The sequence below is a fragment of the Pseudomonas sp. TE6283 genome (genome assembly GCF_054060555.1).
The window spans coordinates 223,772-324,071 of sequence record NZ_JBSSDH010000005.1 but is presented as its reverse complement, the minus strand read 5'-3'; the positions used below and the strand labels follow the sequence as shown (position 1 = coordinate 324,071).

Annotated in this window: 95 protein-coding genes and 12 tRNA genes (1 of these 107 only partly in view); 22 read left to right on the top strand and 85 right to left on the bottom strand. The window is 65.0% G+C overall.

What is annotated here, in order from left to right:
- Nucleotides 1-630: 630 nt before the first annotated feature.
- The 4 genes from asd to leuC form a co-directional block, all read right to left on the bottom strand.
- On the bottom strand, nucleotides 631-1,743 hold the full coding sequence (gene asd, locus ACVWZ5_RS10425) for an aspartate-semialdehyde dehydrogenase (protein WP_028690434.1): 1,113 nt from the start codon (nucleotides 1,741-1,743) through the stop codon (nucleotides 631-633).
- Between the two features lie 63 nt (nucleotides 1,744-1,806).
- Nucleotides 1,807-2,889: a 3-isopropylmalate dehydrogenase gene (gene leuB, locus ACVWZ5_RS10420; RefSeq protein WP_028690433.1), complete on the bottom strand. Its 1,083-nt coding sequence runs from the start codon at nucleotides 2,887-2,889 to the stop codon at nucleotides 1,807-1,809.
- Nucleotides 2,890-2,979: 90 nt separating this feature from the next.
- Nucleotides 2,980-3,624, bottom strand: a complete 645-nt coding sequence (leuD, locus tag ACVWZ5_RS10415) for a 3-isopropylmalate dehydratase small subunit (protein WP_028690432.1) — start codon at nucleotides 3,622-3,624, stop codon at nucleotides 2,980-2,982.
- Nucleotides 3,621-5,054: a 3-isopropylmalate dehydratase large subunit gene (gene leuC, locus ACVWZ5_RS10410; RefSeq protein WP_062573326.1), complete on the bottom strand. Its 1,434-nt coding sequence runs from the start codon at nucleotides 5,052-5,054 to the stop codon at nucleotides 3,621-3,623. The genes leuD and leuC overlap by 4 nt, the downstream gene beginning before the upstream one ends.
- Nucleotides 5,055-5,185: 131 nt before the next feature.
- Between leuC and ACVWZ5_RS10405 the strand changes: the two genes are divergently transcribed.
- On the top strand, nucleotides 5,186-6,064 hold the full coding sequence (locus ACVWZ5_RS10405) for a LysR family transcriptional regulator (protein WP_028690430.1): 879 nt from the start codon (nucleotides 5,186-5,188) through the stop codon (nucleotides 6,062-6,064).
- 61 nt (nucleotides 6,065-6,125) lie between these two features.
- A complete protein-coding gene (locus tag ACVWZ5_RS10400; protein ID WP_186600756.1) occupies nucleotides 6,126-9,422 on the top strand; it encodes a PAS domain S-box protein in 3,297 nt (1,098 codons plus the stop codon).
- Between the two features lie 177 nt (nucleotides 9,423-9,599).
- On the opposite strand, the gene ACVWZ5_RS10395 is transcribed toward ACVWZ5_RS10400, so the two are convergent.
- The 12 genes from ACVWZ5_RS10395 to gltX form a co-directional block, all read right to left on the bottom strand.
- Nucleotides 9,600-10,043, bottom strand: coding sequence for an Hsp20 family protein (locus ACVWZ5_RS10395; protein ID WP_028690428.1), 444 nt, complete (start codon nucleotides 10,041-10,043; stop codon nucleotides 9,600-9,602).
- A gap of 167 nt (nucleotides 10,044-10,210) precedes the next feature.
- The gene (locus ACVWZ5_RS10390) at nucleotides 10,211-11,182 is read right to left on the bottom strand and encodes a tRNA dihydrouridine synthase (RefSeq protein WP_084943666.1); all 972 of its coding nucleotides are present in this window, start codon (nucleotides 11,180-11,182) and stop codon (nucleotides 10,211-10,213) included.
- 54 nt (nucleotides 11,183-11,236) lie between these two features.
- The gene (locus ACVWZ5_RS10385) at nucleotides 11,237-11,671 is read right to left on the bottom strand and encodes an acyl-CoA thioesterase (RefSeq protein WP_062573323.1); all 435 of its coding nucleotides are present in this window, start codon (nucleotides 11,669-11,671) and stop codon (nucleotides 11,237-11,239) included.
- Nucleotides 11,672-11,715: 44 nt separating this feature from the next.
- Nucleotides 11,716-12,549, bottom strand: a complete 834-nt coding sequence (locus ACVWZ5_RS10380; protein ID WP_062573322.1) for an alpha/beta fold hydrolase — start codon at nucleotides 12,547-12,549, stop codon at nucleotides 11,716-11,718.
- A 24-nt stretch (nucleotides 12,550-12,573) separates the two neighbouring features.
- Nucleotides 12,574-13,113 carry a TetR/AcrR family transcriptional regulator gene (locus ACVWZ5_RS10375; RefSeq protein ID WP_028690424.1) on the bottom strand — a complete coding sequence of 180 codons (540 nt, stop codon included), beginning with the start codon at nucleotides 13,111-13,113 and terminating at the stop codon, nucleotides 12,574-12,576.
- Between the two features lie 171 nt (nucleotides 13,114-13,284).
- Nucleotides 13,285-13,360, bottom strand: a tRNA-Glu gene (locus tag ACVWZ5_RS10370).
- 42 nt (nucleotides 13,361-13,402) lie between these two features.
- Nucleotides 13,403-13,478 (bottom strand) — tRNA-Ala (locus ACVWZ5_RS10365).
- 66 nt (nucleotides 13,479-13,544) lie between these two features.
- Nucleotides 13,545-13,620, bottom strand: a tRNA-Glu gene (locus ACVWZ5_RS10360).
- Between the two features lie 42 nt (nucleotides 13,621-13,662).
- Nucleotides 13,663-13,738 (bottom strand) — tRNA-Ala (locus tag ACVWZ5_RS10355).
- 53 nt (nucleotides 13,739-13,791) lie between these two features.
- Nucleotides 13,792-13,867 (bottom strand) — tRNA-Glu (locus tag ACVWZ5_RS10350).
- Nucleotides 13,868-13,939: 72 nt separating this feature from the next.
- A tRNA-Ala gene (locus ACVWZ5_RS10345) sits at nucleotides 13,940-14,015 on the bottom strand.
- A gap of 346 nt (nucleotides 14,016-14,361) precedes the next feature.
- Nucleotides 14,362-15,843 carry a glutamate--tRNA ligase gene (gltX, locus tag ACVWZ5_RS10340; RefSeq protein WP_028690423.1) on the bottom strand — a complete coding sequence of 494 codons (1,482 nt, stop codon included), beginning with the start codon at nucleotides 15,841-15,843 and terminating at the stop codon, nucleotides 14,362-14,364.
- A gap of 142 nt (nucleotides 15,844-15,985) precedes the next feature.
- On the opposite strand from gltX, the gene ACVWZ5_RS10335 reads away from it, so the two are divergent.
- Together ACVWZ5_RS10335 and ACVWZ5_RS10330 are read left to right on the top strand one after the other, a co-directional pair.
- A complete protein-coding gene (locus ACVWZ5_RS10335; RefSeq protein ID WP_062573321.1) occupies nucleotides 15,986-17,035 on the top strand; it encodes an HlyD family secretion protein in 1,050 nt (349 codons plus the stop codon).
- 49 nt (nucleotides 17,036-17,084) lie between these two features.
- Entirely contained in the window at nucleotides 17,085-18,575 is a 1,491-nt protein-coding gene (locus tag ACVWZ5_RS10330; RefSeq protein ID WP_172402427.1) for an MDR family MFS transporter, read from the top strand.
- Between the two features lie 136 nt (nucleotides 18,576-18,711).
- Here the strand turns inward: ACVWZ5_RS10330 and uvrB are convergent, their stop codons facing one another.
- Nucleotides 18,712-20,727, bottom strand: a complete 2,016-nt coding sequence (gene uvrB / locus ACVWZ5_RS10325; RefSeq protein ID WP_084942629.1) for an excinuclease ABC subunit UvrB — start codon at nucleotides 20,725-20,727, stop codon at nucleotides 18,712-18,714.
- Between the two features lie 289 nt (nucleotides 20,728-21,016).
- Between uvrB and ACVWZ5_RS10320 the strand changes: the two genes are divergently transcribed.
- A complete protein-coding gene (locus tag ACVWZ5_RS10320) occupies nucleotides 21,017-22,213 on the top strand; it encodes an amino acid aminotransferase (RefSeq protein ID WP_062573318.1) in 1,197 nt (398 codons plus the stop codon).
- Nucleotides 22,214-22,275: 62 nt separating this feature from the next.
- Nucleotides 22,276-22,351, top strand: a tRNA-Asn gene (locus tag ACVWZ5_RS10315).
- 54 nt (nucleotides 22,352-22,405) lie between these two features.
- On the opposite strand, the gene ACVWZ5_RS10310 is transcribed toward ACVWZ5_RS10315, so the two are convergent.
- From ACVWZ5_RS10310 to ccmA, 13 genes are all read right to left on the bottom strand, one after another.
- Nucleotides 22,406-22,822 carry a cupin domain-containing protein gene (locus ACVWZ5_RS10310; protein ID WP_062573317.1) on the bottom strand — a complete coding sequence of 139 codons (417 nt, stop codon included), beginning with the start codon at nucleotides 22,820-22,822 and terminating at the stop codon, nucleotides 22,406-22,408.
- 156 nt (nucleotides 22,823-22,978) lie between these two features.
- The gene (locus tag ACVWZ5_RS10305; RefSeq protein WP_062573316.1) at nucleotides 22,979-23,767 is read right to left on the bottom strand and encodes a PhzF family phenazine biosynthesis protein; all 789 of its coding nucleotides are present in this window, start codon (nucleotides 23,765-23,767) and stop codon (nucleotides 22,979-22,981) included.
- Nucleotides 23,768-23,817: 50 nt separating this feature from the next.
- A complete protein-coding gene (locus ACVWZ5_RS10300; protein WP_084942626.1) occupies nucleotides 23,818-24,756 on the bottom strand; it encodes a 2-hydroxyacid dehydrogenase in 939 nt (312 codons plus the stop codon).
- Nucleotides 24,757-24,824: 68 nt separating this feature from the next.
- Nucleotides 24,825-25,247, bottom strand: a complete 423-nt coding sequence (locus ACVWZ5_RS10295) for a hypothetical protein (protein WP_062573314.1) — start codon at nucleotides 25,245-25,247, stop codon at nucleotides 24,825-24,827.
- Nucleotides 25,248-25,259: 12 nt separating this feature from the next.
- Nucleotides 25,260-26,447 (bottom strand): c-type cytochrome biogenesis protein CcmI, encoded by a 1,188-nt coding sequence (gene ccmI / locus ACVWZ5_RS10290; RefSeq protein ID WP_062573313.1) that lies wholly within the window; start codon nucleotides 26,445-26,447, stop codon nucleotides 25,260-25,262.
- Nucleotides 26,440-26,916, bottom strand: a complete 477-nt coding sequence (locus ACVWZ5_RS10285) for a cytochrome c-type biogenesis protein (RefSeq protein WP_062573312.1) — start codon at nucleotides 26,914-26,916, stop codon at nucleotides 26,440-26,442. Before ACVWZ5_RS10285 ends, ccmI begins: the two co-directional genes overlap by 8 nt.
- Nucleotides 26,913-27,449 (bottom strand): DsbE family thiol:disulfide interchange protein, encoded by a 537-nt coding sequence (locus tag ACVWZ5_RS10280; protein WP_062573311.1) that lies wholly within the window; start codon nucleotides 27,447-27,449, stop codon nucleotides 26,913-26,915. Before ACVWZ5_RS10280 ends, ACVWZ5_RS10285 begins: the two co-directional genes overlap by 4 nt.
- A complete protein-coding gene (locus ACVWZ5_RS10275; protein WP_457340594.1) occupies nucleotides 27,446-29,419 on the bottom strand; it encodes a heme lyase CcmF/NrfE family subunit in 1,974 nt (657 codons plus the stop codon). Before ACVWZ5_RS10275 ends, ACVWZ5_RS10280 begins: the two co-directional genes overlap by 4 nt.
- Nucleotides 29,420-29,430: 11 nt before the next feature.
- Nucleotides 29,431-29,886, bottom strand: a complete 456-nt coding sequence (gene ccmE / locus ACVWZ5_RS10270) for a cytochrome c maturation protein CcmE (protein ID WP_028691020.1) — start codon at nucleotides 29,884-29,886, stop codon at nucleotides 29,431-29,433.
- A complete protein-coding gene (gene ccmD, locus ACVWZ5_RS10265) occupies nucleotides 29,883-30,059 on the bottom strand; it encodes a heme exporter protein CcmD (RefSeq protein WP_011534872.1) in 177 nt (58 codons plus the stop codon). The genes ccmE and ccmD overlap by 4 nt, the downstream gene beginning before the upstream one ends.
- Nucleotides 30,056-30,823, bottom strand: coding sequence for a heme ABC transporter permease (locus ACVWZ5_RS10260; protein ID WP_062361715.1), 768 nt, complete (start codon nucleotides 30,821-30,823; stop codon nucleotides 30,056-30,058). Before ACVWZ5_RS10260 ends, ccmD begins: the two co-directional genes overlap by 4 nt.
- A gap of 46 nt (nucleotides 30,824-30,869) precedes the next feature.
- Complete coding sequence (gene ccmB, locus ACVWZ5_RS10255; protein WP_028691018.1) at nucleotides 30,870-31,538, bottom strand: heme exporter protein CcmB; 669 nt, start codon at nucleotides 31,536-31,538, stop codon at nucleotides 30,870-30,872.
- A complete protein-coding gene (ccmA, locus tag ACVWZ5_RS10250; RefSeq protein WP_062573309.1) occupies nucleotides 31,535-32,167 on the bottom strand; it encodes a cytochrome c biogenesis heme-transporting ATPase CcmA in 633 nt (210 codons plus the stop codon). Before ccmA ends, ccmB begins: the two co-directional genes overlap by 4 nt.
- A gap of 169 nt (nucleotides 32,168-32,336) precedes the next feature.
- Between ccmA and fliK the strand changes: the two genes are divergently transcribed.
- The 4 genes from fliK to ACVWZ5_RS10230 all read left to right on the top strand — a co-directional run bounded on the left by fliK (nucleotide 32,337) and on the right by ACVWZ5_RS10230 (nucleotide 39,884).
- Entirely contained in the window at nucleotides 32,337-33,905 is a 1,569-nt protein-coding gene (gene fliK, locus ACVWZ5_RS10245) for a flagellar hook-length control protein FliK (RefSeq protein ID WP_301143865.1), read from the top strand.
- Nucleotides 33,902-34,234: an EscU/YscU/HrcU family type III secretion system export apparatus switch protein gene (locus ACVWZ5_RS10240; protein ID WP_062573307.1), complete on the top strand. Its 333-nt coding sequence runs from the start codon at nucleotides 33,902-33,904 to the stop codon at nucleotides 34,232-34,234. The genes fliK and ACVWZ5_RS10240 overlap by 4 nt, the downstream gene beginning before the upstream one ends.
- A gap of 65 nt (nucleotides 34,235-34,299) precedes the next feature.
- A complete protein-coding gene (locus ACVWZ5_RS10235; protein ID WP_457340592.1) occupies nucleotides 34,300-37,035 on the top strand; it encodes a dermonecrotic toxin domain-containing protein in 2,736 nt (911 codons plus the stop codon).
- 119 nt (nucleotides 37,036-37,154) lie between these two features.
- Nucleotides 37,155-39,884 (top strand): dermonecrotic toxin domain-containing protein, encoded by a 2,730-nt coding sequence (locus tag ACVWZ5_RS10230; protein ID WP_336196494.1) that lies wholly within the window; start codon nucleotides 37,155-37,157, stop codon nucleotides 39,882-39,884.
- 63 nt (nucleotides 39,885-39,947) lie between these two features.
- On the opposite strand, the gene ACVWZ5_RS10225 is transcribed toward ACVWZ5_RS10230, so the two are convergent.
- The 18 genes from ACVWZ5_RS10225 to ACVWZ5_RS10140 form a co-directional block, all read right to left on the bottom strand.
- Nucleotides 39,948-40,343, bottom strand: a complete 396-nt coding sequence (locus ACVWZ5_RS10225) for a DUF2802 domain-containing protein (RefSeq protein WP_023630608.1) — start codon at nucleotides 40,341-40,343, stop codon at nucleotides 39,948-39,950.
- A 1-nt stretch (nucleotide 40,344) separates the two neighbouring features.
- Entirely contained in the window at nucleotides 40,345-40,824 is a 480-nt protein-coding gene (locus ACVWZ5_RS10220; protein ID WP_003254393.1) for a chemotaxis protein CheW, read from the bottom strand.
- 67 nt (nucleotides 40,825-40,891) lie between these two features.
- Nucleotides 40,892-41,800, bottom strand: coding sequence for a CheW domain-containing protein (locus tag ACVWZ5_RS10215; protein WP_457340591.1), 909 nt, complete (start codon nucleotides 41,798-41,800; stop codon nucleotides 40,892-40,894).
- Nucleotides 41,800-42,588 carry a ParA family protein gene (locus tag ACVWZ5_RS10210; protein WP_457340590.1) on the bottom strand — a complete coding sequence of 263 codons (789 nt, stop codon included), beginning with the start codon at nucleotides 42,586-42,588 and terminating at the stop codon, nucleotides 41,800-41,802. The genes ACVWZ5_RS10215 and ACVWZ5_RS10210 overlap by 1 nt, the downstream gene beginning before the upstream one ends.
- 78 nt (nucleotides 42,589-42,666) lie before the next feature.
- Nucleotides 42,667-43,524: a flagellar motor protein MotD gene (gene motD / locus ACVWZ5_RS10205; protein ID WP_096048355.1), complete on the bottom strand. Its 858-nt coding sequence runs from the start codon at nucleotides 43,522-43,524 to the stop codon at nucleotides 42,667-42,669.
- Between the two features lie 3 nt (nucleotides 43,525-43,527).
- Entirely contained in the window at nucleotides 43,528-44,268 is a 741-nt protein-coding gene (locus ACVWZ5_RS10200) for a flagellar motor protein (protein ID WP_062573302.1), read from the bottom strand.
- Nucleotides 44,268-45,386: a protein-glutamate methylesterase/protein-glutamine glutaminase gene (locus tag ACVWZ5_RS10195; RefSeq protein ID WP_062573301.1), complete on the bottom strand. Its 1,119-nt coding sequence runs from the start codon at nucleotides 45,384-45,386 to the stop codon at nucleotides 44,268-44,270. Before ACVWZ5_RS10195 ends, ACVWZ5_RS10200 begins: the two co-directional genes overlap by 1 nt.
- Nucleotides 45,387-45,431: 45 nt before the next feature.
- A complete protein-coding gene (locus ACVWZ5_RS10190; protein WP_062573300.1) occupies nucleotides 45,432-47,648 on the bottom strand; it encodes a chemotaxis protein CheA in 2,217 nt (738 codons plus the stop codon).
- Nucleotides 47,649-47,660: 12 nt separating this feature from the next.
- Nucleotides 47,661-48,449, bottom strand: coding sequence for a protein phosphatase CheZ (locus ACVWZ5_RS10185; protein WP_028691006.1), 789 nt, complete (start codon nucleotides 48,447-48,449; stop codon nucleotides 47,661-47,663).
- Nucleotides 48,450-48,468: 19 nt separating this feature from the next.
- Nucleotides 48,469-48,843: a chemotaxis response regulator CheY gene (locus ACVWZ5_RS10180; protein ID WP_172402424.1), complete on the bottom strand. Its 375-nt coding sequence runs from the start codon at nucleotides 48,841-48,843 to the stop codon at nucleotides 48,469-48,471.
- A 103-nt stretch (nucleotides 48,844-48,946) separates the two neighbouring features.
- Nucleotides 48,947-49,687 carry an RNA polymerase sigma factor FliA gene (gene fliA / locus ACVWZ5_RS10175; RefSeq protein WP_028691004.1) on the bottom strand — a complete coding sequence of 247 codons (741 nt, stop codon included), beginning with the start codon at nucleotides 49,685-49,687 and terminating at the stop codon, nucleotides 48,947-48,949.
- Entirely contained in the window at nucleotides 49,684-50,517 is an 834-nt protein-coding gene (gene fleN, locus ACVWZ5_RS10170) for a flagellar synthesis regulator FleN (RefSeq protein WP_016393812.1), read from the bottom strand. Before fleN ends, fliA begins: the two co-directional genes overlap by 4 nt.
- A 114-nt stretch (nucleotides 50,518-50,631) precedes the next feature.
- Entirely contained in the window at nucleotides 50,632-51,945 is a 1,314-nt protein-coding gene (gene flhF / locus ACVWZ5_RS10165; RefSeq protein ID WP_062573299.1) for a flagellar biosynthesis protein FlhF, read from the bottom strand.
- Nucleotides 51,946-51,956: 11 nt separating this feature from the next.
- Nucleotides 51,957-54,086, bottom strand: coding sequence for a flagellar biosynthesis protein FlhA (flhA, locus tag ACVWZ5_RS10160; RefSeq protein ID WP_096048357.1), 2,130 nt, complete (start codon nucleotides 54,084-54,086; stop codon nucleotides 51,957-51,959).
- A gap of 347 nt (nucleotides 54,087-54,433) precedes the next feature.
- Nucleotides 54,434-54,994, bottom strand: a complete 561-nt coding sequence (locus ACVWZ5_RS10155) for a DUF1285 domain-containing protein (protein ID WP_062573297.1) — start codon at nucleotides 54,992-54,994, stop codon at nucleotides 54,434-54,436.
- 11 nt (nucleotides 54,995-55,005) lie between these two features.
- Complete coding sequence (locus ACVWZ5_RS10150; RefSeq protein ID WP_028691000.1) at nucleotides 55,006-55,611, bottom strand: DUF4823 domain-containing protein; 606 nt, start codon at nucleotides 55,609-55,611, stop codon at nucleotides 55,006-55,008.
- Nucleotides 55,612-55,677: 66 nt separating this feature from the next.
- On the bottom strand, nucleotides 55,678-56,646 hold the full coding sequence (locus ACVWZ5_RS10145; protein ID WP_301143892.1) for a GTP 3',8-cyclase MoaA: 969 nt from the start codon (nucleotides 56,644-56,646) through the stop codon (nucleotides 55,678-55,680).
- Nucleotides 56,647-56,775: 129 nt separating this feature from the next.
- Complete coding sequence (locus tag ACVWZ5_RS10140; protein WP_028690998.1) at nucleotides 56,776-57,411, bottom strand: TetR/AcrR family transcriptional regulator; 636 nt, start codon at nucleotides 57,409-57,411, stop codon at nucleotides 56,776-56,778.
- Between the two features lie 74 nt (nucleotides 57,412-57,485).
- Between ACVWZ5_RS10140 and ACVWZ5_RS10135 the strand changes: the two genes are divergently transcribed.
- A complete protein-coding gene (locus tag ACVWZ5_RS10135) occupies nucleotides 57,486-58,619 on the top strand; it encodes an aminotransferase class V-fold PLP-dependent enzyme (RefSeq protein WP_343579308.1) in 1,134 nt (377 codons plus the stop codon).
- A 242-nt stretch (nucleotides 58,620-58,861) separates the two neighbouring features.
- Here the strand turns inward: ACVWZ5_RS10135 and ACVWZ5_RS10130 are convergent, their stop codons facing one another.
- From ACVWZ5_RS10130 to ACVWZ5_RS10075, 12 genes are all read right to left on the bottom strand, one after another.
- Nucleotides 58,862-59,644 (bottom strand): TatD family hydrolase, encoded by a 783-nt coding sequence (locus ACVWZ5_RS10130; protein ID WP_028690996.1) that lies wholly within the window; start codon nucleotides 59,642-59,644, stop codon nucleotides 58,862-58,864.
- Nucleotides 59,645-59,677: 33 nt separating this feature from the next.
- Nucleotides 59,678-60,664, bottom strand: coding sequence for a DNA polymerase III subunit delta' (locus tag ACVWZ5_RS10125; protein WP_084942611.1), 987 nt, complete (start codon nucleotides 60,662-60,664; stop codon nucleotides 59,678-59,680).
- Nucleotides 60,657-61,289 (bottom strand): dTMP kinase, encoded by a 633-nt coding sequence (tmk, locus tag ACVWZ5_RS10120; protein WP_062573292.1) that lies wholly within the window; start codon nucleotides 61,287-61,289, stop codon nucleotides 60,657-60,659. The genes ACVWZ5_RS10125 and tmk overlap by 8 nt, the downstream gene beginning before the upstream one ends.
- On the bottom strand, nucleotides 61,286-62,461 hold the full coding sequence (mltG, locus tag ACVWZ5_RS10115; RefSeq protein ID WP_084942609.1) for an endolytic transglycosylase MltG: 1,176 nt from the start codon (nucleotides 62,459-62,461) through the stop codon (nucleotides 61,286-61,288). The genes tmk and mltG overlap by 4 nt, the downstream gene beginning before the upstream one ends.
- 3 nt (nucleotides 62,462-62,464) lie before the next feature.
- Complete coding sequence (gene pabC / locus ACVWZ5_RS10110; RefSeq protein WP_062573290.1) at nucleotides 62,465-63,280, bottom strand: aminodeoxychorismate lyase; 816 nt, start codon at nucleotides 63,278-63,280, stop codon at nucleotides 62,465-62,467.
- Nucleotides 63,280-64,524, bottom strand: coding sequence for a beta-ketoacyl-ACP synthase II (gene fabF / locus ACVWZ5_RS10105; protein ID WP_062573289.1), 1,245 nt, complete (start codon nucleotides 64,522-64,524; stop codon nucleotides 63,280-63,282). Before fabF ends, pabC begins: the two co-directional genes overlap by 1 nt.
- A 162-nt stretch (nucleotides 64,525-64,686) precedes the next feature.
- Nucleotides 64,687-64,923: an acyl carrier protein gene (gene acpP, locus ACVWZ5_RS10100; RefSeq protein WP_062573288.1), complete on the bottom strand. Its 237-nt coding sequence runs from the start codon at nucleotides 64,921-64,923 to the stop codon at nucleotides 64,687-64,689.
- A 204-nt stretch (nucleotides 64,924-65,127) separates the two neighbouring features.
- Nucleotides 65,128-65,868 carry a 3-oxoacyl-ACP reductase FabG gene (gene fabG / locus ACVWZ5_RS10095; RefSeq protein ID WP_457340589.1) on the bottom strand — a complete coding sequence of 247 codons (741 nt, stop codon included), beginning with the start codon at nucleotides 65,866-65,868 and terminating at the stop codon, nucleotides 65,128-65,130.
- Nucleotides 65,869-65,884: 16 nt separating this feature from the next.
- Nucleotides 65,885-66,823, bottom strand: coding sequence for an ACP S-malonyltransferase (fabD, locus tag ACVWZ5_RS10090; RefSeq protein ID WP_028690989.1), 939 nt, complete (start codon nucleotides 66,821-66,823; stop codon nucleotides 65,885-65,887).
- A 148-nt stretch (nucleotides 66,824-66,971) separates the two neighbouring features.
- A complete protein-coding gene (plsX, locus tag ACVWZ5_RS10085; RefSeq protein ID WP_411830253.1) occupies nucleotides 66,972-67,982 on the bottom strand; it encodes a phosphate acyltransferase PlsX in 1,011 nt (336 codons plus the stop codon).
- A 3-nt stretch (nucleotides 67,983-67,985) separates the two neighbouring features.
- Nucleotides 67,986-68,168, bottom strand: coding sequence for a 50S ribosomal protein L32 (gene rpmF, locus ACVWZ5_RS10080; RefSeq protein WP_028690987.1), 183 nt, complete (start codon nucleotides 68,166-68,168; stop codon nucleotides 67,986-67,988).
- A 13-nt stretch (nucleotides 68,169-68,181) separates the two neighbouring features.
- The gene (locus ACVWZ5_RS10075) at nucleotides 68,182-68,709 is read right to left on the bottom strand and encodes a YceD family protein (protein WP_023630499.1); all 528 of its coding nucleotides are present in this window, start codon (nucleotides 68,707-68,709) and stop codon (nucleotides 68,182-68,184) included.
- Between the two features lie 96 nt (nucleotides 68,710-68,805).
- On the opposite strand from ACVWZ5_RS10075, the gene ACVWZ5_RS10070 reads away from it, so the two are divergent.
- Nucleotides 68,806-69,384, top strand: coding sequence for a Maf family protein (locus ACVWZ5_RS10070; RefSeq protein ID WP_062573285.1), 579 nt, complete (start codon nucleotides 68,806-68,808; stop codon nucleotides 69,382-69,384).
- 94 nt (nucleotides 69,385-69,478) lie between these two features.
- Here ACVWZ5_RS10070 and ACVWZ5_RS10065 read toward each other — a convergent pair whose 3' ends face one another.
- The 3 genes from ACVWZ5_RS10065 to rluC are packed head-to-tail and all read right to left on the bottom strand — an operon-like array spanning nucleotide 69,479 to nucleotide 72,105.
- Nucleotides 69,479-70,465, bottom strand: a complete 987-nt coding sequence (locus ACVWZ5_RS10065) for a S49 family peptidase (protein WP_062573284.1) — start codon at nucleotides 70,463-70,465, stop codon at nucleotides 69,479-69,481.
- A gap of 2 nt (nucleotides 70,466-70,467) precedes the next feature.
- Complete coding sequence (locus ACVWZ5_RS10060; RefSeq protein ID WP_457340588.1) at nucleotides 70,468-71,148, bottom strand: HAD family hydrolase; 681 nt, start codon at nucleotides 71,146-71,148, stop codon at nucleotides 70,468-70,470.
- Nucleotides 71,149-71,151: 3 nt separating this feature from the next.
- A complete protein-coding gene (rluC, locus tag ACVWZ5_RS10055; protein ID WP_457340587.1) occupies nucleotides 71,152-72,105 on the bottom strand; it encodes a 23S rRNA pseudouridine(955/2504/2580) synthase RluC in 954 nt (317 codons plus the stop codon).
- Nucleotides 72,106-72,901: 796 nt separating this feature from the next.
- Here rluC and rne point away from each other — a divergent pair.
- On the top strand, nucleotides 72,902-76,138 hold the full coding sequence (gene rne / locus ACVWZ5_RS10050) for a ribonuclease E (protein ID WP_457340586.1): 3,237 nt from the start codon (nucleotides 72,902-72,904) through the stop codon (nucleotides 76,136-76,138).
- A gap of 114 nt (nucleotides 76,139-76,252) precedes the next feature.
- Here rne and murB read toward each other — a convergent pair whose 3' ends face one another.
- From murB to ACVWZ5_RS10010, 8 genes are all read right to left on the bottom strand, one after another.
- A complete protein-coding gene (gene murB, locus ACVWZ5_RS10045; protein ID WP_062573280.1) occupies nucleotides 76,253-77,272 on the bottom strand; it encodes a UDP-N-acetylmuramate dehydrogenase in 1,020 nt (339 codons plus the stop codon).
- On the bottom strand, nucleotides 77,269-77,733 hold the full coding sequence (locus tag ACVWZ5_RS10040; RefSeq protein ID WP_062573279.1) for a low molecular weight protein-tyrosine-phosphatase: 465 nt from the start codon (nucleotides 77,731-77,733) through the stop codon (nucleotides 77,269-77,271). The genes murB and ACVWZ5_RS10040 overlap by 4 nt, the downstream gene beginning before the upstream one ends.
- Entirely contained in the window at nucleotides 77,733-78,497 is a 765-nt protein-coding gene (gene kdsB, locus ACVWZ5_RS10035) for a 3-deoxy-manno-octulosonate cytidylyltransferase (protein WP_096048370.1), read from the bottom strand. The genes ACVWZ5_RS10040 and kdsB overlap by 1 nt, the downstream gene beginning before the upstream one ends.
- Complete coding sequence (locus tag ACVWZ5_RS10030; RefSeq protein WP_011532874.1) at nucleotides 78,494-78,679, bottom strand: Trm112 family protein; 186 nt, start codon at nucleotides 78,677-78,679, stop codon at nucleotides 78,494-78,496. The genes kdsB and ACVWZ5_RS10030 overlap by 4 nt, the downstream gene beginning before the upstream one ends.
- Nucleotides 78,680-78,713: 34 nt before the next feature.
- Nucleotides 78,714-79,718, bottom strand: coding sequence for a tetraacyldisaccharide 4'-kinase (lpxK, locus tag ACVWZ5_RS10025; RefSeq protein ID WP_062573277.1), 1,005 nt, complete (start codon nucleotides 79,716-79,718; stop codon nucleotides 78,714-78,716).
- Nucleotides 79,718-80,152 carry an ExbD/TolR family protein gene (locus ACVWZ5_RS10020; RefSeq protein ID WP_028690977.1) on the bottom strand — a complete coding sequence of 145 codons (435 nt, stop codon included), beginning with the start codon at nucleotides 80,150-80,152 and terminating at the stop codon, nucleotides 79,718-79,720. The genes lpxK and ACVWZ5_RS10020 overlap by 1 nt, the downstream gene beginning before the upstream one ends.
- Nucleotides 80,149-80,784 carry a MotA/TolQ/ExbB proton channel family protein gene (locus ACVWZ5_RS10015; RefSeq protein ID WP_084942595.1) on the bottom strand — a complete coding sequence of 212 codons (636 nt, stop codon included), beginning with the start codon at nucleotides 80,782-80,784 and terminating at the stop codon, nucleotides 80,149-80,151. Before ACVWZ5_RS10015 ends, ACVWZ5_RS10020 begins: the two co-directional genes overlap by 4 nt.
- Nucleotides 80,785-80,935: 151 nt before the next feature.
- The gene (locus ACVWZ5_RS10010) at nucleotides 80,936-83,152 is read right to left on the bottom strand and encodes a DNA internalization-related competence protein ComEC/Rec2 (protein ID WP_457340585.1); all 2,217 of its coding nucleotides are present in this window, start codon (nucleotides 83,150-83,152) and stop codon (nucleotides 80,936-80,938) included.
- A gap of 144 nt (nucleotides 83,153-83,296) precedes the next feature.
- On the opposite strand from ACVWZ5_RS10010, the gene ACVWZ5_RS10005 reads away from it, so the two are divergent.
- Nucleotides 83,297-83,938, top strand: a complete 642-nt coding sequence (locus ACVWZ5_RS10005; RefSeq protein ID WP_143514950.1) for a DUF2062 domain-containing protein — start codon at nucleotides 83,297-83,299, stop codon at nucleotides 83,936-83,938.
- On the opposite strand, the gene ACVWZ5_RS10000 is transcribed toward ACVWZ5_RS10005, so the two are convergent.
- The 3 genes from ACVWZ5_RS10000 to ACVWZ5_RS09990 all read right to left on the bottom strand — a co-directional run bounded on the left by ACVWZ5_RS10000 (nucleotide 83,822) and on the right by ACVWZ5_RS09990 (nucleotide 86,286).
- Complete coding sequence (locus ACVWZ5_RS10000) at nucleotides 83,822-84,601, bottom strand: ABC transporter permease (protein ID WP_062573274.1); 780 nt, start codon at nucleotides 84,599-84,601, stop codon at nucleotides 83,822-83,824. The two genes, ACVWZ5_RS10005 and ACVWZ5_RS10000, sit on opposite strands and share 117 nt — an antisense overlap.
- Nucleotides 84,598-85,530 (bottom strand): ABC transporter ATP-binding protein, encoded by a 933-nt coding sequence (locus tag ACVWZ5_RS09995; RefSeq protein WP_062573273.1) that lies wholly within the window; start codon nucleotides 85,528-85,530, stop codon nucleotides 84,598-84,600. Before ACVWZ5_RS09995 ends, ACVWZ5_RS10000 begins: the two co-directional genes overlap by 4 nt.
- Nucleotides 85,531-85,662: 132 nt before the next feature.
- A complete protein-coding gene (locus ACVWZ5_RS09990; RefSeq protein WP_280071084.1) occupies nucleotides 85,663-86,286 on the bottom strand; it encodes a glutathione S-transferase in 624 nt (207 codons plus the stop codon).
- 531 nt (nucleotides 86,287-86,817) lie between these two features.
- Here ACVWZ5_RS09990 and ACVWZ5_RS09985 point away from each other — a divergent pair.
- The 4 genes from ACVWZ5_RS09985 to ACVWZ5_RS09970 all read left to right on the top strand — a co-directional run bounded on the left by ACVWZ5_RS09985 (nucleotide 86,818) and on the right by ACVWZ5_RS09970 (nucleotide 90,528).
- Complete coding sequence (locus tag ACVWZ5_RS09985; RefSeq protein WP_062573271.1) at nucleotides 86,818-87,057, top strand: hypothetical protein; 240 nt, start codon at nucleotides 86,818-86,820, stop codon at nucleotides 87,055-87,057.
- A complete protein-coding gene (locus tag ACVWZ5_RS09980; protein WP_028690971.1) occupies nucleotides 87,054-87,293 on the top strand; it encodes a DUF3077 domain-containing protein in 240 nt (79 codons plus the stop codon). The genes ACVWZ5_RS09985 and ACVWZ5_RS09980 overlap by 4 nt, the downstream gene beginning before the upstream one ends.
- Nucleotides 87,294-87,500: 207 nt before the next feature.
- Nucleotides 87,501-89,948: an acyl-CoA dehydrogenase gene (locus ACVWZ5_RS09975; RefSeq protein WP_343579322.1), complete on the top strand. Its 2,448-nt coding sequence runs from the start codon at nucleotides 87,501-87,503 to the stop codon at nucleotides 89,946-89,948.
- A gap of 169 nt (nucleotides 89,949-90,117) precedes the next feature.
- The gene (locus tag ACVWZ5_RS09970) at nucleotides 90,118-90,528 is read left to right on the top strand and encodes a PA2817 family protein (RefSeq protein ID WP_050704684.1); all 411 of its coding nucleotides are present in this window, start codon (nucleotides 90,118-90,120) and stop codon (nucleotides 90,526-90,528) included.
- 63 nt (nucleotides 90,529-90,591) lie between these two features.
- Here the strand turns inward: ACVWZ5_RS09970 and ACVWZ5_RS09965 are convergent, their stop codons facing one another.
- The 6 genes from ACVWZ5_RS09965 to ACVWZ5_RS09940 form a co-directional block, all read right to left on the bottom strand.
- Nucleotides 90,592-90,816: a hypothetical protein gene (locus ACVWZ5_RS09965; protein ID WP_028690968.1), complete on the bottom strand. Its 225-nt coding sequence runs from the start codon at nucleotides 90,814-90,816 to the stop codon at nucleotides 90,592-90,594.
- A 248-nt stretch (nucleotides 90,817-91,064) separates the two neighbouring features.
- Nucleotides 91,065-91,140, bottom strand: a tRNA-Gly gene (locus ACVWZ5_RS09960).
- A gap of 81 nt (nucleotides 91,141-91,221) precedes the next feature.
- Nucleotides 91,222-91,297 (bottom strand) — tRNA-Gly (locus ACVWZ5_RS09955).
- A gap of 5 nt (nucleotides 91,298-91,302) precedes the next feature.
- Nucleotides 91,303-91,378, bottom strand: a tRNA-Glu gene (locus tag ACVWZ5_RS09950).
- A gap of 92 nt (nucleotides 91,379-91,470) precedes the next feature.
- Nucleotides 91,471-91,546, bottom strand: a tRNA-Gly gene (locus ACVWZ5_RS09945).
- A 4-nt stretch (nucleotides 91,547-91,550) separates the two neighbouring features.
- Nucleotides 91,551-91,626, bottom strand: a tRNA-Glu gene (locus tag ACVWZ5_RS09940).
- Between the two features lie 442 nt (nucleotides 91,627-92,068).
- Here ACVWZ5_RS09940 and ACVWZ5_RS09935 point away from each other — a divergent pair.
- Nucleotides 92,069-92,836: a hypothetical protein gene (locus ACVWZ5_RS09935; protein WP_028691717.1), complete on the top strand. Its 768-nt coding sequence runs from the start codon at nucleotides 92,069-92,071 to the stop codon at nucleotides 92,834-92,836.
- 77 nt (nucleotides 92,837-92,913) lie between these two features.
- On the opposite strand, the gene ACVWZ5_RS09930 is transcribed toward ACVWZ5_RS09935, so the two are convergent.
- Together ACVWZ5_RS09930 and ACVWZ5_RS09925 are read right to left on the bottom strand one after the other, a co-directional pair.
- Entirely contained in the window at nucleotides 92,914-93,396 is a 483-nt protein-coding gene (locus ACVWZ5_RS09930) for a GAF domain-containing protein (RefSeq protein WP_028691718.1), read from the bottom strand.
- Nucleotides 93,397-94,284 (bottom strand): ATP-binding protein, encoded by an 888-nt coding sequence (locus ACVWZ5_RS09925; protein WP_084941800.1) that lies wholly within the window; start codon nucleotides 94,282-94,284, stop codon nucleotides 93,397-93,399.
- A 103-nt stretch (nucleotides 94,285-94,387) separates the two neighbouring features.
- Here ACVWZ5_RS09925 and ACVWZ5_RS09920 point away from each other — a divergent pair, with 103 nt between their 5' ends.
- Nucleotides 94,388-96,742 carry a response regulator gene (locus tag ACVWZ5_RS09920; protein ID WP_336196502.1) on the top strand — a complete coding sequence of 785 codons (2,355 nt, stop codon included), beginning with the start codon at nucleotides 94,388-94,390 and terminating at the stop codon, nucleotides 96,740-96,742.
- On the opposite strand, the gene ACVWZ5_RS09915 is transcribed toward ACVWZ5_RS09920, so the two are convergent.
- Nucleotides 96,732-97,220, bottom strand: a complete 489-nt coding sequence (locus ACVWZ5_RS09915) for a glutathione peroxidase (protein WP_062573268.1) — start codon at nucleotides 97,218-97,220, stop codon at nucleotides 96,732-96,734. The genes ACVWZ5_RS09920 and ACVWZ5_RS09915 overlap by 11 nt on opposite strands.
- A gap of 12 nt (nucleotides 97,221-97,232) precedes the next feature.
- Nucleotides 97,233-97,628, bottom strand: a complete 396-nt coding sequence (gene msrB / locus ACVWZ5_RS09910) for a peptide-methionine (R)-S-oxide reductase MsrB (protein WP_301140298.1) — start codon at nucleotides 97,626-97,628, stop codon at nucleotides 97,233-97,235.
- A 167-nt stretch (nucleotides 97,629-97,795) separates the two neighbouring features.
- On the opposite strand from msrB, the gene ACVWZ5_RS09905 reads away from it, so the two are divergent.
- Together ACVWZ5_RS09905 and htpX are read left to right on the top strand one after the other, a co-directional pair.
- Entirely contained in the window at nucleotides 97,796-99,007 is a 1,212-nt protein-coding gene (locus ACVWZ5_RS09905; protein ID WP_028691723.1) for a pyridoxal phosphate-dependent aminotransferase, read from the top strand.
- Nucleotides 99,008-99,226: 219 nt separating this feature from the next.
- Nucleotides 99,227-100,114 (top strand): protease HtpX, encoded by an 888-nt coding sequence (htpX, locus tag ACVWZ5_RS09900; protein ID WP_028691724.1) that lies wholly within the window; start codon nucleotides 99,227-99,229, stop codon nucleotides 100,112-100,114.
- A 70-nt stretch (nucleotides 100,115-100,184) separates the two neighbouring features.
- Here htpX and ACVWZ5_RS09895 read toward each other — a convergent pair whose 3' ends face one another.
- Nucleotides 100,185-100,300, bottom strand: partial view of a thiopurine S-methyltransferase gene (locus ACVWZ5_RS09895; RefSeq protein WP_062573266.1) — the 3' end only. It continues 535 nt past the right edge of the window; the window shows 116 of its 651 coding nt (coding positions 536-651); the start codon falls outside the window, past its right edge; it ends in the stop codon at nucleotides 100,185-100,187.

The window sequence follows — 100,300 nt, the reverse complement described above, 5'->3', positions numbered from 1 at the left end:
GGGGCGCAGCGCTTGACGGCCATCCATGGCCGTCACCTCCCTCCGCAAGAACTCCGCTCGGCCTCCTGAAGTCGCAATTGGTGTTGCCTGAACTACCGCGCGCTTAGAATCAAGAGCAAGAGCAAGAGCAAGAGCAAGAGCAAGAGCAAGAGCGAGAAGTTCGAAGTTAGTTGTTTGACTTTTAGATATGTATTGACCACCCCGCGATATAATCGAGAGATTAATTAAAATTTCAACTAGCGACAGCTGCGCCAGCCCAGGCGCCGCCCGTATCTTGCGCGACTTCAGGAGGCCGAGCGCAGGCCTTGCGGAGGGAGGCGACGGCCATGGATGGCCGTCGAGCACTGCGGGCCATGGATGGCCCGTCAGTGCGGTCCTCCCGGGAGCAAGGCCGGAGCGAGGGAACCCCGGAGCGAAGCGCAGGGGCCGGATGAATGAGCGCGCGGTTTTGCTTACTTTTGCCAAGACAAAAGTAAGTCGCCGCAAGGCGAAACAGCGATATCAGCGTCGCCGCTGAAAAAGAATCCGAACAAACCCCTCAAAACAACCAACAACCAATCTCACCAATAAAAAAACCCGCATCACTCTCGCAACACGGGTTCTTCAATATCTCAACTCAAACCACCCAGATCACCGCTCCAGCAGAATCCGCAACATCCGCCGCAGCGGCTCCGCAGCCCCCCACAGCAGCTGGTCGCCAACGGTGAAGGCCCCAAGGTACTGCGACCCCATGTTCAGCTTGCGCAAACGCCCGACCGGCACGTTCAGGGTCCCGGTCACCTGGGTAGGACTCAGCTCCTGCATGCTGATCTCCCGCTGGTTAGGCACCAATTTCACCCAGGGATTGTGCTGGCTGATCATGCCTTCGATGTCCGCCAAAGGCACATCCTTGTTCAGCTTGATGGTCAGCGCCTGGCTGTGGCAACGCATCGCGCCGATCCGCACGCAGATGCCGTCGACCGGAATCGGGCTCTTGAAGCGCCCGAGGATCTTGTTGGTCTCGGCCTGGGCCTTCCACTCTTCACGGCTCTGTCCGTTCGGCAGTTCCTTGTCGATCCACGGGATCAGGCTGCCGGCCAGCGGCACGCCAAAGTTGTCGGTCGGGAAGCCCTCGCCACGCATGGCCTCGGCCACCTTGCGGTCGATGTCGAGGATGGCGCTGGCCGGGTTGGCCAGGTCGTCGGCGACCGCCGCGTGGATACCGCCCATCTGCTTGATCAGCTCACGCATATTCTGCGCACCGGCGCCCGAGGCCGCCTGGTAGGTCATGGCGCTCATCCACTCGACCAGGCCAGCCTCGAACAGGCCGCCCAGGCCCATCAGCATCAGGCTGACAGTGCAGTTGCCGCCGATGTAGTTCTTGGTGCCCGCGTCCAACTGCTGGTCGATGACCTTGCGGTTGACCGGGTCGAGGATGATCACCGCGTCGTCCTGCATGCGCAGGGACGAGGCCGCGTCGATCCAGTAGCCCTGCCAGCCGGCTTCGCGCAGCTTGGGGAAGACTTCGTTGGTGTAGTCGCCGCCCTGGCAGGTCAGGATCACGTCGAGGGTCTTGAGCTCGTCGATGCTGTAGGCGTCCTTGAGCGGGCCGGTGTCCTTGCCCACGTTCGGGCCTTGGCCACCGACGTTGGAGGTGGTGAAGAACACCGGCTCGATCAGGTCGAAGTCCTGCTCTTCGAGCATCCGCTGCATGAGCACGGAACCGACCATTCCACGCCAACCGATCAGACCTACACGTTTCATCGCAACTACACCTTTGCTAAAAGTGGGCCGCCACCGGGAGTTTTTGGTGGCGGGCCAGAGAGATTACAGATTCCGCAGCGCTGCGACTACTGCGTCGCCCATTTCCTGCGTACCCACCTTGCGGCAGCCTTCGGAGAAGATGTCGCCTGTGCGCAGGCCCTGGTCCAGCACCCGGCTCACCGCCTGCTCGATCGCCTCGGCGGCGGCCGTCTGGTTGAAGCTGTAGCGCAGCATCATCGACACCGAGAGAATGGTCGCCAGCGGGTTGGCGATGCCCTGCCCGGCGATGTCCGGCGCCGAACCGTGGCACGGCTCGTACATGCCCTTGTTGTCGGCATCCAGCGACGCCGACGGCAGCATGCCGATGGAACCGGTGAGCATGGAAGCCTCATCCGACAGGATGTCGCCGAACATGTTGTCGGTCACCACCACGTCGAACTGCTTGGGCGCGCGCACCAGCTGCATGGCGGCATTGTCCACGTACATGTGGCTCAGCTCGACGTCCGGGTAGTCCTTGGCCACCTCTTCGACCACTTCGCGCCACAGCTGGCTGGACGCCAGGACGTTGGCCTTGTCCACCGAGCACAGCTTCTTGCCGCGCACGCGGGCCATGTCGAAGCCGACACGGGCAATGCGGCGCACTTCGCTCTCGCTGTAGGGCAGGGTGTCGTAGGCCTGGCGCTCGCCGCCTTCCAGCTCGCGCTGGCCGCGTGGCGCGCCAAAATAGATGCCGCCGGTCAGCTCGCGGACGATGAGGATGTCCAGCCCGGAAACGATCTCGGGCTTGAGCGACGAGGCATCGGCCAACTGCGGATAGAGGATGGCTGGGCGCAGGTTGGCGAACAGGCCCAGTTGCGAACGGATCTTCAGCAGGCCGCGCTCCGGACGGATGTCACGCTCGATCTTGTCCCACTTCGGACCGCCCACGGCACCCAGCAGCACGGCGTCGGCCTGGCGCGCGCGCGCCAGGGTCTCGTCGGCCAGGGGCACGCCGTGCTTGTCGATGGCCGCGCCGCCGATCACGTCGTGGGTGAGGCTCAAGCCGAGCTGGAACTTGTCGTTGGCCAGTTCCAGCACCTTGACCGCCTCGGCCATGATTTCCGGGCCGATGCCGTCACCTGGGAGAATCAGAATCTGCTTGCTCATGCGTTCCTCTATCCAATCAAGCGGCGCGCCTCGCAGGCGCGCCGAAGTACTTCAGTGTCCAATGCCCCTTTGCGCGGGGCAAGCAGTCAATCAAGCGTCGCGGAACAACCACGGCTGGCTGGCGCGGTGCTTGCCCTCGAACGCCTTGATCGCATCGCTGTCCTGCAGGGTCAGGCCGATATCGTCCAGGCCGTTGAGCAGGCAGTGCTTGCGGAACGCATCGATCTCGAACTTCAGTACCTTGCCGTCCGGGCGGGTCACGGCCTGGGCCTCGAGGTCGATGGTCAGCTGGTAACCCGGGTTGGCCTCGACCTGCTGGAACAGCTCGTCGACCTCGGCAGCGTCGAGAATGATCGGCAACAGGCCGTTCTTGAAGCTGTTGTTGAAGAAGATGTCGGCGAAGCTAGGCGCGATCACGCTGCGAAAACCGTACTCGTCGAGCGCCCACGGGGCGTGCTCACGGCTCGAGCCGCAGCCGAAGTTCTCCCGCGCCAGCAACACGCTGGCACCCTGGTAACGCGCATGGTTGAGCACGAAATCCTGGTTCAACGGGCGCTTGCTGTTGTCCTGGTAAGGCTGGCCGACATCCAGGTAGCGCCACTCGTCGAACAGGTTGGGGCCGAAGCCGGTGCGCTTGATCGACTTGAGGAACTGCTTGGGAATGATCTGGTCGGTGTCGACGTTGGCACGATCCAATGGCGCGACAAGACCGGTGTGCTGGGTAAAGGCTTTCATGCTGCGCTCCCTTGGATCAACTCGCGGACATCGATGAAGTGGCCGGTCACCGCGGCGGCGGCGGCCATGGCCGGGCTGACCAGGTGGGTACGCCCACCGGCGCCCTGGCGGCCTTCAAAGTTGCGGTTGGAGGTGGACGCGCAGTGCTCGCCGCTCTCCAGGCGGTCCGGATTCATCGCCAGGCACATCGAGCAGCCCGGTTCACGCCATTCGAAGCCGGCCTCGAGGAAGATCTTGTCCAGCCCTTCGCGCTCGGCCTGGGCCTTGACCAGGCCCGAGCCCGGCACTACCAGCGCCTGCTTGACGTTGGCGGCGACCTTGCGGCCCTTGGCGATCTCGGCGGCGGCACGCAGGTCTTCGATGCGCGAGTTGGTGCACGAGCCGATGAACACGCGGTCGAGCTTGATCTCGGTGATCGCCTGGTTGGCAGCCAGGCCCATGTACTTGAGGGCGCGCTCGATCGAACCGCGCTTGATCAGGTCGGGCTCGGCAGCCGGATCCGGCACGCGCTGGTCGACGGCCAGGACCATCTCCGGCGAAGTACCCCAGCTGACCTGCGGCTTGATCTGCGCGGCGTCGAGCTCGACCACCGTGTCGAACACGGCATCGGCGTCGGACACCAGGCCTTTCCAGGCCTCGACGGCCTGCGTCCACTGCTCGCCCTTCGGCGCGTACGGACGGCCTTCGACATAGGCGATCGTGGTGCCGTCGACAGCCACCAGGCCTACCCGGGCACCGGCTTCGATGGACATGTTGCAGATGGTCATGCGGCCTTCCATCGACAGCTCGCGAATGGCGCTGCCGGCGAATTCCATGGCATGGCCGTTTCCGCCGGCGGTGCCGATCTTGCCGATCACGGCGAGGACGATGTCCTTGGCGGTGACGCCGGCGGGCAATTCACCCTCGACGCGCACCAGCATGTTCTTCATTTTCTTGGCCACCAGGCACTGGGTGGCGAGCACGTGCTCGACCTCGGAGGTGCCGATGCCATGGGCCAGGGCGCCGAACGCGCCGTGGGTGGAGGTGTGCGAGTCGCCGCAGACCACGGTCATGCCCGGCAAGGTCGCGCCCTGCTCCGGGCTGATGACATGGACGATACCCTGACGCTCGTCATTCATCTTGAATTCGACGATGCCATATTCGTCACAGTTCTCATCGAGGGTCTGCACCTGAAGGCGCGACACCTGGTCGACGATGGCCTCGATACCGCCCTTGCGCTCCGGCGTGGTCGGCACGTTGTGGTCGGGGGTGGCGATATTGGCGTCGATGCGCCAGGGTTTGCGGCCGGCCAGGCGCAGGCCTTCGAAAGCCTGGGGCGAAGTCACTTCATGGATGATGTGGCGGTCGATGTAGATCAAGGAAGAGCCGTCATCGCGGCGCTTGACCTCATGAGCTTCCCAGAGTTTGTCGTAGAGCGTTTTGCCAGCCATCAGACTGTTCCTCATCAGCGTCTTTCTATGCCAAAGACCCCTTGGCTTGTACGGACGATGCTATGGCGATAGATTGAATAACTCAAATTCATAATTTTCATACTTTGCATAACCATCAGGAATTCAAATAGATGGACCTGGCCAACCTCAGCGCCTTCATCGCCATCGCCGAAACCGGCAGTTTTTCAGGGGCGGGCGAACGCCTGCACCTGACCCAGCCGGCGATCAGCAAGCGCATCGCCGGCCTCGAGCAGCAACTGGACGTACGCCTGTTCGACCGCCTGGGCCGCGAGGTCACCCTCACCGAGGCCGGTCGCGCCCTGCTGCCCCGCGCCTACCAGATCCTCAACGTACTCGATGATACCCGCCGCGCCCTGACCAACCTCACCGGGGCGGTGAGCGGTCGCCTGACCCTGGCCACCAGCCATCACATCGGCCTGCACCGCCTGCCGCCGCTGCTGCGTGCCTTCACCCGCCAGTACCCGGCGGTGGCCCTGGATATCCAGTTCCTCGACTCGGAGGCGGCCTACGACGAAGTACTGCACGGCCGCGCCGAAATTGCCGTGATCACCCTGGCGCCCGAGCCACACCATTTGGTGCGGGCTGTGCCGGTATGGGACGACGCCCTGGACTTCGTCGCCTCGCCCGAGCACCCGCTGGCCAGCAACGGCGCGGTCAGCCTGGCCGACGTGGCACGCCACCCGGCGGTGTTCCCCGGCGGCAATACCTTCACCCACCATATCGTCCAGCGCCTGTTCGAAAGCCAGGGCCTGGTCCCGAACATCGCCATGAGTACCAACTACCTGGAAACCATCAAGATGATGGTGTCGATCGGCCTGGCGTGGAGCGTGCTGCCACGTACTATGCTCGATGAACAGGTGGCGCCCATCGCCCTGCCCGGCATACAGCTGTCACGCCAGCTAGGCTACATACTGCATACCGAACGCACGCTGTCGAACGCGGCCAGGGCTTTCATGGCCCTGCTCGACAGCCATGCAGGGTCCGCCTGACCGCTCGTCAGTCCGGCATGACATCCACAAGGACGCGTTTTCCGCCAAAGGTCTGGTACCGATGCCCAAATCAGCAAACCGCTTTCCGCGCCTGCCACGCATCCCTGCGGCCGATCCCCAGGAATCGGAGCTGGCCTGGCAGAACGCTCCCCAGCTGCTGGCCGCGCTCAACGGCGCGCGCCTGGGCGCCTGGCTGTGGGACATCGAGAGCGGCCGGGTGAGCTGGTCACGGGGCACCCAGGCACTTTTCGGCTTCGATCCGCAGCGCCCGCTACCCAATGACGTCGACTACCTGGACTTGCTTCCCGAGGAAGACCGCGCCCGCACCCGCCAGGCATTCCAGGCCGTGGTCAACGGCGAGCCAGTGGAACAGGCCATGCGCCACCGCATCCGCTGGCCCGATGGCAGCGTGCACTGGCTGGAGATCAACGGCAGCCTGACCCACGATCCCCACGGCCGGCCACAGATGATCGGGGTCATTCGCGAGATCACCCGCCAGCGCGAGCGGGAATCCGCGCTGTTCAACTCGGAAAAGCGCTTCGCCACCCTGTTCCACCTCAGCCCCAACGCCATCCTCCTGACCCGCCGCCACGACGGCATGATCATCGAGGTCAACCAGCATTTCGAGCACATGTTCGGCTGGCCAGGCGCCCAGGTGGTCGGCAAGACCAGCCTGGAGCTGGGTTTGTGGGTCAATCCCGAGCAGCGCCACCTGGTGATGGACGCCACCCGCGCCGGCAGCGGCCCATTGACCTTGGAGGTGCAGTTCCGCGCCACCAGCGGCAAGATCCACGACGGCATCCTCTGCACCCAGGGCATCGAACTCGAAGGTGTCACCTACCTGATCAGCACCTTCGTCGACACCACCGAGCGCAAACGCGCCGAGCAGGCGCTCAAGGACAGCCAGGAGCGCCTCGACCTGGCCCTGGACTCGGCCCAGCTCGGCACCTGGGATTGGCACATTCCCAGCGGCATGCTCTATGGCTCGGCCCGCGCCGCCCAGCTGCACGGGCTGGACCCGGTACCTTTCCACGAATCGTTCGAGGCTTTCTTCGAAGGCGTGCCCGAGCACGAGCGCAGCGCCATGCGCCAGGCCTATCGCAGCCTGCGTGAGGGGCCGGCAGGCAACTACCAGATCACCTACCGCGTGCAGCTGGACAACGGCGCCTCGCGCTATATCGAAAGCCGCGCCCGGCTGTACCGCGACGACCACGGCAACCCCCTGCGCATGGCCGGCACCCTGCTCGACATCACCGACCAGGTCGAACGCGAACAGCGCCTGAGCGCCTCGGAAGAAAAATTCGCCAGCCTGTTCCAGGTCAGCCCCGACCCGATCTGCGTGACCCGCCAGGACACCGGCCAGTTCATCGAGATCAACCCGGCCTTCAGCCAGACCTTCGGCTGGAACCCGGAGCAGATCCTCGGCCAGACCGCCGAGGAGATCGGCCTGTGGGCCGAATCGGCCGAACGCGCCCAGCGCATCGAGCGGGTGATCCGCGACCAGGCCCTGAGCAATGTGGCGGTGGTGGTCAACCACCGCAACGGCACGCCGCTGACCTGCGTGATCTCCAGCCGCCTGATCAGTGTCGACAGCCAGCCATGCAGCGTCACCACCCTGCGCGACATCACCCAGCAGCAACGCGCCGAGGCGGCGCTAAAGGCCAGCGAAGAAAAATTCGCCAAGGCGTTCCACTCCAGCCCCGACGCCATCACCATCACCGAACGCCAGAGCGGGCGCTACGTGGAGGTCAACGACGGCTTCAGCCGGCTGACCGGCTACAGCCCCGAGGAAGTGTTGGGGCACACGGTCTACGAAATCGGCATCTGGGCCGATGAAAAACAGCGTGCCGCCCTGCTCAACGAGCTGCGCGAGCGCGGCCGGGTGCATCACCGCGAGATGCTCGGGCGCAACAAACGTGGGGACATCCTCACGGTGGAGGTCTCGGTGGAGCCGATCAGCCTCAACGAAACCGACTGCCTGCTGCTCACCGCCCGCGATGTCAGCCTGCTGAAGAATGCCCAGGCGCAAATCCGCCACCTGGCCTACCACGACCCGCTGACCAACCTGCCCAACCGCGCCCTGCTGATGGACCGCCTGAGCCAGCAGATCGCGCTGCTCAAGCGCCACAACCTGCGCGGCGCGCTGCTGTTCCTCGACCTCGATCACTTCAAGCACATCAACGACTCCCTCGGCCATCCGGTAGGCGACACGGTGCTGAAGATCATCACCGCCCGCCTCGAGGCCAGCGTGCGCCTGGAGGACACCGTGGCGCGCCTGGGCGGCGACGAGTTCGTGGTACTGCTCAGCGGCCTGGAGGGCAGCCGCGAGGTGGTGGAAAGCCGGGTTCGCGAACTGGCCGACACCTTGCGTGAGCTGCTGGCCGAGCCAATGTCGCTGGACGGGCAGCGCCTGCAGGTGACACCGAGCATCGGCGTGGCCCTGATCCCCGACCATGGCACCACCCCCGCCGATCTGCTCAAACGCGCCGACATTGCCCTGTATCGGGCCAAGGACTCAGGACGCAATGCCACCCAGCTGTTCCACACCACCATGCAGAAGGCCGCCAGCGAGCGCCTGCGCATGGAAAGCGACCTACGCCTGGCCCTGGCCCGGGGTGAACTGGCCCTGCACTTCCAGCCCCAGGTCGATGCCCGCGACAACCGCATCGTCGGCGCCGAGGTGCTGCTGCGCTGGCACCATCCGCAGTTGGGCCAGCAACCGCCGGCGCAGTTCATCCAGGTGCTGGAGGAAAGCGGCCTGATCCTCGAAGTCGGCAGTTGGATCCTCGACGAGGCCTGCGATGCCTGCGCGCACATGCTCGCGGACGGCCTGATCGACGCCGACGACTTCAGCCTGTGCGTCAACATCAGCCCGCGGCAGTTCCGCCAGAACGACTTCGTCGAGCGGGTCCTGCGCAGCCTCGACGACTACCGCCTGCCGCGGCGCATGCTGACGCTGGAGATCACCGAAGGCATCGTCATCCAGAACCTGGAAGACACCATCAGCAAGATGCGCGAACTCAAGGGGTACGGCGTGAGCTTCGCCATGGACGACTTCGGCACGGGGTATTCCTCGCTCACCTACCTCAAGCGCCTGCCGGTGGACGCGCTGAAAATCGACCAGACCTTCGTGCGCGACGCGCCGGTCGACCCCAACGACGCCGAGATCGTCCGCGCCATCGTCGCCATGGCCCGCAGCCTGGAGCTGGCGGTGATTGCCGAAGGCGTGGAACTGACCGAGCAGCTGGAGTTCCTTGAGCGGCTGGGTTGCCACCTTTACCAGGGCTATCTGCACAGCAGACCGCTGCCGTTGCCGGAGTTCCGTCAGATGCTGCTGGAGGCGCCGGCGGATTACTGAACTGGCCTGGTAACAGTTCACGCATGGCGTGGGAGCGGGCTTGCCCCGCGATTGCGGTATGAGACCCAGCATTGCAATCGCGGGACAAGCCCGCTCCCACGCCAGTCAAAGGGCATTCATCCCCGGCACAAAGCAGAAAGGGCACCCGAAGGTGCCCTTTCTTTCATCCCGCCGAACTCAGTTCAGCGCCGGCTTTTCGCCGTTGATCGGGATGCGCTTGGCCTTGGCTTCTTCCGGCACGATGCGCAGCAGTTCGATGCTGAGCAGGCCGTTGGCCAGGCCCGCGCCCTTGACCTCGATATGGTCGGCCAGGCGGAACGACAGCTTGAAGGCGCGCTGGGCAATGCCCTGGTGCAGGAAGGTGACGCCTTCGCTGGCGTTGTCGCGCTTGCCGCCGGTCACGGTCAGGACGCCTTTTTCGACCTGCAGGTCGAGGTCCTGTTCCTGGAAGCCGGCCGCGGCGACCACGATGCGATAGTGGTCATCGCCATGCTTTTCCACGTTGTAGGGCGGGTAGCTGCTACCGGCCTCGTTACGGGCGGCGGCTTCGAACAGGTCGTTGAAACGGTCGAAACCGACGGAGTTGCGGAAAAGCGGTGCAAGAGAGAAAGCGGTAGTCATGGTCATGAACTCCTGAGATTCAGCAAGTAAAGTCACTACGCGACCCGACTTCGGCATCGCGTACTCAAGAGATAGGTCCTGGCAAAAGGCTTTCAAGGGCTGGCATGAAAAAATTTTCGACTGGGTATGGCTTCGTGGGAGCGGGCTTGCCCCGCGAAAGCGCCGACTCAGGCGACACAAGCCTCGACGGCCCGCATTTCCACGCCCAGCAACCCACTGATCCGCTGGCAGTCATCCTCCCGACGCAACTCGGCGAACAGCGCCACCGCCTCGGGATAGCCACGGGTCAACATCGCCAGCCACTGCTTCATTCGCCCCGGCGCGTAGCGCGGCGACAGCTTGTCCTGGGCCTGGCGCCAGAACTCGCGCAGCAGTGGCAGCAACTCATCCCAGCTCATCGGCTGGTACTCGACGCCATCGCGGGCCGCGGCGATCTGTAGGGCCAGGTCCGGGCGCGACACCAACCCGCGCCCCAGCATGATGTCCTTGGCGCCGCTGACCTCGCGGCAGCGCCGCCAGTCGTCGACCGTCCAGATCTCGCCATTGGCGAACACCGGCACCGCGACCACATCCTGCACTCGCGCCACCCACTCCCAATGAGCCGGCGGCTTGTAGCCCTCGACCTTGGTCCGCGCATGCACCACCAGGTGCGCCGAGCCGCCTTCGGCCAGCGCCCTGGCGCAGTCCAGCGCGCCGTCGGGGCTGTCGTAGCCCAGGCGCATCTTCGAGGTCACCGGGATATGCGCCGGCACCGCGCGCCGCACCTCGCGGACAATGGCATGCAGCAGCTCGGGCTCCTTGAGCAGCACCGCCCCGCCCCGGGACTTGTTGACGGTCTTGGCCGGGCAGCCGAAGTTCAGGTCGATGACCGGCGCGCCCAACTCGCAGGCCAGGGCCGCATTTTCAGCCAGGCACACCGGATCCGAGCCGAGCAATTGCACGCGCATCGGCACGCCGGCGGCGGTGCGCGCGCCCTGGCGCAGCTCCGGCGCCAGCTTGTCGAACGACGACGCCGGCAGCAGGCGGTCGCAGACGCGGATGAACTCGGTGACGCACCAATCGATGCCGCCCACCCGGGTCAGGACGTCGCGCAGGATGTTGTCGACCAGCCCCTCCATCGGGGCCAGGGCAATTTGCATGTCAGGGGGTCTCGCCACGAAAAAGGCGGCAGTCTAGCAAAAAACCGCCCCGCTTCAGCGGCCGGTCAGCGCCGGACCGTAACCATCGAGGAATTCCGCCGGCATGCGCTTGGGCTTGCCGCTGGACAGCTCGATGCAGGCGAAGGTGGTCTGCGCCCGCAGCAGGGTGACGCCGTCACTTGGGCGCTTGAGCTGGAAGCGCCGGGTCATGCGCAGGCGCTGGTCCCAGTCGACGATCCAGGTGCCCAGCTGCAGTTCGTCGTCCTCATAGGCGGCGGCGAGGTAGTCGATTTCATGGCGGAGCACCGCCATCGCCCGGTCCAGCCGGCGATACTCGGCCAGGTCCAGCCCCAGGCGCTGGGAATGGCGCCAGGCGCAGCGCTCCAGCCAGGTGACATAGACGGCGTTGTTGGCGTGGCCGAGGCCGTCTATGTCCTCGCTGCCGACGCGTAGGTCGATGATGAATGGTGCTGCCAGATCCCAGCTCATGCCCGCTCCTGGTGTTCAGTGACCGGGCAGAGTGTAACGGATGCTCAGGCGCTTTGCCGCGCGCGCTGGCTGGAACGCGCCAGCAGCTCCATCACTGCCTCGCCCAGGCGAGGGTCGGCCAGCACCCGCTGATGGCCGCCCTCCTCCAGCAGCAGCAAGCGGCTGTCGAACCAGGCCTGGTGAATCACCGGCGCCTCGCCGGCCGGCACCACCGGGTCGTCCTCGGCATGCACAACCAGGCCCGGTACATCAAGCTGATAACCACTGACATCCAGGCGCGCCACCTGAACGCCGACATCCCGTTCGACCTGGCGGATAAACGCGGCCCTGGCCCGGGCCGGTAGACCAAGACGCCGGGCGAAGCCACGCAGCACGCCAAGCAGGCGTGCCGGAGCGGCGATGCTGACTGCCGCATCGGTGCGCAGCCCCCATTGCAGGGCCAGCAACAGGCTGGCGCCACCCATGGAGTGGCCAATCACCGCCCGTAACGGCGGCAGCTCGGCGGCAGCCTCCAGCAAGGCGCGGGCAAACGCCACCACATGCGCCTGCTCGCCGGGCGAGCGCCCATGGGCCGGCCCTTCCAGCGACACCACGGTGTGGCCGCTGTCGACCAGCCGCTCGATCAACGCCGCGAACTGGGTCGGGCGCCCTTCCCAGCCATGCATCAATAGCACCGTCGGCCCCTGCCCCCAGCGCAGCGCCGACAGCCCGAAGCGCAGGGTGATGCGCTCGGCGCGGGCCAGCAACGGCAGCTCCCAGGGTTTGGGCGGCAAACTGCGCGGCGTCATGAAGGCACGCCGCATCTTGCCGGCGACATGCTCGGGGACCAGGTGGCCGAGGGTGCCATTGACGCCACGAATCCAGCTCAGGGTAGTCATCGCCTTGCTCCAGGGTCAGGTTGCTCAGATCACCGCCGACTTGGCGGCACGCAAGATACGGTCGGACAGTTCGCCATCGCCCAGGGCACGGGCCACGGCCAGGCCACCCACCATCAGGGCGAAATCGGCGAGCGCCTTGTCGATGTCTTCGGGGCGATCGACCATCTGTGCGGTCATCAACTCGATGTGTTCGGCCAACACGTTGCGAAACGCCTCCGGCAGGCGCTGCATCTCGCTCAGTGCATTGGGAATCGGGCACGCCTGCACTTCGGAATCACGGTGCTTGCGCGAAAGGTAGAAGGCCGCCACCAGGGCCCGGCGCTCGGCGCCGTCAAGGGCGGGATCAAGCTGGGCGAGCAAGGCGCGGCGCTCGCCGAGCAACTGGCTGAACGCCTCGAGCATGAGCTCGTCCTTGCTGTCGAAGTGGGCATAGAAGCCGCCGACCGTCAGCCCCGCGGCGCCCATGACCTGGCTGACGCTCGGCTCGGCCGGCCCCTGTTGCACCAACGCGCTGCGGGCGGCATCGAGGATGCGTTCGCGGGTCTTGCTCTTCTTGTCGCTCATGGCACACCTCAAAACATTATGATCATCATATTATGCTCATAATATTTTATGGCAAGCGGAATATGCGGCCATTGATCGGCGCAGCGCCATTTTTCGGGAGGCAGAAAAAACAAAAGGCCCATTCAATAATCGAATGAGCCTTATAAGTCCTGCAAAACGCAGGTAAAAAATTGGCGTCCCCTAGGGGACTCGAACCCCTGTTACCGCCGTGAAAGGGCGGTGTCCTAGGCCACTAGACGAAGGGGACTTTAACCTTCGTGCCGACTCGCTGCTGCGAATCGTGGCGAATTGGTGGAGCTAAGCGGGATCGAACCGCTGACCTCCTGCATGCCATGCAGGCGCTCTCCCAGCTGAGCTATAGCCCCGAGTAAAACAAATGACTCACCGATCTGGATGATAAGCCATTCAATGCCCGCAAATGCGGGTAAAAGTGGCGTCCCCTAGGGGACTCGAACCCCTGTTACCGCCGTGAAAGGGCGGTGTCCTAGGCCACTAGACGAAGGGGACGTAACCTTCGTGCCGACCCGCTTTCGCGAATCGCGGCAAAATTGGTGGAGCTAAGCGGGATCGAACCGCTGACCTCCTGCATGCCATGCAGGCGCTCTCCCAGCTGAGCTATAGCCCCGGATTTCTAGCCTCGCGGCCCAGCGACATGGTGAAACATCGCTTGTGTGAAACTGGCGTCCCCTAGGGGACTCGAACCCCTGTTACCGCCGTGAAAGGGCGGTGTCCTAGGCCACTAGACGAAGGGGACGAACCTTCTTACCTTCAAGACCCGTTTTCTGGAACCGGTCTTGCCTGACGGCCTTGGCCATCAGTCGGAATTTGGTGGAGCTAAGCGGGATCGAACCGCTGACCTCCTGCATGCCATGCAGGCGCTCTCCCAGCTGAGCTATAGCCCCACAATGTCGCTTTGAACCGAAGCGCTGGCTGGGTGCCTGGCGTTTCGTTTTCGTTCATCGCTGTGGACGGGGCGCATATTAAGATCGGATTGCAGGGCTGTCAAACGAATTTTTGAAAATATTCAAAATTTTTTTCACAGATAACAATCACTTACCGCCCTGCCCTGCTGCTACCGGTTACTTGGCCGCGAGGGAAATGCCTGTGGGAGCGGCCTTGCGTCGCGAAAGGGCCGCACAGCGGCCCCGGCGATTATTGCGTGGCAGCTAAATTCGCGGGACCGCGTTGCGGTCCTTTCGCGACGCAAGGCCGTTCCCACAAGGTTCAGCGACCGCCTTCAGTACGCCATCAGGCGATATTCGCCAGCAGCTTCTCCCACTCCTTGTTTTCCTTCTTCGACACGCCACCGAGCAGGTCGATGGCCTGGCGCAGGCGGTAGCGAGTCAGGTCGGGGCCGAGGATTTCCATGGCGTCGAGCACCGACACCGAGCTGGCCTGGCCGGTGATGGCGGCGAACATCAGCGGCATGGCATCGCGCAATTTGAACTCCAGCGACTCGACCACGGCCTGGATGCAGCCGGTGATGCGGTCCTTTTCCCACTGGCGCAGGCTTTCCAGCTTCCACAGGATCAGCTGCATCACCTGGCGTACCTGGTCGGCCGACAGTTTCTTGCTCTCGAACAACTTGGCGTCGAGCTTGAGCGCGCCTTCGAAGAAGAAGCCACCCAACGGGGCAACCTGGCTGAAGGTCTCGACCCGGCCTTGCACGTGCGGGGCGATCTTCATCATGTAGTCGCTGTTGAACGCCCACTTCTGCACGCGCGCGGCGAACTCTTCCACCGGCAGCTCACGCAGCCACTGGCCGTTCAGCCACGACAGCTTCTCGATGTCGAAGATCGGACCGCCCAGGGAGATGCGCGACAGGTCGAAGTGCTCGACCATCTCGGCCAGCGAGAACTTCTCGCGCTCGTCCGGCATCGACCAGCCCATGCGGCCCAGGTAGTTGAGCATGGCTTCAGGCATGAAGCCCATGCGCTCGTAGAAGGTCACCGAGGTCGGGTTCTTGCGCTTGGACAGCTTGCTCTTGTCGGGGTTGCGCAAAAGCGGCATGTAGCACAGCTTGGGCTGTTCCCAGCCGAAGTACTCGTACAGCTTGATCAGCTTGGGCGCCGACGGCAGCCACTCTTCGCCGCGCAGCACGTGGGTGATGCCCATCAGGTGGTCGTCGACCACGTTGGCCAGGAAGTACGTCGGCAGGCCGTCGTTCTTCATCAGCACCTGCATGTCCATGCGGTCCCACGGAATTTCGACATCGCCACGGAGCATGTCCGGCACCACGCAGACGCCTTCGCTCGGCACCTTCATGCGGATCACATGCGGCTCGCCAGCGGCCAGGCGGCGCTGCACTTCCTCGTCGCTCAGCAGCAGGGCGCGGCCATCGTAGCGCGGGGTTTCGCCGCGGGCCATCTGCTCGGCACGCATCTGCTCCAGCTCTTCGGCGGTGCAGAAGCAGTAGAAGGCGTGGCCGGCGTCGACCAACTGCTTGGCGTACTTGGCATAGATCTCGCCACGCTCGCTCTGCCGGTACGGACCGTGCGGGCCGCCGACGTCCGGGCCTTCGTTCCACTCGATGCCGAGCCAGCGCAGGGCGTCGAAGATCTGCTGCTCGGACTCGCGGGTGGAGCGCAACTGGTCGGTGTCTTCGATCCGCAGGATGAACTCACCGCCGTGCTGCTTGGCGAAGCAGTAGTTGAACAGGGCGATGTAGGCGGTGCCGACATGGGGGTCGCCGGTGGGCGATGGCGCGATACGCGTGCGAACGGTGGTCATGGAGAGTCTCGAACAAAGAGAAACAAAGGCGGGATGTTAGCAGGGAGCAGGTACAAGGCTCCAGCAATGGCGCGATCGTCACTTGTGAGGGGACTGCCGAGCGCTGTTAAATTTGCTTACATTCTCGCAACGACAGCCTCCCATGCCCCCTCCACTCAAACGCCGCCTGCTGGTCTTCATCTCCCTGGTGCTGCTGGTCGGCCTCGCCTTCCTGGCCCACTGGTACTTCAAGGGGCGCTTCTTCGAGAGCACCGACAACGCCTATGTGCAAGGCGAGATCACCCGCATCTCCAGCCAGCTGGGCGCGCGCATCGAAGAGGTGCGGGTCGAGGACAACCAGCACGTGCGCAAGGGCGACCTTTTGGTGCGCCTGGAAGCCGCCGACTTCGAACTGGCCGTCGAGCGCGCCCGCGCAGCCCTGGCCACCCGCGAGGCGGAATTGGCCCAGGCGCGTAGCCGCCTGACCCAGCAAGGCAGCCTGATCGCGGCCGGTCAGGCCCAGGTGGCCGCCAGCCAGGCCACCCTCGACCGCTCGCAACTGGACCTCAACCGTGCCCAGGCCCTGCGCAAGCCCGGCTTCGTCTCCGAAGAGCGGGTCACCACCCTGTCGGCGCAAAGCCATGTCGCTCGCTCTCAAGTAGACAAGGCCCAGGCTGACCTCAAGGGCCAGCGCCAGCAGGTCGATGCCTTGAACGCCGAACTCAAGCGCCTTGACGCGCAAATCGCCAATGCCCGCGCCGACCTGGCCCAGGCCGAGCTGAACCTGACCCGCTGCGCGATCCATGCGCCGATCAGCGGCACCATCGGCCAGCGCAGCGCCCGCAACGGCCAGGTGGTCCAGGCCGGCGCCTACCTGCTGTCAATCGTCCCCGACGAGGACATCTGGGTACAGGCCAATTTCAAGGAAACCCAGATCGGAAGGATGCACCCCGGGCAGCGCGCCGAACTGCGGTTCGACAGCTACCCCGATACCCCGATCGAAGGCCGCGTGAACAGCCTGTTCGCCGCTTCCGGCGCGCAGTTCAGCCTGTTGCCGCCGGACAACGCCACCGGCAACTTCACCAAGGTGGTGCAGCGCATTCCGGTCAAGCTGACCTTCGCCGCCGACAACCCGCTGCATGGGCGCATCCGCCCGGGCATGTCGGTCACCGCCACGGTCGACCTGCGCGACGGGGATGCGGATGGCCGGTGACCCGCTGCTGCGCCCCACCGCGGAGCCGACCCGGCGCGACTGGATCGCGGTGATGAGCGTGATGCTCGGTGCCTTCATGGCGGTGCTGGACATCCAGATCACCAACTCTTCGCTCAAGGACATCCAGGGCGCGCTGTCGGCGACCCTGGAAGAAGGCTCGTGGATCTCCACCTCCTACCTGGTGGCCGAGATCATCATGATCCCGCTGACCGCCTGGCTGGTGCAGCTGCTCTCGGCCCGGCGCCTGGCGGTGTGGGTGTCGCTGGGCTTTTTGGTGTCGTCGCTGCTGTGCTCGATGGCCTGGAACCTTGAGAGCATGATCGTGTTCCGCGCCCTGCAGGGTTTCACCGGTGGCGCGCTGATCCCGCTGGCATTCACCCTGACCCTGATCAAGCTGCCCGAACACCACCGCGCCAAGGGCATGGCCATGTTCGCCATGACCGCCACCTTCGCCCCCTCCATCGGCCCGACCCTCGGCGGCTGGCTGACCGAGAACTGGGGCTGGGAGTACATCTTCTACATCAACATCCCACCGGGGCTGGTGATGATTGCCGGCCTGCTCTACGGGCTGGAGAAAAAGGAGGCGCACTGGGAGCTGCTCAAGAGCACCGACTACGCCGGCATCGTCACCCTCGGCCTGGGCCTGGGCTGCCTGCAGGTGTTTCTCGAGGAGGGGCACCGCAAGGACTGGCTGGAGTCGAACCTGATTGTCAGCCTGGGCAGCGTCGCCCTGCTCAGCTTGATCCTGTTCGTGATCCTGCAGTTCTCCCGCCCGCACCCGCTGATCAACCTGCGTATCCTCGGCAACCGCAACTTCGGCCTGTCGAGCATCGCCAGCCTGGGCATGGGCGTCGGCCTGTACGGGTCGATCTACCTGCTGCCGCTGTACCTGGCGCAGATCCAGGGCTACAACGCCTTGCAGATCGGCGAGGTGATCATGTGGATGGGCGTGCCGCAGCTGTTCCTGATCCCGCTGGTGCCGCAGCTGATGAAGGTGATCCCGCCCAAGGTGCTGTGCGCCCTGGGTTTTTGCCTGTTCGGCGCGGCCAGCTTTGGCTCCGGGGTGCTCAACCCGGACTTCGCCGGGCCGCAGTTCAACCAGATCCAGGTGATTCGCGCCCTTGGCCAACCGATGATCATGGTGACCATCTCGCTGATTGCCACGGCCTATATCCAGCCCCAGGACGCGGGCTCGGCGTCGAGCCTGTTCAACATCCTGCGCAACCTGGGCGGCGCCATCGGCATCGCCTTGCTGGCGACGCTGCTGGATGCGCGGACCAAGGAATACTTCGACTACCTGCGCGAGGCGGTGGTGCCGAACAATCCGCAGGTGGCGGAGCGTCTGGCGCAGTTGGCGGAGCGACTGGGCAGCGAAAACGCGGCGCTGGGCAAGCTGTCGGAGATTACCCACCAGCAGGCCTTGATCATGGCCTACAACGATGCCTTCCATTTTGTCGGGATCGGGCTGGCGGTGAGCATGTTGGCGGTGCTGCTGACGCGCACATTGCCTCAGGGGTTGAAGGCGGGCGAGGCGCATTGATCGAGTCACGCCTTCACCTGTAGGAGCAACTGTCTTGCTCAACTGCTAAAGCTAGCGCGATCCCTGTGGGACAGTTCCCCACGCGACAGCGTAGCCCGAAGGGCGGGGCAACCTCCTACAGTGATTGTGTAGGGCTTTAGCTGGCCAACAGGCGCTCGCGCAGCTTGCCGATCTCGTCGCGCAACTGCGCGGCGGCCTCGAACTCCAGGTCGCGGGCGAACTGGAACATCTTTTCTTCCAGCTGCTTGATGCGCTTGGTGATCTGCGCCGGGGTCTGCAGCTCGGCCTCGTAGCGCTCGGCCTCCTCCGCCGCCTTGGCCATGCCCTTGCGCTTCTTGCTCCGCGCTCCCGGCACCGTGGCGCCTTCCATGATGTCGGTGATGTCCTTGACCACGCCCTTGGGCACGATGCCATTGGCTTCGTTGAACGCAACCTGCTTGGCCCGGCGCCGCTCGGTCTCGTCGATGGCCCGCTGCATGGAGCCGGTGATGTTGTCGGCGTACAGGATCGCCTTGCCGTTGAGGTTGCGCGCGGCACGGCCGATGGTCTGGATCAGCGAGCGCTCGGAACGCAGGAAGCCCTCCTTGTCGGCGTCGAGGATCGCCACCAGCGACACCTCGGGCATGTCCAGGCCCTCGCGCAGCAGGTTGATCCCCACCAGCACGTCGAAGGTGCCCAGGCGCAGGTCGCGGATGATCTCGACCCGCTCGACGGTGTCGATATCCGAGTGCAGGTAGCGCACCCGCACATCGTGGTCGGCCAGGTAATCGGTGAGGTCCTCGGCCATGCGCTTGGTCAGCGTGGTGGCCAGCACCCGCTCGCCCATGGCCACGCGCTTGCCGATCTCCGACAGCAGGTCGTCCACCTGGGTCAACGCCGGGCGTACCTCGACCTGCGGATCGACCAGGCCGGTCGGCCGCACCACCTGCTCCACTACCCGCCCGGCGTGCTCGGCCTCGTAGGGGCCGGGCGTGGCGGAGACGAAGATGGTCTGCGGGCTGACCGCCTCCCACTCATCGAAACGCATCGGCCGGTTGTCCAGTGCCGACGGCAGGCGGAAGCCATACTCCACCAGGGTTTCCTTGCGCGAGCGGTCGCCCTTGTACATGGCGCCGACCTGGGGAACGCTGACGTGGGATTCGTCGATCACCAGCAGCGCGTCATCCGGCAGGTAGTCGTAGAGGGTGGGCGGCGGCGCGCCGGCCGGGCGCCCGGAGAGGTAGCGCGAGTAGTTCTCGATGCCATTGCAGTAGCCCAGCTCGAGGATCATCTCCAGGTCGAAACGGGTGCGCTGCTCCAGGCGCTGGGCCTCCACCAGCTTGTTGTGCGAATTCAGGTACTCCAGGCGCTCCTTGAGCTCCTCCTTGATCCCGTCCACGGCCTCGACCAGGGTTTCCCGCGGGGTCACGTAGTGGCTCTTGGGGTAGAAGGTGAACCGCGGCAGCTTGCGAATCACCTCGCCGGTCAGCGGGTCGAAGGCGGCGATGTTCTCCACCTCGTCGTCGAACAGCTCGATGCGGATCGCCTCCAGGTCCGATTCGGCCGGGAAGATGTCGATCACGTCGCCACGCACGCGGAAGGTGGCGCGGGCGAAGTCCATCTCGTTGCGGGTGTACTGCAGGTCGGCCAGGCGCCGCAGCAGGGCGCGCTGATCGAGTTTGTCGCCGCGGTCGACGTGCAGGACCATTTTCAGGTAGGTCTCAGGACTGCCCAGGCCGTAGATGCACGAGACGGTGGTGACGATAATCGCGTCGCGCCGCTCCAGCAGCGCCTTGGTCGCCGACAGGCGCATCTGCTCGATGTGATCGTTGATCGACGCGTCCTTCTCGATGAAGGTGTCCGACGACGGCACATAGGCTTCGGGCTGGTAGTAGTCGTAGTAGGAGACGAAGTACTCCACCGCGTTGTTCGGGAAGAACGCCTTGAACTCGCCGTACAACTGCGCAGCCAGGGTCTTGTTCGGCGCCAGCACCATGGTCGGGCGCTGCACCTGCTGGATGACGTTGGCGATGCTGAAGGTCTTGCCCGAGCCGGTGACCCCGAGCAGGGTCTGGTGCGACAGGCCCGCGTCGATGCCCTCGACCATCTGGCGGATGGCCTCGGGCTGGTCGCCGGCCGGCTGGAATCGGGTGACGAGCTGGAACTCGGACATGACGGACCTCGTGGATGTCGCGGCAACTGTAAATTTAGCCAGTAGTCTATACCCAAATGCGCGCCCTGGGCGCGGCATTCAAGCCCGACCTGTGAACGTTCATGTCAATGGACCGGGCAATTCGACCAATGGTCGAAAAATATTTGCGCAAACAGCCGGAAAAGCTGCGCCAGACTGTCGCAGTGACCGGTCGGTATCACTATACTGACTCCCCGTTTGCGCACCGCTTCAGTGCCTTCGGCTGGAGCGTGGCGACCCCTATCACTCTCCTATCAGAGCCAAGGTAACAATGAGCCTGTTTTCCGCTGTCGAGCTGGCACCCCGCGACCCTATCCTGGGCCTCAACGAAGCATTCAACGCCGACCCACGCACCGACAAGGTGAACCTGGGCGTGGGCGTCTACTGCAATGAGGAAGGCCGCATCCCGCTGCTGCGCGCGGTGATCGAGGCCGAGACCGCCCGTGCCGCCCAGCACGCTTCCCGCGGCTACCTGCCGATCGACGGCATCGCCCAGTACGACCAGGCCGTGCAGAAGCTGATCTTCGGCGCCGAGTCGCCGCTGCTGGCCGCCGGCCGCGTGGTCACCGTGCAGGCCGTGGGCGGCACCGGCGCGCTGAAGATCGGCGCCGACTTCCTCAAACGCCTGCAGCCGGGCGCCGTGGTGGCCATCAGCGACCCGAGCTGGGAAAACCACCGCGCCCTGTTCGAGAGCGCCGGCTTCCCGGTACAGACCTACCGTTACTACGATGCCGCCAGCCACGACGTCAACCGCGCCGGCATGCTCGAGGACCTGCACAAACTGCCAGCCGGCTCGGTCATCGTCCTGCACGCCTGCTGCCACAACCCAACCGGTGTCGACCTGTCGCTGGACGACTGGAAGAATGTCCTGGAAGTGGTCAAGGCCAAGGGCCACATCCCGTTCCTGGACATGGCCTACCAGGGCTTCGGTGCCGGCATCGACGAAGACGCCTTCGCCGTGCGCCTGTTCGCCGAATCGGGCCTGGAGTTCTTCGTATCCAGCTCGTTCTCCAAGTCGTTCTCGCTGTATGGCGAACGCGTCGGCGCGCTGTCGATCGTCACTGCCTCGAAAGACGAGAGCACCCGCGTGCTGTCGCAGGTAAAGCGTGTGATCCGCACCACCTACTCCAACCCGCCGACCCACGGCGCCAGCATCGTCGCCGCCGTGCTCAACAGCCCCGAGCTGCGCCAGATGTGGGAAACCGAGCTGGCCGAGATGCGCGAGCGCATCCACGGCATGCGCAAGCAGATGGTCGAGCTGCTGGCCGAATACGGCGCCAAGCGCGACTTCAGCTTTGTCGGTCGCCAGTGCGGCATGTTCTCCTACTCGGGCCTGACCGTGGAGCAAGTGGCGCGACTGAAGAACGAGTTCGGCATCTACGCCCTGGACACCGGCCGCATCGCCGTCGCCGCGCTGAACCAGAGCAACATTCACGTGGTCACCAAGGCCATCGTCGAAGTGCTGTAACTGCTTGATTGTCTTGGGGGAAGCTTGACTTCCCCCGGGCAATCGGTAAGATACGCGCAGATTCCGCGATAGCTCAGTCGGTAGAGCAAATGACTGTTAATCATTGGGTCCCTGGTTCGAGTCCAGGTCGCGGAGCCAAATACTGAAAACCTCCAGATGCGCAAGCACTGGAGGTTTTTTATTGCCTGCGTTTCAGGGCTTGGGCAGGGGCTCGGTCACCGGCTTGCCGTCCTCTACCAGGCTCCAGACCAGCAGCTTGGCCGGCGCGCGCTTGCTGGCATTGCGCGACACGCTGTGCACGGTGCCCGGCGCCTCGTACCAGAACTCGCCAGCCTTGTAGGTTTTCTCCGGCTCGTCGTTGAGTCTGGAGGTCACCGCCCCTTCCAATACATAGGCCATGACCGCTCCCGGATGCTGGTGGGCGGGCGACGCCTGGCCGGGGCCATAGCTGACCATGAGCATTACAGCTCTCCTGCCTGGGGCATTGGTCGGGAGCTGTTCCTGAAGAATCCTGACCTGATCGGGTTTCTCGCCGTGGGCCCAGGCAGGTGACAGTAGTGCGAGCAGGCTTGACGTCAACAGCACAACGGCTAGATGGATGAATCGCATGGGGCTTCTCCTGAGGGATATCTACCTGCAGGTTAAGCCCAGGTTTGTGAGCGTAAAATGGCCAATTCGCGGGAAAAACGGGAGGCCGATTGGCGAATCACACCCTCCATAAATGAATGCGCGCACAACGCTTGAAACCACAATCAATCCCGCAACTCAAACAAAAATCACCCCCCGCAAATAAAGCGCCCCCCGCCCTCTTATAATCACCCGCCCATTCCCCGGCAAATCACACTGCAACTGCCCCTTGCGCCCCCCACCCTGCTCACAGCGCAAGCTGCTCTTGCCCAACCGCTGCGCCCAGTAGGGTGCCAAGGAGGTATGCGCCGACCCGGTCACCGGGTCTTCATTGACCCCCACCCGAGGCCCAAACCACCGCGTGACGAAATCAAACCCCCGCCCCGCCGCCGTCACCGCAATCCCGCGTACATCAAACGCCGACAACGCCACGAAATCCGGCTTGAGCCCCTCGATCAGCGAGACATCGTCAATCACCAGCACATAATCGTCGGTCCGGTACAACGCCCGAGCCTCACTCAACCCAAGCGCCTCCAACAACCCCGCCGGAATCTCCACGGCCTCCGGCTGCTTGGCGGGGAAATCCATCGCCAGCAGGCCATCGGCATCACGCCGAACCCGCAACTCCCCACTACGGGTATTGAACCGCAACACCTCGGCCTGCTCGCCCAACTGCTCGAACAACACCCATGCCGCCGCCAACGTCGCATGCCCACACAGGTCGACCTCCACCGCCGGCGTGAACCAGCGCAGGTCGAACGTTTCACCGTTACGCACGAAGTACGCCGTCTCGGACAGATTGTTCTCTTCAGCAATGCGCTGCAGCACCTCGTCGGGCAGCCATTGCTGCAATGGAATCACCGCTGCGGGATTGCCGCCGAACGGCTCGGATGAAAACGCGTCGACCTGGAAAATCTCAAGTTGCATGTACAGACTCCTCAGGCCCGGCACCGCGCCGGGCGGACTTCAGAAAGGATTCAACCGCGAACCGGCGTCAACACCGGCTCGCCGGCAAAGAATGCCTGCAGGTTACGCAGTACCAGGGCCACGGTATCGCGCGCCGCTTCCGGCGACTGCCCCGCCACATGCGGGGTCAGCACCGTATTGCCCAGCGCCTTGAGCGCATCGGGCACCGCAGGCTCGTCATCGAACACATCCAGCGCGGCCCCTGCGATCACGCCCCGCTCCAGCGCCGTGACCAACGCCGTGGTATCCACCACGCTGGCCCGGGCGATGTTGACCAGGTACCCCTCGGCGCCCAGGGCCTCCAGTACCGAGCCATCGACCAGATGCCGGGTGCCACTGCCACCGGGCGTCGCGACCACCAGAATGTCCACGGCATCGGCCAGGTGCAACGGACTGTCGTACCAGGTGTAGGGCTGGCCCCGACGAGGCGTGCGGCTATGGTAGCTGACGTGCATGTCAAAGCCCTGGCTCGCGCGGCGGGCGATGGCCTGGCCGACCGCGCCCAGGCCGATGATGCCCAGGCGCTTGCCACTGACCGAGGGGCTGATCACCCGGTTCCATTCGCCACGTCGGGTACTGGCATCGGCACGGGGGATATCGCGCAACAGCGCCAGCAGCAGCGCCATGGCGTGGTCGGCGACGGGCCCGGCGTTGGCGCCCGCACCATTGGTGACCGTTATGCCGCGCGCCGCAGCGGCCTCGAGATCGACCTGCTCATAGCCGGCACCGATCACACAGATGATCTGCAACTGGGTCAGTGTGGCAATTTCATTGGCCGTAAGGCCCAGCGGGCCCCGGGTGAGCACGGCGTCGATCTCGCCGGCGTGACGGATAATGGCGTCGGCGCGCATTTGCGGCGATGGTGCGCGGATCAGGCGGTAGCCGGCCCGTTCCAATAGCGGCAGGTAGTCATCGACGGTTTCCACCAGCACCAGGACTGTCTTGCTCATGCCACCCTCCTGTTGAATGCGAAGGGGGATTATGCCAGTTGCTTGCCCTGCGATCAGGTCAACGTTGATTACTGCCCGAACGCCCTGCCCAACCCGCCCGGCACGCCACTGCTGTCAGTGTCCTGCCACGGTCCGTTGGGACTCAGCGACCAGCTCCAGCCATTGTTCCAGCGGTAATAGGTGCGCTGGCGGTAGAAGGTGTTGGGCTGCTTCTCCAGCACATAGACCCCCAGCTTCGGGTCCCAGTGGCTGGCGCCCCCCGGCGGCGGCGCGAAGCTGGCGGAAGTGCGTGGCATCGGCTTGGGTATCGCCGACGGCTTGCTCGGTTGCGTCCCGGGCTGGCCACCCGGCAAGGGCTTGACCACCGGCCCCTTGTGCGGCGGCGTGGTCTCGATCGGCGGCAGCGGTTCACGCTCCCCGGGCTGATGCACCGTACACGCGGAAAGACCCAGGGCCAGGGAAATCAGGGTCAGGCGGACGGTGCTGTTCATGGGGCTGCTCTCTTATGAGTCGGGACTGTCGATGGTCACATGCTGGGTGCCCTGGGTGCCGGTGGCCAGCGGGGCGCTCTGGCCCTTCCATTCACCGTGGGTGGGCTGCCCGGCGCGCGAGACGCGGGCAACCAGTTGGACTTCGGCGAAGTCCGACAGTTTCATCTGCGGCATCATCGCGTCGGCATCGGACAGTTCCACCTCGATCGGCAGCTGCGCCACGGTCACCCGCTTGGCCGCCAGCGGCATGGGCGGGCCATTGCTGGCGCGGGCGAAGATGAACACGGTGTCGTCGGGGCGCACCTTGTCCTTGAGCGCCGCTGCCAGCTCCACCCGTACCTTCAGGCGCGCCGTCTCGGCCACCTTGCCGCCACCGGCCTTGAGCTTGTCGGCGGCGCGGTCAATGCCCCCCTGCAGCGCCTCGCGTGACGCGTCGCCCGGCGGCAACTGCGCCAGTAGGCGTTGCCAGAAGTCGATGGCCTCCTGGTAGCGCTCGCCCTCGAAGGCGGCGATACCACGCAGGCCGAGGCTGGTGACCTCCTGCGGGTCGGCCTTGAGCGCTTCATCGGTGAGCGCCTGCAGTTGCGCCGACCACTGTTTATCGGCGGCGAAGTACAGCGACTGCGCCCATTGTCCGAGCAGCTCGGGCTGACGCCCGGCCAGGGCCACGGCGCGCTCGAAGGCCTTGGCCGCATCGGCTGGGCGCTGTTCGGCCATGTAGGCCCGGCCAAGGAAGTACAACCCTTCGGCAGAGTCGGGCTGGGCCTGCACCGCACGCTCCAGGCGCGTGGTCATTTCCGCCATCGACTGCGGCGCGCGGGCGAACTCCTGGGTCAGTTCGACCTTGTCCGCGGCGCCGAAGTGCAGGTACAGCCCCAGGGCCATGGCCGGCACCAGCACCGCCGCCAGCAACGGCACGGCCTTGCCCAGGTGGCCCTGGCGGATCACGTCGCCACGCTCGGTATCGGCCAGCAGCTCACGGGCGGCCTCGTCACGGCCATTGGCCAGTTGTTGTTCGTCAAGAACGCCGGCCGCCTGTTGGGCAGCCAGTTCGGCGACGCGCTCCTCATAGAGCGCCACGTTGAGGGCGGTACGGTCCTGCTCGGCCTGCTGGCGGCGGCGACCGCGCAGGATCGGCAGCAGCAGGAAAGCCAGGGCGGCGAGCAGCAGCAGGCCCGCGCTAAGCCAGAATTCAGTCATGGGTACGTTCTTTATCCAGCAGTTTGGCCAGACGCTCGCGTTCGTCGGCGGACAGTTCGGTGTTGCCGGCCACGGCCTGGCCACGGCGACGGCGCACGATCAGCGCCAGCACCACGAAGCCTGCGGCCAGGAGGATCCCCGGGCCGAACCAGAGCAGCCAGGTGCGCCCGCTGAGCGCCGGCTTGTAACGCACGAAGTCACCATAGCGATCGACCATGAAATCGACGATCTGCTGGTTGTCCTTGCCCTCGCCCAGCATGCGGAAGATCTCGCGGCGCAGGTCGGCGGCGATGGGCGCGTTGGAGTCGGCGATGTCCTGGTTCTGGCACTTGGGGCAGCGCAGTTCCTTGGTCAGTTGCTGATAGCGCTCGCGCTCGGCGTCATCGCGGAACTGGTAGGTGTCGATGGCCGCCTTGGCCACCCCGACCAGGCTCAGGCCGAGCACGGCGGCCGCCAGCCAGCGCCTCATGGCCGGGCCTCGTCAACCAGCCCCTGGTACAGCGGCGCCAGCTGTTCGCGCCACACCGTGGCATCGACCACGCCCACGTGCTTGTAGCGGATGATGCCCTTGGCATCGATCAGGAAGGTTTCCGGCGCGCCGTACACCCCCAGGTCCAGGCCCAGCGAGCCTTGCTGGTCGGCGATGTTCAGCTGGTACGGGTTGTGGAACTCGGCCAGCCATTTCAGCGCGGCGACGTTGTCGTCCTTGTAGTTGACGCCGTGAATCACCACGCCCTGCTCGGCCAACTGGTTCAGGTACGGGTGCTCGACCTTGCACGACGGGCACCAGGTACCCCACACGTTGACCAGCGCCGGGCGACCGATCAGATCGGCCTGGGTGAGGCTGCGATCGCCCTGCACGCTCGCCAGCGAGAACGCCGGGAACGGCTTGCCGATCATCGCCGAAGGCAGTTCATCGGGTTTCAAGAACAAACCCTTGTAGAGAAAGACCGCCACCAGCAGGAACACCGCCAGCGGCACCACCATGATCCAACGCTTCATGCAGTCGCTCCAGACACGCCCAGGGCCTCACGCACCCGGGTCTTGACCTTGACGCGGTAGCGTCGGTCGAGGGCCGCCAGCAAGCCGCCCAGGCCGGTCATCAGACCGCCCAGCCAGATCCAGCGGACATAAGGTTTGATATGCACCCGCACCGCCCAGGCGCCGTTTTCCAACGGCTCGCCCAGGGCGACATACAGGTCGCGGGTGAAGCCGGCGTCGATGCCGGCCTCGGTCATCATCGACTGCTGCACGGTGTACAGGCGTTTTTCCGGGTGCAGCACGGATACTTCGCGGCCATCGCGCGAGACGCGCACGGTGCCCTTGTCGGAAATGAAGTTCGGGCCTTCGAAGTGCTTGGCGCCCTCGAACAGGAAGTGATAGCCACCCAGCTCGACGGTCTCGCCCGGCGCCATGCGCAGGTCGCGTTCGGCGCTGTTGTTGCTCGACAGCACCACGCCAAGGGCGCACACCACCAGGCCCAGGTGCGCCAGGTGCATGCCCCAGTAGCTGCGGTTCAGGCCTGCCAAGCCCTTGGCCAGGCCTTTGTGACGGGTCTTGTCGAGGATGTCGCGCGCGCCGCTCAGGACCACCCAGGCGGCCAGGGCGAACACGCTCAGGGCCGGCCAGTCGAAGTCGTCGACGATCAGCCCGGCGACCGGCGCCAGCACCGCGCTGCCGACCAGCACCGGGGTCAGCATGCCGGCCAGCCATTTGCCCGGGGTGTCCTTCCAGCGCACCACCACACCCACGCCGAGCACCACCATCAGCAGCGCCATCAGCGGCAGGAACAGGGCGTCGAAGTAAGGCGGGCCGACCGACAGCTTGGCCCCGGTGAGGGCGTCGAGCACCAGCGGGTACAGGGTGCCCAGCAGGATCATCGAGGCCGCCACCACCAGCACCAGGTTGTTGGCCAGCAGCAGGGTTTCACGGGACCACAGGGCAAAGCCCACCTGGCTCTTGACCACTGGCGCACGCAGGGCGAACAGGGTCAGCGAGCCACCGACCACGAACAGCAGGAAGATCAGGATGAAGATGCCGCGCGACGGGTCGGCGGCGAACGCGTGCACCGAGGTCAGCACGCCGGAGCGCACCAGGAAGGTCCCCAGCAGGCTCAGGGAGAACGCGGCGATGGCCAGTAGCACGGTCCAGCTCTTGAAAACCCCGCGCTTTTCGGTGACCGCCAACGAGTGGATCAGCGCCGTGCCCACCAGCCAGGGCATGAACGAGGCGTTCTCGACCGGATCCCAGAACCACCAGCCCCCCCAGCCCAGCTCGTAGTAGGCCCACCACGAGCCGAGGGTGATGCCCACGCCGAGGAAGGCCCAGGCGACGATGGTCCAGGGCCGCGACCAGCGCGCCCAGGCGGCATCGAGACGACCACCCAACAAAGCGGCGATGGCGAAGGCGAAGGCCACCGAGAAGCCCACGTAGCCCATGTACAGCATCGGCGGGTGGACAATCAGGCCGAAGTCCTGCAACAGCGGGTTCAGGTCGCGGCCGTCGCCCGGCACCTGCGGCAGCAGGCGCGAGAACGGGTTGGAGGTGATGATCAGGAAGCTCAGGAACCCCACGCTGATCATGCCCATCACCGCCAGCACCCGCGCCAGCATCACCTGCGGCAACTGGCGCGAGAAGATCGACACGGCGAAGGTCCAGCCGCCGAGGATCAGCGCCCACAGCAGCAGCGAGCCTTCATGGGCCCCCCACACGGCGCTGAACTTGTAGTACCAGGGCAAGGCGCTGTTGGAGTTGCTGGCGACGTAGGCGACCGAGAAGTTGTCGGTCATGAAGGCGTGGGTGAGGCAGGCAAAGGCAAACGCCAGGAAGGCGAACTGTCCCCAGGCCGCAGGCCGCGCCAGGCCCATCCACAGGCGGTCGCCGCGCCAGGCGCCAAGCAGCGGTACAGTGGCCTGCACGGCGGCGAAGCAGATCGCCAGGATCATCGCCAACTGGCCGAGTTCGGGGATCACCAGGGCTGCATTCATGGCTTGGCTCCCGCGTCGCTGGCAGCCTGGCCGCTTTCCTTCAGGGCCTTGGTGACTTCCGGCGGCATGTATTTTTCATCGTGCTTGGCCAGCACCTCGTCAGCCACCACCACGCCGTCGGCGTTGAGCTTGCCGAGGGCAACGATGCCCTGCCCTTCGCGGAACAGGTCGGGGAGGATGCCGCGGTAGGTGATCGGCACCGACTTGGTGTAGTCGGTGACCACGAAGCGCACATCGAGCGAATCGGCCGAGCGCTGCACCGAGCCTTTCTCGACCATGCCGCCGGCGCGGATGCGGGTGTCCAGCGGCGCCTCGCCGTTGGCGATCTGCGTCGGGGTGTAGAACAGGTTGATGTTCTGCTGCAGCGCGCTCAGGGCGAAGCCCACGGCGACGCCGACACCGGCCAGCAGGCCGAGGATGATGAACAGGCGTTTCTTGCGCTGCGGATTCACGGTTTGCTCTCCCGGCGCAGACGACGCGCCTCTTCTTGCAGGTAGCGGCGACGGGCCAGCAGGGGCGCGGCGACATTCAGCGCCAGCACCGCCAGGCAGATGCCGTAGGCCGACCAGACGTACAGGCCATGGTGGCCCATGGCGAGAAAATCACTGAAGGACGCGAAGCTCATCGTGCCGCCTCCCGTCCGAGCTGCCCCAGCACCTCATCCTTGACCCAACTGGCGCGGGCCTCGCGCTTGAGCACTTCCAGGCGCATGCGCAGCAGCAGCACGGCGCCGAAGAAGCAGTAGAAGCCCAGTGCGGTGAGCAGCAGCGGCAGCCACATCTCCACCGGCATGGCCGGCTTTTCGGTGAGGGTGAAGGTAGCGCCCTGGTGCAGGGTGTTCCACCACTCCACCGAGTACTTGATGATCGGGATATTGACCACGCCGACGATGGCCAGCACCGCGCAGGCCTTGGCCGCGCTGTCGCGATTGCTGATGGCCTGGCCCAGGGCGATGATGCCGAAGTACAGGAACAGCAGGATGAGCATGGAGGTCAGGCGCGCGTCCCAGACCCACCAACTGCCCCAGGTGGGCTTGCCCCAGATCGCCCCGGTAACCAAAGCTACCGCGGTCATCCAGGCGCCGATGGGCGCCGCGCACTGCAGCGCGACATCGGCCAGTTTCATCTTCCACACCAGCCCCACCACGCCCGCCACCGCAAGCATGACGTAGCACGACTGCGCCAGCATGGCCGTCGGCACATGGATATAGATGATGCGGAAACTGTTGCCCTGCTGGTAGTCCTGGGGGGCGAAGGCCAGGCCCCAGGTGATGCCGACCAGCAGCAGCACGACAGCGCAAACGCTCAGCCACGGCAGCATGCGGCCGCTGATGGCATAGAACCATTTGGGGGAGCCCAACTTGTGGAACCACGTCCAACTCATTTTCATCAGGGTACATCCAGGGTATTGGCCGGGCTGCGGTGCCCGGGACTCGTTATTCGCCGACGCTGATCTTCAGGCCGGCCGCGATCGCAAAGGGTGCCAGTGTCACCGCCAGGGCCGTCAGGCTGGCGAGCCAGAGCAGGTGACCGGTGGCAGGCATATTCTGCAACGCCGCCTGCAACGCACCACTGCCCAGGATCAACACAGGGATATACAACGGCAGAATCAGCAACGCCAGCAGCAGCCCACCGCGTTTGAGACCGACCGTCAGCGCCGCGCCCACCGCACCCAGCAGGCTCAGCACCGGCGTGCCCAGCAGCAGGGAGGCGAGCAGCACCGGCAGGCAGGCACTCGGCAGGCCCAGCATCAGTGCCAGCAGTGGCGCCAACAATACCAGCGCCAGCCCGGAAAAGATCCAGTGCGCCAGCACCTTGGCCAGCACCAGCAGGGCCAGCGGATGCGGCGAAAGCACCCACTGCTCGAGCGAACCGTCCTCGAAATCGCTGCGGAACAACCCGTCGAGCGACAGCAGCACCGCCAGCAGGGCCGCTACCCAGACCAGTCCAGGCGACAAGGTTTGCAACAATTGCGTCTCCGGACCGACCGCCAGTGGAAACAAGGCGACGACGATGGCGAAGAACACCAGCGGATTGGCCAGCTCCGCCGGGCGGCGGAACAACAGGCGCGCCTCGCGGCGCAACAACAGAAGGAATACGCTCATGCCGCCCATTGCCCCAGGTTCAGTTCGCGGTAGCCGGATGGCTTGCGTTCGAGCGTGTGGTGGGTGGTCAGCACCACGGTGCCGCCCTGCTCACAGTGGGCCGCGAGATGGGCCTCCAGCTGGGCCACGCCCTGCTTGTCGAGGGCGGTGAACGGTTCGTCGAGGATCCACAGCGGCGGGCTGTCCAGGTACAGCCGGGCCAGGGCGACCCGACGCTGCTGGCCGGCTGACAGGGTGTGACAGGGCACGTCCTCGAAACCGCGCAGGCCCACGGCCTCCAGCGCCCGCCAGATCGCCTCGCGCTCGGCTGGCCGGTGCAGGGCGCAGAGCCAGGCGAGGTTCTCTTCGGCAGTGAGCAGGTCCTTGATCCCGGCGGCGTGGCCGATCCATAACAGGATGCTGGCCAGGGCATGACGCTGTTCGGCCAATGGCTGGCCGCCAAGCAGGATCTGCCCGGCGGTGGGTTGCATGAGCCCGGCCAGCAGGCGCAGCAGGCTGGTCTTGCCGCTGCCGTTGGGGCCGGCGATCTGCAGCATGTCGCCAGGGTGCAGCTCGAAGTGCAGGTGCTCGAACAGCAGCCGCCAGTCGCGCTCGCAGGCCAGGCCCACGGCTTGAAGGTGAAGGATCACAGTATCGCCTTATGCAGTATGAGGTCTGTCACCGGTGCCGGCACCGATTGCAGCCTGCGTCTCAAGTCGCTCCAACCCCTGCCGTTATACTGGCAATGGCGAGCGAGCAGCATTATTGCACGCGCCAGCGCGCTGCCAAGAGGGCGGGTTCGACAGGTTGTATACAATCATGACTGAAATCAATAGTCTCAGCACACAAACTGCGGTAAGCCCCCAGGCGACCCGGGCGGCCATGACCGGCGAGTTGTTGCGCCTGCTGCAGGCCCAGCCTGGCCTGCTGCCGCCTGGAGAAACCGCCGAAGCCGAGGTCGTGACCCTGCGCCAGATCGGCCAGGAGTTCCAGATGCTGCTTCGGCTGACCCAGGCCAATGGCAACCAGACGCAAGTGCTGACCACCGCCAGTCAACCCCTGCCACCCGGCAGCCAGGTCCTGGTCAGCCAGACGGATAGCAGCCGTTTGGCGGTGATGGTGCAACAGGCCACTGCCGGCAACATCGCCACTCTGACCCAGCTGGACACCCGGGAAATGCCGGTCGGCACCCTGCTGCAGGCCAAGGTCCTGACCAGCCAGGCACTGCCGCAGAGCCCCGGCGTGCCCGTCACCTTCCGCTCGCTGGTGAGCCTGCTCAACGGCAGCCAGGCCGGTGCCACCCTGGCCATCGACAGCCCGCGCAGGCTCCCCGTGGGCAGCCTGCTCAGCGCGCTGGTGCAGGGCGAACAGGCGCTGCGTTTCGTGCCCCTGAGCGGCCGCCAGGACCAGCTGGCCGTCACCCAGCACCTGTCGACCCAGCAGAACCTCCAGGCCTCGCTATCGGGTGTGCTCGACAGCCTGCAACGGATCGCCAGCAGCCCCGATGCGGACCCCGAACTTCGCGCCAGCGCCGAGCGCCTGCTCGCCAGCCTGCCGGACGCGCGGCAACTGGGGGATGCGAAGGGCCTGGCCCAGGCCCTGAACAACAGCGGCACGTTCTTCGAAGCCAAGCTGCTGGGCGGGTTGGCCGGCGGCATCGCCCCCGACCTGAAGGCACAGCTTGTCAGGCTGGTGGCCCAGGCCCTGCCCAGCGTGCCGGGCCATCCGCCACTGACCAGCGCGCTGGCCACCAGCACCCTCGCCCAGGCCTTGCCAGGCCTGGCCCGCAGCGCCCTCGGGACGCTCGGCCAAGTCAGCCCACGGCCGCTGTCCAGCGTCTTCCCCCTCCCCTCGCGTCTTCTGCAGAAGCTGGAAAGTGAAGGCGACCTCCAGCAATTGCTGCGCCTGGCCGCCGCCGCCATCTCCCGTCTGCAGAGCCATTCGCTGTCCAGCCTGCAACAGAGCGGCACCTTGGAGAACGGCAACCAGCAGACCACCTGGCAGACAGAAATTCCCGTGCGCCATGGTCAGGAGTTCGTGCCGCTGCAGGTCAAGTTGCAGCGCGAGGAGACACCGAACCAGCAGGCCGACCGCGAGCGCGAGCAGCACGATCCACTGGAAGCGCTGTGGCGCATCGAACTGGCCTTCGATCTCTCACCCCTTGGCCCTCTGCAGGTACAGGCGCAGTTGCTGCAAGGCAAGCTTTCCGGCCAGCTCTGGGCGCAGCAGGAAGCCACCGCGCGCCTGATCGACAGCCAGCTGGGCACACTGCGCGATCGCCTGCTGGCACGAGGCCTGGACGTCGGCGACCTGGAATGCCACCCCGGCCTCCCCCCGCAGGGGCCACGCACACGCCTGGAACAACGCTGGGTAGACGAGACCGCATGAAACACAAGCCACCCCGCCAGGCGATCGCCCTGAGCTACGACGGCCAGCAGGCCCCGACCCTGAGTGCCAAGGGCGACGATGAGCTGGCCGAGGCCATTCTCGCCATCGCTCGCGAGCATGAGGTGCCCATCTACGAGAATCCCGAGCTGGTGCGCCTGCTGGCGCGCCTGGAGCTGGGCGAGCAGATCCCCGAGGCACTGTACCTGACCATCGCCGAGATCATCGCCTTCGCCTGGCAACTGCGCGGCCGCGTGCCGCCAGGCTTCCAGGATGCGCCGCCCGAGGAGCGGGATGTCACGCCTGAACGCTTGCACCTGCCAAAGCAATAACTAGTGCCCCGACCTCGCCACCGTGCCTGACCCTTGTGTCCTCAACGCACTCAAGGGTCGAACACATGATCGAATTTCCCTCACCAGGCCTCACGCTCGCGCGCGAAGCATTGAACGACTTCCCCCATCCCCTCCCTGTTGCCCGGCAGGCCCTGTCCGACTGGCTGAAAACACAGACCATCGCCCTCGCCCCGGACGACATCGACGTCGTGACCCTGCACTATCAGTTCGAGCCACTGGGTGAAGGCCGCCAGTACTACCACGAACAGGCCGTGATCACCCGTCGCCTCGGGCTGGTGCAAGCCATGCTGAGCAACTGGCAGGGTGAGACAGCCAGCGGCTACGCCAGCCTGCATGTCGGCAACTGGGCTGGGTTGGCCCCCTCGGGGCCCGTCACACTCGTCGATCGGCTGCAGGCGCCCGGCCTGTTCGAAAACAGCAGCGGCTACCTGGTATTCAACGGTCTGTACAAGCGCACCGCGCCGATACGCCTGGCACCCGACACGCTGCTGCCCGTCAGGGCCGAAGACTTCCAGGCGTTCGTCTGGGGCCAGCGTTTCCACGAACAGTTCCAGCATCGCCTGGATGACTACTGGATCAGCAACCAGGCCCTGTATCAGCGCGCCCTGAAGATCGCCATGATCACCGCCTGCAACCGACAGGTGATCGCTGGAAGTCTGTCGCAGCCCGCGCAGCGATTGATCTGGCAGGCTGCGGGACTGCTGCCGGGCGAAAAAGAGCACATTCAACGGCGCATGTTGAATGTATATGGCTATGTCTCCAGCAACATTGTCTGTCTGAGCGACAAGCGCAGCGGTCTGACCGTCCTCTACATTCCCGGCAACTCGGCGCCGCTGCACGAGTTCGCCAGTGCCTCGGCGATGAAGAGCTGGTTCGCCAGCCAATGCCGTCTGCCCGCCCAACGTCAGGCCCTGCAGAACGCCTTCAACCCGGCTGACTGGCCAGATGGCCTGGACTACAGCGGACTGGAGACCGCTCTCAGCGGGCTGGCACGATACCCAAAGGCCCATCGTTTCTCGGTCGATCACAGTGGCTTCGCCACCAGTGGCATCTGGCACCCGGACGACATGATCAACTACCGGGCCGACCACTACAGTCCTGTCATTCACGGCGACTTGTTCGCGACCCTGCTCGAGCATCTGAGAACCCGCTCCTATCAGGACGCCGACAACCAAATCACTTGCAACGCTCAGGTCGAGGAAGCTCGTCTGCGCGATTACGTGCGCTGCAGCCTCAACTTGTTGGCCCCCATCGCCATCGTCGTCCCGGGGCTGGCGCCATTGCTGGCAGTGGGCGGGCTGCTGGAGTTCGCCATGGGGCTGGAGCAGGTGATCGACGGCAAAACCCTGCAGGCCAAGGTCCAGGGTGTCCAAGACCAGGTATTCGGCGTGCTCAATGCCTTGCCCGTCATTCACTCGATGCTGCCCGGCGTACCGAAGGTCTTCGCCTTCCGACGTCCCGGCTTCATTTCTGCCCGCACTCTGCTCGAAGCACGGGAAGGAAGGCCGATGGTGGCGCCGAACGAGGTCGATGGGTTCGAATTGGCCTTTCGGGAAGACCAAACACTCAAGCCTGTCCCTGGCCATGCCTTGCAATACCTGCTGACGCGGGTGGACAGCAACGTGCAGCATCGTTTCTACGCGTTGATTCATGAAGATGGAGAGCTGATACAGTCGCAGGTGGAGTATGAGCTCGCCAGCGACAGTTTCATCAGGCAAGGTGAAGGCCGCCTGCGCGAGCCACGCCGCTATGTCGTCCCGGACGACGGCGGGCCAGGCCTGGTCAGGCTCAAAGCGTCTTCCCGGCAAGCAACCGATGCCGACCGCACGCGCACCCTCCAGGCACTGGGCATCCGCATCCAATTCCCCCTGGACTTCACATCGTTCGATACGCTCAAGCGCACCGCCATCCCGCGACACCTGTTCAGCCTGTGGGTCGGCGACCAGGTGATCGGGCAACCTTACCTCGCCGCCATCGCACACAATGCCAAGGTCCTGCGAGGAAGCGGCGTGCAATACCGGTTATTCCTTTCGAACCGCTCTTGCGCCGCCTTCGCGCAAAGCGCGGCGCTGCTCTCGGCACATGCCCCTGGGCTCAGCGTCCTGCCCCTGGAAGACCAATCCTTCTATCTGGAATTTCTCGGCAGCCCCTACTTCAGCCAGTTCAACGCCGCCATCGAGGGCAACGGCGGCGTCGCGACGAACTTCAGCTCAGCCAGCGACATCTTGCGCTATCGCGCCCTCAAGCGCCTTGGCGGCCTGTACATCGACGCCGACGACATGCTGCACCCGGCAACCGAAGCTGCGCTGCCCGCGCCCGTGCTGTCGTTGCCGCTGGAAACCACGCACGACGGACTGCTGCTCAGCCCGCCGGTCTCCAACGACCAGTTGGGTATGTACATCCAGTACAACACCAGCCTGATCGGCAGCCATCCGGGCAACCCAACGCTGGACACCATCTCCGAGGAAATCTTCCAGCGCTTCACCCGGGCCAGGACCTTCTACGACCAGCGCCCCGACTATCAGTCCAACCCCGTGGCTTTCCTCGACTATGCCCGGCAGTTGAACCAGTTGACCGGTCCTGGCGTGCTCAATGACGTGATCGACCGGACACTGCCCTGGCTCAAGCAACTGCGTGAGGCCTGCAACCTGATGGTTTCCCCAATCATCGATAGCTCTCGCCATCTCGGCATCCGGCAGTTGAAACTACTGTACGAACAATACCTGCCACTCGACCTGATCGCCGGCATAGGCCAGGCGCACAGCTGGTACCAGACCTGAGGCCGTGGGCCAGGCGGCGCGCCCTGCCCCACTTGGCCCGCGGCTGACGTATGTACCACCGATCCCGTCCACCGGCATGACACTTTTGAGCTTTCCACCTCAGTCAAGAGTGCATGTCCATGAACCGACAACCCAACCATGCGAAAGCCAGGCGATACCTCAGTGATCACCTGGCAAGCTTTCCACGACCGGACCAGGAGGCCGCCGAAGCCATCCGCAAGTGGGGCAAGGAGCGGGGCATGGACCTCGACCCCGACAACACCCTGGCGGCCACCTTGCACTATCGCTCGGATGGTGCCTACGGCTGGGTCGGTATCGTCGCCGCAGAGCTGACCCTGGCCCAGGCAGTGCTGGGTGACTGGCAAGGCGAATCGGCCAACGACATCATCGGCGACCTGCTCGGCGGCCCCTGGGCCGGCCAGCTACCAGCCTCGGGTATCCGCGTGGTCGACAGGCTCGACTCCCGCAGCCCCTGGCAACCCCGCGCCGAAGATGCCGTTTTCAATGGCCTGTTCATGCGCACCACGCCGCAACGCTATGACGCCACCACGCACCTGTCGGTTTCGGCGCAGGACTTCCAGTCGTTCGTGTGGCACCTGGATTTTCGCAAGCACTACAAGGCCACGCTGGAGCGCTATTGGAAAGAGGGTCTGGAGCACTATCGCCTGGCGGCGAAAATCAGCTTCATCGCGGCTTGCAACAAGCAGGTGAGCGAGGGAAGCCTGAGCGACACTGGTCGTCGCCTGGCATGGCAGGCAGCAGGCATCGCCAAGCGCTCGCCGGGGTATCAAGCGCGTGCGATGAACATCTATGGCTATGCGTCCACCGACCTGGTACTGATCAGCGAATCCAGCGACGGTCCTGTGCTGCTGTACATTCCCGGCAACTCATCGCCACTGCACGACTTCACCGACCGCAAGGCGCTCAAAGCCTGGGTCGGCGGGCAATGTCGCAATACCGACACCCGTGAGGCGCTACGCCGTCACTTTGCGCTCTCCGACACCCCGGACGGGCTGGACTTCAGCGGCCTGGACACCGCCCTGGAAGGCATGGGCATGTACCCGGCGATTCATCGCCTGTCGCCCAACCGTCCCGGATTCACCACCAATGGGGCATGGCCTGCGCAGGTCTATGTCAACTACCGCCCTACCAAGTACAACCCCGCACTCAGAGGCGATCTGTTCCTGGCCTTGGCCCGACGTCAGCAACAACGCAGTCTGGCCGATGCGGACTTTCTCATCACCAGCAAAAGCGACGTGCTCAAGGCCAGATGGCGTGGCTATCTGGTCTCGGCCATCAATATGCTCGCACCGTTGATGTTCGTCTTGCCGGAGCTCGCGCCGCTGTTCGCGCTGGCAGGCGCGGCGCAATTCGGCCTCGGGCTCGACCAGGTGATCTGTGGCAAGAACGCCGAGGAGAAGGCCGAAGGCGCATCGAATGCAACCTACGGCCTGCTCAACGCAGCCCCGCTGATCGTGGAAGGGGCGGCCAAGGCGAAAGTACTGTTTCGCATCAAAAGCGATAACTTCGTGATACCGAGCCGCATCAACGACCAGTTGGGCTACCCGCTGAGCCCGGTTTCTCCGCCCCACCTGCCTGACATCGACGTGGCGGAATTCTTCCACGACCCCGACGCCATCGCTCCGCTGCCCGACGGCGATCCTGCGGTGGCCGGCGCGATCGTACGGGTGCCGCGCTACGACGGCGCCCACGACATGCTCACCGCCTCGGTTGGCGGCTACAACGCCGATGTGGTGTATGACGTGGAGCGTGACGCTTTTCTATTCGACGGAGACCTCAATGAAGTCGACCCTACGTACTACATTGCCCGAACCGGCCAGCGAGACCTCGCTCCCGTGGAGCTCGGTACGCGACAGGTCAGCAACGCCATGCGCGAAAGCAGCTTGCGGGCGATGGGCATCGACCTGAACCTGCCCTTCGAACTGTCGCAGGTACCCGCGGAGGGCTTGCTGCCCATACCCAAGAAAATCACTTGCCTGTGGGTAGGCGATCAAGTCATCGATGCCCGCCTGCTGGAAAACCTCTCCCTGAATGCACAACGCCTTCAAGGTAGCGCGTACCAGATACGCCTGTACCTCACCAACGCGCTGCCTGCAGTCTATGAAGAGAACGTGCGGTTACTGGCGGCTGCGGCCCCCGGCCTCAGCGTCCTGCCAATGGAGGAGCAGGCGTTTTTCCAGGCGTTTCGGCAAAGCACGTCGTTCGAACAGTACCAGGCGGCGCTGGAGGGCAACGGCGGCGTCGCCCGCAATTACGCTTCAGCCTCGGATGTGCTGCGCTACCCGATGCTGGCCCACGAGGGCGGCATCTACATGGACATGGACGACACCTTGCTGGCCGCCCATGCCGATGGCAGCGGCGCGGCGATCGATACGGTGGATCTGCGCACCACCCAGGATGGACTGCTGATCCCACCGCCCATGCGCAACGAAAAGCTGCGCATGAACTGCCTGTTCAACACCAGCCTGATCGGCAGCCACGCGGGTAATCCGACGCTGGCGGCCATTTCCGAGGAGATGCGCGTGCGTTTTCTGGCAGGAAGAGACTTCTATGACGCCAAGCCAAGCCTTGCGGACGATCCAGAGGGATTCTATCGCTACGCCGGGCGCCTCAGCAGGCTCACCGGCCCTGCCTTGATCACGGACATCATCGACCGCCAGTGGCCAGCCCTTCGTAACCTGCGCCATGCCGTCAATCTGCTCAGCATGCCGCAGATCAATGCTGGACAGTTCATCGATGTAGAAGCCCTGGCACAAGCGATTTACGATCAACTGCCGCTCAACCGCATTGCCCGCGTGGGTGGTTTTCATTCGTGGGCGCGCACCTGAGCCAACGCGAAAATCGATACAGCCAGATGAAAAAGGCGACCATTCGGTCGCCTTGCCACGCCTTCACTCGCCGCGGTGCAGCTTGCTCATCAACTGCGCCTCGGCCTGGGTCAATCCGCAGGTCTGGGTCAGCTCCTCGACGCTCGCGCCCATGCCCACCAGCTTGGCGGCTTGGGCGAAGGTGACGCTGTTGGGGTCGCGTTGCTCGAGTTGCTGCAACTTCTCGGGCAACGGCGCCACCACCGCGCGCAGCTCATGGATCGCCTCGCCCATGCGCACGGTGCCGTTCTGGTAGTCGTCCAGGCGCTTGGCCAGGTCCTTGATGCGCTGGTCACGCAGCGCATCGCCCTGGGCCTGCTGGGCGGCCAGCTCACGCTGGCGCTTGCTGTAGTTGAGGAAGAACCACAGGCTCAGCGCCCAGAGCAGCGCCAGGAAGATGACAGCAACCTCGAAGATCAACTCAGATGTTCTCCAGCTCGGACCACTCTTCCTCGGTCATCATCTTGTCCAGCTCGACCAGGATCAGCAGCTCGCCGTTCTTGTTGCAGACGCCCTGGATGAACTTGGCCGATTCTTCGTTGCCGACGTTTGGCGCGGTCTCGATCTCCGACTGACGCAGGTAGACCACTTCGGCGACGCTGTCGACGAGGATCCCGACCACCTGCTTGTCCGCCTCGATGATGACGATGCGGGTGTTGTCGGTGACTTCGGTAGGCATCAGGCCAAAGCGCTGGCGGGTGTCGATCACCGTCACCACGTTACCGCGCAGGTTGATGATGCCCAGCACATAGCTGGGGGCGCCCGGAACCGGGGCGATCTCGGTGTAGCGCAGGACTTCCTGCACCTGCATGACGTTGATACCGTAGGACTCGTTGTCCAGACGGAAGGTTACCCACTGCAGGATCGGATCTTCGGAACCTTGTGCAGACGACTTTTTCATTCCCCTAGCCCTCAAAATCCGCCATCGGCGGTGTGCTCTGTATTGCCGCGGCAGTAGCGGCGTTGATTCAGTTGTGTTTGGTGTTCATCTGCTTGACCGCGCCACTGGCGATCAGCTCGGCCAGTTCGGCGACGTCGAGCAGCGCGCACATGTGTTCGATCACCGTGCCGGCCAGCCACGGGCGTTGACCGCGCTGGCTGCGCCACTTGATCTCGTTCGGGTCCAGGCGCAGCGAGCGGCTGACCTGGTGCACGGCCAACCCCCACTCGTAGCCCTGCACCGAAATCACGTATTGCAGGCCCTGGCGGAAATCGTCGCGGTAGCGGTCCGGCATCACCCAGCGGGCCGTGTCGAGCACCTTGAGGTTGCCCGCCTGGCAGGTGAGGATGCCGAGGAACCAGTCAGGCTGGCCGAACAACGGCGTCAACTCCTGGCCGGCCAGGGTGTAGATCGAGCCCAGGCACACCAACGGTACCGCCAGGGTCAACCCGGCGACATCGAACAGCAGGCATTCGAACGGCTCGGCGGCCCAATCCGGGCGACCATCGACACTGGCCGGCGGCGTCGGCGCGGCGGGTGCCGCCGGCACATTCAGCTCCACCAGCGGCGCCACGGGTTCGATGGCCTGGGTCTCGCTCAGGACCGGGATGCTGGCATCGGCCACCACCTCGGTCTCGACCACGGCGACCACCGGCTCCACCACCGGCGCGGCAGGCGGCAGCACGGTCGGCAGGACCTTGGCCTGCGGCTCGGCAAAGGGCCGCGCAGCAGGTGGGCTCGGGATTACCTGGCGCTGGGCGTCTTGAGCCTGTTCCTCGCGAACCGCTGCTTCGAAGTCATCGCCGGGGGCCTGCTCGACAGGCGCCTCCAGCTCCGCCGGCAGCTCGAACGACTCGGTGGCCTCCTGCAGCAGCCCGTCGAGGTAGGACTGCAAGGCCATCTGTGGCTTGGTGGTGATCTGCCGAGCCTGGTTCATCACGCCACCTGCAATGCGGAACGGTAGGTGAGCAGATGCTTGAGCAGCGCCCGGTAGGCCACCACGCCACGGCTCTTGCCGTCGAACTGCGAAGGCGTGACGCCGTTGCGGCTGGCGTCACGCAGGCGCGTGTCCACCGGAATGTAGCCCTGCCAGACCTGGTCGCCATAGGTGTCGCGCAGCACCTTCAAGGTGCCCAGCGATGCCTGGGTGCGGCGGTCGAACAGGGTCGGCACGATCTGGTAGGGCAGCGCCTGCTTGCGCGAGCGGTTGATCATGCCCAGCGTGCTGACCATGCGCTCCAGGCCCTTGACCGCGAGGAACTCGGTCTGCACCGGGATCACCATCTGCTGGCTGGCGGCCAGGGCGTTGACCATCAGCACGCCCAGCAAGGGCGGGCTGTCGATCAGGGCGAAGTCGAAATCCTGCCACAGCTGCGCCAGACTCTTGGCGATCACCAGGCCCAGGCCACTCTGCCCCGGCGACTGGCGCTCGAGCACCGCCAGCGCGGTGCTCGACGGCAGCAGCGAGATACGCTCGTCGCTGGTCGGCAGCAGCAACTGGCCCGGCAAGCCTTCGGGCACCGTGCCCTTGTGCAGGAACAGGTCGTAGCAGCTGTGCTCGAGCGCATCGGGGTTGTGCCCGAAGTAGCTGGTCATCGAGCCGTGCGGGTCGAGGTCGACCACGACCACGCGCTTGCCCGCCTCGGCCAGCAAGCCGGCCAGGGCGATGGTGGTGGTGGTCTTGCCGACGCCACCTTTTTGATTGGCTACTGCCCAGACTCTCATCGTGCGTTGCTTCCTCCCGGTATGGCCGCCTGCCCTGCCGGGAACGGTGTGAAATTCAGTGACGGGGATTTGACGAAATCAGCCCCCGGTCGACGGTGCTGGCGAGGCTGGTGCACTTTGTGTGCCAGCCCGGCGCATCGCCGCATCCGGGGTGGCATTGGCACTGCCACTGCCGGTCAGGCTGCGGCGTACCTCCAGGTTACGCGAGATCACCAACACCACCCGGCGGTTGCGCGCACGCCCGTCGGCAGTGTCGTTGCTGGCCACCGGCTGGTACTCCCCGTAACCCACCGAGGCCATGCGCGCCGGGTTGACCCCTTCCATCGCCAGCAAGCGGACGATGCTCGCCGCCCGCGCCGACGACAGCTCCCAGTTGGTCGGGTACTGAGCGGTGCGGATCGGCAGGTTGTCGGTGAAGCCCTCGACGTGCACCGGGTTGGCGAACGGCCTGAGGATCTTCGCCACCTTCTCGACGATCTCGAAGGCGACATCGCTGGGCATGGCGTCGGCGCTGGCGAACAGCAGCGAGGAGTTGAGCTCGATCTCCACCCACAGTTCGTTGCCGCGCACGGTCATCTGGTTGGACTTGATCAGGTCGCCGAAGGCGTCGCGGACATCGTCGGTGATGGTCTTGAGCGGGTCGACGTTGGTCTGCGCCAGGCCCGCATCGGTCTGCTCGCTGTCCTTGATCAACGGCTCTGCGGGCTTGACGCTCAATGGTCGCTCGTCACCGATGGGGATCGGCTTCATGCTGCGCTCGGGGTCATTGAACACCCCGATCAGCGCCTGGGAAATCTGCTTGTACTTGCCCTCGTTGATCGACGAGATCGAATACATGACCACGAAGAAGGCGAACAGCAGGGTGATGAAGTCGGCGTACGAGACCAGCCAGCGCTCATGGTTCTCGTGCTCTTCGATCTTGCGACGACGGGCCATGGCTTACTCCATGAAGCCTTGCAGCTTCAGCTCGATCGAGCGCGGGTTCTCGCCTTCGGCGATCGACAGCAGGCCCTCGAGCAGCATCTCGCGATAGCGAGACTGGCGCAGGGTGATGGCCTTGAGCTTGTTGGCGATCGGCAGCAGGATCAGGTTGGCGCTGGCCACGCCGTAGATGGTGGCGACGAAGGCCACGGCAATGCCGTTACCCAGCTGCGACGGGTCGGCCAGATTGCCCATCACGTGGATCAGCCCCATCACCGCACCGATGATGCCGATGGTCGGCGCATAGCCGCCCATGCTCTCGAACACCTTGGCGGCCTGGATGTCGCGGGTTTCCTGGGTCAGGAAGTCAACCTCGAGGATGCTGCGGATGGCTTCCGGCTCGGCGCCGTCGACCAGCAGCTGCAGGCCTTTGCGCGCATAGGGATCGGGCTCGGCGTCGGCCACGCCCTCCAGGCCCAGCAGGCCTTCCTTGCGTGCGGTCAGGCTCCAGTTCACCACGCGGTCAATGCCCCCGGCCAGGTCGACCCGTGGCGGGAAGAAGATCCACCGGACGATCTGCAGGGCACGCTTGAAGGACGACAGCGGCGACTGCAGCAATGCCGCCGCCAGGGTACCGCCGAGCACGATCAACGCCGCCGGGCCGTTGATCAGCGCACCGACATGGCCGCCCTCCATGAAGTTGCCACCAACGATGGCGACAAAGGCGAGGATCAGGCCAATCAGGCTCAACACATCCATCAGACGCACGCCTCGACCAGATGCTTGCCGATCTCGTCCAGGCTGTACACGGCATCGGCCAGGTTGGCCTTGACGATGGCCATGGGCATGCCATAGATCACGCAGCTGGCTTCATCCTGCGCCCATACGGTGCTGCCACCCTGCTTGAGCAGGCGCGCGCCTTCACGACCGTCGGCGCCCATGCCGGTGAGCACCACCGAGAGCACCTTGTCGCCATAGGACTTGGCGGCGGAGCCGAAGGTGATGTCGACACAAGGCTTGTAGTTCAGGCGCTCGTCGCCCGGCAGGATCTTCACCGTGCCACGGCCGTCGACCATCATCTGCTTGCCACCCGGGGCCAGCAACGCCAGGCCCGGACGCAGTACGTCACCGTCCTCGGCTTCCTTGACGCTGATCTTGCACAGCTTGTCCAGGCGCTCGGCGAAGGCCTTGGTGAAGGCCGCCGGCATGTGCTGGATCAGCACGATCGGCGCCGGGAATCCGGCGGGCAGTTGGGTCAATACCCGCTGCAGCGCCACCGGACCACCGGTGGAGGTGCCGATGGCGACCAGCTTGTAGGGCTTGCGCTTGGGCGCCGGCGAATGCGCGGCGGCCGGTGCCGCGGCGCGGGCCGGAGCGGCCGTGCGCGCCGGCGCGGTGCTGGCGAAGCTGCTGGCCGGCGCATGGCTGCTGGCCGGCGCGGCGGCGGGCGCCGGGCTGGAATAGGCGCTGAAACGACGGTTGCTGCGCGAGATGGTGTGGACCTTCTCGCACAGCAGCTGCTTGACCTTTTCCGGGTTGCGCGAGATGTCCTCGAAGTTCTTCGGCAGGTAGTCGACCGCGCCAGCGTCCAGGGCGTCGAGGGTGACACGGGCGCCTTCGTGGGTCAGCGAGGAGAACATCAGCACCGGCGTCGGGCAGCGCTGCATGATGTGCCGCACCGCGGTGATGCCGTCCATCATGGGCATTTCGTAGTCCATGGTGATGACATCGGGCTTGAGCGCCAGCGCCTGGTCGATCGCTTCCTTGCCGTTGGTCGCGGTACCCACGACCTGGATCGTCGGGTCCGCCGAGAGAATTTCCGAGACACGGCGGCGGAAGAAACCGGAATCATCCACCACCAGGACCTTGACTGCCATAAACACTCCATTAGGCGGCGCACCCGCCAGGGCGCGCCGCCGAAATCAAATACGCCGGGCGGCGTAACGCTTGAGCATGCTCGGAACGTCGAGGATCAGCGCGATCCGGCCGTCACCGGTGATGGTCGCGCCGGACATGCCCGGGGTCCCCTGCAGCATCTTGCCCAGCGGCTTGATCACCACCTCTTCCTGACCGACCAGTTGGTCGACGACGAAGCCGATGCGCTGGGTGCCGACCGACAGGATCACCACATGGCCTTCGTGCTGCTCCTCATGCTCGTGGTCCTGGACCAGCCAGCGCTTGAGGTAGAACAGCGGCAGCGCCTTGTCGCGCACGATTACCACTTCCTGGCCGTCGACCACGTTGGTGCGCGACAGGTCGAGGTGGAAAATCTCGTTGACGTTGACCAGCGGGAAGGCGAACGCCTGGTTGCCCAGCATCACCATCAGGGTCGGCATGATCGCCAGGGTCAGCGGCACCTTGATGACGATCTTCGAGCCCTGGCCCTTGGCCGAGAAGATGTTGATCGAACCGTTGAGCTGGGAAATCTTGGTCTTCACCACGTCCATGCCGACGCCGCGGCCGGACACATCGGAGATCTCGGTCTTGGTCGAGAAACCCGGGGCGAAGATCAGGTTGTAGCAGTCCGACTCGCTCAGGCGATCGGCCGCGTCCTTGTCCATCAGGCCCTTTTCCACGGCCTTGGCGCGCAGGATGCTCGGGTCCATGCCCTTGCCGTCGTCGGAGATAGACAGCAGGATGTGGTCACCCTCCTGCTCGGCGGACAGCACCACCCGGCCCATGCGCGACTTGCCGGAGGCCTCGCGCTCGTCGGGCATCTCGACGCCGTGGTCAACGGCGTTGCGCACCAAGTGCACCAACGGGTCGGCCAGGGCTTCCACCAGGTTCTTGTCGAGGTCGGTCTCTTCACCGACCAGCTCCAGGTTGATCTCTTTCTTGAGCTGGCGGGCCAGGTCGCGAACCAGGCGCGGGAAGCGGCCGAAGACTTTCTTGATCGGCTGCATCCGGGTCTTCATGACCGCGGTCTGCAGGTCGGCGGTGACCACGTCGAGATTGGACACGGCCTTGGACATGGCCTCGTCGCCGCTGTTGAGCCCCAGGCGCACCAGGCGGTTACGCACCAGCACCAGTTCGCCGACCATGTTCATGATCTCGTCCAGACGCGCGGTATCGACCCGCACGGTGGTTTCCGCTTCGCTGGCGCCATGCTTCTCGGCGGCCGGCGCAGGAGCGCGAGCCGGGGCGGCAGGCTTGGCGGCCGCAGCCGGTGCCGCGGCGGGCGCAGGAGCCGGCTTGGCAACGGGCTTGACCTCGGCCTTGGCCGCGACAGGCGCGGCGACGGCGGCAGGCGCCTCGGCGGTGACCGCGTCACTGGAGAACTTGCCCTTGCCGTGCAACTGGTCGAGCAGGGCCTCGAATTCGTGTTCGCTGATGCTCTCGTCGCCCGCGGCGGGTGCCGCGCTGGCCGCTGCCGCGGCGGCACCTGGCAATGCGTCGACGGCGAAGGTACCTTTGCCGTGCAACTGGTCGAGCAGCGATTCGAACTCGTCGTCGGTGATCTCGTCGCTGGCCGGAGTGGCTGGCGCGGGCGCGCTGACGGCGGCATCGGCCGAGAACTGGCCCTTGCCGTGCAGTTGGTCGAGCAGCGACTCGAACTCGGCATCGGTGATCTCGTCACCGCCGCCGCTGATTTCTTCACCCTGCAGTTGCTCATGAACCTGAGCTTCAGCCTTGACCGCATCGAGCGAGTCGAGCAGTTGCTCGAACTCGGTATCGGTGATGTCGGGCTCGGCAGCCGGGGCTTCGGCCACGGGCGCCGCCTCGACCACCGGGGCCGGGGCTTCGGCGCCACCGGGCTCGGCCAGGCGCGACAGCGCCGCCAGCAGCTCCGGCGTGGCCGGCGTGACATCGGTACGTTCGCGCACCTGGCCGAACATGCTGTTGACCGTGTCGAGGGCCTCCAGCACCACGTCCATCAGTTCCGCGTCAACCCGGCGCTCACCTTTGCGCAGGATGTCGAACACGTTCTCGGCAATGTGGCAGCACTCCACCAACTCATTGAGCTGAAGGAAGCCGGCGCCCCCTTTTACAGTGTGGAAACCGCGGAAAATCGCATTGAGCAGGTCCGCGTCATCGGGCCGGCTTTCCAGCTCGACCAATTGCTCGGACAGTTGCTCGAGGATTTCGCCGGCTTCTACCAGGAAATCCTGGAGGATTTCTTCATCGGCGCCGAAGCTCATTAAACGTGCTCCTTAAAAACCCAGGCTGGACAACAGATCGTCGACATCGTCCTGGCTGGACACGACGTCTTCACGCTTATCGGCATGAATCTGCGGACCTTCACCCCGAGTCGGATGTTTTTCTTGATCTTTTTCAGCGCGCAGCTGCTGGTGGTCATGTTCGATCCCGGCAAAGCGGTCGACCTGGCTTGCCATCAGCACGAGCTTGAGCAGATTGCTTTCGACTTCGGTGACCAGCGCGGTCACCCGTTTGATCACCTGGCCGGTGAGATCCTGATAATCCTGGGCCAGGACGATATCGTTGAGATGGCCGGCGACCTTCTGATTACCTTCGGCGCTGTGCGTCAGAAAACTGTCCACACGCTTGACCAACTCACGGAATTCCGGCGCTGCCACCTCACGGCGCATGAACCGCTGCCAATCGGCGGACAGGCTCTGGGCCTCGGCGGCGAGATCGTTGAGCACCGGGGTGCAGGCCTCTGCCAGGTCCATGGTGCGGTTGGCCGCACCTTCGGTGAGGCGAACCACGTAGGAGAGGCGCTCAGTGGCGTCGGTAATCTGCGACACTTCCTCGGCCTGCGGCATGGACGGGTCGATCTGGAAGTTGACGATTGCACTGTGCAGTTCGCGAGTAAGCTTGCCGACTTCCTGATACAGCCCGCGATCGCGGGTCTGGTTCAGTTGGTGGATCAGCTGTACCGCATCACCGAACCGGCCGCGCTCGAGGCTCTCGACCAGTTCCTGGGCATGCTTCTTAAGGGTTGATTCGAACTCACCCAAAGAGTTGTTGGTTGACTCCATTGCGCCCCCCAGACGTGACTCAGCCGTTGACGCGTTCGAAGATCTTTTCGATCTTTTCTTTCAGCGCCACGGCGGTGAAAGGCTTGACCACGTAGCCGTTGACGCCGGCCTGGGCAGCTTCGATGATCTGCTCGCGCTTGGCTTCTGCGGTGACCATCAGTACCGGCAGGTGCTTGAGGCGCTCGTCCGCGCGAACAGCACGCAGCAGGTCGATACCGGTCATGCCCGGCATGTTCCAGTCGGTAACCAGGAAGTCGAAGTGTTCGCTGGTGAGCATCGGCAGTGCCGTGTTGCCGTCATCAGCTTCCTTGACGTTGGTGAAACCCAGGTCACGCAACAGGTTCTTGATGATCCGCCGCATCGTCGAAAAGTCGTCAACGATGAGGATTTTCATGTCTTTGTTCAATTAGACCTCCAAGCAGTCTTAAACGCGCTCGGCGCCGAGCGCGCGCTCAATCAATTCGGCACCACAAAAAAACGACTGCATCAAACCTGGTTCAACGCGCCCGCCATTCCCCCAGGCGGCTGCGCAGACGCGCCGCGCACTGGCTGTGCAACTGGCTGACACGCGATTCGCTGACCCCCAGGACCTCACCGATTTCCTTGAGGTTCAGCTCTTCGTCGTAGTACAGCGCCAGGACCAGGCGCTCGCGCTCCGGCAGGTTGGCTATCGCATCGGCCAGGGCGGCCTGGAAGCGCTCGTCTTCCAGGTCCCGCGATGGCTCCAGCTGGCCGCTGGCTCCGTCCTCGTGCAGCCCCTCGTGTTCGCCGTCCTGCAGCAGGTCGTCGAAACTGAACAGGCGACTGCCCAAGGTGTCGTTCAGAATCCCGTAGTAATCATCGAGACTCAATTGGAGTTCGGCAGCAACCTCGTGATCTTTAGCGTCGCGCCCTGTCTTTGCTTCAACACAGCGAATCGCGTCGCTGACCATACGCGTGTTGCGGTGCACCGAGCGCGGTGCCCAGTCGCCCTTGCGCACTTCGTCGAGCATGGCGCCGCGGATGCGGATGCCGGCATAGGTTTCGAAACTGGCGCCCTTGCTGGCGTCATACTTGTTGGCCACTTCCAGCAGGCCGATCATCCCGGCCTGGATCAGGTCCTCGACCTGGACGTTGGCCGGCAAACGCGCCAGCAGGTGGTAGGCAATGCGCTTGACCAGCGGCGCATAGCGCTCGATCAGCTCGTACTGAGCGTCCTTGGCGGCCTTGCTGTACATCTTGAAACCGCTCGCGTTCATAGCACCGGCCCTGCACTGGTGGGCTGCACCAGGCGCTCGACGAAGAATTCCAGGTGTCCGCGCGGGTTGGCAGGCAGCGGCCAGCTGTCGACCTTCTGCGCAATGGCCTTGAAGGCCAGCGCGCACTTGGATCGCGGGAAGGCCTCGTAGACCGCCCGCTGCTTCTGCACGGCCTTGCGCACACACTCGTCGTACGGCACGGCGCCGACGTATTGTAGGGCGACGTCGAGGAAACGATCCGTGACCTTGGTCAACTTGGCGAACAGGTTGCGCCCCTCCTGCGGGCTCTGGGCCATGTTGGCCAGCACGCGGAAGCGATTCATCCCGTAGTCGCGGTTGAGCAGCTTGATCAGGGCGTAGGCATCGGTGATCGAGGTAGGCTCGTCGCACACCACCAGCAGCACCTCCTGGGCGGCGCGGACGAAGCTGACTACCGAGTCACCAATACCCGCAGCGGTGTCGATCACCAGCACGTCGAGGTTGTCGCCGATCTCGCTGAAGGCCTGGATCAGGCCGGCATGTTGGGCTGGCGCCAGGTGGACCATGCTCTGGGTGCCGGAGGCCGCCGGGACGATGCGCACACCGCCGGGCCCCTGCAGCAGCACATCGCGCAGCTCGCAACGCCCCTCGATGACATCGGCCAGGGTACGCTTGGGCGTGAGCCCCAGCAGAACGTCGACATTGGCCAGGCCCAGGTCGGCGTCCAGCAACATGACCCGGCGGCCGAGCTCGGCCAACGCCAGAGACAGGTTCACTGAAACGTTAGTCTTGCCGACGCCACCTTTGCCACCGGTCACGGCGATCACCTGTACGGGATGCATGCTACCCATGTCTGTTCTTTACCTTGTCTCGCTTGGACCCAGGCCACATGAGGGGCTGAACGTTCAAGGCCACGGTCCGGCCGGGCAACCCCATGATGTAGGTACTTTGCACAGTATTCACCCTCAACCCGCACGCTTGCCAGGGTTGTGGTAGAGATCAGCGAACATGTCGGCCATGGCCTCGTCGCTGGGCTCGTCCTGCAACTGCACACTGACCGCGCGACTCACCAGCTGGTGCTTGCGCGGCAGTTGCAGGTCGTCAGGAATGCGCGGCCCATCGGTCAGATAGGCCACCGGTAGTTCATGACTGATGGCGAGGCTCAGCACTTCGCCGAGGCATGCCGTTTCATCGAGCTTGGTCAGGATGCAACCGGCCAGGCCACAGCGCTTGTAGCTGTGGTAGGCGGCGGTGAGCACCTGCTTCTGGCTGGTGGTCGCCAGCACCAGGTAATTCTTGGCGGCGATACCACGCCCGGCCAGGGTCTCGAGCTGCATGCGCAGCGCCGGGTCGCTGGCCTGCAGGCCGGCGGTGTCGATCAGCACCACGCGCTTGCGCAGCAGCGGCTCCAACGCCTGGGCCAGCGACTCGCCCGGATCGACATAAGTGACCGGCACATTGAGGATGCGCCCCAGGGTCTTGAGCTGCTCCTGGGCACCGATGCGGAAGCTGTCCATGCTCACCAGCGCCAGGTTGTTCGCGCCGTACTTGAGCACATAGCGCGCGGCCAGCTTGGCCAGGGTGGTGGTCTTGCCCATGCCGGCCGGGCCGACCATGGCGATGACCCCGCCCTCCTCGATCGGTTCGATCTCGGGTATGTCGATCATCCGCGCCAGGTGCGCCAGGACCATGCGCCAGGCGTGACGCGGGTCTTCGATCTCGGCAGTAAGGTCGAGCAGTTCGCGCGCCAGGCCGCCGGACAGACCGAGGCGCTGCAGGCGGCGCCAGAGGTTGGCCTGCTGCGGCTTGCTGCCCTGCAACTGACTCCAGGCGAGCGAACCGAGCTGGACTTCCAGCAGCTCGCGCAGACCGGTCAGTTCGAAGCGCATGGCGTCGAACAGGCGCGGATCGACCGGAGCCGGCGCCGCGGCGACAACCGGCGCGGGCTCGTCGACATGCGGCTCGATCAACGGTTCGGACGCAGTCAGCGACTGACCGGCGAACAACTGACGGTTGCCGCCCTCGACGGCATCGCCGCGCCCGGTCAGTTCGGCCTGGGCGGTGACGATGCGCGACTGGGTCTTGCGCAGCTCGTCCTCGAGCTCCGCATTGGGCACGCGTGGGGCCAGGGCGGACAGTTTGTAGTCCAGCGCAGCCGTCAGTTCGACACCGCCAGCGATGCGCCGGTTGCCGATGATGGCGGCGTCGGAGCCGAGCTCATCCCGGACCAGCTTCATGGCCTGACGCATATCGGCGGCGAAAAAACGCTTAACTTGCATAACCCACTACCTCAGCCGTTCGGGCCCACGGTGGCAACGATGGTGACTTGCTTGTTGTCAGGTATTTCCTGATACGCCAAAACATGCAAATTCGGTACTGCCAGGCGACCGAAGCGCGACAGCATGGCGCGGATCGGGCCGGCAACCAGGAGGATAGCCGGCTGACCCTGCATTTCCTGACGCTGGGCCGCCTCGATCAACGAGCGCTGAAGCTTTTCGGCCATGCTCGGCTCAAGAAGAACACCATCTTCCTGACCCTGCCCGGCCCTTTGCAGACTATTGAGCAAGATCTGTTCCAACCTTGGCTCCAGAGTGATCACAGGCAGCTCGGACTCAACGCCGACAATGCTTTGCACGATGGCGCGAGACAATCCGACCCGCACCAACGCCACCAGCGCGGCGGTATCTTGACTCTTTGTCGGGTTGTTGGCGATGGCTTCGGCAATGCTGCGGATGTCACGCACCGGCACCTGTTCGGCGAGCAACGCCTGCAAGACCTTGAGCAGGCCCGACAAGGAAATGACACCCGGCACCACCTCCTCGGCCAGTTTCGGCGAGACCTTGGCCAGCACCTGCAGCAGCTGCACCACCTCCTCGTGCCCGATCAGCTCGTGGCAGTGCTTCTGCAGGATCTGGTTGAGGTGGGTGGCGACCACGGTGCTGGCGTCGACCACCGTATAGCCCAGCGACTGCGCCTGGGCGCGCTGGCCGACATCGATCCACACCGCCTCCAGGCCGAACGCCGGATCGCGCGAGGCGATGCCGTTGAGGGTACCGAACACCTGACCGGGGTTGATCGCCAGCTCCCGGTCCGGGTAGATCTCGGCTTCGGCCAGGATCACGCCCATCAGGGTCAGACGATAGGCGCTGGGTTGCAGGTCGAGGTTGTCGCGTATGTGCACGGTGGGCATGAGAAAGCCCAGGTCCTGGGACAGCTTCTTGCGCACACCCTTGATCCGCGCCAGCAGCTGGCCGCCCTGGTTGCGGTCCACCAGCGGGATCAGGCGATAGCCGACTTCCAGGCCGATCATGTCGATGGGGGTGACGTCGTCCCAGCCCAGCTCCTTGGTTTCCATGGCGCGCTGGGGCGATGGCAGCAGGTCCTGCTGGCGCTGGGCCTCCTGTTGGGCGACGACTTTGGCCTTCTGTTGTTTCTTCCATACCAGGTAAGCGCCGCCACCGGCCAGTGCGCCGAGGCTGAGGAAGGCGACATGCGGCATGCCTGGGACCAGGCCCATGATGATCATCAGCGCTGCCGACACGCCCAGGGCCTTCGGCGAGTCGAACATCTGCCGGTTGATCAGCTTGCCCATGTCCTCGGAGCCCGAGGCGCGGGTGACCATGATCGCGGCCGCGGTGGACAGCAGCAGCGATGGCAATTGCGCCACCAAACCGTCACCGATGGTCAGCAGGGCATAGACCTTGCCAGCATCGGCAAAGGTCATGTTGTGCTGCAGCATGCCGATGAGCATGCCGCCGATGAGGTTGATGAAAAGGATCAGCAGGCCGGCGATGGCGTCACCGCGGACAAACTTGCTGGCACCGTCCATGGAGCCGTAGAACTCGGCCTCCTGGGCGACCTCGGCGCGACGGGACTTGGCCTGGGCCTGGTCGATCAGGCCAGCGTTGAGGTCGGCGTCGATGGCCATCTGCTTGCCGGGCATGGCATCGAGGGTGAAGCGCGCGCTCACCTCGGAGATGCGCCCGGCGCCCTTGGTGACCACGACGAAGTTGATGATCATGAGGATGGCGAACACCACCGCACCGACGACGTAATTGCCGCCGATCACCACTTCACCGAAGGCCTGGATCACCTTGCCCGCGGCGCCGTGGCCTTCCTGGCCGTGGAGCATGACCACCCGGGTGGAAGCGACGTTCAGCGCCAGGCGCAGCAACGTGGCCACCAGCAGGATGGTGGGGAACGCGGCGAAATCCAGAGGACGCAGGGCGTAGACGCAGACCAGCAAGACCACGATCGACAGGGCGATGTTGAAGGTGAAGAACACGTCGAGCAGGAACGGCGGGATCGGCAACATCATCATTGCCAGCATCACCAGCAGGAGCAGCGGCACGCCGAGGTTGCCCCGGCCGAGACCGGCCAGGTTGTTACGGGCGCTGCTGATTAACTGAGTGCGATCCACCGCGATTCCTCTTCAAGCAAAACTTTGACGCCTGTGTGGCGGCTGGCGCTGCCTTTGCAAGAAGCTTTCCAACTTTTCTGGGGGTGGGTTTTTCGAGGGGGGCGGGCTCGGGCTCGGGCTCGGGCTCGGGCTCGGGCTCGGGCTCGGGCTCGGGCAGGAGTGTGGGCTTTGATTTCTGCATATGCACTTATTAGTGCTGTCGCCGCTCACTCACCCTTCTGCAAGGTCGAACAAGCGTCGACATTGCCAATGAATGCGCATGCAACTTACAAAACCACCGCGCAATCGGTAATCGGCCAACCCATTAAGCTGCCTTTGAAAGAGGCTATGGAAGCCCAGAAAAACCACTACCCATTGCGCCCAATAAGATAAAACTCTCCCCGACTCCAAACCCCAAGCCACTCCTCCCCGTCGATCTCCCGGGAAACCGCCAGTTCCACCAACTGATAGAACACATTGCGATGCACCAGCGCTTCAAGGTTTTCGCGCATCAACAGGTAAGGAGAAGGTTCATCGGTAACCGGATCGAGCTCAACCCGCAGCGGATGGCCAGGCCCAGCCTCGACCTGGTCGTCGACATTGCTGGTAAACCGCAGCACCTGCTGCTCCCCGCTGCCCTCGACATCCAGTAGCACGGCGACAAATGGTGCGTCATCGACCCGGATCCCGACCTTCTCCACCGGCGTAACCAGGAAGTAGTCGTCCCCGTCACGCCGAATGATGGTAGAGAACAGCCGCACCATCGGCTTGCGACCGATCGGCGTCCCCAGGTAGTACCAGGTCCCGTCCCGGGCGATCCGCATGTCGATGTCACCGCAGAAGTCCGGGTTCCACAGGTGCACCGGGGGCAGCCCCTTGTGCGCGGGGATCTGCGCCAGCAGATCGTTGGCCTTGCCGGAATCGCTCATGACACGCTCGCTCAGTTGCTCATGCCCAGAAGGCTACGAGCGTACTCGCGCATCGGCGCGGCAAGCAAATCCTGTGGCGTGTTGTCGTGGAACGTCAACAAACCGCCGCGACTCTTGATACGCGCGGTGTCGATCAGGTAGCGCGTGCTGGTCTCGATCAGCATCATCTGCACCACGCCACGGTCCCAGCCCAGGCGATCGACAGCCTGCTCGTCATACCACTCGTCACCGTTGCCGATGCGATCGTCGGTGCGGGCGAAACGGGTGTAGAGCACATAGTCGGCACCCACCGCGCGGGCCTCGGCGATCGCGTCTTCCAGACCCAGCGGCCCCTGGGCGCGACGCACCAGCGGGAAGTACTCGACGAAGCTTTTGAAGGCCTCCTCGGCCACTGCGTTCTGCCGTGGCACCGGCCCCTTGCCCGGCGGCACGAATGCGCCCTGGCCGATGAAGATGAACGAGTCCGGCTGCAGGCGGATCGACAGGGTACGGGTGGTGTCGCTGTGGTCCAGCAAGCCCGCATCACTCATGTGGTAACGGACGCCCTCCCCCATATCGCTGACATTCATGCAGCCGCCCAACGCCATCAGCGCCAGCAGCAAGACCAGGCTACGCATCTTTCCTCCAGAAACCGGTGACGAAAAACCGGCGAATAGCCGCAGGATGCAGCTTTTGCGCCAGAGTCAGCCGCCGATTACCTTCATCACCATCACATCACCAGAGAACGCCACGTCCTGCTTGTCCGCCAGGGCCCTCACCAGCAGCCTCTGCAATGCCGGGAGCGCCTGATGCCGGGGCTTGTCGAGCAGGTCGCCGACAAAGTGACGATTGCTCGACGACAGGCAGCCATGCAGCCAGCCGGTGGACGACAAGCGCAGGCGCGAACAGCTGCGGCAGAACGGCACGCTCTCGTTGGCGATCACGCCGAAATGACCCCTGCCGGGAATGCGGTAGCGCAGGGCCGTGGCATCCAGCGGGCGCGGCGCCTGCTCATAGCTGTACGACTGGCCGATCAGCGCCAGCAATTGCTCCAGGCCAACGAACTGCTGCAGGAAGGCATTTGCGTCGCGCGCCAGGTGGCCCATGCGCATCAGCTCGATGAAGCGCAGCTCGTAGCCTCGTTCTAGGCAGTAGTCGAGCAGCGGCAGCACCTGATCGAGGTTCTGTCCGCGCATGGGCACCATGTTGACCTTGATCGCCATGCCCGCAGCACTGGCCTGCGCCATGCCCGCCAGGACGCTGGCCAGGTCGCCGCCCCGGGCGATCCGGCGAAAGGCACTGGCGTCGAGGGTGTCGAGGGAAACGTTGAGCCGACGGATACCGGCATCACGCAGCAGCGGCAGCTTGCGGGCGAGCAACTGACCGTTAGTGGTCAGGCTGATGTCGTCCAGCCCCAGGCCCGCCACCGCGCCGAGAAAGGCTTCCAGTCGCGGGCTGAGCAGCGGCTCGCCGCCAGTGATGCGCAGCCGTTCGACCCCGGCCGCCTCCACCAGGTAGGCCACGCCCCGGGCCAGGGCATCCGCCGTGAGCTCGTCCTGCGCCGCCACCAGGCGCTTGCCATCGGGCACGCAGTAGGTGCAGGCATAGTTGCAGGCAGCAGTCAGGCTGACGCGCAGGTTGCGAAAGCGCCTGCCTTGACGATCGACGATCATGGATGACTCCGGCGTGGAAGATTCTGGCGGGCAAAACCTGACTCAAAAATCAGGTTTTTGCAAGCCTTCCCGTCGAAGCCTGGATGCAACGCGCCCGACGAAGACTCGACGGGCGCGCCTTGGACGGCTTTAGTTCGAGGCTTCCGGGTCGCGCTTGCGCTTGTTGCCCATGCGCACGCCGATGTCCATGAGGAACTGGAAGAAACCTTCCTGATCTTCGAGCACATTGCTCCAGAACGGCGAGTGGTACAGCGCCACCGCGCCATGGACCAGGGCCCAGGCCGCGCAGTAGTGGAAGTACGGCGGCACGTCCTCGAGCTTGCCCTCGCTGATGCGCCCCTTGATCAGTTGGGTGAGGCGATCGAAGTTGGAGGCGCGGATGCTGTGTAGCTGCTCGACCATTTCCGGCACCTGATTGCCCTTGACCACCTTCTCTTCCAGGCGGTCGAACAACCGGTAGCGCTGCGGGTCGCGCATGCGGAACTCGAAGTAGGCACGCGACAGGGCTTCCTTGTCGCGGTCGACGTCAGCCGAATGCAACAGCTCATTCAGGTCGCGCTCGTAGTCGAGCATCAGGCGCAGGTAGATTTCCGCCTTGGACTTGAAGTGCTTGTAGATCGTGCCTTTGCCGATACCGACGGCGTCGGCGATCATCTCGACGGTGACGCTGTCTTCACCCTGTTCGAGAAACAGCTTGAGCGCCGTGTCGAGGATCTCTTGTTCGCGACGGCGAAACTCACGGACCTTGCGAGGTTCTTTCTGCATAAAGAAGGACTGGGATGACAATCGAAGCGGATTATTATGCCTAACTGGCGGCAAATTGCACGGATCTTCCAACCATGTCTGTGTTTCTTGATGAGTTCGAGCAGGCGCCGGGCCTGTGCTACCTGAATCACGCGGCGATCGCCCCCTGGCCGCGCCGCACCGCCGAGGCCGTGGCACGCTTCGCCCAGGATAATGTCCGCCTGGGCGCCCGCGAGTATCCCGCCTGGCTGGCCATTGAGCGCCGCCTGCGCGAACGCCTGGCACGCTTGCTGAACGCACCCACCACCGGCGACATCGCCCTGGTGGGCAACACCTCCCAGGCGCTGTCGCTGGTGGCCTTCGGTCTCGACTGGCGGCCCGGCGACCAGGTCGTCATCAGCGACGAGGAGTTCCCCTCCAACCGCGTGGTCTGGCAGGCCTTGGCTGATCGCGGGGTCGAAGTGGTCGAGGCAAGCCTGGCCGGCGCCGACCCGGAAGCGGCGCTGATCGCCGCCTGCGGCCCGCGAACGCGCTTGCTGTCGGTCAGCGCCGTGCAGTTCGCCAGCGGCCTGCGCCTGGACCTGGCACGCCTGGGCGCCGCCTGCCGCCAGCGCGGCGTGTTGTTCTGCGTCGATGCGATCCAGCAGGTCGGCGCCCTGCCCTTCGATGTGCAGCACTGCCAATGCGACTTCGCCATGGCCGACGGCCACAAGTGGATGCTCGGCCCCGAGGGTCTGGGGGTGTTCTATTGCCGCAGCGAGTTGCGCCGGCAGTTGAAGCTGCATGCCTATGGCTGGCACATGCTGGAACACCTTGGCGATTTCGAGCGCCGCCAGTGGCAACCGGCGCGCAGTGCGCGACGCTTCGAGTGCGGCAGCCCGAACATGCTCGGCGCCTGCGCGCTGGAGGCCAGCCTGTCACTGCTGGAGGAAGTCGGCATGACGGTGGTCGCCGAACAGCTGGGGCAGCGGGTCGAGCAGCTGCATCAAGGGCTGACGGCCATTCCCGGAGCCCAGTTGCACAGCCCAGGCGATCCGTCACGGCGGGCCGGCATCGTCAGTTTCAGCCTGGACGGCCATGCCAACGCTGACATTTATCGGGCCCTGAGCGGACACGGGGTCATTTGCGCCGTACGCGGCCCCGGGGTACGGTTTTCCCCACATTTCTATACCGACCACCGCCTGATCGACGAAGCACTGCGGCAGGTAGGACAGATTGCCATGCATTGAACGCGCAAGGGGCTGCGAACGTATTCCAAATCTGTTTAAAAAACGATCAATCGCCGCTGGCGGGGCGCCAATCCTGACCAATACTTGAAGTGTTGGCGCGGCGCATCCCCCCCCAAGTGGCGCGTCGATAAAGGTGCCCAGGGACCGTGTGCCTTTGTTTTACTCCTAATGGTCTTAACCCGGATTCCCCCCCCAGAACCCGGGTTTTTTTTGCCCGGTTCGGAAGGTTCGGCGCAGCGACCTCAGGCCACTCTTGCCAGCGGGAACAGTCGCTTGAAGTTGCTGGTCGTCTGCTCGGCCAACTGCTCGTAGCTCACCCCGCGCAGCGACGCCACATACTCGGCCACTTCCCGCACATACTGCGGCAGGTTCGGCTTGCCGCGATGCGGGATCGGCGCCAGGTACGGCGAGTCGGTCTCCACCAGCAGGCGATCCACCGGCACCTGCCGGGCCACCTCGCGCAGGGCGTCGGCATTGCGGAAGGTGACGATGCCGGACAGCGAGATGTAGTAGCCCAGGTCCAGCGCGGCCCTGGCCATCGGCCAGTCCTCGGTGAAGCAGTGCAGCACGCCGGCCTGGGGCAGGCTGGCCTCGCGCAGCAGCGCCAGGGTGTCCTCGCGGGCCGCCCGGGTGTGCACGATGACCGGCTTGCCGGTCTGCCGCGAGGCCTCCAGGTGCAGGCGGAACGAGGCCTGCTGCAACTCGGCGGCCTCCGGCTCGTAGTGGTAGTCCAGCCCGGTCTCGCCGATGGCCACCACATGCGGGTGGGCCAATTCACGCAACAGCCACTCCAGCGCCGGCGTCTCGCCGGGCGCCAGGTCGAGCGGGTGCACACCCACCGAGCAGTCCACGTCGGCGTAACGCTCGCTCAGCGCCTTGACCGCGCCGGCGTTCTCGGCGCTCACGCCGATGCACAGGAAGTGCCCTACCCCGCGCTCACGGGCCGCCTGCAGGGCGGCGTCGAGAGAGCCCTGGTGGGCGCTCAGGTCAAGGCGGTCGAGGTGGCAATGGGAATCTACGAGCATGGGAACACGACACACATGAATGAACGGTGGAAATCAGCGCATGCCCGGCAGCTGCACCCAGTGGGCGAGCAAGGCTTCGAGCAGCAGTACACGGTTGAGGTTGGCCTTGCCCAGCACCTTCTGGCGCTGCTCGAGGATCCACGCCTGGACCTCCAGCACCTTGCCCTGGCGACTCTTCTGCGCAAGGTACTGCAGCACCTTGCGCATGTCGGCCAAGCCTAGTCCTTCCTCATCCTGGGTCAACTGGTAGCGCAGGATCAGGTGCGACCAGTCGCAGAACCAGTCGAACAGCAGCAGCAACGGCACGTTGCTCCAGGCCTCGGCCAGCTGGCTGGGCGACTGCTGCTGCTTGAGCAACTTCTTCACCCCCTCGGTCACCAGCGCCCGCTGCTCGCGCACGCCCTGGGCCTGCAGGCTCACGGCCATCAGCGGCGAACCGGCGGCCAGGGTCAGCAGCTCCTCGCGCTCTTCCTCGGCGCTGCCGGCAAGGGCGTCGGCCAGCCAGGCGCGGCTCTGCGCCTGGCTAGGCTGCGGACAGGCGACCTGCTGGCAGCGGCTCTTGATGGTCGGCAGCAGGCGGCTGGGCTGGTGGCTGACCAGCAGCAGCACGGTATCGCCCGAGGGCTCCTCCAGGCTCTTGAGCAGGGCGTTGGAGGCATTGATGTTCATCGCCTCCACCGGCTCGATCAGCACCACCTTGCGCCCGCCCTGCTGGGCGGTTTGCACCACGAACGACACCAGATCACGCACCTGGTCGATCTTGATCGGCTTGTCGGCCTCCTCCGGCTCCAGCACGAAGTTGTCCGGGTGGCTGCCTGCCTTGAGCAACAGGCACGACTTGCACTGGCCGCAGGCATCCAACCCCTGCGGCTGCTGGCACAGCAGCCGTGCCATCAGGCGCTCGGCCAGGGCGCGCTTGCCGATGCCCTGGGGGCCATGCAGCAAGTAGGCATGGGCATGCTGGGCGCGCCCGGCCAGTTGTTGCCAGAGCGCCTGCTGCCAGGGGTAGGCATCAGCCACGGCAACGCTCCAGGATGCCCGGCACCAGGGCGTCGATGGCCTGCTGCACCGCGCTCAACGGCTGTGCGGCGTCCAGCAGCCGGTAACGCTGCGGCTGCTGGCCGGCACGCTGCAGGTAGGCCTGGCGCACCGCCTCGAAGAAGGCCTGGCCTTCCTGCTCGAAGCGGTCCAGCCGGCCACGGGCCGCGGCGCGGGCCAGGCCGACCTCCACGGGCAGGTCGAAAACCAGGGTCAGGTCAGGACGCAGTTCACCCTGGACGAAGGCCTCGAGGATGGCGATGCGCTCCACCGGCAGGCCGCGGCCGCCGCCCTGATAGGCGTAGGTGGCGTCGGTAAAGCGATCGCACAGCACCACAGCGCCACGGGCCAGCGCCGGGCGGATGACTTCGGCCAGGTGCTGGGCTCGGGCGGCGAACATCAGCAGCAGCTCGGTGTCGACCGCCATGCGCTCCTCGCTCGGCGCCAGCAGCAGTTCGCGGATGCGCTCGGCCAAAGGCGTGCCACCGGGCTCGCGGGTCATGACCACATCGACGCCCTGCTCGCGCAAACGTGCCGCGAGGTAATCGCGATTGGTGCTCTTGCCGGCGCCTTCAGGGCCTTCCAGGGTGATAAACAAACCGCTCACGAGTGTTCCTTAGTATCTTCTGGCACCGACGTGTCGGCCGGCGCGGATTCATCGGTGGGGGCCGGCGCATCGCCTTGCGGCGCGGGCGCAGGGGCCGCGTCCGGTGCCGCCTGCGGCTCGGGCGTCGCCGGCTCGGCCTGCGGCGCGGGGCTGGAACGGTAATCCGCCCGACGCTTGAGCTGGAACTCGCGCACCGCGCTGTTGTGATCATCCAGGTCGTCGGAGAACACATGACTGCCGTCGCCGCGGGCGACGAAGTACAGGCTCGAGCCGTCGCTGGGGTTGAGCGCGGCATGGATCGCCTCACGCCCGACCATGGCGATCGGCGTCGGCGGCAAGCCGGTCATGGTGTAGGTGTTGTAGGGAGTCGGCTCGCGCAGGTCGGCGCGGGTGATCTTGCCGTTGTAGCGCTCGCCCATGCCGTAGATCACGGTCGGGTCGGTCTGCAGCATCATGCCCAGGCGCATGCGCCGCACGAACACGCCGGCGATCTGCCCACGCTCCTGGGGAATGCCGGTTTCCTTTTCCACCAGCGAGGCCATGATCAGCGCCTGGTACGGATCGCGATACGGCAGGTCGGTGCTGCGTTCGGCCCACTCCTTGGCCAGCACTTCGTCCAGGCGCATGTAGGCCTGCTGCAGCAGCTCGACGTCGCTCATGCCTCGCACGAAGCGATAGGTGTCGGGGAAGAAGCGGCCCTCAGGGAACACACCGGTGTGGCCGAGCTTGTCCATCACTTCGGAATCGGACAAGCCTTCGAGGGTGTGCTTGAGCTTTTCATGCTTGGCCACCGCAGCACGCACCTGGCGGAAGGTCCAGCCCTCGACCAGGGTGAGGTTGTACTGCACCACGTCACCGCGCTTCCAAGCGTCGAACAACTGCCCCACGGTCATGCCCGGGGTCACCCGGTACTCGCCGGTATGCAGCGCCGTGCCTGCCATGTTGAAGCGCCAGTAAAGACGCAGCCACAGCGGATCGTCGAGCAGGCCTTCGCTTTGCATGCGATAGAACATACGGTTGGGCGTCGTGCCGCTGGGCACGTCGAGCAGTCGCTCCTGCGCCACTTGCAGGGGCTGCTCCAGGACCGAGTTGACCTTCCAGGCGGCCCAGCCCAGTGCCAGGCCGGCGAGGATCAAGCTCATTTCCAGCAGCAGCAGGAATTTGCGTCTCACGAATCAGGTATCCAGTAACGTACGGGCAACGGCCTGCAGTTTACGGGTGAGCGGCCCGGCCGGCCAGTTCAGCGCGGCGAATTCACGCACAGGCCAGATGCCGTAGACACTGTTGCAGACGAACACTTCGTCGGCCTGCTCCAACGCCTCCAGCGGCAAGTCCCGTACCTGGGTGGGAATACCCAGCAACCGCGCCTGCTCCAGCAATGCCGCGCGCATCACCCCGGCCACGCCGCAACGGCTCAGCTCGGCAGTCAGCAGCACGCCATCACGCACCAGGAACAGGTTGCTGTACACCCCTTCGATCACCCGCCCTTGGCCGTCACGCATCAAGCCCTCGGCAAACGCCGGATCCTGCCATTCGGCGCGGGCCAGCACCTGCTCGAGGCGGTTGAGGTGTTTGAGCCCGGCCAGCAGCGGTTGTTCCGCCAGCCGCGTCTGACAGGCGTACAGGCGCACGCCCTGTTCGGCATGTTCGCCAGGATAGGCCGGCAAGGGGCTGCCCTGCAGGATGCGCCGCGCCTGGGCGCCAGCCGCCGGGGCATAGCCACGCTGGCTGTCGCCGCGGGTCAGGATCAGCTTGGCGACGCCCTCGCCCAGCAGCTGGGCGAATTGCAACAGTTCATTGCGAACCAGCGCCAGGTCGACCTCGATCGCCAGCCGCTGGCAACCCAGCGCCAGGCGGTCGAGGTGCAGGGCCAGCAGGCTGGGCCTGCCGCCGCGCACGGCAATGGTCTCGAACAGGCCATCGCCGTAGGCCAGGCCGCGGTTCTGCAGATTGACCGCAGCCGCGTCCTGGCCATCGATCCAGCTGTGCATCAGTCGGCGAACCGACGGAATACCAGCGAACCGTTGGTGCCACCGAAGCCGAACGAGTTGGACAGCACCACGTCGATCGGCATGCTGCGCGCCTGGTGAGGCACGAAGTCCAGGTCGCAGCCTTCGTCGGGCTCGTCCAGGTTGATGGTCGGCGGCGCCATCTGGCTGTTGATCGCCAGGACACTGAAGATCGCCTCCACCGCGCCGGCGGCGCCGAGCAGGTGGCCGGTCATCGACTTGGTCGAGCTGACCGCCAGCTTGTAGGCATGCTCACCGAACACGCGCTTGATCGCGGCCACTTCGGCCACGTCGCCGGCCGGCGTCGAGGTACCGTGGGCGTTGATGTAGCTGACCTCCTCAGGCTGGATGCCGGCATCACGCAGGGCGTTGGCCATGCAGCGGGCAGCACCTTCGCCGGAGTCGGGCGGCGAGGTCATGTGATAGGCGTCGCCGCTCATGCCGAAACCGACCAGCTCGGCGTAGATGGTGGCGCCACGGGCCTTGGCGTGCTCCAGTTCTTCGAGCACCAGGGCGCCGGCACCGTCGGACAGCACGAAGCCGTCACGGCCCTTGTCCCACGGACGGCTGGCACGGGCCGGCTCGTCGTTGCGGGTCGACAGCGCGCGGGACGCACCGAAGCCGCCCATGCCCAGGCCGCAGGCGGCCATTTCGGCGCCACCGGCGATCATCACGTCGGCTTCGCCGTAGGCGATGTTACGTGCGGCCATGCCGATGCAGTGGGTGCCGGTGGTGCAGGCGGTGGCGATCGCGTAGTTCGGCCCTTGCAGACCCAGGTGGATCGACAGGAAGCCGGAGATCATGTTGATGATCGAGCCCGGCACGAAGAACGGCGAGATCCGGCGCGGCCCCTGCTCGTGCAGGGTCTTGCTGGTCTCTTCGATGTTGGTCAGGCCACCGATCCCCGAGCCCATGGCCACGCCAATGCGCTCGCGGTTGGCGTCGGTGATTTCCAGGCCGGCGTTGCGCACCGCCTGGAAGCCGGCCGCCAGGCCGTACTGGATGAACAGGTCGAGCTTGCGGGCCTCCTTGGCCGACAGGTACTGCTCGACTTCGAAGCCCTTTACCGAGCCGCCAAAACGGGTGGAGTAGGCAGACAGATCCGTATGCTCGATCGGACCAATGCCACTGCGGCCAGCCAGAATGCCCTGCCAGGTGCTCGGTACATCGGTACCCAGTGGCGACAGCATACCCATACCAGTGACCACGACGCGTCTACGCGACACAGTACTCTCCTCATTTTCAAATTACAGAGTCTCTTGCCAGTGCACTGGCGCGGCCAATGGCCTGGCAACAGACTCCGCTGATTGCAGGGCTTGCAAAGAAAAAACCGCACGCCGGCGACGGCAGTGCGGTTTTTCCCGACAAGTAGCGTCGACTGAAACGTCTTAGGCCTGGTGGGCGTTGACGTAGTCGATGGCAGCTTGAACGGTAGTGATCTTCTCGGCTTCTTCGTCAGGGATTTCGGTCTCGAATTCCTCTTCCAGAGCCATCACCAGCTCAACGGTGTCAAGCGAATCGGCACCCAGGTCTTCAACGAAGGAAGAGTTGTTCTTCACTTCATCTTCCTTGACGCCCAGTTGCTCGGCGACGATTTTCTTGACGCGTTCTTCGATGGTGCTCATACCTAGTTTTCACTCCTAATGGACATATGTCAGGCAGCTGGCCGGTGACCAAGTTTATAGGAAGACGCCTGCTTTTCAAGCGTAACGCGCCTTCCACCAGGCCACCGGGCCCCCTGCCCGGAATCTGGTTGCAGCTTTATAACGGATTTTAGGCTCGCAGTATGACTCTTTTTTGAAGCAATCCGTCACATTGAGTTGCGGTTTTTACATGTACATCCCGCCGTTCACCGGCACGGTGGCGCCGGTGACATAGGCTGCGCCGTCGGAAGCCAGGAAGGAAACCACTTTCGCGATCTCCTCGGCCTGGCCCAGGCGGCCCAGCGGAATCTCTTTTTGCAGGGCCTCGCGCTGCGCTTCTGGCAGCTCGCGGGTCATGTCGGTGTCGATGAAGCCAGGGGTCACCGAGTTGACGGTGATGCCACGCGAACCCACTTCACGGGCCAGGGCACGGCTGAAGCCTTCCAGGCCGGCCTTGGCGGCGGCGTAGTTGGCCTGGCCGGAGTTGCCCATGGCACCCACCACCGAACCGATGCTGATGATACGACCCCAGCGGGCCTTGGTCATGCCGCGCAGCACGCCCTTGGACAAACGGTAGAGGCTGTTGAGGTTGGTGTCGATCACGTCGAACCACTCGTCGTCCTTCATCCGCAGCATCAGGTTGTCGCGGGTGATGCCGGCATTGTTGACCAGGATGGCAGGCGCGCCGAACTGCTCGCCGATGGCGCCCAACACCGCGTCCACGGACTCGGCGCTGGTGACGTTCAGCTCAAGACCGGTACCGTTGATGCCATGCTCCTTCAGGGTGGCGGCAATGCGCTCGGCGCCAGAGGCGGTGGTGGCGGTACCGATCACGGTCGCGCCCTGGCGGCCCAGCTCGAGGGCGATGGCCTGGCCGATACCACGGCTGGCGCCGGTGACCAGTGCAACTTTACCTTGCAGGCTCATGCAAGCTTCTCCGAATTCAGGCCAGCGCCGCACGGGTGGCGGCGACAGCGTCTGGGGTGTTGAGGTTGTAGGTGGTCACGCCGTCGGCGCAACGCTTGTTCAGGCCGGCCAGGACCTTGCCCGGACCGCATTCGACCAGGTTCACCGCGCCGCGCTCGGCCAGGGCCTGCACGCACTCGACCCAGCGTACCGGCTGGTACAGCTGCGCCAGCAGGTCCTGCTTGAGGGCGTCGAGGTCGGCGGCGATGGCGGCGGTGACGTTCTGCACCACCGGGATCTGCGGGGCCTTCCACTCGATGGCGTTGACCGACTCGGCGAAACGCTCGGCGGCCGGCTTCATCAGCGCGCAGTGCGACGGCACGCTGACCGCCAGCGGCAGGGCGCGCTTGGCACCGGCCTCTTTGCACAGCTCCATGGCGCGATCCACCGCTGCCTTGTTGCCGGCGATGACCACTTGGCCAGGGGAGTTGAAGTTTACCGCGCTGACCACTTCGTCTTCGGCGGCCTTGGCGCAGATCTCGACCACGACCGCGTCGTCCAGGCCGAGGATCGCGGCCATGGCGCCATGACCGGCCGGCACGGCTTCCTGCATCAGCTGACCGCGGCGTTCGACCAGGCGCACGGCGTCCTTCAGCGACAGGCTGCCAGCGGCGACCAGGGCGCTGTATTCACCCAGGCTGTGACCGGAGACATACGCAGGCTGCGCGCCACCCTCTTCCAGCCAAAGACGCCACAGGGCGATCGAGGCGGTCAGGATGGCCGGCTGGGTCTTGTCGGTCTGGTTGAGTTGTTCTTCCGGACCTTCCTGGACCAGCTTCCACAGGTCGTAGCCCAGGGCCTCGGACGCTTCCTTGAAGGTCTCGACGATTACCGGTTTTTCGGCGCCCAGCTCCTTGAGCATGCCCAGCGACTGGGAACCTTGACCAGGAAAGACGAATGCGAGGGATGCAGACATTGAACAAGCCCTTATGATCTTGTCGTCGGATGGGGTGCGCCGGGCCTTGGGCCGGGCGCGCAATCTGAAAGCTTGGATGGAGCGGCAGACCAAGCGGTCACATTTAAGCACTTCATTGCGGATATGCCTAAGACCTGTTTTAGCCTCATCACGGCAACAGGTCTTCGAGGCGCCCATGCAAGCGCTGCGGCAGGTTCTCCTGGATCTCGATCAACGCCCGCTGGATCGCGCTCTGCAAACCCTGCACGCCCGCCGAACCATGACTCTTGATGACGATGCCCTGCAACCCCAGGAAGCTTGCGCCATTGTGTCGCGCCGGCGCCAGGTCGGCCTGCAGGCGCTTGAGCAATGGCATGGCCACGGCGCCCGCCGCCCGGGCCAGCAGCCCGCCACGGAACAACGCCTCGATGCGCGCGCCGATCATGGTCGCCAGGCCTTCGCTGGACTTGAGCAGGATATTGCCGACGAATCCGTCGCACACCACCACGTCCGCCTCGCCGCGGTACAGCCCGTCGCCCTCGACGAAGCCGATGTAGTTCAGGCCCCGGGCGTTCTGCAACAGGCTGGCGGCCAGCTTGACCTGCTGGTTGCCCTTGATGTCCTCGGTGCCGATATTGAGCAGCGCCACCCGCGGCCGATGCACGCCCAGGGCCTGGGCGGCCACCGAGCCCATCACGGCGAACTGGTAGAGGTTTTCCGCGCTGCAATCGACATTGGCGCCGAGGTCGAGCAACTGGCAATAGCCGGCCTGGGTCGGAATCGCCGCCACCATCGCCGGGCGATCGATGCCGGGCAGGGTCTTGAGCACCAGGCGCGACAGGGCCATGAGCGCACCGGTATTGCCGGCGCTCACGCAGGCCTGGGCCTTGCCATCACGCACCAGTTCGAGGGCGACGCGCATCGACGAGTTCGGCTTGCCCCGCAACGCTTGCGATGGCCGCTCGTCCATGCCGATCACTTCGCTGGCCGCGACAATCTGCAGGCGCGCGCGATCCGCAGCCGCAAGGCCGCTGACGAGATCTTCAAGGAGGGAGGGTTGACCGACGAGGGTCAGGTGCAGCGAGGGGGTAGCCGAAAGGCAGGCAATGCTAGCCTGGACAATGTTGCGGGGACCGAAGTCCCCGCCCATTGCGTCGATCGCGATGATCTGAGCGGACAAGGATTACTCGTCGGCGCCCTTGTCGATCACTTTGCGACCACGGTATACGCCTTCTGGCGATACGTGGTGACGCAGGTGTACTTCACCGGTGCTCTTCTCTACCGACAGAGCTTCTGCCGACAGGGCGTCGTGCGAACGGCGCATGTCACGGGCAGAGCGGGATTTTTTGTTCTGCTGAACAGCCATAATTGATTAACTCCTAAACGTTTGGGTCACGCTTTAACTGCGCCAATACACTGAACGGGTTGGACCGCGATACCTCGTCCTTGCTCGGCTCGGGCTCATCGAGTCCCGCCGGCTGCTGGCATTCTTCCGGATGATGAGCAGGCACGATCGGCAGGGCGAGCAACAGCTCTTCCTCGACCAACGCCTGCAGATCCAAAGGATCTTCGCCCAGTTCCAGCACGTCATAGCCTTTCGGCAACGACTGGGTGTTCGCACCCTCCTTCACCACGGCGTATGTGCATTCGCTGTGGATCGGCAGGGTGACCAGCTCAAGACAACGCTGGCAAACCATCTTGACTTCGACGTCCAGCGCGCTGTGGATAACCACCACGTGCTGTTCATCTCGTTCAAAATCGAACTTCGCCTGCACCGTACCGACATTGTCGGAAAGCGGGTCGCAGAGTCTTTCCAAATCAGCGAGTTGCAGCGAACCTTCGAGGGTTACGCCACGATCAGCCAATTTGCGCGGGTCAACGTGAGGTGGAATCGGGTCATTCAACATAGGCGCAGCATTCTAGGGATGCACCCCCTCCCTGTCAAAGGAATTTAGGTGTCATCTCGCATGTTAGAATTCGGGGCAATTGCCCAGGAGTCTACCATGCTTCCCTTGTTACTGGCTTCCAGCTCTGCGTACCGCCGCGAACTGCTCACCCGCCTGCGCCTGCCCTTCACCTGGGCGAGCCCCGACCTCGACGAACGGCGCCTCGATGGCGAGCCCGCCGTCGAGCTGGTCCGCCGCCTGGCCCGACAGAAGGCCGAAACCCTCGCCGCCAGCCACCCCGCCCACCTGATCATCGGCTCCGACCAGGTGGCGGTACTGGGCGAGCAGATCCTCGGCAAACCCCACACCTTTGAACGCGCCTGCGAGCAATTGCTGGAGGCCAGCGGACAGCAGGTCACCTTCCTCACCGGGCTGGCACTGCTGAACAGCGCCACCGGCCACTGCCAGGTCGATTGCGTGCCGTTTACCGTGACGATGCGCGAGCTGGATCGAGGGCGCGTGGAGCGCTACGTGACGGCCGAGCAGCCGCTGGACTGCGCCGGCAGCTTCAAGGCGGAGGGATTGGGGGTCAGCCTGTTCCAGAGCACCCACGGCTGCGATGCCACGAGCCTGATCGGACTGCCACTGATTCGGCTGGTGGACATGCTGCACAAGGAAGGCGTGCAGGTTCCTTGAAAATGCAATCGCGGGGCAAGCCCGCCCCCCACGAGACCGATGAGCGCCCCGTGGGAGCGGGCTTGCCCCGCGATGAATGCCACGCCGATTCAGCTCAACGCAGCGAAGGCCCCTGCAAGCCCATGTACAGCGCCAGACGCTCGGCCACACTGGCACCGATGCGCTTGGAGAAGCGATCAAACGGCGACTCCTGCACAGTGAAGTCCACCAACTCCTTCTCGCCCACGATGTCGCGGGCGACATAGCTGGCACTGCCCAGCCCATCCACCAGACCCAACTCCTTGGCCTGCTCGCCCGACCAGATCAGCCCGCTGAACAACTCAGGGTGATCCTTGTCTTTCAGGCGCTCGCCACGCCCCTGCTTGACCATGGCGATGAACTGGCGGTGCGTGGTGTCCAGCACACCCTGCCAGAACGCGGTTTCTTCGGGCTTCTGTGGCGAGAACGGATCAAGGAACGCCTTGTGCTCGCCAGCCGTATAGGTACGACGCTCCACCCCCAGCTTGTCCATGGCCCCGACGAAGCCGTAGCCGGCCGCGGTGACACCGATGGAACCGACCAGGCTGGCCTTGTCGGCATAGATCTCGTCGGCGGCGCTGGCGATGTAGTAGGCGCCGGAGGCGCCCAGGTCAGCAATCACCGCGTACAACTTGATGCCAGGGTACTCGGCGCGCAGGCGACGGATCTCGTCGTACACATAGCCCGACTGCACCGGACTGCCGCCCGGGCTGTTGATACGCATGACCACGGCCTTGGTCTTCGGATCCTTGAACGCCTCGCGCAGGCTCTTGACGATATTGTCGGCGCTGGCCGGCTCCTGGTCGGCAATCACGCCACGCACCTCGACCAGCGCGGTATGGCTGGCACTGCGCGAGGCCGCCTTGTCCACATCCATCAACGGCGTGAACAGGAACAGGATGCCGAACAGGTACACGAAGGTCAGCAGCTTGAAGAAGATCCCCCAGCGCCGCGCCCGGCGCTGCTCCTGGACGCCGGCCAGCAAGGTCTTCTCCAGCAGCTTCCAGCTCTTGCGCTCCTCGCCGGCTTCGTCCGGCTCGGGCGCCTTCCATTCGTCAGTCATGCTCACCTACCTTGGAAATTGATCTGCGCAGGCTCGGCCAGCCATTCGCGCAACTGGGAAAAATGCTCGATGCACACTTGCGGGCCGAATTCGGCCAAGGCCTGCAGCGACATGGCGCCGTAGCCCACCGCCACCGAATGCATGCCGGCGTTGCTGGCCATCTGCAGGTCGAACGCCGAATCTCCGACCATCAGCGCCCGCCCGGGTTCGACCCGGCAATGGGCGAGAATCTCTTCGAGCATCAGCGGATGCGGCTTGCCACGGGTTTCGTCGGCAGCCCGGGTGATGTCGAAATAGCCTTCCCAGCCATTGGCCTTGAGCACCCGGTCCAGGCCGCGCCGCGCCTTGCCGGTGGCCACTGCCAGACGGTACCCCTCGGCACGGAACGCCTCCAGCGACTCGACCACGCCGTCGAACAACGGCGACGGCTGCTGGTCCAGCGCCATGTACACGTCGGCGTAGTGCTGACGGAACGCCTCGACCTGCGGCGCATCGAGGTGCGGGTACAGGGTGGCGATCGCCTCCCCCAGCGCCAGGCCGATGATGCCCTTGACCGCCTCGTCGCTGCTGGGGGCCTCGCCGGCACGCCCGGCGGCCACGTTCATGGCCTCGACGATGCGCCCGATGGAGTCGGCCAGGGTGCCGTCCCAGTCGAAGATCAGCAGGTCATAACTTTTATTCATGGCTCAGGACGCCAGTCGCTCGATGGTCTTGGCCCACATCTCATCCACCGGCGCCTCGAGCTTGAGCTCGCCACCATCGGGCAGCGGCACGGTCAGCTGGTAGGCATGCAGGAACAGACGCTTGCCGCCCAGCTCGCGGATCTCGCGGGTGAAGTCTTCATCGCCGTACTTGCTGTCGCCGGCGATCATGTGCCCGGCATGCAGGGTATGCACGCGGATCTGGTGGGTACGCCCAGTAATCGGCCGCGCCTCGACAATGGTGGCGAACTCGCCGAAGCGGCGCAGCACGCGGAACATCGTCAGCGCGTCCTTGCCCTCGTCGCTGACCTCGACCATGCGCTCGCCGGAACGCAGGTTGCTCTTCTGCAGCGGCGCATTGACCTGCTTCTTCGAGGTCGGCCAATGGCCGCGCACCAGCGCCATGTAGCGTTTGTCGACGCCATCGCCGCGCAGGGCGGCATGCAGGTGGCGCAGCATGCTGCGCTTCTTGGCGATCATCAGCAGGCCCGAGGTGTCGCGGTCCAGGCGATGCACCAGCTCCAGCTCCTTGGCGTCCGGGCGCAGTTGGCGCAGCGCCTCGATCACGCCAAAGCTCAGGCCGCTGCCGCCGTGCACGGCGATGCCGGCCGGCTTGTTCATCACGATCAGCGCCTTGTCCTCATAGACAATGGCCGCCTCGAGGCGCTGCAGCAGCCCCAGGGCCACCGGCGCCGGCTCGTCGCGCTCGGGCAGGCGCACCGGCGGCACGCGCACCACATCGCCGGCCTGCAGCTTGTACTCGGGCTTGATCCGGCCCTTGTTGACCCGCACCTCACCCTTGCGCAGGATGCGGTAGACCAAGGTCTTGGGCACGCCCTTGAGGGCCGTGATGAGGAAATTGTCGATGCGCTGGCCGGCAAGCTCCGGCGGGACTTCGATCAGCTGAACGCCGGAAGTCGGGGGGGTATTGGTCGTCATGGCGGGATCATAACAATTTTTTATGGAATTGAAGCACTTAATCATTGCTGCTATAGTCGCGAACGCCGCCAAAAGCGGCAGGCCAGCGGCACCAGGCTCTACGCCGGCCCTGACCATCGCAATTCCCGAGGACGCGAGGCCGTCCTACGGAGCGTTCGCCAGTTTAACTAAATGCCTGGAATCGCCACCAGCGCTGTGTAGAGAAGACCGAAAAAAAACGACAAGTGCGGTGTTTCACCTGCTTATCCCGATTCTTTTCGCCGTACCTCTGCCCGCCACCGTCGTTTCCGCGCATTCGGGCGAATGCTTCGGAAATACCTGCCTTGGATATGTTATGGCGCCAGCCCGGAACCGGGCTGGCGAAAAATGCAACCCGTTGCGGATTCAGCGCGCGGCAGCACCGAATTTTCAGGGATACGTGCAGGGTGGAGATGTACAGCCCTCGGACCGTGTGGCACCGAACCCGCCCCAGCGCCCCACTCAACGGGCGATGAGCGGACAAGGTCCTGAACAGACGCCCTGGTGGCGTCCACGGACGACCGGTTGATTCCTCCTCCTGACTGAGTGCACCAGGCCCGCTCGATTGATTCGGATAACCTTCGAAAAGCTCGACAGGTCTTTTGGCACCGCAAAACAGGACGCGTCGTCGCGACAACGGCAGGCTGGGCAACCGGCTGGTGCCGAACGTCGCCAGACACGGGGGTGGCCCGCCACCCTTTGCGCACCTTGGCACCGACCCTGACAAGTCGTGTGTGCCGCACGCCGTTTCCGGCAGCCCGGAAACCGACGGTACAACATGAAAAGAATGCTGATTAACGCAACTCAGCCCGAAGAGTTGCGTGTAGCCCTGGTGGACGGCCAACGTCTCTACGACCTGGACATCGAGTCCGGCGCCCGCGAGCAGAAAAAGGCCAACATCTACAAAGGCAAGATCACCCGGATCGAGCCCAGCCTCGAAGCGGCCTTCGTCGACTTCGGCTCCGAACGTCACGGCTTCCTGCCGCTGAAGGAAATCTCCCGCGAATACTTCAAGAAAGCCCCTGAAGGCCGGGTCAACATCAAGGAAGTCCTGAGCGAAGGCCAGGAAGTCATCGTCCAGGTCGAGAAGGAAGAGCGCGGCAACAAAGGCGCCGCCCTGACCACCTTCATCAGCCTGGCCGGCCGCTACCTGGTGCTGATGCCCAACAACCCGCGCGCCGGTGGCATCTCCCGCCGCATCGAAGGCGAAGAGCGCAACGAACTGCGCGAAGCGCTGAACGGCCTGACTGTTCCGGGCGACATGGGCCTGATCGTGCGCACCGCGGGCCTGGGCCGCAGCAGCGAAGAAATGCAGTGGGACCTCGACTACCTGCTGCAGCTGTGGACCGCCATCAAGGAAGCCTCGCAAGACCGCGCCGCGCCGTTCCTGATCTACCAGGAAAGCAACGTCATCATCCGCGCCATCCGCGACTACCTGCGCCAGGACATCGGCGAAGTGCTGATCGACAGCATCGACGCCCAGGAAGAAGCCCTGACCTTCATTCGCCAGGTAATGCCGCAGTACGCCAGCAAGGTCAAGCTGTACGAAGACAGCGTGCCGCTGTTCAACCGCTTCCAGATCGAAAGCCAGATCGAAACCGCCTTCCAGCGCGTGGTCGACCTGCCGTCCGGCGGCTCGATCGTCATCGACCCGACCGAGGCCCTGGTGTCCATCGACATCAACTCGGCGCGCGCCACCAAAGGCAGCGACATCGAAGAAACCGCCCTGCAGACCAACCTGGAAGCGGCCGAAGAGATCGCTCGCCAGCTGCGCCTGCGCGACATCGGCGGCCTGATCGTCATCGATTTCATCGACATGACCCCGGCCAAGAACCAGCGCGCTGTCGAAGAGCGCGTGCGTGAGTGCCTCGAGGCCGACCGTGCCCGCGTGCAGGTAGGCCGCATCTCGCGCTTCGGCCTGCTGGAAATGTCCCGCCAGCGCCTGCGTCCATCACTGGGCGAAAGCAGCGGCATCGTCTGCCCGCGCTGCTCCGGCACCGGCATCATCCGTGACGTCGAGTCGCTGTCGCTGGCGATCCTGCGCCTGATCGAGGAAGAAGCACTGAAGGACCGCACCGCCGAAGTGCGCGCCCAGGTACCGATCCCGGTGGCCGCCTTCCTGCTCAACGAGAAACGCAACTCGATCACCAAGATCGAACTGCGCACTCGAGCGCGCATCATCATCCTGCCGAACGATCACCTGGAAACCCCGCACTTCGAAGTCCAGCGCCTGCGCGATGACAACCCGGACGTGCTGAACAACCAGTCCAGCTACGAGATCGCCTCGGCCGAGACCGAAGAAGCGCCGCAGCCGACCGCCACCCGCACCCTGGTGCGCCAGGAAGCCGCGGTCAAGACCGCGCCGGCCCGCGCCAACGCCCCGGTACCGGCCACCGCTGAAGAGCAGCCTGCCCCTGCCGCGCCGGTCGCCGCCCCTGCCGCCGAGCCGAGCCTGTTCAAGGGCCTGGTCAAGTCGCTGGTCAGCCTGTTTGCCGGCAAGGAAGAACCCGCCGCCGCACCGGCCGCCGCCACCGAGAAGCCAGCCACCGAGCGCTCGCCACGCAATGAAGAGCGTCGCAACGGTCGCCAGCAGAGCCGCAACCGCAACGGCCGTCGCGAAGAAGACCGCAAGCCACGCGAAGAGCGCGCCCCGCGTGAAGAGCGTCAGCCTCGCGAGGAGCGTGCCCCGCGTGAAGAACGTGCGCCACGTGAAGAGCGTCAACCGCGCCAGCCGCGTGAAGACCGCCGCGGCAACCGCGAAGAGCGCGTGCGCGAACTGCGCGAGCCGCTGGACGCCGCAACGACTGCCCGCGAAGAACGCGCCCCGCGTGAAGAGCGTGCGCCACGCGAAGAACGCGTAGCCCGTGAAGAGCGCGCACCGCGCGAAGAACGTGCTCCACGCGAAGAGCGCGCACCACGTGAAGAACGCGCCCCTCGCGAAGAGCGCGCACCACGTGAAGAACGCGCCGCTCGTGAAGAGCGCGCACCGCGTGAAGAACGCGCCCCTCGTGAAGAGCGTGCACCGCGTGAAGAACGCGCCCCTCGCGAAGAGCGTGCACCGCGTGAGGAACGCGCCCCACGCGACGAGCGCCAGCTGCGCCCTGAGGTGCAGGCCGCCGAACAGGCCGTGGAGCTCGCCGAGGAGCAACTGCCGAACGAAGAGCTGCTGCAGGACGAGCAGGAAGGCGCCGATGGCGAGCGCCCACGCCGCCGCTCCCGTGGCCAGCGTCGTCGCAGCAACCGTCGTGAGCGCCAGCGCAACGCCAATGGCGAGCTGATCGACGGCGGCGACGAAGACGCCGGCGAAGAGCGGCCACAACAGCACCAGGCCACCGAGCTGGGTGCCGAACTGGCCGCCGGCACTGCCGTGATCGCTGCCGTTGCCACCAGCAACATCAGCGCCGACGCCGAGGCCCAAGCCAACCAGCAGGCCGAACGCGCCAGCGCCGCTGTCGCCGAGACCCAGGTGCAAATCACCGAAGTCGTGGCCGAGCAGGTCGCCATCGCCCCGGTGGTCGAGCAGCCTGTCAGCGAGCCTGTGGTCGCTGCCGAGCCGAGCATCGAGCCTGTCGTCGAAGTGGCGCCACAGCCTGTGGCCGAAGAAGCCGCCGCCGAGCAGCCGGCCGCCGTTGTCGAGGCAGCTGTCGAACCTGCCGCGGTCGCGCAAGCCCCTGTAGTGGAAGCGGGCGAGATCGAGAAGGCACCGGTTGCCGAAGCGGTCGAAGCGCAGGCGCCAGTCGCCGAGCAGCCTGCTCCGGTGGTCGAAGCCGTCGAAGCCCAGCCTGAAGCGGTCGAAGCCCCGGTGGCCGAGCCTGCGCCAGCCGTGGTTGCCGAAGAAGCGCCGGTCGAGCCGTCCACCATCATGCTGCCGAACGGCCGTGCGCCGAACGACCCGCGTGAAGTGCGTCGCCGCAAGCGTGAAGCCGAAGCCGCCGCCGCTGCTCTGGCCGCCGCCCAGGCTACCCCGGCCGAAGCCCTGGAAACCGCTGACGAGCACAAGCCTCATCACGGTTGATAGCCTCGGCTGAATGAAAAAGCCCCGCCAGTGCGAACTGGCGGGGCTTTTTCTTTGCCGGTGTGGATGGCACCGGCTCTGCCGGTGATCGCGGGGCAAGCCCAGCCCACCCCATCAGTACAGGTTCGGCTCCATCTCCAGCTCCACCCCGAAGCGCTCGAGGATATCCGCCTGGATCCGCCGCGCCAGCGCATGCAACTGCGCCCCGCTCGCCTGGCCGTAGTTCACCAGCACCAGCGACTGCAAGCGGTGCACCCCGGCATCGCCATCGCGATAGCCTTTCCACCCCGCCTGCTCGATCAGCCAGCCGGCCGCCAGCTTCACCTGGCCATCGGCCTGGGGATAGGCCACCACGCCAGGGTGCCCAGCACGGATACGCTCGGCCAACTCAGCGGACACCACCGGGTTCTTGAAAAAGCTCCCGGCGTTGCCCAGCTCAGCCGGATCCGGCAGCTTCTCCCGACGGATACTGCAGATCGCGTCGCTGATCGCCTGCGCGGTCGGCTGCTCGACGCCCTGCTCCGCCAGGCGCTGACGCACCGGGCCGTAGTCCAGGTGTGCCTGCAACGTGCGATTCAAGGCAAAGCGCACGCGCACAATCAGCCAGCGCCCGGGGTTGCGCTTGAACAGACTGTCGCGATAACCGAACGCGCATTCTTCCAGCGAGAAATCCCGCAGCTCGCCGGTCTCGCGGTCCAGCGCGGTCAAGCCGGCGAACACATCCTTGATCTCCACGCCATAGGCACCGACGTTCTGCATCGGCGCGGCGCCCACGGTGCCGGGGATCAAGCTGAGGTTTTCCAGCCCGCACAAGCCCTGCCCAAGGCTCCACTGCACGAACGGGTGCCAGGGCTCGCCGGCCTCGGCCTCCACCACCACCCGCTCACCATCATCGCTGAGCAGGCGTCGGCCACGGCTGGCCATGTGCAGCACCAGGGCCTCGACATCGCGGGACAGCAGCAGGTTGCTGCCGCCGCCGATCACCAGCACCGGTACCTGCCGCTCGGCGGCCTGGGCCAGGGCCTGGCGGGCCTCGTCGTCATCATGGGCCTGGGTGAAGTAGCGGGCACTGACATCGATGCCGAAGGTGTTGTAGGGCTTGAGCGACACGCGCTCCTGCCAGTGCGCCGTCATAACCGCCCCTTGATTTCCACGACCAGCTCGCGGCAGGCCGCCTCGATCAGGTCCAGGACCTGCTCGAAGCCTTCGGCACCGCCGTAGTAAGGGTCCGGCACTTCATCCAGGGCCGCGCCATAGCGGCGCAGGAACAGGTCGAGCTCGCCCTTGGCGTTGTGCGGGCGCAGGGCCTGCAGGTTACCCAGGTTGCTCTTGTCCATGGCCAGGACCAGGTCGTACTCGGCAAAATGCGCCGCCTTGACCTGCTGGGCGCGCTGGCGCGACAGGTCGTAGCCACGGGCCAGGGCGGCCTTGCAGGTGCGACTGTCGGGCGCCTTGCCGACATGCCAGTCGCCGGTGCCGGCGGAGGCCACCTGCACCAGATCACCCAGGCCTGCGGCCTCGAGCTGGTGGCGCAGCACGCCTTCGGCAGTCGGCGAGCGGCAGATATTGCCGAGGCAGACGAACAAAACGCGCATCAGGCCTCCAGCAAGCGCCGTACGCGCTCCAGGTCTTCAGGGGTGTCCACGCCCACGGCCGGCGCCTCGATGGCGTCGGCGACATGGATGCGCACGCCGTGCCACAGGGCGCGCAGCTGCTCCAGCGATTCGGCCTGCTCCAGCCAGCACGGGCCCCAGGCGACGAAGTCCTGGAGGAAGCCCACCCGGTAGGCGTACATGCCGATATGACGGCGATAAGGCACGCCTTCCGGCAACTGGTCGCGGTTGTGGGCGAAGGCATCGCGGGCCCAGGGCAGCGGCGCGCGGCTAAAGGTCAGGGCCAGGCCGTGCTTGTCGCTGACCACCTTGACCGCATTGGGGTTGAAGATGGTTTCCGGGGCGTGGATCGGCTCGGCCAGGGTGGCGATGCCAGCCTCCGGGTGCGCGGCGAGGTTGGCCGCCACCTGGTCGATGATCACCGGCGGAATCAGCGGCTCGTCGCCCTGCACGTTGACCACGATGGCATCGGCGGCCAGGCCCAGCTGGGCGGCCACCTCGGCCAGGCGATCGGTGCCCGACTCATGGTCGGCACGGGTCAGCAGCACCTCGGCGCCGAACGCCTGGCAGGCCTCGACGATGCTGGCATCGTCGGTGGCGATGACCACGCGGCTGGCGCCGCTCTTGCGCGCCTGCTCCCACACATGCTGGACCATCGGCTTGCCGGCGATCGGCAGCAATGGCTTGCCCGGCAGGCGCGTGGAACGCAGCCGGGCGGGAATCACCACGGTGAAGTCCAGGCTCATTTGTCCAGGCGCTCTTCGTCGGTCAGGGTGCGCGCCTCGCTTTCCAGCATCACCGGGATGCCGTCGCGGATCGGATAGGCCAGGCCCGCGCCCTTGCTGATCAGCTCGGTCTTGTCGGCGCTGAGCTTGAGCGGGCCCTTGGTGATCGGGCAGGCCAGGATATCGAGCAGTTTGGTGTCCATGGAGGTGTCCTTGCGACGGAAAATGAAAAAAGGCTCAGGGGCGGCCGGGCAGCAGGCGGTCGAGCTGGGCGTCGAACCAGGCGCTGAAGGCGGGCGTCGGCACGGCGTCGACCGCCAGGTACCACCAGTCGTCGGCGGCGAAGGGCCGGCATTTCACCGCATCCTTCTCGGTCATCACCAGCGGCAGCGGCGGGCTGAACGACAGCACTTCACGGCTGTAGGGCGCATGGTCGGCGAAAGGGTGCGGCACCGGCTGCCAGTGTAGCCCCAGCAGGGTGTTGAAGAAACGTTGCGGATTGCCGATGCCGGCCACGGCGTGCAGCGCCTGGCCAGGCGGGAACAGGTCGAGCTCGCGGCGCTCGCCGCTGCGCAGGTTGATCAGCGCCGAGGGTTGCAGGCGGAAGGCGAAGCCGTCGGCGCGGTCGGTCTCGGCGCCGTTGAACAGCACCGCGTCGGCCTCGCCCAAGCGCTCGGCCGGCTCGCGCAACGGGCCGGCCGGCAGGCAGCGGCGGTTGCCCAGGCCCCGGGCGGCGTCGATCAACACCAGCTCCAGGTCGCGAGCAAGGCGGTAATGCTGCATGCCGTCGTCGCACAGGATCAGGTCCGGCGCATCGCTGGCCAGCAAGGCCTGCACGGCACGGGAACGGTCGGGGTCGATCACCAGCGGCACGCCGGTGCGCTGGACGATCAGCAAGGGCTCGTCGCCGGCCTGTTGCGCAGGCTGGTCAGCCTGGACGCGCCAGGGATAGTGCGGCGGCTTGGCGCCATAGCCACGGCTGACCACGCCGACCTTGAGCCCCTGCCGGCGGCAGTGCTCGATCAGCCAGAGGATCATCGGTGTCTTGCCGGTACCGCCCACGGTGATATTGCCCACCACGATCACCGGTACCGGGGCACGGTAGCTGGGGCTTTCGCCACTGAGGAAGCGCGCGCGCTTGCGCATCACCACGCGCCGGTACAGGGCCTCCAGCGGCCGCAGCAGGGCCAGCGCCGGGTGCCCGGCGTACCAGGCGGCGAGCAGACGGTCGGCGAAGGCCATCAGGGCTTGCCCTGCGCGGCCTCGACGGTGGTCATGCGCAACTTGCTGAAGCCGAGCTTGCCGGCCGCGTCCATTGCGGTGATCACAGCCTGGTGCGGGGTCTTGCCGTCGGCGCTGATGGCCAGCGGCAGGGTGATGTCACCGCCGGATTCCTTCTCGATCGCCTCGGTCAGGGTGTCCAGGTCGCTCTTGGGCAGCAGGTGGTTGTTCACCGAGTACACGCCGTCGGCGCTGATGGTGATCTCCACCAGCTTGCCCTGGTCGGCCGGCGGCTGCTCGGCGCTGCTGGCCTCGGGCAACTCGACACGCAGCTGGGTCTCGCGGGTGAAGGTGGTGGTGACCACGAAGAACAGCAGCAGCACGAACACCACGTCGATCAACGACGCCAGGTTGATGTCGACGTTCTCGCGCTGGCGATTGCGCCGGAACTTCACGCCTTGCCTCCGGCCACTTCCACTTCGCGGTCGCCCTGCAGCACTTCCACCAGCTTGATCGCCTCCTGCTCCATGCCCACCACCAACTCATCGATGCGGCGCAGCAGGAAGCGGTGGAAGAACACCGCCGGGATACCGACCATCAGGCCGGCCGCGGTGGTGACCAGGGCCTTGGAGATACCCCCGGCCAGGACGGCGGCGTTGGCGGTCATCTGCGAGCCCATGAAGGCGCTGAAGATGTCGATCATGCCCAGCACGGTGCCCAGCAGGCCCAGCAGCGGGGCCATGGCGGCGATGGTGCCGAGGGTGCTGATGTAGCGTTCCAGCTCGTGGATGACCCGCGAGGCGGCCTCCTCGATGCACTCCTTCATGATCTCGCGGCCGTGGCGCGAGTTGGCCAGGCCCGCGGCGAGGATCTCGCCCAGCGGCGAGTCGGCGCGCAGGGCCTTGAGCTTGTCACTGGTGAGTTGCTTGTCCTTGATCCACATCCACACCTGGCCCAGCAGGTGCGGCGGGGTGACACGGCTGGCGCGCAGGGTCCACAGGCGCTCGATGACGATCGCCATGGCGGCGATCGAGCTCAGGATGATCGGCAGCATCATCCAGCCACCGGACTTGACCAATTCCCACACAGTTAGCATCCCCTCGGAAAAAGGCCGCCACTCTACCATAGGACCGCCTGGGGCTCATCTGCCGGAGGTCAGGGAAACGTTCGGTCCGCGTAATCGCATTAGGGTGGGAGCGGCGGTGCGCCGATGCGACTTGCCCCGCGATGGCGTCGGTTCAGCCCTCGTCAACCTCACGCCAGAACCGCCGCTCCCTGCGCACACCTTCCACCCCACCCCGACTCCCCAGCACCAACCGCAACGCCCCCTCCACCGCCGTGTCATGCACCACCACCCCGTGCCGGCGATAGCGCTCGATCACCTGCCCATGGGGATGCCCGAAACCATTGTGCCGCCCCCGGGAAATCAGCACCGCGCGCGGTGCCGTGGCCTGGACGAACGGCTCGCTGGACGACGTGCGGCTGCCATGGTGCGGCGCCTGCAACCAGTCCACCCGAGGATCGTCGGTCGCAGCCAGCCACGCACGCTCCGCGCCGGCCTCCATGTCCCCGGCCAGCAGCAAGCGCTCGCCATTGGCCTGCACCCGCAACACACAGGAACGCTCGTTGCTGGAAGCCCCCTGCGGCCAGTGCCAGAGCTCGAAATCGACGCCATCCCACTGCCAGCGCTCGCCACTGCGGCACAGCGAGGCCGCTTCCAGCCCGGCAACCTCGCCGGCCAGCACCCGCGCCACCGGCACCCCACGCCGCACCGCCGCCGCCCCACCGGCATGGTCGGCATGGCCATGGCTGATCAGCATCACATCCAGCGCGTTCACCCCAAGCTTGCGCAAGGTCGGCAGCACTACCGTCTCGCCCAGGTCCCTGCCACCCTGGGCCGGACCTGCGTCATACAGCAAGGCGTGATTGCGGGTGCGCAGCAGCACCGCCAGGCCCTGCCCCACATCCAGCTGCCAGACCTCCACTTGCCCCGCAGGCACCTGCTCGCGTGGTGCCCACAGCGCCAGCAGCATGACCGCGCCCGGCGCCCGCAACGGCACGCCCCGGGGCAGCAACACCAGCACGGCACCCAGGCACACCAGCAGCCAGGCCCACAAGGGCAGTGACTCAGGTATCCAGGCCGGCTGCAGCCCTGCCAATCGCGTCAACACGGCAAACAGCCCATCCAACGACAGCCCCGCCAGCCACAGCATCACCTCCCCCAGCCCAGGCACCGGCAGCAGGGCCGTACCCAGCAACGCCAACGGCAGCACGCCCCAGCTGAGCCACGGCACCGCCAGCAGATTGGCCAGCGGCGCGCTGAGACTGACGGGCAGCCCCAAGGCCAGCAGCACCGGCAGCAACCCCACGGCGATCACCCACTGGGCGCGGGTCCAGGCCTGCCAGGGCCGCCAGGCACCCAGCCGGGCGGCAAAACACAGCACCAGCACCGCCACGGCAGCGAACGACAGCCAGAAACCCGGCAACAGGCTGGCCAGCGGCTCGACCAGCAGCACGCCCGACAGCGCCATCAGCAACGGCACCCAGGCGCCCAGATGGCGAAAGCGCAAGCGCCAGAGCAGCACCACCGCCAGCATCAGGCACGCCCGCTGCACCGGCACGCCGAACCCCGCCAGCCAGCCGTAGGCCAATGCCGCCGCCATCGCCAGGCCACAGGCCCAGGGCACCCACGGCAACCACCGGGGCCAGGCCCCCAGGCGCGCCAGCCCCGCCACCAGCCCGTAGACCAATCCGGCCAGCAAGCCGATGTGCTGCCCGGAAATCACCAGCAGGTGTACCGTGCCGGTGGCCTGCAGCACCTGCCAGTCCTCCCGCGCCAGGCCTGCGCCATCCCCGAGCACCAGGGCGGCCAACGCCGCCTCCCGGCCATGGGCATCGGTGGCCAGCAGGCGCTGGCGCAGGCCGTCGCGCCAACTGCTGGCCTCCTCGCCCTGGCGCGTACCGGCCTTGACCGTGCCGGTGGCACCGACCCGCCGCGCCAACAGCGTGGCCTCCTGATCCGGGCCATGGGGGTTGAGCAGGCCCTGCGGCCAACGCAGGTTGACCGCCAGCCGCCAGTGCTCCCCCGCTCGCAGCGGCGGCCCCTCGAACCAGCTCAATTGCACCCGCTGCGGCAACCGCGCCCGGCGTGACTGCGGCTGCTCCAGCTCGAAACGCACGCCGCGCTCGGTACGGGTCGGCAGGCCGACCACCCGTCCCTCCAGCCACAGCGTGCGGCCATCCAGCGTGGCAGGCAGGCGGTCGTCCAGGGCCTGCTGCGCCGACCAGCAGGCCCAGCACACACCCAGCGCCAACCAACCCAACGGCCAGGCCCGGGTACGCAGGCTGGCAACGGCCAGCAAGAGCAATGGAATCAGCCATCCGACCGGTGGCAGGGTAGGTAGAAAACGCAGGCTCAGCAGCCCGAGCACCAGCGCCAGCATCCCTGTGCGCATGAGATAGAGCTCCAGAAGCGAAAACGGCCCCTGAGGCTTAGCCGATTGGCGGGAGAAACCTGCTAAACAATTGTCACAAACTCTGAACGAGGCTGCGCTTCAATCAAGGCATACTGACGCCCTTCAACCCTGCCGGGAGCCCACATGCCGCGCCGTCTGTTCAAACGCTACATGCCGGACCCGACCAGCATCCGCGAACACAAGTCCTTACGCTTTTTCGGCAAGCTGCTGCACGACCCCAACCTGTGGCACCTGAATCGCCATTCGGTGGCGCGGGCCATGGGCGTCGGCCTGTTCGCGGCGCTGATCCCGATCCCCATGCAGATGCTGCTGGCCGCCGCGCTGGCGATCCCGGTGCGCGGCAACCTGCCGATCGCGGTGAGCCTGGTGTGGCTGACCAACCCGCTGACCATGCCGCCGGTGTTCTTCGTCACCTACATGACCGGCGCCTGGCTGCTGCAGGTGCCGCCGCGCACGCTGCCCGACGAGATCACCGTCGACTGGGTCACCGACCAGCTGGCGACAATCTGGCAACCGTTCCTGCTGGGCTCGGTGGTATGCGGGGTGGTGCTCGGCGTGCTCGCCTACTTCACCACCATGGGCTACTGGCGCTGGTGGGTGGGCCGGCAGTGGCGCCGGCGCCAGTGCCGTTGTGCCCTCACCCGCAGCTCAGGCACGCATGCCGCGGCCGCTGACCAGCAGGCGCACGCACAGCAGGTAGAGCAGCGCGGTGGCCACCAGCATGAAGCTGATCGCCGTGCCGATGCTGATGTCCGACACCCCTAGGATGCCGTAGCGGAACGAGTTGACCATGTGCAGCACGGGGTTGGCCAGCGACACGGTCTGCCAGAACGGCGGCAGCAGGTTGATCGAGTAGAACACCCCGCCCAGGTAGGTCAGCGGCGTCAGCACGAAGGTCGGGATGATCGAGATGTCGTCGAAGTTGCGCGCGAACACCGCGTTGACGAAGCCCAGCAGCGAGAAGATGGTCGCGGTCAGCAGCACCACGACGAGGGTCACGCCCAGGTGATGCACCTGCAGGTGGGTGAAGAACAGCGACAGGATGGTCACGATCACCCCCACCGCCAGCCCGCGCAGCACGCCGCCCAGCACATAGCCGACGAGGATGGTGTGCGGCGACACCGGCGATACCATCAGTTCCTCGATGGAGCGCTGGAACTTGCTGCCGAAGAAGCTCGACACCACGTTGCCGTAGGAGTTGGTGATCACCGACATCATGATCAGCCCCGGCACGATGTACTCCATGTAGGTGAAGCCGCCCATGTCGCCGATCTGCCGGCCGATCAGGTTACCGAAGATCACGAAGTACAACACCATGGTGATCGCCGGCGGCAGCAGGGTCTGCGGCCAGATACGCAGGAAGCGCCGCACTTCGCGGTAGACGATGGTGTTCAGGGCGACCCAGTTGGTGCGCAGTTCCACACTCATACGGCCACCTTCGACAGGTTCTTTTCCACCAGGGACACGAACAGCTCCTCGAGTCGGTTGGTCTTGTTGCGCAGGCTCTGCACCTCGATGTGCTTCAGCGCCAGCTGGCCGAACAGCGCGGTGATGCCGATGTCCTTGTCCACCTGCACCTCCAGGGTGTGCGGGGTGATCAGGCGGCACGGGTAACCCTGCAGCTCAGGCGCGGCGGGCAGGTCGTGCTTGAGGTCGAGGACGAAGGTCTCGACGTGCAGCTTGCCCAGCAACTGGCGCATGCTGGTGTTCTCGACGATGGTGCCGTGGTCGATGATGCCGATGTTGCGGCACAGCTGCTCGGCCTCCTCGAGGTAGTGGGTGGTGAGGATGATGGTGATGCCCTTCTGGTTGAGCTCGGTGAGGAAGCTCCACATCGAACGGCGCAGTTCGATGTCCACCCCGGCGGTCGGCTCGTCGAGGATCAACAGGCGCGGCTCGTGGATCAGCGCCCGGGCGATCATCAGCCGGCGCTTCATGCCGCCGGACAGCGAACGCGACGGCACGTCGCGCTTGTCCCACAGCCCGAGCTGCGTCAGGTACTGCTCGGCGCGCTCCTTGGCCACCTTGGGCGGGATGCCGTAGTAGCCGGCCTGGGTGACGACGATGTCGAAGGTCTTCTCGAACTGGTTGAAGTTGAACTCCTGGGGCACCACGCCCAGGCAGCGCTTGAGCGCCGCAGGCTCGCGGTCCAGGTCGTGGCCGAACACGTTGACCGTGCCGCTGGTCTTGTTCACCAGGGTCGAGAGAATGCCGATGGTGGTGGACTTGCCGGCGCCGTTGGGGCCGAGCAAGGCGAAGAAGTCGCCTTCGGAAACGTCCAGGTCGATGCCCTTGAGGGCCTGGAAACCGTTGCCGTAGGTCTTGGTCAGCTGTCGGATGGACAGGGCGGAACTCATAGCGGGTCGGGTACCGAGAAAAGGGTGCGGGACACGCCAGGTGAAGTCACTGGCGCAGTGAGTGCGGCCATGGTGCAAGGGCTGGCCGCACAAGTACAGTCACATGTATCGATAGTGACTATCGAAGTGGCGTCACGTCAGGGCGCTCATCACCCCCGCCTGGTAGGCCGGGCGTTGCTTGAGGCGCTCGTACCAGGCTTGGAGGTGGTGCATGGCCGGGCGTTCAATCGGCATTTCGAACCAGGCGTAGATGAAGCTGCCCAGGGGAATGTCGCCCATGCCGATCTGCTCGCCGGAGAGGTACGGCTGCCTGGCCAGGGTCTCGTCGGCGATGGCCAGCAACTGGGCGCATTGCTTGTGCGCGGCGTTGATCGCCACCCAGTCGCGCTGGTCCTCGGGGGTGCGCAGCAGGCCCCAGAACAGCGGGCGGAACGGGCCGGCGAAGGACGAGGTGGTCCAGTCCATCCACTTGTCGGCCAGGGCGCGCCGGCGCGGGTCGTCGAGGTACCAGCCTTGTTCTTCGCCGTACTCGGCGCACAGGTAGCGCACGATGGTGTTGGACTCCCACAGCACCAGGTCGCCGTCTTCGAGCATGGGCACCAGGCCGTTGGGGTTCAGGGCACGGTAGTGCGGCTCGTTGACCACGCCGAAGGCGCCGCCGGCATCGATGGACTCGAAGTCCAGGCCCAGCTCGTGGGCGATCCACAACGCCTTGCGCACATTGCTCGAATTCTTGCGGCCCCAGATCTTCAGCATGGCAACGTCCTTAATGAATGCGGGAGGGGGGTCAGTCTACTCCAAGCGGTGGGCGGTGCCAGTGAAACCGGGGGGCTGCTTTGCGGCCCTTTCGCGACACAAGGCCGCTCCCACAGGGACGTGCCATGGCAGAACCAGTACATATCCTGTGGGAGCGGCCTTGTGTCGCGAAAGGGCTGCGCAGCAGCCCCGGCGATCTCAAAGACTGTCAGACATTTCCGAACCTGAAACCAAATGCTTCAGCCAGCAAAGCTTGGGAACTATCCTACGCACTTGCCGGAAGCCGCCGCGTTGTCGGGGAAATACCCCGGGGATAACTTCATCGGGTCGCCCAATTGGGTGACCGGGTGTGAGAAACCCGATTTCCACAACGGTAACGCGCCTCCGTCATGGTGGCCGTGTACGGGCAGACTTCGGTCTGGCCGGGTTTACCTTGTGGCCCGGATTTCTCACCCCGTACATGGCTGCCACCTTGATCTCGTGAGAAAGGATGCGGGTGGTGGTTACTCGTAACCACAAGGAAGCTCGACCATGAAAAAAATCGTCCCAGACCCACCCCGTCTCTGCCACTTCATCACCATCCGCCCCACCCTCCCCCGCGACGACGCCATGGCCGCCGCCGTCGAAGTGGCCACCGCCATCTCCGACGTCCTCGACATCTACTTCAAGACCGAGCCCGGCGAAGTCCAGGACCGCCTGTTCATCGCCAGCGACTACCTCGGCCAGCTCGCCTGCGCCCTGCTCGAGCACAAACCGCAGGTGCAGCCATGAGCCGCGGGCATACCGCGGGCCGCACCACCTGCCTGGACCTGTTCAAGGTCGAGCCGGGTGTTACCTTCGAAGACGCCTTCAGCGAGTTGTCGGTGCTGCTCGGCTGCATCCGCCACCTGACCTGCGAGGCGGAGATGGAAGGCGACCTGCTGGCCGGCAGCTCGGCGCGGATCCTCAGCGCCATGGCCAAGGCGCTGATCGATGACATGGAGGTGGGGTTGAACCGCTCCAGATGATCTGATGACCGCATCGCGGGGCAAGCCCGCTCCCACGCCCACATTGCATATCTGGCGTGGAAGCGGGCTTGCCCCGCGATGACTGCATGACATTCCCTACCGAACTCCCAGCGCCCCACCCTGTCATCTCCTAGGCAGGCCATCCACCCCAACACGTCTAAGCTCTGTGGATCGGCCCCCCGCCCCCGCTTCCAAGGAGGAAGAATCATGCTGCTGTTGTGGTTGCTGGTCCTGGTGCTAGGCGCCGCGTATCTGCTGCACCGGCGCCTGGCGCCCCTGCAGATCCTCGCGGCCATCGCCGCGTACACCCTGCTGATGGGCATCTTCAGCACCGCGCCAGGCTGGCTGCTGGCGCTGATCTGGGTAGTGATCGCCGCCAAGGCGGCCTTCTTCGCCCTGCCGGAGCTGCGCCGTAAACTATTCACCGCGCCAATGTTCAACTGGTTCCAGCGTACCCTGCCGCCAATGTCGCAGACCGAGCGCGAAGCCATCGACGCCGGCACCGTGTGGTGGGACGGCCACCTGTTCAGCGGCCGCCCCGACTGGAACACCCTGCTCGACTACGACGCGCCCAGGCTCACCGAGGAGGAACAGGCCTTCATCGACGGCCCCACCGAGCAGCTGTGCGCCATGGTCAGCGACTGGCAGATCGGCCAGGACCTCGACCTGCCGCCGCAAGCCTGGGACTTCATCAAGCAGCACGGCTTCTTCGCCCTGATCATCCCCAAGGAATATGGCGGCAAGGGCTTCTCGGCCTACGCCCACTCCCAGGTGGCGATGAAACTGGCCACCCGCAGCGGCGACCTGGCCTCCACGGTGATGGTGCCCAACTCGCTGGGCCCGGCCGAACTGCTGCTGCACTACGGCACTGACGAGCAACGCAGCCACTACCTGCCGCGCCTGGCCCGTGGCGACGACATCCCCTGCTTCGCCCTCACCGGCCCCCTGGCCGGCTCCGACGCCGGGGCCATGCCCGACACCGGCGTCATCTGCAAAGGCCAGTGGCAGGGTGAAGACGTCATCGGCCTGCGCCTGAACTGGGAGAAGCGCTACATCACCCTCGGCCCGGTCGCCACCCTGCTGGGCCTGGCCTTCAAGGCCTACGACCCCGACCACCTGCTGGGCGAGCAGACCGAGCTGGGCATCAGCCTGGCGCTGATCCCCACCGACCTCCCCGGCGTGGAGATCGGCCGACGCCACCTGCCACTGGGGGCCGCGTTCATGAACGGCCCCAACAGCGGCAAGGACGTATTCGTGCCGCTCGATTGCCTGATAGGCGGCCAGGCCATGCTCGGCAAGGGCTGGATGATGCTGATGAACTGCCTGTCGGTGGGCCGCTCGATCTCCCTGCCGGCGGTCGGCACGGGCGCGGCCAAGTACACAAGCCTCGTCACCGGCCAGTACGCCCGGGTGCGCGAACAGTTCAACGTGCCGCTGGCCGCCTTCGAAGGCATCCAGGAATCCCTGGCGCGCATCGGCGGCAACGCCTGGCTGATGGACAGCGCCCGCCTGCTCACCGCCAAGGCCGTGGACCTCGGCGAAAAGCCCTCGGTGCTGTCGGCGATCCTCAAGTACCACCTCACCGAGCGCGGCCGCGAATGCATCCAGCACGCCATGGACGTGCACGGCGGCAAGGGCATCATCATGGGCCCGAACAACTACCTGGGCCGCAACTGGCAAGGCGCGCCGATCTTCATCACCGTCGAGGGGGCGAACATCCTGTCGCGCAACCTGATGATCTTCGGCCAGGGCGCGATCCGCTGCCACCCGTTCGTGCTCAGGGAAATGGCCCTGGCCGGGCGCGAGGACCACGACCAGGCGCTGAACGAGTTCGACGACCTGTTGCTGCAGCACATCCTGTTCGCCGCCGGCAACGCCGCCAGCACGCTGGTGCTGGGTTTGGGCCTGGGGCATTTCGAGAAGGTCCCGGGCGATGCCCTGAGCCAGGGCTACTTCCGCGCCCTCAACCGCCAGGCGGCGGCGTTCGCCCTGTTGGCCGACCTGTCGATGATGCTGCTGGGCGGCGCGCTCAAGCGCCGCGAACGCCTGAGCGCCCGGCTGGGCGATGTGCTCAGCTACCTGTACCTGTCCAGTGCCGCGCTCAAGCGCTATCACGACCTCGGCTCGCCCGAGCACCTGCGCCCGCTACTGCGCTGGGCGCTGGAGGAAAGCCTGGGGCAGGCCGAGAAAGCGCTGGACGCGTTGCTCGACAACTTCCCCAACCGCTTCCTGGGCTGCGCCCTGCGGGTGCTGGTGTTCCCGTTCGGCCGCCGGCATACCGGGCCCAGCGATGAGCTGGATGCCGAGGTAGCGGCGCTGATCGGCCGACGCAAAGGCGACCCGGCGCTGGAAGAGCTGCTGGCGGGCTGCTTCAGGCCTCAGGCCGACGGCGACCCGGTGGCCGCGCTGCAGACGGCCTGCGATCTGCTGGACGATGCCGCCCCGCTGCACAAGGCACTGCATCAGGCGGTCAAGGAAGGCAAGGTGCAGGTGGCACCGGGGCAGTCGGTAATCGACGCTGCCGTCGAAGCCGGCGTCTTGCAGGCCGAGGAAGGCCAGCGCCTGCATCAGGCCGAGCAAGCGCGGCGGGTGGTGATCGACGTGGATGCGTTCGACAAGGATGTGCTGCTGCCCGAGGCAGGCAAAGTGCGCTGAGCATTGGTCGACCGCATCGCGGGGCAAACCCGCTCCCACGCCAAATATGCGAATGGCGTGGGAGCGGGCTTGCCCCGCGATGAGGCCAGCACAGGCAGCTACGCTGCCAGCCTATGCAAAACCGGCGTATACTCCGCCCCCCGTTTCAACCACCCCGAGGACCGCCGCCATGGCCAACCCCCACCTGGAATACCACCTGCAACTGCTCCACCATCTGCGCACCATCCTGGCCGCGCTGGGTGAAGCCGAACAGGTCCCGGAGGAAAGCCACGCCCTGTTCCTCGAGCGCTTCGACGAACTGCTCACACTGCTGCCCCAGGACCCACTGGAAAGCCAGTACCTGGGCCAGGACCTGATCTGCCAGGTGATCCAGCGTTATCCGCAGATCGCCCATCTGGTGCCGCGTGACCTGCTGTGGTTCTTTGGCGGGGATTGCTTGCATTTCATGCCGGATGACGAGCTGGAGCTTTACCAGACGCTGGAAGAGCGACGCTACGAGGCAGAGCAGAACGGCGAAGCGTTTGATTGGCACCAAGAAAAGCAACTACTAGCCAAGCCTGCTCAGGGTGATATTCACTGATGTAGATGCATCCCGGCCCCATTTGGGCCGGGAACCCTAATCACCTGAGCGGGACAAGTGAATTCACTCCGCCAGATCACGATCTAGCAAATCAGGGGGAATCCTAGCCTTACCCCCGAAAAAATGATGCGCCGAAGAACATAAGAACTCTGCTTCCAGTCGAAGTCGTTCTACCTGCGAAGGGGGCTGTTGCCCTTTACTTTCTTCATAACGCCTCCACGCATCGACCGCCCGTTTACATATCTCCAGCTGGACTTCCAAATCCGTCTTTTCGATCGTCACGGTCATTGCTCCTTCCTTGTTCAAGGCAGAATGGAGTGGGATCAGGCGCGCCCAACATTCTCCCCCGACAGAGTAATAACTGATGGTATAAGTACGAACATCGGGCACGTAACGAGTAGCGCCATGTCGTTGTACGCCCTCAGACGACATTATCCAACTAGCAAAATTGATAGGTGTGCTGAGCCAGCTCGCCCCAAAAACCAACCACGCGAGCAAAAAAAAACGCCACTTCAAACGAAGTGGCGTTTTCAATGTGGAGCGGGAAACGAGACTCGAACTCGCGACCCCGACCTTGGCAAGGTCGTGCTCTACCAACTGAGCTATTCCCGCAGGGTGAAGCTTTACCGCATGTGGCGTGAAGCGCCTTGACGACCTTCACCACCTGCACCGCTGAGAACGATGCGTTGAAACTGGAGCGGGAAACGAGACTCGAACTCGCGACCCCGACCTTGGCAAGGTCGTGCTCTACCAACTGAGCTATTCCCGCAAACATGGCGTCCCCTAGGGGACTCGAACCCCTGTTACCGCCGTGAAAGGGCGGTGTCCTAGGCCACTAGACGAAGGGGACTAAGCCGACGCTTTTCAGCGCACCAGAACATGAACCTCACGATTCAGCCTGGATTTTCTTTTCCTGCCCTGCCGAAGCAGTGCCGGAGAAACTGGAGCGGGAAACGAGACTCGAACTCGCGACCCCGACCTTGGCAAGGTCGTGCTCTACCAACTGAGCTATTCCCGCAATGTGGCGTCCCCTAGGGGACTCGAACCCCTGTTACCGCCGTGAAAGGGCGGTGTCCTAGGCCACTAGACGAAGGGGACACGCTGCTCGCATTACCTTTTAAAGTACTGCATGCTTTCACTCCCTGCCGCGTTTCGCTGTGTGCTTTACGCTGCAAGTGGCGCGCATTCTATGGATGCCTTGGAAGGTCGTCAACCCCTTTGTAGAAATTTATTTAAATCAATGACTTCCCGTCGTCATGGCGGTGGTGCAGGATGCGTCCGGGGATTGGCGTTGCTTTTCTGACGTTGGCTCGGCAAGCTCGTAGCGATATGCCACTATCTGTAGGTTTTGGATTACGCGCCGATACATATAGACAAGGCTTGGCCCATCGCGAGGCAAGTCGCATCGGCGCACCGCCGCTCCCACGCATATCTACAGATATGAGGGAGCGCAGGCTGTTCCGCCAGGCTGCACTGTTCGCTTTCGGGCGGACTCACTACACTCTCGATAGATGCAAAACTTCTTCATGAGGCGTTAACGGTGACACCACTTCTGATCACCCTGCTTATCGTTGCGGGTATCGCGCTGCTGATCGTGATCGGCTACCTCAACAATGTGGTCGAGAACGGCAAGCTCGAGCGTGCACGGCTCAAGGTCGAGCTGGCCGACCGCCTGCGCCGCTGCGGCGAAATCACCGAGACCTTCCCCGGGCAGTTCATGACGCCCGCGCTCAAGCTGCTGCTGACCCGCCTGGAACTGAACCTCAATCAGCGCCAGCTGGCCCTGGACAAGCACAGTGGCGACCTCAAGGCGCGCATCGCCGAGCTGGAAGGGCTGATCGCCCAAGGCGAGAGGATACCGGTCAGTAACCCGCCCTCGCCCATCCAGACCGAGGTAAAGGCCAAGGACGTGCGCTTTTTGCTGGAACTGCTGCACAACCAGATCGTGCGTGCCACCCAGGAAGGCTTCCTGGCGACCAACGAAGGCAAGTATTGGGTCAAGGAAATCCGTCATATCCTCGTGCTGCTGCATATCGAGTTCTTCAACAACCTCGGCCAGCAGGCCCTGCAGCAGAACCAGCCAGGCCAGGCGCGCCTGGCCTTCGAGCGTGGCGTGCAGTACCTGCGCAAGCAACCTGAGCCCAAGCAGTATGAAGAGCAGCTGACTTACCTTGAGAAACTGCTGAACCGGGCCAATGCCCAGGTGCTGGACCAGATGGAACCGGCGGAGAATGAACAGAACGCGCTGACCCAGGGGCTCAAGACCGACGAGGATGAGACCTGGAAGAAGAAGGTCATCTACGACTGACAGCGCTGGCTCTATCGCGGGGCAAGCCCGCTCCCACGACCCAAAAGAAAGGGGCCTTCGCAGGCCCCTTCTTCATTTCAGCAATCGGTCAACGCGAGGAACACCTCGACCAACCGCTCCAGCCCTGCCTGGTCGGCCTCGCTGAAGCGCGCCAGCTTCGGGCTGTCCAGGTCGAGCACGCCGATCAGCCTTCCGGCCTTGACCAACGGAATCACCAGTTCGCTGTTGGACGCGCTGTCACAGGCGATATGCCCGGGAAACGCGTGCACGTCCTCGACCCGCTGGGTCGTGCGGGTGGCCGCCGCGGCGCCGCATACACCCCGACCGAACGGGATGCGCACGCACGCCACCTGGCCCTGGAACGGGCCGAGCACCAGCGCTTCGTTGCGGTTGATATAGAAGCCCGCCCAGTTCAGGTCCTCTACCTGGTTGTAGAGAAACGCCGAGAACTGCGCGGCGTTGGCGATGAAGTCGCGCTCGTCGGCGAACAGCGCCTGCACTTGCGCGGCCAGCAGGTCGTAGCCGTCGAGGCCTTGGCCACTGGCGTTGAGGTCGATCATTTATTTCTGCTCCAGCAATTGCAGCCCGACCCAGTAGCGGGCGAACTGATAGGCACAACGGCCATTACGGTTACCGCGGCCGGTGGCCCAGCGCACGGCGAGGATGTCGAGCGCTTCGCTGCGCTGCCACTGCAGCCCGGCCGGGCGCGCCAGCTGGCCGATCCAGTGCTCGACCACGTTGAGGAAGTGCTCCTGGCTGAACGGGTAGAACGACAGCCACAGGCCGAAGCGGTCGGACAGGGCGATCTTGTCCTCCACCGCTTCGTTGGGGTGCAGCTCGCCGTCGACCATCTTCCAGTTCTCGTTGTCGCTCTGCTTCTCCGGCACCAGGTGGCGGCGGTTGGAGGTGGCGTATAGCAGCACGTTGTCCGGGGCCTGTTCCAGCGAGCCGTCGAGCACGCTCTTGAGCACCCGGTAATCGCCCTCCCCGGCTTCGAACGACAGGTCGTCGCAGAACAGGATGAAGCGTTGTTCAAGTTTTTGCAGTTGCTCGACCACCCGTGGCAGGTCGGCCAGGTGGTCGCGCTCGATTTCAATCAGGCGCAGGCCCTGGCCCGCATGCTCGGCCAACAGCGCCCGCACCAGCGACGACTTGCCGGTGCCGCGCGAGCCCCACAGCAGGGCGTGGTTGGCCGGCATGCCGTTGATGAACTGGTGGGTATTGCGGCCCAGCTGTTCGCGCTGCTGGTCGACACCGATCAGGTCGGACAGGCGGATGTCGAGGCTGACCTCCAGCGGCATCAGGTAGCCGCTGCGGCCGTCGCGTTGCCAGCGGGCGGCCAGGGTACGGGTCCAGTCGATGTCCGGGCGTGGGGCAGGCAGCAGGGGTTCGAGGCGGGCGAGGACCGATTCGGCACGGTCGAGAAAAGCATTGAGACGGGCGTCCATGACGACTCCTATTGATTTCAGTTTTTTGGGGCCGCAGCGGCCCTTAATCGACGATCAACTGAAATGAACAGACAGACCCGCCAGCAGCCAGGGCTGATCGGCTATGCTTGCGCAGCGCACGGAGCAAGTAACCGGCTTGGGACCCATGGATATCAAGTTCACCAATCGCCTGTCATACAAGCAAGCCCGGTTGACAGTCCTGGTCGGCTTCATCCTGGGAACATTGCTCAGTCTCATCCAGATCGGCATCGATTATGCCAGCGAAGACGCGTCCATCAACCGTGAAATTCAGGCACTGCTGAAGATCAGCCACGACACGGCCTCGCGCATCGCCTACAACATCGACACGGAGCTGGCCCAGGAGCTGACCGGCGGCCTGCTGAAATCGCCGGCGCTGATCCGCGCGCGGCTGATCGACAACAACGACACGGTGCTGGCCGATGTACAGCGCCCGAGCATGGAAAGCCGCTACCGGGCGCTGTCGGACTTCCTGTTCGGCGAGCAGCGCCAGTTCCAGGACCGGCTGTTCCTCGCCCATATGCCCGATGAATACCTTGGCACCCTTTACCTGGATGTCGACACCTACACCTTCGGCGCACGCTTCCTCGACCGCGCCGGGGTCACCCTGGTCAACGGTTTCGCCCGCAGCCTGGTGCTTACCGGCATCCTCCTGGGGCTGTTCTACCTGATGCTGACCAAGCCACTGGTGACGGTGATCGGCGCACTCAGCGGCAACGATGCGCGCACGCCCAGGCAGAACCGGGTGGACTGCCCCAAGGGCCACGAGAACGACGAGATCGGCGTGCTGGTGCGGGTCGCCAACCAGCAGTTCGTCAGCATGGCCACCGAGATCCAGCAGCGGCGCACCGCCGAGAACCGCCTGACCCAGTACCTCAACGAGCTGGAAGACATCGTCTCGGCACGCACCAACGAGCTCAAGGCCAGCAACAGCCGCCTGAGCCTGTCCAACCAGGAGCTGGACGAGGCGCGCCAGCGCGCCCTGGACATGGCCCAGGCGCGCGCCGCCTTCCTGGCCAACATGAGCCACGAGATCCGCACGCCGCTCAACGGCATGCTGGGCATGATCGCCCTGGCCCTGGACAGCGGCCTGGCGCCCGAGCAGCGCCAGCAGCTGTCGATCGCCCATGACTCGGGCAAGGTGCTGGTGGAGTTGCTCAACGATATTCTTGACCTGTCCAAGTTCGATGCCGGCCAGCTGGAGCTCGAGCGCATTCCGTTCGACCTTGGCGCGATGGTCGAAGACACCGCCAACCTGCTGTCGCAAAATGCCGCGCCCAGTGTCGAGCTGACCTGCCTGGTCGCCCCGGACTTTCCCAGCACGGTGCTGGGTGACCCCACCCGGGTGCGGCAGATCGTCAGCAACCTGTTGTCCAACGCCCTCAAGTTCACCCGTTTCGGCCGCGTCGATGTGCGCCTGAGCAGCATCGTCGGCGGCGTCCGCCTGGAGGTGAGCGACACCGGTATCGGCATCCCCGAGGAGGCCCAGGCGCGGATCTTCCAGCCGTTCACCCAGGCCGGCGCCGGCATCACCCGCCAGTATGGCGGCACCGGCCTGGGCCTGGCCCTGACCCGCAACCTGTGCCAGGCCATGCAGGGGCATCTGCATATCCATTCCGAAACCGGCTTCGGCAGCCGGTTCAGCGCCGACCTGCCGCTACCGGCACACACCGCGGCGATCCCGCCGGCGCCGCTGAGCGGGCGGGTGGTGGCCCTGGGCAACCCCGGCAGCGGCCTGGCCGAGCTGCTGCAGGGGCTGCTGCCACGCTGGGGGCTGGAATACGCGCGCCACGAGAACGCCAGCGAACTGACAGGCACGGCCGTCGACCTGCTGATCACCGACGATCTGGACCACGTGCTCGACCTGCGCCCGGCCATCGAGGCGCCAATCCTGCTGGTGACCGCCTACGGCAATTTCCTGCCCGCCGAGCAGGCCGAGCAGCTGGCGCCCCTGCAACAACTGGCCCGCCCCCTGGCGCGCAACGCTCTGTACCAGACCCTGCGCCGCACCTTGCAGGGCGAGCCCAACGCGCCCCTGCCCCACGAGGTGCCGGCCTCGCGCGAGCTACGGGCGCGCATCCTGCTGGTGGAGGACAACCCGGTGAACCAGCTGGTGGCCAAGGGCATGCTGGGCAAGCTCGGCTGCCAGGTACAGGTGGCCGCCCACGGCCAGGAGGCCCTGGACTGTCTGGAGCAAGGCAGCTTCGACCTGGTGCTGATGGACTGCAACATGCCGGTGATGGATGGCTACGAGGCCAGCCGGCGCATCCGCCAGAGCAGCCGCTGGCCGGAGCTGCCGATTGTCGCGCTGACCGCCAACGCCATGCCTGAGGAGCGCGAGCGCTGCCGCGCCGCGGGCATGAACGACTACCTGGCCAAGCCGTTCCGCCGCGAGGAACTGCTGGCGCTGATCGAGCACTGGGTGCCGGTCAGCGGTTGAGCAGCGGCTCGATCGCCGATTTCAGCGCCTCGGGCTTGGTGGTCGGGGCGAAGCGGCTGACCTTGCCGGTGCGCGGGTCGACCAGGAACTTGGTGAAGTTCCACTTGATCTTCTGCGTGCCCAGCACGCCCGGCGCGCGGCGCTTGAGCTCGGCGAACAGCGGGTGGGCACCGGGGCCGTTGACCTCGACCTTGCGAAACAGCGGGAAACTCACGCCGAAGTTGAGCTCGCAGAACTGCGCGATCTCGCGGGCGTCGCCCGGCTCCTGCTTGCCGAACTGGTTGCAGGGGAAGCCCAGCACCACCAGGCCCTGGTCACGGTAGGCCTGCCACAGGCGTTCGAGGCCCTTGTACTGCGGGGTGAAACCGCACTGGCTGGCGGTGTTGACCACCAGCAGCGCCTTGCCGGTGAAGTCGCCCAGCACTTTCTGTTCGCCACCGAGGGTGACGCAGGGGATGTCCAGCAGCGCATCGGCCATGTTCGCTCTCCGTCAATCGCGTGGCTTGAGGTCCAGGCACACCGAGTTGATGCAGTAGCGTAGCCCGGTCGGCGGCGGGCCGTCGGGAAATACATGGCCCAGGTGGGCGTCGCACCGGGCGCAGGTGACTTCGGTGCGGATCATGCCGTGGGAGGTGTCGCGGATCTCGATCATCGCGGCCTCGTCGATCGGCGCGTAGAAGCTCGGCCAGCCGCAGCCGGAATCGAACTTGGTCTTGGCGTCGAACAGCGGCAGGTCACAGCAGACGCAGTGGTAGATGCCGTCGCCGCGCTCGCTGTTGTACTTGCCGCTGAACGGCCGCTCGGTGCCCTTGAGCCGGCACACCTGGTACTGGTCCGGATCGAGCATGGCGCGCCATTCGTCCAGGGTTTTGTCGATCTTTTGCATGATTGAACCTCGGCAGGCTGATTTTCACCTCGCACCGGCTTTTCCCTGGCGCGGGTGGCACGTATATTAGTTGGCTTCGTGTGCAAGGCAGCCAGTCTGGCACCCGCTTCCCGCCCTTTCAAACCTTTCGAGCAAGGGCGGCGCGTATTCTCACTCGGGATCTCATCATGCAGTTCAGCAAATCGAACAAGCTCGCCAATGTCTGCTACGACATTCGCGGCCCAGTGCTCAAGCACGCCAAACGCCTGGAAGAGGAAGGCCACCGCATCCTCAAGCTGAACATCGGCAACCCGGCGCCGTTTGGTTTCGAGGCGCCGGACGAGATCCTCCAGGACGTGATCCGCAACCTGCCCACCGCCCAGGGCTACAGCGACTCCAAGGGCCTGTTCAGCGCGCGCAAGGCGGTGATGCAGTACTGCCAGCAGAAGGAAATCGAAGGCGTCACCATCGAGGACATCTACCTGGGCAACGGCGTCTCCGAGCTGATCGTGATGTCGATGCAGGCGCTGCTCAACAACGGCGACGAGGTGCTGATCCCGGCGCCTGACTACCCGCTGTGGACCGCCGCGGTGAGCCTGGCCGGCGGCAAGCCGGTGCACTACCTGTGCGACGAGCAGGCCGACTGGTTCCCGGACCTGGACGACATCAAGGCCAAGATCACCCCGAACACCAAGGCCCTGGTGATCATCAACCCGAACAACCCGACGGGCGCGGTGTACTCCAGGGAGCTGCTGCTGGGCATGCTGGAGCTGGCGCGCCAGCACAACCTGGTGGTGTTCTCCGACGAGATCTACGACAAGATCCTCTATGACGAGGCCGTGCACATCAGCACCGCGTCGCTGGCCCCGGACCTGCTGTGCCTGACCTTCAACGGCCTGTCCAAGTCGTACCGGGTGGCGGGCTTCCGCTCCGGCTGGCTGATCATCTCCGGGCCCAAGCACCACGCCCAGAGCTACATCGAAGGCATCGACATGCTGGCCAACATGCGCCTGTGCGCCAACGTGCCGGCCCAGCACGCGATCCAGACCGCCCTGGGCGGCTACCAGAGCATCAACGACCTGGTGCTGCCACCGGGCCGCTTGCTCGAGCAGCGCAACCGCACCTACGAGCTGCTCAATGCCATCCCCGGGGTAAGCTGCGTCAAGCCGATGGGCGCGCTGTACGCGTTCCCGAAGATCGACCCGAAGGTCTGCCCGATCTTCAACGACGAGAAGTTCGTGCTTGACCTGCTGCTGTCGGAAAAGCTGCTGATCGTCCAGGGCACGGCGTTCAACTGGCCGTGGCCGGACCACTTCCGCGTGGTGACGCTGCCACGGGTGGATGACCTGGAACAGGCCATTGGCCGGATTGGTAACTTCCTGCGGACCTATTCGCAGTAACACGGCCCCGAGGTAGGAGCGAGCCTTGCCGAGGCGTCGGACCGGCCGCTCCTACCCCCTTACATCCTGCAACGCTCTATCCCACAGCCCTCTCGGCATCCTCTGCCATACTCCTCGCGTACACAGTTTGAAATAGTCGCCCGGTTGAATAGCCGCGCCCTCCCCCTTATATACCCCGCAGTACGCAACGAACTTATCCGTCAGGAGAACGTAACAACCATGATGCGCATTCTGTTGTTTGTAGCCACCAACCTCGCGGTGGTGCTGGTTGCAAGCATTACCCTGAGCCTGTTCGGCTTCAACGGGTTCATGGCGGCCAACGGGGTTGACCTCAACCTCGGCCAGCTGCTGGTCTTCTGCGCCGTGTTCGGTTTCGCTGGCTCGCTCGTCTCGCTGTTCATCTCCAAGTGGATGGCAAAGATGACCACCGGCACCCAGATCATCACCCAGCCCCGCACCCGCCACGAACAATGGCTGCTGCAGACCGTCGAGGAGCTGTCCCGCGAGGCCGGCATCAAGATGCCCGAGGTGGGTATCTTCCCGGCCTACGAGGCCAACGCCTTCGCCACCGGCTGGAACCGCAACGACGCGCTGGTCGCCGTTTCCCAGGGCCTGCTGGAGCGCTTCTCGCCCGATGAGGTGCGCGCGGTGCTGGCCCACGAGATCGGCCACGTGGCCAACGGCGACATGGTCACCATGGCGCTGGTGCAGGGCGTGGTGAACACCTTCGTGATGTTCTTCGCCCGCATCATCGGCAACTTCGTCGACCGGGTGATCTTCAAGAACGAAGAAGGCCACGGCATCGCCTACTTCATCGCGACCATCGTCGCCGAGCTGGTACTGGGCATCCTCGCCAGCATCATCGTCATGTGGTACTCGCGTCGCCGCGAGTTCCGCGCCGACGAAGCCGGCGCCCACCTGGCCGGCACCGGTGCAATGATCGGCGCGCTGCAGCGCCTGCGCTCGGAACAGGGCCTGCCGGTGCACATGCCCGACACCCTGAAGGCCTTCGGCATCAATGGCGGCCTCAAGCATGGCCTGGCCGGCCTGCTGATGAGCCACCCGCCGCTGGAAGACCGTATCGACGCCCTGCGTCGTCGCGGCTGATCCAGGCAGCAACAAGAAAGGGCGACTTCGGTCGCCCTTTTTCATTGCCAGTACCGGCCCCGCGATGGCTTCAACCCCGAACGCTGTAGACTCGCTCAACCAAACTTGCGACACCAGCTTTGAGAAACTTCGGACTCTCGCCCAGAATCTCCCGCGCCTCGACCTCATCGACCCGCCACCCGGCAA

Bases quoted from the DNA above. Each gene is read 5' to 3' on its own strand.
- asd (WP_028690434.1), bottom strand. From the start codon at position 1,743: ATGAAACGTGTAGGTCTGATCGGTTGGCGTGGAATGGTCGGTTCCGTG.
- leuB (WP_028690433.1), bottom strand. From the start codon at position 2,889: ATGAGCAAGCAGATTCTGATTCTCCCAGGTGACGGCATCGGCCCGGAA.
- leuD (WP_028690432.1), bottom strand. From the start codon at position 3,624: ATGAAAGCCTTTACCCAGCACACCGGTCTTGTCGCGCCATTGGATCGT.
- leuC (WP_062573326.1), bottom strand. From the start codon at position 5,054: ATGGCTGGCAAAACGCTCTACGACAAACTCTGGGAAGCTCATGAGGTC.
- ACVWZ5_RS10405 (WP_028690430.1), top strand. From the start codon at position 5,186: ATGGACCTGGCCAACCTCAGCGCCTTCATCGCCATCGCCGAAACCGGC.
- ACVWZ5_RS10400 (WP_186600756.1), top strand. From the start codon at position 6,126: ATGCCCAAATCAGCAAACCGCTTTCCGCGCCTGCCACGCATCCCTGCG.
- ACVWZ5_RS10395 (WP_028690428.1), bottom strand. From the start codon at position 10,043: ATGACTACCGCTTTCTCTCTTGCACCGCTTTTCCGCAACTCCGTCGGT.
- ACVWZ5_RS10390 (WP_084943666.1), bottom strand. From the start codon at position 11,182: ATGCAAATTGCCCTGGCCCCGATGGAGGGGCTGGTCGACAACATCCTG.
- ACVWZ5_RS10385 (WP_062573323.1), bottom strand. From the start codon at position 11,671: ATGAGCTGGGATCTGGCAGCACCATTCATCATCGACCTACGCGTCGGC.
- ACVWZ5_RS10380 (WP_062573322.1), bottom strand. From the start codon at position 12,549: ATGACTACCCTGAGCTGGATTCGTGGCGTCAATGGCACCCTCGGCCAC.
- ACVWZ5_RS10375 (WP_028690424.1), bottom strand. From the start codon at position 13,113: ATGAGCGACAAGAAGAGCAAGACCCGCGAACGCATCCTCGATGCCGCC.
- gltX (WP_028690423.1), bottom strand. From the start codon at position 15,843: ATGACCACCGTTCGCACGCGTATCGCGCCATCGCCCACCGGCGACCCC.
- ACVWZ5_RS10335 (WP_062573321.1), top strand. From the start codon at position 15,986: ATGCCCCCTCCACTCAAACGCCGCCTGCTGGTCTTCATCTCCCTGGTG.
- uvrB (WP_084942629.1), bottom strand. From the start codon at position 20,727: ATGTCCGAGTTCCAGCTCGTCACCCGATTCCAGCCGGCCGGCGACCAG.
- ACVWZ5_RS10320 (WP_062573318.1), top strand. From the start codon at position 21,017: ATGAGCCTGTTTTCCGCTGTCGAGCTGGCACCCCGCGACCCTATCCTG.
- ACVWZ5_RS10310 (WP_062573317.1), bottom strand. From the start codon at position 22,822: ATGCGATTCATCCATCTAGCCGTTGTGCTGTTGACGTCAAGCCTGCTC.
- ACVWZ5_RS10305 (WP_062573316.1), bottom strand. From the start codon at position 23,767: ATGCAACTTGAGATTTTCCAGGTCGACGCGTTTTCATCCGAGCCGTTC.
- ACVWZ5_RS10300 (WP_084942626.1), bottom strand. From the start codon at position 24,756: ATGAGCAAGACAGTCCTGGTGCTGGTGGAAACCGTCGATGACTACCTG.
- ACVWZ5_RS10295 (WP_062573314.1), bottom strand. From the start codon at position 25,247: ATGAACAGCACCGTCCGCCTGACCCTGATTTCCCTGGCCCTGGGTCTT.
- ccmI (WP_062573313.1), bottom strand. From the start codon at position 26,447: ATGACTGAATTCTGGCTTAGCGCGGGCCTGCTGCTGCTCGCCGCCCTG.
- ACVWZ5_RS10285 (WP_062573312.1), bottom strand. From the start codon at position 26,916: ATGAGGCGCTGGCTGGCGGCCGCCGTGCTCGGCCTGAGCCTGGTCGGG.
- ACVWZ5_RS10280 (WP_062573311.1), bottom strand. From the start codon at position 27,449: ATGAAGCGTTGGATCATGGTGGTGCCGCTGGCGGTGTTCCTGCTGGTG.
- ccmD (WP_011534872.1), bottom strand. From the start codon at position 30,059: ATGAGCTTCGCGTCCTTCAGTGATTTTCTCGCCATGGGCCACCATGGC.
- ACVWZ5_RS10260 (WP_062361715.1), bottom strand. From the start codon at position 30,823: ATGAAAATGAGTTGGACGTGGTTCCACAAGTTGGGCTCCCCCAAATGG.
- ccmB (WP_028691018.1), bottom strand. From the start codon at position 31,538: ATGAGCGTATTCCTTCTGTTGTTGCGCCGCGAGGCGCGCCTGTTGTTC.
- fliK (WP_301143865.1), top strand. From the start codon at position 32,337: ATGACTGAAATCAATAGTCTCAGCACACAAACTGCGGTAAGCCCCCAG.
- ACVWZ5_RS10240 (WP_062573307.1), top strand. From the start codon at position 33,902: ATGAAACACAAGCCACCCCGCCAGGCGATCGCCCTGAGCTACGACGGC.
- ACVWZ5_RS10235 (WP_457340592.1), top strand. From the start codon at position 34,300: ATGATCGAATTTCCCTCACCAGGCCTCACGCTCGCGCGCGAAGCATTG.
- ACVWZ5_RS10230 (WP_336196494.1), top strand. From the start codon at position 37,155: ATGAACCGACAACCCAACCATGCGAAAGCCAGGCGATACCTCAGTGAT.
- ACVWZ5_RS10220 (WP_003254393.1), bottom strand. From the start codon at position 40,824: ATGAAAAAGTCGTCTGCACAAGGTTCCGAAGATCCGATCCTGCAGTGG.
- ACVWZ5_RS10215 (WP_457340591.1), bottom strand. From the start codon at position 41,800: ATGAACCAGGCTCGGCAGATCACCACCAAGCCACAGATGGCCTTGCAG.
- ACVWZ5_RS10210 (WP_457340590.1), bottom strand. From the start codon at position 42,588: ATGAGAGTCTGGGCAGTAGCCAATCAAAAAGGTGGCGTCGGCAAGACC.
- motD (WP_096048355.1), bottom strand. From the start codon at position 43,524: ATGGCCCGTCGTCGCAAGATCGAAGAGCACGAGAACCATGAGCGCTGG.
- ACVWZ5_RS10200 (WP_062573302.1), bottom strand. From the start codon at position 44,268: ATGGATGTGTTGAGCCTGATTGGCCTGATCCTCGCCTTTGTCGCCATC.
- ACVWZ5_RS10195 (WP_062573301.1), bottom strand. From the start codon at position 45,386: ATGGCAGTCAAGGTCCTGGTGGTGGATGATTCCGGTTTCTTCCGCCGC.
- ACVWZ5_RS10190 (WP_062573300.1), bottom strand. From the start codon at position 47,648: ATGAGCTTCGGCGCCGATGAAGAAATCCTCCAGGATTTCCTGGTAGAA.
- ACVWZ5_RS10185 (WP_028691006.1), bottom strand. From the start codon at position 48,449: ATGGAGTCAACCAACAACTCTTTGGGTGAGTTCGAATCAACCCTTAAG.
- ACVWZ5_RS10180 (WP_172402424.1), bottom strand. From the start codon at position 48,843: ATGAAAATCCTCATCGTTGACGACTTTTCGACGATGCGGCGGATCATC.
- fliA (WP_028691004.1), bottom strand. From the start codon at position 49,687: ATGAACGCGAGCGGTTTCAAGATGTACAGCAAGGCCGCCAAGGACGCT.
- fleN (WP_016393812.1), bottom strand. From the start codon at position 50,517: ATGGGTAGCATGCATCCCGTACAGGTGATCGCCGTGACCGGTGGCAAA.
- flhF (WP_062573299.1), bottom strand. From the start codon at position 51,945: ATGCAAGTTAAGCGTTTTTTCGCCGCCGATATGCGTCAGGCCATGAAG.
- ACVWZ5_RS10155 (WP_062573297.1), bottom strand. From the start codon at position 54,994: ATGAGCGATTCCGGCAAGGCCAACGATCTGCTGGCGCAGATCCCCGCG.
- ACVWZ5_RS10150 (WP_028691000.1), bottom strand. From the start codon at position 55,611: ATGCGTAGCCTGGTCTTGCTGCTGGCGCTGATGGCGTTGGGCGGCTGC.
- ACVWZ5_RS10145 (WP_301143892.1), bottom strand. From the start codon at position 56,646: ATGATCGTCGATCGTCAAGGCAGGCGCTTTCGCAACCTGCGCGTCAGC.
- ACVWZ5_RS10140 (WP_028690998.1), bottom strand. From the start codon at position 57,411: ATGCAGAAAGAACCTCGCAAGGTCCGTGAGTTTCGCCGTCGCGAACAA.
- ACVWZ5_RS10135 (WP_343579308.1), top strand. From the start codon at position 57,486: ATGTCTGTGTTTCTTGATGAGTTCGAGCAGGCGCCGGGCCTGTGCTAC.
- ACVWZ5_RS10130 (WP_028690996.1), bottom strand. From the start codon at position 59,644: ATGCTCGTAGATTCCCATTGCCACCTCGACCGCCTTGACCTGAGCGCC.
- pabC (WP_062573290.1), bottom strand. From the start codon at position 63,280: ATGCACAGCTGGATCGATGGCCAGGACGCGGCTGCGGTCAATCTGCAG.
- acpP (WP_062573288.1), bottom strand. From the start codon at position 64,923: ATGAGCACCATCGAAGAACGCGTCAAGAAAATCGTCGCCGAGCAACTG.
- fabG (WP_457340589.1), bottom strand. From the start codon at position 65,868: ATGAGCCTGCAAGGTAAAGTTGCACTGGTCACCGGCGCCAGCCGTGGT.
- fabD (WP_028690989.1), bottom strand. From the start codon at position 66,823: ATGTCTGCATCCCTCGCATTCGTCTTTCCTGGTCAAGGTTCCCAGTCG.
- rpmF (WP_028690987.1), bottom strand. From the start codon at position 68,168: ATGGCTGTTCAGCAGAACAAAAAATCCCGCTCTGCCCGTGACATGCGC.
- ACVWZ5_RS10075 (WP_023630499.1), bottom strand. From the start codon at position 68,709: ATGTTGAATGACCCGATTCCACCTCACGTTGACCCGCGCAAATTGGCT.
- ACVWZ5_RS10070 (WP_062573285.1), top strand. From the start codon at position 68,806: ATGCTTCCCTTGTTACTGGCTTCCAGCTCTGCGTACCGCCGCGAACTG.
- ACVWZ5_RS10065 (WP_062573284.1), bottom strand. From the start codon at position 70,465: ATGACTGACGAATGGAAGGCGCCCGAGCCGGACGAAGCCGGCGAGGAG.
- ACVWZ5_RS10060 (WP_457340588.1), bottom strand. From the start codon at position 71,148: ATGAATAAAAGTTATGACCTGCTGATCTTCGACTGGGACGGCACCCTG.
- rluC (WP_457340587.1), bottom strand. From the start codon at position 72,105: ATGACGACCAATACCCCCCCGACTTCCGGCGTTCAGCTGATCGAAGTC.
- rne (WP_457340586.1), top strand. From the start codon at position 72,902: ATGAAAAGAATGCTGATTAACGCAACTCAGCCCGAAGAGTTGCGTGTA.
- murB (WP_062573280.1), bottom strand. From the start codon at position 77,272: ATGACGGCGCACTGGCAGGAGCGCGTGTCGCTCAAGCCCTACAACACC.
- ACVWZ5_RS10040 (WP_062573279.1), bottom strand. From the start codon at position 77,733: ATGCGCGTTTTGTTCGTCTGCCTCGGCAATATCTGCCGCTCGCCGACT.
- kdsB (WP_096048370.1), bottom strand. From the start codon at position 78,497: ATGAGCCTGGACTTCACCGTGGTGATTCCCGCCCGGCTGCGTTCCACG.
- ACVWZ5_RS10030 (WP_011532874.1), bottom strand. From the start codon at position 78,679: ATGGACACCAAACTGCTCGATATCCTGGCCTGCCCGATCACCAAGGGC.
- lpxK (WP_062573277.1), bottom strand. From the start codon at position 79,718: ATGGCCTTCGCCGACCGTCTGCTCGCCGCCTGGTACGCCGGGCACCCG.
- ACVWZ5_RS10010 (WP_457340585.1), bottom strand. From the start codon at position 83,152: ATGCGCACAGGGATGCTGGCGCTGGTGCTCGGGCTGCTGAGCCTGCGT.
- ACVWZ5_RS10005 (WP_143514950.1), top strand. From the start codon at position 83,297: ATGCCGCGCCGTCTGTTCAAACGCTACATGCCGGACCCGACCAGCATC.
- ACVWZ5_RS10000 (WP_062573274.1), bottom strand. From the start codon at position 84,601: ATGAGTGTGGAACTGCGCACCAACTGGGTCGCCCTGAACACCATCGTC.
- ACVWZ5_RS09995 (WP_062573273.1), bottom strand. From the start codon at position 85,530: ATGAGTTCCGCCCTGTCCATCCGACAGCTGACCAAGACCTACGGCAAC.
- ACVWZ5_RS09990 (WP_280071084.1), bottom strand. From the start codon at position 86,286: ATGCTGAAGATCTGGGGCCGCAAGAATTCGAGCAATGTGCGCAAGGCG.
- ACVWZ5_RS09985 (WP_062573271.1), top strand. From the start codon at position 86,818: ATGAAAAAAATCGTCCCAGACCCACCCCGTCTCTGCCACTTCATCACC.
- ACVWZ5_RS09980 (WP_028690971.1), top strand. From the start codon at position 87,054: ATGAGCCGCGGGCATACCGCGGGCCGCACCACCTGCCTGGACCTGTTC.
- ACVWZ5_RS09975 (WP_343579322.1), top strand. From the start codon at position 87,501: ATGCTGCTGTTGTGGTTGCTGGTCCTGGTGCTAGGCGCCGCGTATCTG.
- ACVWZ5_RS09970 (WP_050704684.1), top strand. From the start codon at position 90,118: ATGGCCAACCCCCACCTGGAATACCACCTGCAACTGCTCCACCATCTG.
- ACVWZ5_RS09965 (WP_028690968.1), bottom strand. From the start codon at position 90,816: ATGACCGTGACGATCGAAAAGACGGATTTGGAAGTCCAGCTGGAGATA.
- ACVWZ5_RS09930 (WP_028691718.1), bottom strand. From the start codon at position 93,396: ATGATCGACCTCAACGCCAGTGGCCAAGGCCTCGACGGCTACGACCTG.
- ACVWZ5_RS09925 (WP_084941800.1), bottom strand. From the start codon at position 94,284: ATGGACGCCCGTCTCAATGCTTTTCTCGACCGTGCCGAATCGGTCCTC.
- ACVWZ5_RS09920 (WP_336196502.1), top strand. From the start codon at position 94,388: ATGCTTGCGCAGCGCACGGAGCAAGTAACCGGCTTGGGACCCATGGAT.
- ACVWZ5_RS09915 (WP_062573268.1), bottom strand. From the start codon at position 97,220: ATGGCCGATGCGCTGCTGGACATCCCCTGCGTCACCCTCGGTGGCGAA.
- msrB (WP_301140298.1), bottom strand. From the start codon at position 97,628: ATGCAAAAGATCGACAAAACCCTGGACGAATGGCGCGCCATGCTCGAT.
- ACVWZ5_RS09905 (WP_028691723.1), top strand. From the start codon at position 97,796: ATGCAGTTCAGCAAATCGAACAAGCTCGCCAATGTCTGCTACGACATT.
- htpX (WP_028691724.1), top strand. From the start codon at position 99,227: ATGATGCGCATTCTGTTGTTTGTAGCCACCAACCTCGCGGTGGTGCTG.